This window comes from Brevundimonas naejangsanensis, assembly GCF_003627995.1.
Taxonomy (GTDB): Bacteria; Pseudomonadota; Alphaproteobacteria; order Caulobacterales; family Caulobacteraceae; genus Brevundimonas; species Brevundimonas naejangsanensis_B.
Window position 1 is genome coordinate 520,778 of record NZ_CP032707.1, and the last position, 109,991, is coordinate 630,768.

At 69.8% G+C, this 109,991-nt stretch carries 107 protein-coding genes, 1 tRNA gene, 2 pseudogenes and 1 riboswitch (2 of these 111 running past the window's edge); of the genes and pseudogenes, 48 read left to right on the top strand and 62 right to left on the bottom strand.

Annotated features, from left to right (window positions below):
* The 3 genes from D8I30_RS02445 to D8I30_RS02455 all read right to left on the bottom strand — a co-directional run.
* Positions 1-304: the 5' end (the start) of a nicotinate phosphoribosyltransferase gene (locus D8I30_RS02445; protein WP_121481328.1), read on the bottom strand. Its footprint begins 1,007 nt before the window's first position; 304 of the gene's 1,311 nt are visible here — the first part of the coding sequence; its start codon is at positions 302-304; its stop codon lies off the left edge, out of view.
* Between the two features lie 4 nt (positions 305-308).
* Positions 309-2,159: a monovalent cation:proton antiporter-2 (CPA2) family protein gene (locus D8I30_RS02450; protein ID WP_121481329.1), complete on the bottom strand. Its 1,851-nt coding sequence runs from the start codon at positions 2,157-2,159 to the stop codon at positions 309-311.
* Positions 2,160-2,225: 66 nt separating this feature from the next.
* Positions 2,226-3,320: a flavodoxin family protein gene (locus D8I30_RS02455; RefSeq protein WP_162938783.1), complete on the bottom strand. Its 1,095-nt coding sequence runs from the start codon at positions 3,318-3,320 to the stop codon at positions 2,226-2,228.
* Positions 3,321-3,468: 148 nt separating this feature from the next.
* On the opposite strand from D8I30_RS02455, the gene D8I30_RS02460 reads away from it, so the two are divergent.
* The 3 genes from D8I30_RS02460 to D8I30_RS02470 all read left to right on the top strand — a co-directional run bounded on the left by D8I30_RS02460 (position 3,469) and on the right by D8I30_RS02470 (position 7,067).
* Complete coding sequence (locus D8I30_RS02460) at positions 3,469-3,879, top strand: CBS domain-containing protein (protein ID WP_121481330.1); 411 nt, start codon at positions 3,469-3,471, stop codon at positions 3,877-3,879.
* A 141-nt stretch (positions 3,880-4,020) separates the two neighbouring features.
* Positions 4,021-4,605: a hypothetical protein gene (locus D8I30_RS02465; protein ID WP_121481331.1), complete on the top strand. Its 585-nt coding sequence runs from the start codon at positions 4,021-4,023 to the stop codon at positions 4,603-4,605.
* A 74-nt stretch (positions 4,606-4,679) separates the two neighbouring features.
* Positions 4,680-7,067: a sensor histidine kinase gene (locus D8I30_RS02470; protein ID WP_121481332.1), complete on the top strand. Its 2,388-nt coding sequence runs from the start codon at positions 4,680-4,682 to the stop codon at positions 7,065-7,067.
* A gap of 270 nt (positions 7,068-7,337) precedes the next feature.
* On the opposite strand, the gene D8I30_RS02475 is transcribed toward D8I30_RS02470, so the two are convergent.
* The 14 genes and pseudogenes from D8I30_RS02475 to D8I30_RS02540 form a co-directional block, all read right to left on the bottom strand.
* Positions 7,338-7,790, bottom strand: a complete 453-nt coding sequence (locus D8I30_RS02475) for a periplasmic heavy metal sensor (protein WP_240387293.1) — start codon at positions 7,788-7,790, stop codon at positions 7,338-7,340.
* Between the two features lie 97 nt (positions 7,791-7,887).
* Entirely contained in the window at positions 7,888-8,316 is a 429-nt protein-coding gene (locus D8I30_RS02480) for a hypothetical protein (protein ID WP_240387294.1), read from the bottom strand.
* On the bottom strand, positions 8,316-8,924 hold the full coding sequence (locus tag D8I30_RS02485) for an RNA polymerase sigma factor (protein WP_121481333.1): 609 nt from the start codon (positions 8,922-8,924) through the stop codon (positions 8,316-8,318). Before D8I30_RS02485 ends, D8I30_RS02480 begins: the two co-directional genes overlap by 1 nt.
* Positions 8,925-8,986: 62 nt before the next feature.
* Positions 8,987-9,574: an EF-hand domain-containing protein gene (locus D8I30_RS02490; RefSeq protein WP_162938784.1), complete on the bottom strand. Its 588-nt coding sequence runs from the start codon at positions 9,572-9,574 to the stop codon at positions 8,987-8,989.
* Positions 9,575-9,641: 67 nt separating this feature from the next.
* A pseudogene (locus tag D8I30_RS02495) lies at positions 9,642-12,526 on the bottom strand (bifunctional [glutamine synthetase] adenylyltransferase/[glutamine synthetase]-adenylyl-L-tyrosine phosphorylase).
* Positions 12,523-13,956 (bottom strand): sensor histidine kinase, encoded by a 1,434-nt coding sequence (locus tag D8I30_RS02500; protein ID WP_121481335.1) that lies wholly within the window; start codon positions 13,954-13,956, stop codon positions 12,523-12,525. Before D8I30_RS02500 ends, D8I30_RS02495 begins: the two are co-directional and overlap by 4 nt.
* The gene (locus D8I30_RS02505; RefSeq protein ID WP_121481336.1) at positions 13,956-14,360 is read right to left on the bottom strand and encodes an endonuclease domain-containing protein; all 405 of its coding nucleotides are present in this window, start codon (positions 14,358-14,360) and stop codon (positions 13,956-13,958) included. The genes D8I30_RS02500 and D8I30_RS02505 overlap by 1 nt, the downstream gene beginning before the upstream one ends.
* 78 nt (positions 14,361-14,438) lie before the next feature.
* Positions 14,439-15,110, bottom strand: a complete 672-nt coding sequence (locus D8I30_RS02510; RefSeq protein ID WP_121481337.1) for a response regulator transcription factor — start codon at positions 15,108-15,110, stop codon at positions 14,439-14,441.
* A 66-nt stretch (positions 15,111-15,176) separates the two neighbouring features.
* Positions 15,177-16,727 carry a Do family serine endopeptidase gene (locus D8I30_RS02515; RefSeq protein ID WP_121481338.1) on the bottom strand — a complete coding sequence of 517 codons (1,551 nt, stop codon included), beginning with the start codon at positions 16,725-16,727 and terminating at the stop codon, positions 15,177-15,179.
* Positions 16,728-16,899: 172 nt separating this feature from the next.
* Positions 16,900-17,406 (bottom strand): cytochrome c-type biogenesis protein, encoded by a 507-nt coding sequence (locus D8I30_RS02520; protein WP_121481339.1) that lies wholly within the window; start codon positions 17,404-17,406, stop codon positions 16,900-16,902.
* Positions 17,403-19,403: a heme lyase CcmF/NrfE family subunit gene (locus D8I30_RS02525; RefSeq protein WP_121481340.1), complete on the bottom strand. Its 2,001-nt coding sequence runs from the start codon at positions 19,401-19,403 to the stop codon at positions 17,403-17,405. Before D8I30_RS02525 ends, D8I30_RS02520 begins: the two co-directional genes overlap by 4 nt.
* Positions 19,404-19,406: 3 nt before the next feature.
* Complete coding sequence (gene ccmE / locus D8I30_RS02530; RefSeq protein WP_121481341.1) at positions 19,407-19,898, bottom strand: cytochrome c maturation protein CcmE; 492 nt, start codon at positions 19,896-19,898, stop codon at positions 19,407-19,409.
* 72 nt (positions 19,899-19,970) lie between these two features.
* Positions 19,971-20,789: a c-type cytochrome biogenesis protein CcmI gene (ccmI, locus tag D8I30_RS02535; RefSeq protein ID WP_121481342.1), complete on the bottom strand. Its 819-nt coding sequence runs from the start codon at positions 20,787-20,789 to the stop codon at positions 19,971-19,973.
* 18 nt (positions 20,790-20,807) lie between these two features.
* On the bottom strand, positions 20,808-22,157 hold the full coding sequence (locus D8I30_RS02540) for a hypothetical protein (RefSeq protein WP_121481343.1): 1,350 nt from the start codon (positions 22,155-22,157) through the stop codon (positions 20,808-20,810).
* A gap of 219 nt (positions 22,158-22,376) precedes the next feature.
* Here D8I30_RS02540 and D8I30_RS02545 point away from each other — a divergent pair, with 219 nt between their 5' ends.
* From D8I30_RS02545 to D8I30_RS02550, 3 genes are all read left to right on the top strand, one after another.
* Positions 22,377-23,282, top strand: coding sequence for a hypothetical protein (locus D8I30_RS02545; RefSeq protein ID WP_121481344.1), 906 nt, complete (start codon positions 22,377-22,379; stop codon positions 23,280-23,282).
* Positions 23,283-23,372: 90 nt separating this feature from the next.
* A complete protein-coding gene (locus D8I30_RS14305) occupies positions 23,373-23,834 on the top strand; it encodes a hypothetical protein (protein ID WP_162938785.1) in 462 nt (153 codons plus the stop codon).
* A gap of 142 nt (positions 23,835-23,976) precedes the next feature.
* Positions 23,977-24,267: a hypothetical protein gene (locus tag D8I30_RS02550; protein WP_121481345.1), complete on the top strand. Its 291-nt coding sequence runs from the start codon at positions 23,977-23,979 to the stop codon at positions 24,265-24,267.
* A gap of 59 nt (positions 24,268-24,326) precedes the next feature.
* On the opposite strand, the gene D8I30_RS02555 is transcribed toward D8I30_RS02550, so the two are convergent.
* From D8I30_RS02555 to D8I30_RS02565, 3 genes are read right to left on the bottom strand one after another with little or no spacing between them, the layout of a single operon-like run.
* Positions 24,327-25,775 carry a sensor histidine kinase gene (locus tag D8I30_RS02555; protein WP_121481346.1) on the bottom strand — a complete coding sequence of 483 codons (1,449 nt, stop codon included), beginning with the start codon at positions 25,773-25,775 and terminating at the stop codon, positions 24,327-24,329.
* 22 nt (positions 25,776-25,797) lie between these two features.
* Entirely contained in the window at positions 25,798-26,478 is a 681-nt protein-coding gene (locus D8I30_RS02560; RefSeq protein ID WP_121481347.1) for a response regulator transcription factor, read from the bottom strand.
* A complete protein-coding gene (locus tag D8I30_RS02565) occupies positions 26,479-26,817 on the bottom strand; it encodes a hypothetical protein (RefSeq protein ID WP_121481348.1) in 339 nt (112 codons plus the stop codon).
* A gap of 245 nt (positions 26,818-27,062) precedes the next feature.
* On the opposite strand from D8I30_RS02565, the gene D8I30_RS02570 reads away from it, so the two are divergent.
* Positions 27,063-27,437 (top strand): hypothetical protein, encoded by a 375-nt coding sequence (locus tag D8I30_RS02570; protein ID WP_121481349.1) that lies wholly within the window; start codon positions 27,063-27,065, stop codon positions 27,435-27,437.
* A gap of 170 nt (positions 27,438-27,607) precedes the next feature.
* On the opposite strand, the gene D8I30_RS02575 is transcribed toward D8I30_RS02570, so the two are convergent.
* The 3 genes from D8I30_RS02575 to D8I30_RS02585 all read right to left on the bottom strand — a co-directional run bounded on the left by D8I30_RS02575 (position 27,608) and on the right by D8I30_RS02585 (position 29,524).
* Positions 27,608-28,180 (bottom strand): nucleotidyltransferase family protein, encoded by a 573-nt coding sequence (locus D8I30_RS02575; protein ID WP_121481350.1) that lies wholly within the window; start codon positions 28,178-28,180, stop codon positions 27,608-27,610.
* Positions 28,181-28,331: 151 nt separating this feature from the next.
* Positions 28,332-29,183 carry a bifunctional hydroxymethylpyrimidine kinase/phosphomethylpyrimidine kinase gene (gene thiD / locus D8I30_RS02580; protein WP_240387295.1) on the bottom strand — a complete coding sequence of 284 codons (852 nt, stop codon included), beginning with the start codon at positions 29,181-29,183 and terminating at the stop codon, positions 28,332-28,334.
* Positions 29,183-29,524: a DMT family transporter gene (locus D8I30_RS02585; protein WP_121481351.1), complete on the bottom strand. Its 342-nt coding sequence runs from the start codon at positions 29,522-29,524 to the stop codon at positions 29,183-29,185. Before D8I30_RS02585 ends, thiD begins: the two co-directional genes overlap by 1 nt.
* A 244-nt stretch (positions 29,525-29,768) precedes the next feature.
* Between D8I30_RS02585 and D8I30_RS02590 the strand changes: the two genes are divergently transcribed.
* Positions 29,769-30,173, top strand: a complete 405-nt coding sequence (locus tag D8I30_RS02590) for a VOC family protein (protein WP_240387296.1) — start codon at positions 29,769-29,771, stop codon at positions 30,171-30,173.
* On the opposite strand, the gene folP is transcribed toward D8I30_RS02590, so the two are convergent.
* Positions 30,146-30,970, bottom strand: coding sequence for a dihydropteroate synthase (gene folP, locus D8I30_RS02595; protein ID WP_121481352.1), 825 nt, complete (start codon positions 30,968-30,970; stop codon positions 30,146-30,148). The genes D8I30_RS02590 and folP overlap by 28 nt on opposite strands.
* A 259-nt stretch (positions 30,971-31,229) precedes the next feature.
* On the opposite strand from folP, the gene D8I30_RS14310 reads away from it, so the two are divergent.
* Both D8I30_RS14310 and rnk read left to right on the top strand, forming a co-directional pair.
* The gene (locus tag D8I30_RS14310) at positions 31,230-31,400 is read left to right on the top strand and encodes a hypothetical protein (protein WP_162938786.1); all 171 of its coding nucleotides are present in this window, start codon (positions 31,230-31,232) and stop codon (positions 31,398-31,400) included.
* 30 nt (positions 31,401-31,430) lie between these two features.
* Positions 31,431-31,838 carry a nucleoside diphosphate kinase regulator gene (gene rnk / locus D8I30_RS02600; RefSeq protein ID WP_121481353.1) on the top strand — a complete coding sequence of 136 codons (408 nt, stop codon included), beginning with the start codon at positions 31,431-31,433 and terminating at the stop codon, positions 31,836-31,838.
* A 77-nt stretch (positions 31,839-31,915) separates the two neighbouring features.
* On the opposite strand, the gene ftsH is transcribed toward rnk, so the two are convergent.
* On the bottom strand, positions 31,916-33,862 hold the full coding sequence (gene ftsH, locus D8I30_RS02605; protein WP_121481354.1) for an ATP-dependent zinc metalloprotease FtsH: 1,947 nt from the start codon (positions 33,860-33,862) through the stop codon (positions 31,916-31,918).
* A gap of 40 nt (positions 33,863-33,902) precedes the next feature.
* On the bottom strand, positions 33,903-35,225 hold the full coding sequence (tilS, locus tag D8I30_RS02610; RefSeq protein ID WP_346426491.1) for a tRNA lysidine(34) synthetase TilS: 1,323 nt from the start codon (positions 35,223-35,225) through the stop codon (positions 33,903-33,905).
* Here tilS and D8I30_RS14640 point away from each other — a divergent pair.
* The gene (locus tag D8I30_RS14640; RefSeq protein ID WP_162938787.1) at positions 35,118-35,378 is read left to right on the top strand and encodes a hypothetical protein; all 261 of its coding nucleotides are present in this window, start codon (positions 35,118-35,120) and stop codon (positions 35,376-35,378) included. The genes tilS and D8I30_RS14640 overlap by 108 nt on opposite strands.
* On the opposite strand, the gene D8I30_RS14645 is transcribed toward D8I30_RS14640, so the two are convergent.
* The 13 genes from D8I30_RS14645 to D8I30_RS02675 form a co-directional block, all read right to left on the bottom strand.
* Positions 35,306-36,157, bottom strand: coding sequence for a tol-pal system protein (locus D8I30_RS14645; RefSeq protein ID WP_121481357.1), 852 nt, complete (start codon positions 36,155-36,157; stop codon positions 35,306-35,308). The genes D8I30_RS14640 and D8I30_RS14645 overlap by 73 nt on opposite strands.
* A 58-nt stretch (positions 36,158-36,215) precedes the next feature.
* The gene (locus tag D8I30_RS02625) at positions 36,216-37,355 is read right to left on the bottom strand and encodes a DUF3667 domain-containing protein (RefSeq protein ID WP_121481358.1); all 1,140 of its coding nucleotides are present in this window, start codon (positions 37,353-37,355) and stop codon (positions 36,216-36,218) included.
* 134 nt (positions 37,356-37,489) lie between these two features.
* Positions 37,490-38,044 (bottom strand): peptidoglycan-associated lipoprotein Pal, encoded by a 555-nt coding sequence (gene pal / locus D8I30_RS02630; protein WP_121481359.1) that lies wholly within the window; start codon positions 38,042-38,044, stop codon positions 37,490-37,492.
* A 153-nt stretch (positions 38,045-38,197) separates the two neighbouring features.
* A complete protein-coding gene (gene tolB / locus D8I30_RS02635) occupies positions 38,198-39,571 on the bottom strand; it encodes a Tol-Pal system beta propeller repeat protein TolB (RefSeq protein WP_121483355.1) in 1,374 nt (457 codons plus the stop codon).
* A 262-nt stretch (positions 39,572-39,833) separates the two neighbouring features.
* Positions 39,834-40,691, bottom strand: a complete 858-nt coding sequence (locus D8I30_RS14315) for a hypothetical protein (protein ID WP_162938788.1) — start codon at positions 40,689-40,691, stop codon at positions 39,834-39,836.
* Between the two features lie 6 nt (positions 40,692-40,697).
* Positions 40,698-41,159 (bottom strand): ExbD/TolR family protein, encoded by a 462-nt coding sequence (locus D8I30_RS02640; RefSeq protein WP_121481360.1) that lies wholly within the window; start codon positions 41,157-41,159, stop codon positions 40,698-40,700.
* Positions 41,160-41,162: 3 nt separating this feature from the next.
* Positions 41,163-41,918 carry a protein TolQ gene (gene tolQ, locus D8I30_RS02645; RefSeq protein WP_121481361.1) on the bottom strand — a complete coding sequence of 252 codons (756 nt, stop codon included), beginning with the start codon at positions 41,916-41,918 and terminating at the stop codon, positions 41,163-41,165.
* Between the two features lie 328 nt (positions 41,919-42,246).
* Positions 42,247-42,696, bottom strand: a complete 450-nt coding sequence (gene ybgC / locus D8I30_RS02650; RefSeq protein WP_121481362.1) for a tol-pal system-associated acyl-CoA thioesterase — start codon at positions 42,694-42,696, stop codon at positions 42,247-42,249.
* Between the two features lie 3 nt (positions 42,697-42,699).
* Positions 42,700-43,092, bottom strand: a complete 393-nt coding sequence (locus D8I30_RS02655; RefSeq protein ID WP_240387297.1) for a hypothetical protein — start codon at positions 43,090-43,092, stop codon at positions 42,700-42,702.
* Between the two features lie 288 nt (positions 43,093-43,380).
* Positions 43,381-44,418 (bottom strand): Holliday junction branch migration DNA helicase RuvB, encoded by a 1,038-nt coding sequence (gene ruvB, locus D8I30_RS02660; protein ID WP_121481364.1) that lies wholly within the window; start codon positions 44,416-44,418, stop codon positions 43,381-43,383.
* Positions 44,419-44,590: 172 nt separating this feature from the next.
* Positions 44,591-45,214, bottom strand: a complete 624-nt coding sequence (gene ruvA / locus D8I30_RS02665; RefSeq protein WP_121481365.1) for a Holliday junction branch migration protein RuvA — start codon at positions 45,212-45,214, stop codon at positions 44,591-44,593.
* Positions 45,215-45,359: 145 nt separating this feature from the next.
* Positions 45,360-45,872, bottom strand: coding sequence for a crossover junction endodeoxyribonuclease RuvC (gene ruvC / locus D8I30_RS02670; RefSeq protein ID WP_121481366.1), 513 nt, complete (start codon positions 45,870-45,872; stop codon positions 45,360-45,362).
* A 70-nt stretch (positions 45,873-45,942) separates the two neighbouring features.
* On the bottom strand, positions 45,943-46,665 hold the full coding sequence (locus tag D8I30_RS02675) for an MgtC/SapB family protein (protein ID WP_121481367.1): 723 nt from the start codon (positions 46,663-46,665) through the stop codon (positions 45,943-45,945).
* A 188-nt stretch (positions 46,666-46,853) separates the two neighbouring features.
* On the opposite strand from D8I30_RS02675, the gene D8I30_RS02680 reads away from it, so the two are divergent.
* Entirely contained in the window at positions 46,854-47,516 is a 663-nt protein-coding gene (locus D8I30_RS02680; RefSeq protein ID WP_121481368.1) for a hypothetical protein, read from the top strand.
* A gap of 16 nt (positions 47,517-47,532) precedes the next feature.
* On the opposite strand, the gene D8I30_RS02685 is transcribed toward D8I30_RS02680, so the two are convergent.
* A complete protein-coding gene (locus D8I30_RS02685) occupies positions 47,533-48,306 on the bottom strand; it encodes a YebC/PmpR family DNA-binding transcriptional regulator (protein ID WP_121481369.1) in 774 nt (257 codons plus the stop codon).
* A 126-nt stretch (positions 48,307-48,432) separates the two neighbouring features.
* On the opposite strand from D8I30_RS02685, the gene D8I30_RS02690 reads away from it, so the two are divergent.
* On the top strand, positions 48,433-48,642 hold the full coding sequence (locus D8I30_RS02690; RefSeq protein WP_121481370.1) for a hypothetical protein: 210 nt from the start codon (positions 48,433-48,435) through the stop codon (positions 48,640-48,642).
* A gap of 4 nt (positions 48,643-48,646) precedes the next feature.
* Here D8I30_RS02690 and D8I30_RS02695 read toward each other — a convergent pair whose 3' ends face one another.
* Positions 48,647-49,492: a ribokinase gene (locus tag D8I30_RS02695; RefSeq protein WP_121481371.1), complete on the bottom strand. Its 846-nt coding sequence runs from the start codon at positions 49,490-49,492 to the stop codon at positions 48,647-48,649.
* Positions 49,489-50,424: a nucleoside hydrolase gene (locus tag D8I30_RS02700; RefSeq protein ID WP_121481372.1), complete on the bottom strand. Its 936-nt coding sequence runs from the start codon at positions 50,422-50,424 to the stop codon at positions 49,489-49,491. Before D8I30_RS02700 ends, D8I30_RS02695 begins: the two co-directional genes overlap by 4 nt.
* A 230-nt stretch (positions 50,425-50,654) precedes the next feature.
* Between D8I30_RS02700 and D8I30_RS02705 the strand changes: the two genes are divergently transcribed.
* A complete protein-coding gene (locus D8I30_RS02705) occupies positions 50,655-51,320 on the top strand; it encodes a DsbA family oxidoreductase (protein WP_121481373.1) in 666 nt (221 codons plus the stop codon).
* 99 nt (positions 51,321-51,419) lie between these two features.
* On the opposite strand, the gene D8I30_RS02710 is transcribed toward D8I30_RS02705, so the two are convergent.
* The 4 genes from D8I30_RS02710 to D8I30_RS02720 all read right to left on the bottom strand — a co-directional run bounded on the left by D8I30_RS02710 (position 51,420) and on the right by D8I30_RS02720 (position 57,089).
* A complete protein-coding gene (locus D8I30_RS02710; protein ID WP_121481374.1) occupies positions 51,420-52,316 on the bottom strand; it encodes a hypothetical protein in 897 nt (298 codons plus the stop codon).
* Between the two features lie 78 nt (positions 52,317-52,394).
* On the bottom strand, positions 52,395-53,879 hold the full coding sequence (locus tag D8I30_RS14320) for a hypothetical protein (RefSeq protein ID WP_162938790.1): 1,485 nt from the start codon (positions 53,877-53,879) through the stop codon (positions 52,395-52,397).
* A gap of 317 nt (positions 53,880-54,196) precedes the next feature.
* Positions 54,197-56,104 carry a phosphomethylpyrimidine synthase ThiC gene (gene thiC / locus D8I30_RS02715; RefSeq protein ID WP_240387298.1) on the bottom strand — a complete coding sequence of 636 codons (1,908 nt, stop codon included), beginning with the start codon at positions 56,102-56,104 and terminating at the stop codon, positions 54,197-54,199.
* Between the two features lie 68 nt (positions 56,105-56,172).
* Positions 56,173-56,282: riboswitch (TPP riboswitch) on the bottom strand.
* A gap of 48 nt (positions 56,283-56,330) precedes the next feature.
* Positions 56,331-57,089, bottom strand: coding sequence for a DUF4019 domain-containing protein (locus D8I30_RS02720; protein WP_162938791.1), 759 nt, complete (start codon positions 57,087-57,089; stop codon positions 56,331-56,333).
* 306 nt (positions 57,090-57,395) lie between these two features.
* On the opposite strand from D8I30_RS02720, the gene D8I30_RS02725 reads away from it, so the two are divergent.
* A complete protein-coding gene (locus D8I30_RS02725; RefSeq protein ID WP_121481376.1) occupies positions 57,396-58,058 on the top strand; it encodes an aspartate/glutamate racemase family protein in 663 nt (220 codons plus the stop codon).
* 8 nt (positions 58,059-58,066) lie between these two features.
* On the opposite strand, the gene D8I30_RS02730 is transcribed toward D8I30_RS02725, so the two are convergent.
* Positions 58,067-58,360, bottom strand: a complete 294-nt coding sequence (locus D8I30_RS02730; RefSeq protein ID WP_162938792.1) for a hypothetical protein — start codon at positions 58,358-58,360, stop codon at positions 58,067-58,069.
* 122 nt (positions 58,361-58,482) lie between these two features.
* Here D8I30_RS02730 and D8I30_RS02735 point away from each other — a divergent pair, with 122 nt between their 5' ends.
* From D8I30_RS02735 to D8I30_RS14325, 3 genes are read left to right on the top strand one after another with little or no spacing between them, the layout of a single operon-like run.
* Positions 58,483-59,265, top strand: coding sequence for a ribonuclease T2 family protein (locus D8I30_RS02735; protein ID WP_240387299.1), 783 nt, complete (start codon positions 58,483-58,485; stop codon positions 59,263-59,265).
* Between the two features lie 46 nt (positions 59,266-59,311).
* A complete protein-coding gene (locus D8I30_RS02740) occupies positions 59,312-59,689 on the top strand; it encodes a hypothetical protein (protein ID WP_121481378.1) in 378 nt (125 codons plus the stop codon).
* A complete protein-coding gene (locus D8I30_RS14325) occupies positions 59,686-59,844 on the top strand; it encodes a hypothetical protein (RefSeq protein ID WP_162938793.1) in 159 nt (52 codons plus the stop codon). The genes D8I30_RS02740 and D8I30_RS14325 overlap by 4 nt, the downstream gene beginning before the upstream one ends.
* Here D8I30_RS14325 and D8I30_RS02745 read toward each other — a convergent pair.
* From D8I30_RS02745 to D8I30_RS02755, 3 genes are all read right to left on the bottom strand, one after another.
* The gene (locus D8I30_RS02745; protein WP_121481379.1) at positions 59,841-60,974 is read right to left on the bottom strand and encodes a hypothetical protein; all 1,134 of its coding nucleotides are present in this window, start codon (positions 60,972-60,974) and stop codon (positions 59,841-59,843) included. The genes D8I30_RS14325 and D8I30_RS02745 overlap by 4 nt on opposite strands.
* 107 nt (positions 60,975-61,081) lie before the next feature.
* Positions 61,082-61,849 (bottom strand): ABC transporter permease, encoded by a 768-nt coding sequence (locus D8I30_RS02750; protein ID WP_121481380.1) that lies wholly within the window; start codon positions 61,847-61,849, stop codon positions 61,082-61,084.
* Complete coding sequence (locus tag D8I30_RS02755) at positions 61,849-62,790, bottom strand: ABC transporter ATP-binding protein (RefSeq protein WP_121481381.1); 942 nt, start codon at positions 62,788-62,790, stop codon at positions 61,849-61,851. The genes D8I30_RS02750 and D8I30_RS02755 overlap by 1 nt, the downstream gene beginning before the upstream one ends.
* 159 nt (positions 62,791-62,949) lie before the next feature.
* Here D8I30_RS02755 and D8I30_RS02760 point away from each other — a divergent pair, with 159 nt between their 5' ends.
* The 9 genes and pseudogenes from D8I30_RS02760 to D8I30_RS02800 all read left to right on the top strand — a co-directional run bounded on the left by D8I30_RS02760 (position 62,950) and on the right by D8I30_RS02800 (position 75,277).
* Entirely contained in the window at positions 62,950-64,263 is a 1,314-nt protein-coding gene (locus D8I30_RS02760; RefSeq protein WP_121481382.1) for a PQQ-dependent sugar dehydrogenase, read from the top strand.
* Positions 64,264-64,537: 274 nt separating this feature from the next.
* Entirely contained in the window at positions 64,538-66,337 is a 1,800-nt protein-coding gene (locus tag D8I30_RS02765) for a long-chain-acyl-CoA synthetase (RefSeq protein WP_121481383.1), read from the top strand.
* 467 nt (positions 66,338-66,804) lie between these two features.
* Positions 66,805-67,674 carry a flagellar motor stator protein MotA gene (gene motA, locus D8I30_RS02770; protein WP_121481384.1) on the top strand — a complete coding sequence of 290 codons (870 nt, stop codon included), beginning with the start codon at positions 66,805-66,807 and terminating at the stop codon, positions 67,672-67,674.
* 100 nt (positions 67,675-67,774) lie between these two features.
* Positions 67,775-67,978 carry a hypothetical protein gene (locus tag D8I30_RS02775; RefSeq protein ID WP_121481385.1) on the top strand — a complete coding sequence of 68 codons (204 nt, stop codon included), beginning with the start codon at positions 67,775-67,777 and terminating at the stop codon, positions 67,976-67,978.
* Between the two features lie 180 nt (positions 67,979-68,158).
* Positions 68,159-68,416, top strand: a complete 258-nt coding sequence (locus tag D8I30_RS14550; protein ID WP_121481386.1) for a hypothetical protein — start codon at positions 68,159-68,161, stop codon at positions 68,414-68,416.
* A gap of 117 nt (positions 68,417-68,533) precedes the next feature.
* The gene (gene mnmD / locus D8I30_RS02785; protein WP_121481387.1) at positions 68,534-70,390 is read left to right on the top strand and encodes a tRNA (5-methylaminomethyl-2-thiouridine)(34)-methyltransferase MnmD; all 1,857 of its coding nucleotides are present in this window, start codon (positions 68,534-68,536) and stop codon (positions 70,388-70,390) included.
* 68 nt (positions 70,391-70,458) lie between these two features.
* Positions 70,459-70,887: a DUF6491 family protein gene (locus D8I30_RS02790; RefSeq protein ID WP_121481388.1), complete on the top strand. Its 429-nt coding sequence runs from the start codon at positions 70,459-70,461 to the stop codon at positions 70,885-70,887.
* 152 nt (positions 70,888-71,039) lie between these two features.
* Complete coding sequence (locus D8I30_RS02795) at positions 71,040-72,179, top strand: efflux RND transporter periplasmic adaptor subunit (protein ID WP_346426485.1); 1,140 nt, start codon at positions 71,040-71,042, stop codon at positions 72,177-72,179.
* 9 nt (positions 72,180-72,188) lie between these two features.
* Positions 72,189-75,277: pseudogene (locus tag D8I30_RS02800) on the top strand (efflux RND transporter permease subunit).
* Between the two features lie 290 nt (positions 75,278-75,567).
* Here D8I30_RS02800 and D8I30_RS02805 read toward each other — a convergent pair.
* Both D8I30_RS02805 and nhaA read right to left on the bottom strand, forming a co-directional pair.
* Positions 75,568-78,198, bottom strand: a complete 2,631-nt coding sequence (locus D8I30_RS02805; protein WP_121481390.1) for a TonB-dependent receptor — start codon at positions 78,196-78,198, stop codon at positions 75,568-75,570.
* Positions 78,199-78,429: 231 nt separating this feature from the next.
* Entirely contained in the window at positions 78,430-79,641 is a 1,212-nt protein-coding gene (gene nhaA, locus D8I30_RS02810; RefSeq protein ID WP_121481391.1) for a Na+/H+ antiporter NhaA, read from the bottom strand.
* A gap of 202 nt (positions 79,642-79,843) precedes the next feature.
* Between nhaA and D8I30_RS02815 the strand changes: the two genes are divergently transcribed.
* The 9 genes from D8I30_RS02815 (at position 79,844) to D8I30_RS02855 (ending at position 90,286) form a co-directional block, all read left to right on the top strand.
* Complete coding sequence (locus D8I30_RS02815; protein ID WP_121481392.1) at positions 79,844-81,325, top strand: protein adenylyltransferase SelO family protein; 1,482 nt, start codon at positions 79,844-79,846, stop codon at positions 81,323-81,325.
* A gap of 206 nt (positions 81,326-81,531) precedes the next feature.
* The gene (locus tag D8I30_RS02820; RefSeq protein ID WP_121483358.1) at positions 81,532-81,942 is read left to right on the top strand and encodes a DoxX family protein; all 411 of its coding nucleotides are present in this window, start codon (positions 81,532-81,534) and stop codon (positions 81,940-81,942) included.
* Positions 81,943-82,122: 180 nt separating this feature from the next.
* Entirely contained in the window at positions 82,123-82,611 is a 489-nt protein-coding gene (locus D8I30_RS02825; RefSeq protein WP_121481393.1) for a MerR family transcriptional regulator, read from the top strand.
* A gap of 4 nt (positions 82,612-82,615) precedes the next feature.
* Positions 82,616-84,397 (top strand): acyl-CoA dehydrogenase C-terminal domain-containing protein, encoded by a 1,782-nt coding sequence (locus D8I30_RS02830; protein WP_121481394.1) that lies wholly within the window; start codon positions 82,616-82,618, stop codon positions 84,395-84,397.
* A 204-nt stretch (positions 84,398-84,601) separates the two neighbouring features.
* Positions 84,602-85,765 carry an acyl-CoA dehydrogenase family protein gene (locus D8I30_RS02835; RefSeq protein ID WP_121481395.1) on the top strand — a complete coding sequence of 388 codons (1,164 nt, stop codon included), beginning with the start codon at positions 84,602-84,604 and terminating at the stop codon, positions 85,763-85,765.
* A gap of 73 nt (positions 85,766-85,838) precedes the next feature.
* Positions 85,839-86,453 carry a hypothetical protein gene (locus D8I30_RS02840; protein WP_205570738.1) on the top strand — a complete coding sequence of 205 codons (615 nt, stop codon included), beginning with the start codon at positions 85,839-85,841 and terminating at the stop codon, positions 86,451-86,453.
* 47 nt (positions 86,454-86,500) lie between these two features.
* Positions 86,501-87,220 (top strand): 16S rRNA (uracil(1498)-N(3))-methyltransferase, encoded by a 720-nt coding sequence (locus D8I30_RS02845; protein ID WP_121481396.1) that lies wholly within the window; start codon positions 86,501-86,503, stop codon positions 87,218-87,220.
* 68 nt (positions 87,221-87,288) lie between these two features.
* Entirely contained in the window at positions 87,289-88,650 is a 1,362-nt protein-coding gene (locus tag D8I30_RS02850) for a glutamate--cysteine ligase (protein ID WP_121481397.1), read from the top strand.
* A gap of 64 nt (positions 88,651-88,714) precedes the next feature.
* Positions 88,715-90,286 (top strand): ATP-binding protein, encoded by a 1,572-nt coding sequence (locus tag D8I30_RS02855; protein ID WP_121481398.1) that lies wholly within the window; start codon positions 88,715-88,717, stop codon positions 90,284-90,286.
* Positions 90,287-90,292: 6 nt separating this feature from the next.
* Here D8I30_RS02855 and D8I30_RS02860 read toward each other — a convergent pair whose 3' ends face one another.
* Together D8I30_RS02860 and D8I30_RS02865 are read right to left on the bottom strand one after the other, a co-directional pair.
* Positions 90,293-91,300 carry a histone deacetylase family protein gene (locus D8I30_RS02860; RefSeq protein ID WP_121481399.1) on the bottom strand — a complete coding sequence of 336 codons (1,008 nt, stop codon included), beginning with the start codon at positions 91,298-91,300 and terminating at the stop codon, positions 90,293-90,295.
* 50 nt (positions 91,301-91,350) lie between these two features.
* Positions 91,351-92,142, bottom strand: coding sequence for a TSUP family transporter (locus tag D8I30_RS02865; RefSeq protein WP_121481400.1), 792 nt, complete (start codon positions 92,140-92,142; stop codon positions 91,351-91,353).
* Positions 92,143-92,381: 239 nt separating this feature from the next.
* Here D8I30_RS02865 and D8I30_RS02870 point away from each other — a divergent pair, with 239 nt between their 5' ends.
* The 6 genes from D8I30_RS02870 to D8I30_RS02895 all read left to right on the top strand — a co-directional run bounded on the left by D8I30_RS02870 (position 92,382) and on the right by D8I30_RS02895 (position 98,097).
* Complete coding sequence (locus D8I30_RS02870; RefSeq protein WP_121481401.1) at positions 92,382-93,128, top strand: hypothetical protein; 747 nt, start codon at positions 92,382-92,384, stop codon at positions 93,126-93,128.
* A 332-nt stretch (positions 93,129-93,460) separates the two neighbouring features.
* Complete coding sequence (locus tag D8I30_RS02875) at positions 93,461-94,213, top strand: DUF72 domain-containing protein (protein ID WP_121481402.1); 753 nt, start codon at positions 93,461-93,463, stop codon at positions 94,211-94,213.
* 5 nt (positions 94,214-94,218) lie between these two features.
* Positions 94,219-95,295 (top strand): NAD(P)-dependent alcohol dehydrogenase, encoded by a 1,077-nt coding sequence (locus D8I30_RS02880; RefSeq protein WP_121481403.1) that lies wholly within the window; start codon positions 94,219-94,221, stop codon positions 95,293-95,295.
* 92 nt (positions 95,296-95,387) lie between these two features.
* On the top strand, positions 95,388-96,113 hold the full coding sequence (locus D8I30_RS02885; protein ID WP_121481404.1) for a beta-ketoacyl-ACP reductase: 726 nt from the start codon (positions 95,388-95,390) through the stop codon (positions 96,111-96,113).
* A gap of 48 nt (positions 96,114-96,161) precedes the next feature.
* Positions 96,162-97,022, top strand: coding sequence for a DUF4908 domain-containing protein (locus D8I30_RS02890; RefSeq protein ID WP_121481405.1), 861 nt, complete (start codon positions 96,162-96,164; stop codon positions 97,020-97,022).
* Between the two features lie 163 nt (positions 97,023-97,185).
* Entirely contained in the window at positions 97,186-98,097 is a 912-nt protein-coding gene (locus D8I30_RS02895) for an isopenicillin N synthase family dioxygenase (protein ID WP_240387365.1), read from the top strand.
* A 78-nt stretch (positions 98,098-98,175) separates the two neighbouring features.
* Here D8I30_RS02895 and D8I30_RS02900 read toward each other — a convergent pair whose 3' ends face one another.
* From D8I30_RS02900 to D8I30_RS02910, 3 genes are all read right to left on the bottom strand, one after another.
* The gene (locus tag D8I30_RS02900) at positions 98,176-100,077 is read right to left on the bottom strand and encodes a TadE/TadG family type IV pilus assembly protein (protein WP_121481407.1); all 1,902 of its coding nucleotides are present in this window, start codon (positions 100,075-100,077) and stop codon (positions 98,176-98,178) included.
* A gap of 123 nt (positions 100,078-100,200) precedes the next feature.
* Positions 100,201-100,908, bottom strand: coding sequence for a monofunctional biosynthetic peptidoglycan transglycosylase (mtgA, locus tag D8I30_RS02905; RefSeq protein ID WP_121481408.1), 708 nt, complete (start codon positions 100,906-100,908; stop codon positions 100,201-100,203).
* A gap of 214 nt (positions 100,909-101,122) precedes the next feature.
* Positions 101,123-102,088 (bottom strand): WD40 repeat domain-containing protein, encoded by a 966-nt coding sequence (locus tag D8I30_RS02910; protein ID WP_121481409.1) that lies wholly within the window; start codon positions 102,086-102,088, stop codon positions 101,123-101,125.
* Positions 102,089-102,231: 143 nt separating this feature from the next.
* On the opposite strand from D8I30_RS02910, the gene D8I30_RS02915 reads away from it, so the two are divergent.
* Positions 102,232-102,918: an alpha/beta fold hydrolase gene (locus D8I30_RS02915; RefSeq protein ID WP_121481410.1), complete on the top strand. Its 687-nt coding sequence runs from the start codon at positions 102,232-102,234 to the stop codon at positions 102,916-102,918.
* A gap of 12 nt (positions 102,919-102,930) precedes the next feature.
* On the opposite strand, the gene D8I30_RS02920 is transcribed toward D8I30_RS02915, so the two are convergent.
* The 4 genes from D8I30_RS02920 to D8I30_RS02935 all read right to left on the bottom strand — a co-directional run bounded on the left by D8I30_RS02920 (position 102,931) and on the right by D8I30_RS02935 (position 106,109).
* Positions 102,931-103,128 (bottom strand): DUF2093 domain-containing protein, encoded by a 198-nt coding sequence (locus D8I30_RS02920; protein ID WP_121481411.1) that lies wholly within the window; start codon positions 103,126-103,128, stop codon positions 102,931-102,933.
* Positions 103,125-104,219 (bottom strand): CobW family GTP-binding protein, encoded by a 1,095-nt coding sequence (locus D8I30_RS02925; RefSeq protein ID WP_121481412.1) that lies wholly within the window; start codon positions 104,217-104,219, stop codon positions 103,125-103,127. The genes D8I30_RS02920 and D8I30_RS02925 overlap by 4 nt, the downstream gene beginning before the upstream one ends.
* 183 nt (positions 104,220-104,402) lie before the next feature.
* The gene (locus tag D8I30_RS02930) at positions 104,403-105,362 is read right to left on the bottom strand and encodes a cation diffusion facilitator family transporter (protein WP_121481413.1); all 960 of its coding nucleotides are present in this window, start codon (positions 105,360-105,362) and stop codon (positions 104,403-104,405) included.
* A gap of 87 nt (positions 105,363-105,449) precedes the next feature.
* Positions 105,450-106,109 (bottom strand): hypothetical protein, encoded by a 660-nt coding sequence (locus tag D8I30_RS02935; RefSeq protein WP_121481414.1) that lies wholly within the window; start codon positions 106,107-106,109, stop codon positions 105,450-105,452.
* Between the two features lie 284 nt (positions 106,110-106,393).
* Here D8I30_RS02935 and rplU point away from each other — a divergent pair, with 284 nt between their 5' ends.
* The 3 genes from rplU to D8I30_RS02950 all read left to right on the top strand — a co-directional run bounded on the left by rplU (position 106,394) and on the right by D8I30_RS02950 (position 107,964).
* The gene (rplU, locus tag D8I30_RS02940) at positions 106,394-106,873 is read left to right on the top strand and encodes a 50S ribosomal protein L21 (RefSeq protein ID WP_121481415.1); all 480 of its coding nucleotides are present in this window, start codon (positions 106,394-106,396) and stop codon (positions 106,871-106,873) included.
* Between the two features lie 96 nt (positions 106,874-106,969).
* Positions 106,970-107,254, top strand: coding sequence for a 50S ribosomal protein L27 (gene rpmA / locus D8I30_RS02945; RefSeq protein ID WP_121481416.1), 285 nt, complete (start codon positions 106,970-106,972; stop codon positions 107,252-107,254).
* 176 nt (positions 107,255-107,430) lie between these two features.
* Positions 107,431-107,964 carry a GNAT family N-acetyltransferase gene (locus D8I30_RS02950; protein ID WP_121481417.1) on the top strand — a complete coding sequence of 178 codons (534 nt, stop codon included), beginning with the start codon at positions 107,431-107,433 and terminating at the stop codon, positions 107,962-107,964.
* A gap of 62 nt (positions 107,965-108,026) precedes the next feature.
* Here the strand turns inward: D8I30_RS02950 and D8I30_RS02955 are convergent, their stop codons facing one another.
* On the bottom strand, positions 108,027-109,370 hold the full coding sequence (locus D8I30_RS02955) for an NRAMP family divalent metal transporter (protein ID WP_205570740.1): 1,344 nt from the start codon (positions 109,368-109,370) through the stop codon (positions 108,027-108,029).
* Between the two features lie 259 nt (positions 109,371-109,629).
* On the opposite strand from D8I30_RS02955, the gene D8I30_RS02960 reads away from it, so the two are divergent.
* Positions 109,630-109,716 (top strand) — tRNA-Leu (locus D8I30_RS02960).
* A gap of 156 nt (positions 109,717-109,872) precedes the next feature.
* Positions 109,873-109,991 carry the beginning of a ribonuclease D gene (locus tag D8I30_RS02965; protein ID WP_121481419.1) on the top strand. 496 nt of this gene lie beyond the right edge of the window, so only the first 119 of its 615 coding nucleotides appear in the window; its start codon is at positions 109,873-109,875; the stop codon falls past the right edge of the window.

Consider the following 109,991-nt stretch of genomic DNA (forward strand, 5'->3'; position numbering starts at 1 on the left):
TGAAGATCGACTTCACCCCGTAGAAGGTGTTGCCCCCCAGCCAAATCAGCTCGCGGTTGGTGAAGCGCAGCGACCGGGCGTGGTCCAGCTGGGCGCGCAGCTCGGCCTCGTCCACCTCCGCGGCCAGGCGCACGGAGGCGGTGCGGTTGATGACCGAGAAGGTCACCGGCACGTCGCGGAACCGCCGCCAGATCAGCTGCAGCATCAGCAGCTTGTAGAAGTCGGTGTCCAGGAGACTGCGGACGATAGGGTCCAGCCGCCAGCCGTGATCATAGGCCCGCTTGGCCAGGTCGACGCTCGCCATGTCCTCAGTCGTTCTCCTGCGCCGCCCCGGCCGGGGCCTCGTCTTCGTTCAGCAGCCGCCCTTCGCGGCTGGGCGTGATATAGGGCGCCGGCTGCGGCGTGGGCAGGTTGCCGCGCATCAGGGATTGGCCCGCCTGGAGCCCGCCGGTCACTTGCAGATCCAGACGCGCCGCGTCGCGGCGGCGCACCTCGGCGATGACATCGGCCGCCTCCTCGTCGGGAAAGCCCAGGCCGGCCAGCACGGCCTCGCCGAACTTCAGCGCCGATTCGAAGGTCTCGCGGATCTGATAGTCGACCCCGGCCTCGATCAGGCGAAGCGTGTGGCCCCGGTCATAGGCGCGGACGAACAGCTTGGCGGCCGGGAACTCGGACTTGACCAACTGGACGATGCGGTCGGCCGTCTCGGGCTTGTCGACGCAGACCAGCACCGCCTCGGCCTTGCCCGCCCCCGAAGCGCGCAGCGTGTCCAGCCGTGCGCCGTCGCCGTAATAGACCTTGAAGCCGAACCGACCCGCCGCCTGGATCATCTCCACGTCGATCTCGATGATGGAAACGTCGACGTCGCGCGCCAGCAGGGGCTGGGACACGACCTGGGCGAAGCGGCCGAAGCCGATGATCAGCACTCGCCCGCCCAGGCCCTCGGCGGAATCCACCCCCTCGGCGTCCTCGGGCGAGAGGCCGCGCTCCTTGGGCATCAGTCGCTTCAGCGCCAGGGTGGTCAGGGGCGTCAGCGCCATCGACAGGATGACGATGGCCGTCAGGGCCGCGCTGACCCTCGCGTCGATCACCCCGCCGGCGGCCGCCGCCCCATAGAGAACGAAGGCGAACTCGCCCCCTTGGGCGAACAGGGCCGCGCGCTCGACCGCCTCGCGCCGCCGCGCCCCGAACAGCCGCGCCACGCCGTAGATGACGCCCGCCTTGACCAGCATGAAGGCGGCCAGGCCCGCCAGCACCATGCGCCAGTCCGCCAGCACCACCCCCAGGTCCAGGGCCATGCCCACCGACAGGAAGAACAGGCCCAAGAGGATGGCGCGGAACGGCTCCACGTCGGCCTCCAGCTGATGACGGAAGGCGGAGTCGGACAGCAGCACCCCGGCTAGGAAGGCGCCCATGGCCATGGACAGCCCCGCCTGGTCCATCAGGAAGGCCGTGCCCGCCACCACCAGCAGGGCCGCCGCCGTCATCACCTCGCGCCCGCCGTAGCGCGCCAGGAAGCGGAAGGCCGGATTGAGGCCGTAGCGGCCGATGGCCAGGACCGCTGCCACCGCCGCCACGGCCAGGCCGACGGTGCGCCACAGGGGCGGCGCGGCCTCGTCCCCGCCGCCCACGGCCGCCGACAGCACCGCGACGATGGCCAGAAGCGGCACGATGGCCAGGTCCTCGAACAGCAGGATGGAGACCGCCCTCTGGCCCGAGGGGGCGGGCAGTTCGCCGCGCTCCTCAAGCATCTGGACGATCACGGCGGTCGAGGACATGACGAAGCCCATGGCCCCGACGAAGGCCGCCGCCGGCGGCGCCCCGGCCGCCATGGCCGTCAGCGTCAGGGCCAGGCCGCTGAGCCCCACCTGGGCCGAGCCGAGGCCGAAGATCTCGCGCCGCAGGCCCCACAGGCGCGACGGCCGCATCTCAAGGCCGATGATGAACAGGAAGATGACCACGCCGAACTCGGCGACGTGCAGGATGGTGTCCGGCTCGCGGAACAGGGCCAGGCCGAACGGGCCGATCGCCGCCCCCGCCGCCAGGTAGCCCAGCACCGATCCCAGGCCGAGCTTGCGGAACACCGGCACGGCGACCACCCCGGCCGCCAGCAGGGCGGCGACATGGCCGATATCCAGTCCCGTCGTCGCCTCGGCCATGGTGCGCCCTTATGGTTTCCAGCCTGATAGTGGGATCGAAGCCGCGCGATTGCGAGAGGGTGCGCCCTACTTCTGGCGCGGCCCGCCCAGCCCTTCGTCGGTGCGGACCAGCCGTCCCTCGCGGCGCGCCGTCGCCGCCTGGGCCAGTTCCTGGGCCGCCAGGCGGACCTCGGCCTGGACGCCCCCGTCGCGGTCCAGGGCTTCATGGCTGGTGGCGTAGGGCTCCCAATAGCCGATGTAGCGGTCGAGCTCGGCGTCGGGACCGGCCGGGGTCAGCTTCATCGACGTGAGCCAGTCCGAGACCGACCGGCGCACGTTCTCGGCGCCTTCGACGTCGCCGTGGACCACGACCGAAAAGACCCGCCCCGCCAGATGGCGCGGATAGCCCCAGCCCGCCAGCTCGACCGCCTTGGCCGCCTTCGGGTCCTTGCCGCGGGTCAGGGTCGGATCGGGATTGCCGCCATCGGCGCAGACCAGCCGATCCATCATCAGCTTCATCGGGCTGGAGACCTGATACCAGTTGACCGGGGTGACGATGAAGATCGCGTGCGCCTCGACCCACAGGGGGTAGATGTCGTTCATCCAGTCCTGGACCTGGCCCAGGGAATAGTTGGGGTAGCAACTGCACGGCCAGTGGCACAGCGCCGCCGCCGTCGAGAAGCAGGCCTTGCACGGATGGATGTCGCGGCCGAACTCCGAGGCCAGGCGCGACAGGTCCAGCACCGTCGTCGCCAGCCCGGCCTCCTGCAGCGCCGCCTCGGCGATCTGGGTCAGGCGCCAGCTCTTGGACATCTCGCCGGGGCAGGTGTGCTCCGAGCGCGAGGAGCCGTTGATCAGCAGGGCGCGCAGCGGCCCGGCCGGGTCGGCATGGCGCGCCTCGGCCGCGTCCAGCGCCGCCCGGGCGTTCAGCCAGTCGACGGCCAGATCATAGGTCGGATCGGCGTAGCCCGGCCCGGCCTTGCGCGTCACCGGGCTCTTGCGGCCCTGGATGTAGCCGTCCCAGGCGACCGCCGCGACGCGGTCCAGTTCGGCCTTGAGCGGGGCGAAGGCCGGGTCGGCGAAGCGGCTCAGGAACCGCGCGGTGAACGCGGCCCGGCTCAGCTCCGGCGAGGGCATGCCGCGCCGCGGCTCGGGGGCGCCGGGGGAAGAGCCTTCGGTCATGCTCGCCTCCTGTCGGTTCATCGGGCTAACGACGGCCCCGCTCCCGCCGTTCCGCCTCCATCGTTCCGCTGCGGGGGCGGCCGGAACCGTCACCGGCCGGGCGGGTTCCCTAGGCCGAGCCGCTGGGGCTCCGCCGAGGGAGAAGAGCATGAAGATTCGCGATGTGATGACCACGGACGTCCAGGTCGCCCGCCCCGACGACACCCTGCACAACGTCGCCGGGCGCATGGCCTCGGGCGACTTCGGCTTCATCCCCGTGGCCGACGGAGACCGGTTGATCGGCGCTGTGACCGATCGCGACATCGTGGTGCGCGGCGTGGCCTCGGGCGCCGGCCCCGACGCCCGCGTCATGGACGTTCTGTCGCGCGATGCCCTGGTGGTGCGCGCCGACGACGACCTGAAGATCGCCCTGGACCTGATGTCCTCGCGCCAGATCCGCCGCCTGCCGGTGGTCGACAAGGACGGCCGGCTGGTCGGGGTGGTCTCGCTGGGCGACCTGTCGACGCGGGTGAAGGAACGCTACGCCGGCGAAGCGCTGGAGGAGATTTCGCGGCCCTAGGCTCCTGCCTTCACCGCTCATCCCGGCGTCCGCCGGGATGAGCGGAAGGGGAAAGGTTAACCGCCGCTAACCACGTCGCGGAACCCGACGATAACGGCCGACGGCGCATGATCCCCCTCTTTCATCGCAATGAGGTCGGGCATGGCGCGCGCCCAGTTCCAGAAAGGCCAGAAGGTCTGGGTCGAGAGCGTGGGCGTCTGGGCCCAGGTCGAGAAGGTCCTGCCCGTCTGGGCCAAGGGCTTCGACGAGCCGGTGCGCATCACCTACGACGTGGGCCTGGGGCGTGAATTCGCGGCCGCCGAACTGCAGGTCCCAGCCGAGGACCCGACCGCCGGCGCCCTCGGCGACTGGCGCATCCTGCGGGCGCGCAACAAGTGGCAGGATCAGGCCGACTGCGCCCATCACCCCTTCCCCGGCAGCTATCCGGTCGTGGTCACCGACAAGGCCGACTGGGGCGGCTGGCGCGTGCCCGGCGCAGAATACGACCGCGACCCGCAGCGCATCGAATTCCAGTCCAGACTGATCGCGGCGGCGCCCGAACTGCTGGATCTGGCCCGTGAACTGATCACCTCCGTGGCCGAGGCGCCCGACGACGCCCCGCCGGAGACCCAGCGGCTGGCCCGCAAGGCGCAAACCATCCTGCGCCGTCTGACCGAGATCGCCGCCCCGCCTTCGGCCGCCCGGCCAGGCGAAGCCGCCGAACCGGACTTCGCCGCCGAGGCCTAGGTCGCCCTCCCCCCCTCGACGGACTCCGCGACACAGCCTAGATTCCCGGCTGAATCGTCACAGGAGGGTCGCCCTTGCGGGGCACCGAGCGCCGTCGTTACGGGCCCGGCCGTCGGGCCACGGACCATCAGGACGCGCGCTCCGCGCCCTGGGTCCGCATCCTGGCGCTCGCCGTGGCCCTGGCGCTGGCCGCCTATGTCCTGCTGATCGCGCGCGAGACTGAACGTCCCCGGCGCGAGGTCGAGGCCGCCCGGCTGGAAGCCCTGGCGCTGGAGGCTAGCCTGGCCGCCGCCCGGATCGAGGCTCGCCTAGCCCGCACCGACCGCGCCCTGGACGCCGCCGCCCGCATCCTCGCCCAGACGCCCGCGCGCCCGGTCCAGGCCCTGGACAGCGCCCGCCTGGAGGACCCCGAGGCCGCCTTCCTGGTCGCGGCCCCGAACGGCCGGGTCCTGGCCGCCAGCGGCGCGCGCCTGAACGAGCCTCAAGGCGCCGCCGGCTTCACGGTCGGCGACGACGGCCTGACCACGCGTCGCGAAACCGAAACCGGCCACGTCCTGGTCGCGCGCACGCCCCTGCCGCCGCTGGAGCCCGCCCTTAAGCAGGCCGGCCTGATCGTCCTGCCCTCGGGCCAGGCGCCGGCCGCGCCCGACCTGGCGGTCAAGGGGCCGGACGGGCGCGCCCAGACCGCCGCCGTGGCCCCGATCGGCGAAACGGGATTGTCGGCCGTCGCCGTCCTCCCCCGGCCCGACCGGCTGTCGGCCTGGCTGGACGACGCCTGGATGCTGGCCGTCCCCCTGCTGCTGGTGGTGCTGATGCTGGCGGTGATCGCCGTGCAGAACTGGCGTCAGATGCGGGTCGGCCGGCGCTGGGCCGACACGGAGCGCCGCTTCCGCGTCGCGGTCGAGGCCGCCCGCTGCGGCGTCTGGGAATGGGACCTGGCCAAGGGCGAGGCGGTGCTGTCCGACTATATGGCCGCCCTGCTGGAGGTGGAGACAGGCACGATCCTGACCACCCAGGCCATGATCGAGCGGGTCCATCCCCGCTATCGCCAGCTGATGGTCCAGGCGCTGGACGAGGCCATGGCCGGCGGCGTGTTCGAGGCCGCCTTCCCCGTGCCGCTGCGGAACGGCGGCGTGCGCTGGATCGACGCGCGCGGCCAATCGCGCCAGCCGCGCCGCGACGGCGGCTATGACAGCCTGATGGGGGTGGCGCTGGACATCACCGAGGCGCGCCGCACCAAGGCCCAGGCCCAGGCCGCCGAAAGCCGCCTGCGCGACGCCATCGAGAGCGTCTCCGACGCCTTCGTCCTGTTCGACCGGCGCGGGCGGCTGATCCTGTGGAACCAGGGCTTCCAGGACGCCTTCGCCTTCCCCGAGGGGGTGGTGCGCCGCGGCGCGCTCAAGGACGAGCTGAACCGCATCGCCGCCCAAGCCATCAAGGCCGAGCACCCCTCGGCCGGCGGCCGCGCCGGGGTGCGCGAGGTCGAGCTGAAGGACGGCCGCTGGCTGCAGATGGCCGAACGCTTCACCGGCGACGGCGGCGTGGTGGTGATCTGTGCCGACATCACCGTCATCCGCCGCCAGGAGGCCGAACGCCGCCGCGCCGCCGACGAGCTGCGGGCCATGGTCCAGGAACTGGAGGCCAGCCAGACGAACCTGGCCCTGCTGGCGCGCAAATACGAGGTCGCCATGACCCGGGCCGAGGCCGCCAACCAGGCCAAGTCCGAGTTCCTGGCCAATATGAGCCATGAGCTGCGCACCCCGCTGAACGCCATCAACGGCTTTTCGGAGATCATGGCCGGGGAGATGTTCGGCCCGCTGGGCGATCCCCGCTACAAGGGCTACGCCGCCGACATCCACGGCTCGGGCCAGCACCTGCTCAGCCTGATCAACGACATCCTGGACATGGCCAAGATCGAGGCCGGCAAGCTGACCCTGCACTACGAACCCCTGGCGCTGGATGTCCTGTGCGCCGAGGCGGTGCGGTTGATGCGCGGCAAGGCCCAGGAGGCGCGTCTGGCGCTGACGCTCGCGTGCCCTGAGGCCCTGCACATCGAGGCCGACCAGCGCGGCCTGAAGCAGGTGCTGCTGAACCTGATCTCCAACGCGGTGAAGTTCACGCCCGAGGGCGGCGCCGTGGCGGTTACGGTCTCGCCGCGCGATGCGGACACGGTGCGCGTCTCGGTCTCCGACACCGGCATCGGCATCGCCGCCACGGACCTGGAGCGGCTGGCCCAGCCGTTTGAACAGGTCGAGGGGCAGCACTCCAAGTCGACGCAGGGGACCGGCCTCGGCCTGGCCCTGACCCGATCGCTGGTCGAGCTGCACGGCGGCCGCCTGACCATCGACAGCGAACCGGGCCACGGCACCACCGTCTGGTTCGACCTGCCGATGCGCGCGCCCGAGGGGGCCGTCGCCCCGATCGGCGCCCCGGCCCGGCGGGTTCAGTCGCGCGCGGCGTGAGGCGGTAAGAGCCCTCCCCCTCGATGGGGGAGGGTTGGGCGGGGATGCGGGCAGGCCGCTTCCATGCTGGTCTCCAGAGACGCCTCGGTAGAAGGCCTCATATTCCGTGGTTCCTCTTGCGCGTCATCCTCGGCCTTGTGCCGGGGATCCATAGACTCAAGCTTTCGTGGGTTCGCGCCCCGCCTTGATGTCCGCCGTCGTGTTTATGGATTCTCGGGACAAGCCCGAGAATGACGAAAGAAATAGACGTCTTGGACGAAGTCTCTCCGTCTAGGCCGCCGGGCTCGCCTCGGCGGGACTTCCGGTCGAAGCCGCGCTCGGCGCCGTCGACGCCGCGCCGTGCGACGCATCCTTCGACTTGGAGCGGTGGCGCGACAGGATGGTCGCCAGGGCCGCGCGGTCCGCGGGCTTCAGGCGGCTCAGCGTCTCCACCGCCCCCGCCTCCAGCCGCGCCCGGCCGCGCATTTCCGAGGCGCGGGAACGCTCTAACAGGGCCGCGACGGCCACCGGGTCGAACTGGGCCGAGCGGGTCAGGGCGATGGCCTCGCGACGGGCGGCGCGGGCTTCCTCGAAGTCGGGCCGGGCCTCCAGGGCCGTGGCGCGCAACTCGCGCTTGACCTGGTCGCGCACGGCGGGCGGGCGCGCCTCGACCACCGACCAGACCGGCTCGCTGCGGCCAGGCGTCCGGCCCGCGACCGTCGCCTCCTCGACCCGCTTGGCCATCAGCCAGGCGGTCCCCCGCCGACCAGGGCGAAGATGTTGAGGGCGACCGACGCCGCCAGGGCGATCTTCAGGCCTTTCACGCTCATCCCCCCAAGTTTCATCCGCCCAGAACCTCCGTGTCGTCCGCCCCCGACAGGGCGGCCTGGTAAAGCACCGTGTCGGCGCGGATGTCAGCCGTCATCTGGCCGGTCAGGACGACGCCGAAGGCGACGCCCGCGCAGGCCGCCGCCGCCCATCCGGCGCCCGACAACCAGGTCAGGACGCCGATGGCCCCGCGCCGACGACGGCCCAGCCCCGCCCCCGCCGCATCAGCGATGACCTGCTCGCGCAGGGCGTGGGAGGCCGCCAGGCGCGGCGCGGCGTCCAACAGGGCGTCCAGGGCGTCCGCCTCAAACAGGACGGTGGCGGCGCTCGGGTCCGCCGCCGCCAGGGCGCGCCCGGCCTCGCGCTCGGCCTCGGGCCAGCGCCGCAGGTCGCCGCCATAGGCGTCGGCCAGGTGTTCAAAGCGCTCTCGGGTCATCGTCATCATCTCGTCCCCCGCCACAGCCGTTCGGCCCGTCGTCTGGCGCTCTGTCCGGCGCCCGCCTGCGGCGCGATGTCCGCAAGGGCCGTCCGCAGGGCGCGCCGTCCCCGCGACAGCAGGCTTTCCAGCGCCTCGACGCTGGTCTCCATCAGGGCCGCGGCTTCGATGTTGCCCAGTTCCTGATAGTGGCACAGGACGACGGCCTCGCGCTGGCGTTCGGGCAGACGCGCCAGCGCCGCCTCGACCCGCGCGCCCGTCTCGGCGGCCAGCAGGCCCCGGTCCGGCGCCGGGCCATCGTCGATCCGGTCGGGCACGGCGTCCGTCGCGATCTCGCGCCGGCGCCGCAGCCGGTCGTAGCAAAGGTTCAGTCCCACCCGGTGCAGCCAGGTGTCGAACCGGGCCTGGCCGGGGGTCCATCGCGGCGCTTGCCGCCAGGCCCTGAGCATCGCTTCCTGGGCCACGTCCTCAGCCTCCGCCGCGTCGCCCAGCATGCGCTGGGCGAGCGACAGCATGCGCGGCAGCTTGCGCGCGACCATGGCCTGGATCGCCGCCGGGTCGCCTTCGCCCACGCGCCGCACCAGATCCTCGTCGGGGTCGACGGTCGTCGCCAATCCTGCCTCTTCGGCTCATCCAAGAAAGGGCGGGCGGACGCGCCGCCTTCCCCGACATCACCCTACTCCGAAGCAGGCGCCGAAGGCGACGCCGGACGACGCTCGATGCGGCGCTCGATGCGCTTGACGCGAGGCATGGCGGCGCGGCGCTCTTCGACCGTCAGGACGCCGTCGTGGTCGGCGTCCATCCGCGCGAAGGCCAAGGCCGCCTTGCGCTCGGCCTCGGCGACGACGATGGGAAAACGGCGCTCGCCCTGCTCCATGGCCCTAGAGCCCATGCGGCCGTGCCCCATGCGCGGGCCGCGGACCATGCGGCCGTCGCGCGCCTGGGGCGCCTCGAACTCGGCGCGGCTGAGGGCGCCGTCCTTGTTCGCATCCAGCCGGTCGAACCGGGCCGCGCGGGCCTCCGCGCGGCGCGTCTGGATACGGGCGCGCATCTCCTCGGCCGTCACCCGGCCGTCCCCGTCGGCGTCGGCAGCGCGCAGGCGCTCGATGCGGCGCTGAATGAAGTCCGCCTGGCTGACGGGCTGGGCGGTCCGTGCCCGATGCGGCGCGGCGGGGGCCGGGGTCTGAGCATGAGCCTGGGCGATCGCGGTCCCGCCGACAGCGAGGGCCAAGGCCAAGGCGGCGGCGCTGAACGTCGTCTTCATCTCGATGATCTCCACCGGGCCGAACGGCCCCGAAGCGTTCCTGTCGAGAGTTTGAACGGCGCCCCGGTCAGAATCCGTCGCGTCTCGACGGCAGGGCCGCCTCGAAGGCCCGCCGCGCGCGCAGCCGCACGTCGATCAGCGTCGCCTTCAGCGTATCGAAATCGGGCTCCCCCGCCGCCTGGGCCAGCCGCTTCTTGAAGCCCGAGGGCTCCTGGTCCGGGTCGCCCCCGCCCTCGAAGGCGCAGGCCATGAGCTGGCCCAGCTGCTGATGCAGGCGCCAGCTCTCCGCCAGGATGGGATCGTCGCCCAGCGCCTCCAGCGTCGAGACGGTCAGGACCGCTCCGGCCTGGGCCGCCGTCAGCTGGCGATACTGGGCCACGAACTCGGCGTCGACCTGGCCGCCCGCCGACAGCTTCAGGTCCCAGAAGCCCTTAGGTCGGCGCTCGCGGTCCATCAGGTCGCGCATGGCCCGCACGTCCTCGGCGATGTCGACGCCGGGGCGCGGCCGCCGCAACGCGGCCTCCAGGGTCGCCGCGACCCGCGCGCCGAAGATCGGGTCGCTGGCCCAGACCACCCGGCCGCGCGTCAGGGCCATGAACTCCCAGGTGTCGGCCTCCTCGGCGTAATAGGCGTCCAACGCCTCCAGCCGCACCGACACCGGCCCCTTGGACCCCGTGGGCCGCAGCCGCATGTCGACCTCATAGAGGCCGCCCTCGGCCGTGTGGGCCGACAGGGCGGCGATCAGGCGCTGGGTGAAGCGGCCGTAGAAGACCTCGGCGCTCCAGCCCCGCCCGGCCGAGACGGCCTCGGGCGGCGCCGCATAGACGGTCATCAGATCCAGGTCCGACCCGGCCGTCATCTCGCGCGAGCCGGCCTTGCCCAGGGCGACGACGGCGACCGCCCCCTCGAAGGCCCCGCCCATGCGCTCGGCTTCCTTGAGGGCTGCGGGGCCAGGGCGCGCATGCAGGCGTCCGCCAGGGCGGTGTTGGCGCGGCCCGCCTCCTCCGGCCCGGCGCGGCCGGTGACGGTGTGCATGCCGATGCGGAAGACCTGCTCGCGGTGGTGGCGGCGCACCACGTTCATCGCCTCCTCGAAATCGGGCGCGGCGGCGGCCTCGGCCAGCATCTGGGCGACCACGCCGGTGTCGGCATCGAGGTCGGTCAGGAAGCGGGCGTCCAGCACCCCGTCGAGCGCCTGGGGCCGACGGCCCAGCATCCGCGCCAGCCGGGGCGCGAAGGCCATGACCTCGACCACCAGGTCGAACAGGCGCGGCTGGTTCAGGAACAGGGCCTGGACCTGCACCCCGGCGCTCAGGCCCGAGAAGAAGACGGCGAAGCGGCGAAAGGCCGCGTCGGGCGCCCCGGTCCTGGCCACCGCCGTCAGCAGGCGCGGCGCCAGGCGGGTGAACAGCTCGCGCCCCCGCGCCGTGCGCGTGGCGGGGATGCGGCCGTGATGCCAGCTGCGGATCATGTCCGACACGCTGGCCGGTTCGGAAAAGCCCATGCGCGCCAGGGTTTCCAGCGTGCCGGGGTCGTTCTCCACCCCCGTGAAGACCAGGCTGCCGTAGGGCGAGGACAGGTCCTCGCCGCCCTCGAACAGCTCGCCGTAGAGGGCGTTGACCCGCTGGAGCAGGCGCTCGACGCCTGCGTCGAAGGCGGCCAGATCCGCCTCTCCCGCCAGGGCGGCCACGTCGGCGCGGCGCGCGGGGTCGACCGGCAGCAGGTGGGTCTGCTCGTCGGCCAGCATCTGCGCCCGATGCTCAAGCTCGCGCAGCTCGACATAGGCGGCGCGCAGCTCGTCGCGCGCCTCGGGCCTGACGTGGCCCGCCGCCGTCAGGGCGTCCAGCGCCTCGAGCGTGCGCGGCGAGCGCAGGGCCGGATCGCGCCCGCCCAGGATCAGTTGCTGGGTCTGGACGTAGAATTCGATCTCGCGGATGCCGCCCCGGCCCAGCTTCAGATTGGCGCCCGCCGCCTCCAACCCCTCGCCGGTCTTGTGGACATGGATCTGCTTCTTGATCGACTGGATGTCGAGCACGGCCTGATAATCCAGGCTTCGGCGCCAGACATAGGGGACCAGGGCCTTCAGGAAGGCCGCGCCCTCGGCTTGGTCCCCGGCGCAGACGCGGGCCTTGATGAAGGCCGCCCGCTCCCAATTCTGGCCGACGGATTCGTAATAGGCCAGGGCCATGGGCGCCGCGACCACCGGCGGGGTCGAGGACGGGTCGGGCCGCAGCCGCAGGTCGACGCGGAAGACGTAGCCGTCGGCCGTCCGCTCGGTCAGCAGGGTGGCCAGCCCCTGGGCCAGGCGGTTGACGAAGCCCTGCGCCTCCACACCGTCGGCCAGGGCGCTTTCCAGCGCCTCGGGCTCGTAGAAGAGGGACAGGTCGATGTCCGAGGAGTAGTTCAGCTCGAACGCCCCGCCCTTGCCCATGGCCAGGGCGAACAGGCCCGGAACCGGCCCGCGCGGATCGTCAGGCGCCGAGATCAGCCGCCCGCGACGGCGCCAGTCGTCGGCCGTGATCCTGAGCGCTGTCCGCGCCGCCGCGTCGGCGAAGCGCGACAGGGCGGCCGTCACCTGGTCCAGGTCCCAGACCCCGCCGAGGTCGCAGAGCGCCGTGAGCAGATGCAGTTCGGCCTTCAGATGCCGCAAGGGCGCCTTGGCCTCGTCCGGCGACCCGGCCAGGGCGTCCGTCGCGGCCAAGATCTCCGCCAGCCGCGCCTCGGGATCGCTTTCCAACGTCCGCCGCAGCCGGTCCGGCCAGCGCCGCGCCAGACCCGACAGATAGGGCGAGGCGGCGAAGACGGGCGTCAGAGCATCCCAGGCCGCGTCCAGCGTCACGCGCCAGCCGTCGCCGTCCGCCGCCTCGGCCAGCCGTTCATGCAGGCGCGCGGCCGCCTCGGCGTCGCGCACGGGGCCGCACGGCTTCAGCCGCGTCGCCAGGGCTGCGCTCACGCGCCTGCTCCGCCGTCCGGCGCCCGCGTCGCGGCGGGCAGGATCAGGGCCACGCGCAGGCCCGGCCCGCGCCCGTCAAAGGCGCCCGGCCCCTCGTCCAGCTGGATGCGGCCGCCGTGCGCCTCGGCCACCGCCGTGACCAGGGACAGGCCCAGGCCCGAGCCCGGCTCGGTGCGGCTGTTGTCCAGGCGCACGAAGCGCTGCAGCACCCGCTCGCGGTCCTCGTCCGGCACGCCCGGCCCGTTGTCGGTGACGGAAAACTCCACATCGCCCGACGAGCGCCGCCGCGCGCGGAACATCACCGCCCCGCCTTCGGGCGTATATTTGATGGCGTTGTCGATCAGATTGGCCAGGGCCTGGGCCAGGAAGGGCTGATTGCCCTCGATCATCAGCCCCTTCTCGATCTCGGCCGCGAACTCCAGCCCCTTGTCCTCGCCCGCCGGTTCGTAGAGTTCGGCCATGTCGGCGGCCAGGTCGGCGGCGTCGAACACCCTGGGCTCGGGCGCGCCGCCCGCCTGCAGCCGGGCGATGGCCAGGACGGTGTTGAAGGTCTTCAGCAGGGCGTCCGCCTCGTCCAGGGCTACGCCCAGGGCCTCGACGCCCGAGGTCCGCCCCGCCTCGGCGTCGATCAGGGCGACCTCCATCTTGGCCTTCATCCGGTTCAGCGGCGTGCGCAGGTCGTGGGCGATAGCATCGCCCGCATGGCGGATCGAGGCCATGGAGCCCTCCAGCCGATCCAGCATGCCGTTCAGCCCCTGGGCCAGCTCGTCCAGTTCATCGCCCGAATGGCGGATCGGCGCGCGCGCCTTCAGGTCGCCCTCCTGCACCGCCGCGACCACGCGGTTCAGCCCGCCCATGGCCCGCTCGACGCCCCGGCTGATCCACAGCCCGCCGCCGACCCCCAGCACCAACACCATGACCATCGCCCCCCACAGGGCCTGGGTCAGGCGCGCCAGGTAGGCCTCGATGTCGCCGATGTCCTCGCCGACGAAGAGCTGTTCTCCGCCCGACAGGGGCATCTCCACGCCGAGGGCCTGGCGGCGCCTCACCCGACCTTCCTCGTCGGTGTCGGTCAGGCGGAAGTCCTGCCAGCGGCCCCCCTGGACGGGCGCCCCCGGGTCCAGCGGCGAGGTCGAGATGTTGCCGGTGATGGTTTTCCGCTCGGCGTCCATCAGCAGGTAGAGATAGGGCCCCCCTCTCAGGGCGCGGTCGATCAGCGCCTGGTTCAGGGCGTCGCGTCCGCGCGTGCGATAGACGGCGGTCAAGGCGTCGACCTCGGCGGTGATGCTGGCCTCGGCCCGCGCCCGCGCCTCGGACGCCGAGGCGAAATAGACATAGGCCAGAACCGCGCTGGCCGTCGCCACGAACAGGGCCAGGAACAGCAGCGTCAGCCGGAAGGGCGTGCGTCGGAAGAGGGAGGGCAGTTTCATCAGAGGGACGCCTCTCCCTCCCCGTCCCGGGGAGGGTGGCCGGCGCATCGCGCCGGCCGGGTGGGGCGGGCAAGGCAGTACAGCCGCACCTCAGCCACGATGTCCTCTAGGTCGTCCCGCACGGCCAGATTCGTATATCGCAGCGTCCGCCATCCCTGCCTCGCCAATACAGCGTCCCGCACCCTGTCCTTGCGCGCCCGATCTTCGTCGTCATGGGAAGCGCCGTCCACCTCATCAGCGACGAGGCGATCAATGCAGGCGAAATCGAGAAAGTAGCCTCGCAACAGCGCCTGTCGTCGGAAGTGAAGGCCGTCGGTTCTGAGACCGCGCAAGGCGGACCACAGCCGCGCCTCCGACGGCGTTAGCGCCTTCCGCATGGCGCGGGCTCTGGCGATGATCGCCATATCGCCTTGCCCTCCCCACCCGGTCGCTGCGCGACCATCCTCCCCGGGACGGGGAGGGAAAGGTTTCGCCCGAATCCCCTACGCCTCCAGCCGGTATCCCGCGCCGCGCACGGTCTGCAGCATGGCCTTGTCGAAGCCCTTGTCGATCTTGGAGCGCAGGCGGCTGATGTGGACGTCGATGACGTTGGTCTGGGGGTCGAAATGGTATTCCCAGACCTTCTCCAGCAGCATGGTGCGCGTCACCGACTGGCCGGCGTGGCGCATCAGGAACTCCAGCAGCTGGAACTCGCGCGGCTGCAGGTCGATCTCCTGGCCCGCGCGGTGGACGGTGCGGGCGATCAGGTTCATCTCCAGGTCGCCGACCTTGAGCACCGTCTGCACCCCGCCCGTCTCGCGGCGGCGCGACAGGGCCTCGACCCGGGCGACCAGTTCGGCCAGGGCGTAGGGCTTGACCAGGTAGTCGTCGGCGCCCGCCTTCAGGCCGGTGACCCGGTCCTCGACCTCGCCCAGGGCCGACAGGAACAGGACCGGCGTCTGGTCGCCGCCCTTGCGCACCGTCTCGACCATGCCGACGCCGTCTAGGCGAGGCATCATCCGGTCGACGACATAGACGTCGTAGCCGCCCTTCTGCGACTCGAGCAGGCCGAAGGCGCCGTCGACGGCGTGGGTCACTTCATGCCCGGCTTCGGTCAGGCCGCGCACCATGGCGGTCGCGGCTTCAGCATCGTCCTCAACCACCAGAATACGCATGGGCCCCTCCAGATAAAGATTCGGCGGCGATGTTAGCGCATCGCCGCCGATCCCGTCAGTTACGCCTTATTCAGACTTGGCGAAGGGCACCACGATGGGCACGTTGCCGTTCGGCGTCTTCACCAGCAGCAGGACGCCGGGGCGGCCCGCCGCGCGCGTCGCCTCGACCGCATCGCGGAAGTCCTTGACCGAGGACACCGGGCGGCCGTTGGCCTGGACCACAACGAAGCCCGGCCGGAAGCCAAGACGGCCGGCGCGCGACTGGGCCTCGACGGCGGTGATGACCACGCCGCGCGTCTCGGCCGACAGGTCATAGCGGCTGCGCAGGGCGGCGCTGATCGGGGCCACGGTCAGGCCTTCGACCTTCTCGCCGGCGACGGCCTCGGGCGCGCCGGGCGCGGTCGAATCCTCGCCCTCCTCGCCCTGGGTTGCGCCCAGGTTGGACGGACGCGTGCCCGCGCGGACGGTGACGGTCTGGCGACGACCTTCGCGCAGCAGCTCAAGGCGCAGCGTATCGCCCGGCTTGGCGGCGCCGACGGCGCGGGTCAGCTCATTGCTGCCCTCAATCGGACGGCCGTTCAGAGAGACGACGACATCGCCCGGCTGAAGACCTGCCCGGTCACCCGGCGCACCCGCCGTTACATTGGTGACATAGGCGCCTTTGGTGCCCTCGGGCAGGCCCAGGCTCTCGCGGTATTCGGCGGTCAGATTGCCGATTTCCACGCCCAGATAGCCGCGCTCGATCTTCTCGCCGCGCATCAGGCGATCGACCGTCTCCTTGGCGATCCCCGCGGGGATGGCGAAGCCGATGCCGACCGAACCGCCGGTCGGCGAGACGATCGCCGTGTTCACGCCGATGACCCGGCCGTAGATGTCGAAGGTCGGGCCGCCCGAGTTGCCCCGGTTGATGGCCGCGTCGATCTGGATGAAGTCGGTGTAGGGGTTCTCATTGCCGCCGATGGCGCGCGCCTTGGCCGAGACGATGCCCGCCGTCGCCGTGCCGCCCAGGCCGAAGGGGTTGCCCACGGCGATGACCCAGTCGCCGACGCGCGGCTCGGCCTTATCCTCGAAGGAGACGAAGGGGAAGGCGGCGCCCTCGACCTTGATGACGGCCAGGTCGGTCAACGGGTCGCGACCGATCAGGCGCGCCTTCAGCTCGCGCTCGTCGTTCAGGCGGACCGTGATCTCCTCGGCGTTCTCGACCACGTGATTGTTGGTGACGATGAAGCCGTCGGCCGAGATGAAGAAGCCCGAACCGGCGCCGGCGGCCAGCTGGGTGTCAGCCTCCTCGCCCGAGCCCCCCGGCGCGCCGGGAATCGGCACAGCGCCGAAGCCGGGGATCTGGATCAGGTTGCGCGGGCGCTGGACGCGGGTCTTCACATCGATCTGCACCACGGCGGGGGCGACCTGCTGGAAGATGTCGGCGAAGCTGAGCGGCGCGCCTTGCGGCGGGGCGAAGGCCAGGCCCGCGGCCCCGGCCGAGGGAACCAGCTGTCCGACCTGGGCGGCCGGGGCGGCGGTGGCGCCCGGCCAGGTGATGACCCCGCCCGCCGTCGCGGCGGCGGCGAAGGTCAGGCCGACGGCGGCCCCCAGAATGAACTCCTTGCGTTTCAGCATCGTCGTCCTTGCAGTCCTTACTGGCGGATACGGAAAGCTCCGTTCGCCCATGGATATAGGGCGTCAGGGCTCAAGCCAATGCACGCCGTCGCGATGATTGTTCGTCAGGATCGTTCGCCGTAAGGCGCGTCTGCGTCAGGAAGGCGGCGAAGGCTGTCCGGACGGACAGGCTTCAGGACCTGGAGAAGGCGTCCTCGTCGCCTTCCGTGAGCTCGGCCAAGGCGCGCTCCTCCTCGGCCGTCAGGGGCGCAGCCTCCCCCGCCCGGCGCCGCCGCGCGCGCAGGACCAGCACCACGCCCGCCCCCGCCGCCAGCGCAAAGGGGCCGAACCACAGGACCCAGGTGCCGATCCGCACCGGCGGCTGGAACAGCACATAGTCGCCGTAGCGGCGGATCAGGTCGGCCTTGATCTCTTCGTCGGTCCTGCCGGCGGCGATCTGCTCGCGCACCAGGCGGCGCAGGTCGGCGGCGATGCCGGCGGGGCTGTCGGCGATGGATTCGTGCTGGCAGACGACGCAGCGGATGTCGCCAAACAGGGCGCGGGCGCGGGCCTCCTGGGCCGGGTCGGCCAGGGCCTGGTCGGGCGCGGGCGGCGGCTCGGCCCAAGCGCTGGACACGACGGCGGGCGCGGCGGCGCTCGCCAGCGCCACGGCGGCGAAAAGGGCGGCGACGCGCTTCACGCCTTCGTCTCGATGGGTTGACCCGCCTTCTTGGCGCGCGCGCCCGCGCCGACGCGCAGGCGACGATCCAGCAGGGAGATCAGTCCCCCCAGCGCCATCAGCGCCGGTCCCAGGAAGATCAGCCGCGCCCAGGGGTTGTAGTAGAGGCGCACGATCCAGGCGCGCTCGCCCGTATCGGTGGCGGCCCGGTCGCCCATGACGGCATAGACATCGTCCAGCCCACGGAAATCCAGGCCGACCTCGGTCGTCGTCTGGCCGCCCGCCGGGAAGAAGCGGCGCTCGGCGGTGATGACGCGCTTGGGCGCGCGGCCGTCGACCGGCATGATGGTCAGGCGGCCCTGCTCGGCCAGGTAGTTCGGTCCCTCGATGACCTGGACCGCGTCCAGCCGCGCCTTCCACGGCCCGGCGGCGACCTCGCCGCCCAGCGGCAGGGCGGCGGCCGTCTCGGCCTTGAAGCTGGTCTCGACCACGGCGCCCAGGATGAAGACGCCCAGGCCAGCGTGGGCCAGGGCCATGCCCCAGGCGCCCAGCGGCAAGCCCTTGGCCCGGCGCAATGTCTCGGCCACGGGCGCCCGGAAGGCCTTGGTTCGCACGCCGAGTTCCGCCAGAGCGCCGCCGATCAGCCAGGCGCCGACGCCGAGGCCTGCGGCGGCCAGCGCCTTCTTCGGCTCGAACAGGAAGAAGGCGGCGAAGGCGGCCAGAACGGCCAGGCCGGCGGCCAGCCACAGGCGCTGCAAGGCGCCTTTCAGATCGCCGCGTTTCCACGCCAGCAGCGGCCCGGCGGGCAGGATCAGGCAGGCGACGATCATCAGCGGGTTGAAGACGGCGTTGAAATAGGGCGGGCCGACCGAGATGGTCGCCCCCGTCACGCCTTCCAGAATAAGCGGATAGAGGGTGCCCAGCAGCACCGTCGCCGCCGCCGCCGTCAGGAACAGGTTGTTCAGCACCAGCGCGCCTTCGCGGCTGATCGGCGCGAACGCCGCGCCCGAGCGGATGGCCGGGGCGCGCAGGGCGAACAGGATGAAGGCCGCGCCCGCCGCCACGCCCAGGATGGCCAGCAGCATCATCCCCCGCTGCGGGTCGACGGCGAAGGCGTGGACGCTAGTCAGCACGCCCGAGCGCACCAGGAAGGCGCCCAGCATGGAGAAGGTGAAGGCCAGGATGGCCAGGAAGACGGTCCAGCCCGCCAGCGCCCCGCGCCGTTCCGTGACGATGGCCGAGTGCAGCAGGGCCGCGCCCGCCAGCCAGGGCATGAAGGAGGCGTTCTCGACCGGATCCCAGAACCACCAGCCGCCCCACCCCAGCTCGTAATAGGCCCAGAAGGCGCCGAGCGTGATGCCGACGGTCAGCAGGGCCCAGGACGCCAGGGCCCAGGGCCGCACCCAGCGCCCCCAGGCCGGATCGACCCGCTTCTCGATCAGGGCGGCGACCGCCAGCGAGAAACAGACCGAAAACCCGACATAGCCGCCGTAGAGCAGCGGCGGATGCACCGCCAGCGCCGGGTCCTGCAGCAGGGGGTTCAGCGACGCGCCCTGCACCGGCGCCGGGTCCAGCCGGAAGAAGGGGTTGGAGGTGAAGGCGGCGAAGGCCAGAAACAGGCTCGACAGGGCCGCCTGCACGGCCACGGCCGAGGTCTTCAGCCCGAACGGCAAGCCGCGCGCCAGGGCCAGCGCCCCGCCGAAGACCGTCATCACCAGGCACCACAGCAGCAGCGAACCTTCATGGCTGCCCCAGGCCCCGGCGACCTTGTAGAGCATCGGCTTGTCGGTGTGGCTGTTCATGGCCACGTTCGAGACCGAGAAGTCGGAGACCACGAAGGCGTAGATCAGGGCGCCGAAGGCCAGGACGATGGCCCCGGCCGAGGCCAGCAGGGCCCCGCCGCCCGCGCCCGCCAGGACGGGGCTGAGCCGCAGCCGTCCCGCCGTGGTCAGGGCCAGGCTGAGGACCGACAGCGACAGGGCCAGGATCAGGGCGAAGGCGCCCAGTTCGACGATCACGCCTTACGCCCCCTGCGTCGCGGCGGCGGGCGCGGCTTCGCCCGCCTCGGGCCGCCACTCGCCCTTTTCCTTCAGCCGGTCGGCGACTTCGCGCGGCATATAGGTCTCGTCGTGCTTGGCCAGCACCTGGCTGGCCTCGAAGGTGCGGTCGGGGCGGAAGGCCCCCTGCGCCACTATGCCCTGCCCCTCGCGGAACAGGTCGGGCAGGTCGCCGTGATAGACGACGCGCGCCGTCCCGGCGTTGTCGGTGACCACGAAGGCGACCGAGCCGTCGGCGGCCTTGTGCACGCTGCCCGCCTCGACCAGGCCGCCCAGGCGGATCATCTGGCCGGCGGGAACCTTCTGCGGCGTCACTTCCGAGGGGGAGTAGAAGAAGGTGACGTTGTCCTTCATCGCCCACAGCGACAGGCCCACGGCCAGGGCCAGCACCGGCGCCGCGGCGATCACGACCCACAGGCGACGGCGCGCCTTGGGCGATTTGGGCAACCAGCTCATGTCAGTAGATCGGTCCGAAGGCGGCGAGGAAGGCCGCCGCATATAAGGGGTGGGACGGGCGCGGCCAAAGGGTCATCGCGCGGCCTCGGCCAGGCGGCGCTGCAGGTCGGCGCGCCGCGGGTCGGCCGGGTCCAGGACGGCGATCAGCGGCGCCCACATGGCCTCGGCCTCGGTCCGGTCGCCCCGCGCCAGGGCGGCGTCGCCCAGGTAGAAGCGCGCGCCCAGTTGATCGGGGTCCAGCTTGACCGCCTGGCGGAAGGCCGCCTCGGCGTCGCCGTCGACCGCCCCGCCGTTGGCCCGCACCAGGCTTTCGCCCAGCCGCGCCCAGCTCTGGGCGTCGTCGGGCTGGAGAGCCAGGGCGCGGCGGAAGGCCGAGGCCGCGCCGATAGGATCGCCCGCCTCGAACCGGGCGGCGCCCAGCATGGTCAGGGCCAGCCGGTCGTCGGGCCGGTCCTTGACCACCTGCCCCAGCACGGCCGCGACCTGCGCGGGCTCCAGCGCCTCGGGCGTCGCGGCCCATTCGCGCACGCGCGTCTCATAGGCCTGATCCTTCAGGCCCGGCGCACAGAGGGCGACATAGAGGCCCAGCGTCGCCGCCGCCGTCAGCCCCAGGCCGCCCAGAACCCAATAGCGGTCAGCCGGACGCGCGACCGGGCGACGGTCGGCGCGGCGGGCGGCCAGCAGGCGACGCCCGGCCTCGGCCCGGGCGGCGGTCCATCCCGCCTCGTCCAGCAGGCCGCGCGCCTTCAGCCGGTCCAGCTCGGCCAGTTCGCGCGCGCCCGCCTCGCGGTCGACGGCGCCCTCGGCCTCCGCGCCGCGCCGGGCGCCGGACAGCACCACCAGCCCCGCCAGGGCGGTCGCCATGGCCGTCATGATCCAGAAGATCGTCATGCCCGCCGCTGTAGCGGATCAGGCGGCGGGAGGCGAGACGCGCGACGCCGCACCCGCGGCCATCAGGCGGCGTCGGACCGTGCGCGAGGCCTCGCGCGCCCCGATCAGGCCCAGCAGTTCGGCAGTCAGGGCGATGCGCTTGCGCGCCCCAGGCCCGTCGGCCATCTGGTCGTCGTTGAGCCGCTCCATGGCCTCGTCGGCCCAGGCGGCCAGGCGGCCGGTCAGAGCCTCGGCCGTCTGGCGGCGCTCGGCCTCGCAGCCGAACACGGCCGCCGGCCCGCGCACGATTCCGACCAGAGCCGACAGGACGCGGGCGCGCGCGGCGGCGACCGCCTCGACCGCGCCGTCCAGCCGGGGCGTCGGCCGCGTCATCCGTCCGACCAGGGCGGCGCGCTCGACCGGCAACACCGCATCGACCGCCCTTTCGGCGGCGCTGAAGCGTTCGGACAGGCCGACCGCGACCTTGAGCCGCGCCTGCCGCACCGCCTTGCCCCAGGCGCTGTCCGGCTTGAGCGGCAGGACCATGTCGATCTCGGCCAGGGTCTCGGCGCACCAGTCCAGGTCGGCCTTGAAGGCGTCCAGGTCAGCATCGGCCGCCGTCGGGTCGAAGGCGGCCGCGTCCGACGCGCGCCGCGCCAGGGCGAACAGGACGCGATCGACGAAGACGCGCAGCTCGCTTTCGCCCAGGGCGGTCTCGGGGCTCAGGTCGCGGCCCGAGCCCGGCGCGGCCAAGCCGGCCACGCGCAGGATCAGCCGCGCATCCGCCAGATGGGCGAAGACGACCTCAAGCAGGCGAGCGGCCCCGTCCGGGGCGATGGCGGCCGCCTGGCGCAGAGCCAGCTTCAGCTCGGCGGCGGCTTCGGGGGTTGAGCGGCCGACCCAGTCGGGCAGATGCGGCAGGGCCCGCCGCGCCACGGCCGCCAGGTCGAGACAGGCGGCCAGGTCGTTCGCCTGGGACGGGTCGGCGTCGGCCCAGACCTCCTCGGGCCGGTCGCGCAGGGCGACCGCGGCGCTGAGGCACAGGCGGTCGGCGACCATGCGCGACAGATCGTCGTCGCGGTCCAGCTGGGGCAGAAGTTCAGGCTCGCTGCGGGTGGCCGCGCGCCACAGCCGACCCAGCACGGCCGGCGGAAAACCCAGTCCCGGCAGGCCGTCGGCGCGCGGCCGAAACAGAGGCAGAAGCGGGGCGAACGCAATGGAGCGGCGCCGCCGATCCAGCGCCTCGACCGCGATCATGTCGCGCAGAGCCGCCGCCCGGTCGCCCGCCATCGTCCCCGCCAGCCCCGACAGCTGCGACAGGATCCGGTCGGGGCACCGTTCGATCAGCCGGGCCAGGGCGGCCCTCTGCGCGACCGACAGGTCCGCCATTCACGCTCCTCCGACCGAACCGAATCCCGGCCACGGGGCCGAGGGTGCGCCCTTCGGGTTAACAGGAGCTTTGGGCGACGAGCTCTACCCTCGCCGTCACTCCAAGGCACACAGCGAAGGCGGCGCCCCGCCCTCCGGCGCTTGCGGCAACTTGTCGACCTTTGCAGTAGGCGACGGGACGGGTCTAGATGTGCTGCGCAAGGAGAAGGGGAGGGCTTCTTGGATCTAGAACGGCGCCTGGTAGCAATCGGTTTGCCGTTGATGGTCGCGGGCTGTTCAACCACGCCACTGGTCGGCGACGCTGGCCTTGTGCAGCCCTTCTCGAATGAGCGCCAAACTACCCTGCTCCCGCATGATCCGCCGCTGACCGCAGCCTACCAGCGGCGCTTCAAGCGCCTGACCTTTGTGGGGATCGAGCACACGACCAACCCCCAGAGTGCGAGCTTTGCGGCCATAGAGAAGGCCTTCGACACGCTCCAGCCTCGGGCGGTGATTGTCGAGGGCTTCGCGACGCTATGGGGGCCGAGCCCCTCCTTCTTGCTCAAGTCGCTGGACAAGCCCTGGGAGCAGCGGAACTCCTATGAGCGGGGCGAAGCCTTCCACGCCGTCACCCTGGCGGCCGGACGCCAGGTTCCCTTTTGGGGCGGCGAGCCCACAGACTCGGAATTGGTCGATCGGTTGTTAGCCATGGGCTCCGCCTCGGCCGACGTCTTCGCTGCGCTGATGTTTGGTCCGCTGAATCAGGACTGGCGGAGCGGCGCGTTTCTGGCGCCGACGGGCCCTGATTTCGAAGTGTCCTACGCGCGCTGGGCTGCCGACATTGAACAGGCCTTCGCCAATCCTCCGCCGACCGATCTCGCCAGTTTCCAAGCTTGGTACCTAGCTCGCTTCGGAAAGCCGATTGAGGCCGATCCGGAGTGGGCGACGCGCGGCGGCCCGGACGGCGATAGCATCTCCGAGCGCATCGGCGGGCAATCGAACCTGCTGCGTGATCGCCACCTGTTCGAATTGATGCTGAAGCTTACCAATGAGCGGGAGCGGGTATTGACGGTGTTCGGCAGCAGCCATTTGGCAAATCAGTGGGACGCCCTCAAGGCCAGCTTTGGAGCCCCTATCCTGCGCTAAGCCTACCCTGGCGGAGCTCGCCGTGGTGTCCTGCCCCCTAGCCGACGTCGACGGCTCTCCAGCCTTGGCCAAGGTCCGTTATCGGCGCCCATGCCCAAGACTGAAATCGCCCCATTGCGGACATTCAGCACGACGGGCAGGGTTCGGCGTCTGGGAATGCGCGAGAGGCTTTCGACCGTGGGACACCAAGAGGTTTTAGTCCGCGCGCCCGGCTCGTTCATATTGGTTGGGGGTAGCGTGGAAGTCGATGCTCCCCCGTTTGGGGACGGTCCAGCCCGGCTTTGGGCAGATGAGCGTTGCGTCTGTATCGGAACCCTCTCTGAGGTCGATGGGCACACGCGCGTGATTGTCGGATCGAATGTTGATCACTCCAACCTCGCGCTGGCCTTCAGCGGCGAAATCGCCACTCCAGCCCGGCGACTGGTGGTCAGCGACGCAGAGTTGAACACGTTGATCGAAGTCGCCGTTCCCGCTCACTTGACCAACCTGTCGGTCTGGACGAACGACGCACGCGAACCGACCATGATCGCAATCGACGTCACTGGTCGTTAGGCCGCTTTCCACCCCTAGCGGAAGTCCAAGCGGGCCGCTTTCCGGCCTGGCGGCCAACGTCCGCTTTCGGCCCGACGCCCAGGACCGAAATCGACCCATTGCGGATATTGCAGTCCGGCGATTTAAGGACCAAGGTTCGGTGATGACGACCAAGACCGGTTACGATGCGCTGTTGGACGTGGTCTGCGTAACGTGGGGATTCTGCGGATGCGTGAAGGACGACAAGCCGCTCCACGTGGACGACTTCATCCCGTCGTTTGGGCCTGTAACAGCGGATCAGTTCGTGGAGTGGGTGTTCCTAGCGGACGATCAGAACCCAAACTCGGAACCAGAGAAGTGGCAAAGGCATAAGGACGCGCTTAGGGCCGCATTCATAGAGCATATGGGCGGAGAAGTCGTCGACGCTGAATGCTTGCGTTGGAGCGATGCCTAGCGTCCGCTTTCCACCCTTGGCGGACGAACGCGACATCCGCTTCCGACCGACCTCCGCCCTCACCCCTCCGCCGCGGGCAACTCCAGCACCACCTTCAGACCGCCCATGTCGCTGTCGCCCAGGGTGACGCGGCCGCCGTAGGCGCGGGTCAGTTCGTCGACGATCGACAGGCCCAGGCCGGTGCCGGGGGTGTCCTCGTCCATGCGGGTGCCGCGCTTCAGGGCCGTGTCGCGCTGGTCGGCGGGCAGGCCGGGGCCGTCGTCCTCGACCACGGCGATCATCTGACCCGTCGTGGACGGACCGGCCGAGATGCGCACCCGGCGCTTGCACCACTTGGCCGCGTTCTCGATCAGGTTGCCGAAGATCTCCTGCAGGTCCTGGCGCTCGCCCAGGAAGGCCAGGTCGTCGGGCGCGCGCCAGTCGATCTCGACGCCCTTGGCCTCGAACACCCGCTCCAGCATGACGGCCATCTCGTCCAGAACCTCGCCCACCGGGGTGCGTTCGCCCAGGCCGTGGGCGGCGCGGGCGGCGGCGCGGGCGCGGCGCAGGTGGTGGTCGACCTGGTCCTGCATCACCTTGGCCTGGCGCCGGATCAGGTCCGGCAGGAAGCCTTCGCGCGTCCCCGCCTCGGCCAACATCACCGCCAGCGGCGTCTTCAGGGCATGGGCCAGGTTGCCGACGTGGGTGCGCTGGCGCTCCACCGTCTCCTGATTGTGGGCCAGCAGGCGGTTGACCTGTTGGGCCAGGGGCTGGATCTCGACCGGATAGACGCCCTCTATCCGGTGCGAGCGCCCCTTGCGCACGTCGGAAATCTCGTCGCGCAGATCGTAGAGGGGACGCAGGCCCACCTGGACCTGGATGAAGACCGCCGACACCAGGCCCGCGCCGAGCAGCAGCATGGCGACCCAGGTCACGGTGGCGAACTGGCGCGCGTCGGCGTCCACGTCGGACCGGTCCACCCCGGCGAAGAAGACCACCGGCGCGGCCCGGTTCGGCAAGGACTTCATGCTGGCGGCGATGCGCAGGGGCTCGCCCTTGGGGCCGTCGGCGGCGTTGTAGCTGATGGTCTGGCCGAACGCCGCCTTCAGCCTGGCGGCCAGGTCGGGGGCGTAGTCCAGGTCAGCCCGCCCCAGGGAGGCCGAGCGCGCCACGACCCGCAGCCGCCCGTCCGACGTCGGTTCGGCCACCATCCAGTATTTGCCGGACAGCAGCCGCTCTGTGCGCGCGTCGCGGATCTCGCCGATGAGGACCTCGCCCTCATGGGTGATGGTCGCGGCGACCACCGCCTCGTCGATGGTCTCGCTCAGGGTGTTGCCGAGGCGGCGCAGGGCCGATTCCTGGAACACCGAGGTCAGCACCACCCCGGTCACCAGAAGGGCCACCAGGATCCAGGCCGAGGCCAGCCAGATCAGCCGCCGAGTCAGCGACTTGCCAGGGCGGCCGAACCAGCGGCCCCATTCGTTCTTCTGCGGCTTGGCGGGCGGCTCGATCGCCCCGGCGTCGCTCATGCCCGCGCTCTCCCGGCCGGTCTCAGGCCGCGTCGCTCTCGCCGGCCAGCGGCGACAGGCGATAGCCCAGGCCGCGCACGGTCTCGATACGGTCGGCGCCGATCTTCTTTCTCAGGCGGCCGACGAAGACCTCGATGGTGTTGGAGTCGCGGTCGAAGTCCTGATCGTAAAGGTGTTCGACCAGTTCGGTGCGGCTGATGACCCGGCCCTGGTGCATCATCAGATAGTGCAGCAGCCGGTATTCCAGGCTGGTCAGGCGCAGCGGTTCGCCGTTGACCGTCGCGCGCGCCGCGCGCGGGTCCAGCCGCAGGCCGCCGCAGGCCAGGGTCGCCGCCGCATGGCCGGCCGAGCGGCGCAGCAGGGCGCGCAGGCGGGCCAGCAATTCTTCCGTGTGGAAGGGCTTGGTCAGATAGTCGTCGGCCCCGGCGTCGAAGCCCGCCACCTTGTCCGACCAGGCGCCACGCGCCGTCAGGATCAGCACGGGCGTGGCCTTGCCCTCGCGGCGCCAGCGCTCCAGCACCGAGACGCCGTCGATCTTGGGAAGCCCCAGGTCCAGCACCACCACGTCATAGGGTTCGGTGTCGCCCAGGAACCAGGCCTCCTCGCCGTCGGGCGCGTGGTCGACAGCGTAGCCGGCGTCGGTCAGGGCGGTCTTCAGCTGGCGCGACAGATCGACGTCGTCCTCGACAAGCAGAACCCGCATTCAGTCGTCCCCGCGAACCCGGCCCGAACGGCCGTCAACCTGGATGTCCGAGACACGGCCGCCCGGATATTCCCAGCGCACCACATAGTCGCCGTCGCGTTCGCGCACGCCCAGCATGCGGCCGGGACGACCCGACTGGACGCGGCGGGCGATGTCGCCAGGATCGACTCGCGGCCCCGGCCGGGGCGCATCGCGCAGCCCCATGCCCGGATAGCCTCTGGGTTGCTCCCGGCGATCCTCGTCGCGACCCCGGTCGCGGCCGCGCGACTGAGCCGCCGCGTCCGTCAGCGGGACGAGGGCGATCAGGCCGGCCAGAAGAAGGGCTCGAATACGCATCATGGATCGGGGTCTAGACCAGGGCCTCTGAACAGCGGCTGAACGCGCAGTCTATCGGCGTTCAGCCTAAAGAGGAACGGCGATGATCGCAAACTCCGTCGCGCGCGGGCGAACGACGGCGCATGACGACGATGTCATGCTGATGAACCCTATCTGAAACGCCCCGTTCAGATGCGGCTCAGCCGCCGGGTGGTCTCTTGGCCTCAACGCAGCCGATCCGGTTGCGCCGATGCGAAAGGACCAAGACCATGAAAAAGCTGCTGATCCCCGCCCTGGCCGTCGCCGTCGTCTCGGCCGCCCTGCCCGCCGCTGCCCAGTCCTACGACCGCCACGGTCCCTCGCGTGGTCACGGCTATGAACAGGACTATCGCGGTTGGCAGTCCATCACCCAGCGCAAGTACAACCTGGATCGCCGCATCGACCGCGGCGTCGAGACCCGCCGCCTGAGCCGCCGCGAGGCCGCCCGTCTGCGGGACGAGCTGAACAGCCTGGTGCGTCTGGAGCGCGACTATATGCGCGGCGGCCTGACCCGCTGGGAGCGCCAGGACCTGGACCGTCGCTACGACCGCCTGTCGGCCAAGGTCCGCTACGAGAGCAACGACCATAACGGCCGTCGCCACTAAGGCCTGAACAGGCGGGGCCTCGCCCCTCCCCTGACAGGGCCCGCCAAGGGCGCGATCCGGAAAGGGTCGCGCCCTTTTCCTCGCCTAGAACGTCATGCCGCAAGCCCGGAGGGCTATCCCGGGACCGCAGGACGCGCGGCGTTTGGGGCGGTCCCGGCTCTCCAAAAACGTCACTCTGGCCCGATCACCGTGATCTCGGGCCAGCGGGCGCGGACGCCGGCGATCACCCTGTCCCAGCCCTTGGCCAGGCCGCGCGTGGGGTTGGGGCGGATCACCATGTCGAACACGTCCTGCAGGCCATAGGGCGCGGCCACGCTGATCGTGTCGTCCCCCTCCAGCCGCACAGCCACGGCGAAGGCCGGGGCCACGAACTGGGCCGGGGCGTCGTCGGTGCAGGTCAGAGCCTCATAGGGCTCTCCGAACTTCTGCTCGAACCACAGATGCACCCGCGCCTGGTTGCGCACCTCGACCAGGTCACGGAACGGCGGATCGAAGGCGGCGGCGCCGCGCTTGATGATGACGTCCTCGGCGTCCCAGGAGACGTCCGAGTCGAAATAGCCGATGTCGTAGTCCTTGACTCCGTACCCCGTCGGCCGCCCGGTCCGCTCGTTCCACACGCCCTGATAGACCGCCCCCGAGAACAGCCGCCAGTCCGGCAGGTCCAGGTCCCGCATCACGGTCAGGACGTGCATCAGGTCCGCGTCCGCACGGACGATGTCGATCAGGCGAGTCTCAAGCGTCATGGGGTCGTCTGAAGGCGATTCCGAACGTCCGAAAACCAAAATCTGCGTCATCCCGGCCGTAGCGAGGCGAAGAACCCGGGGCCGCCCAGGACGCCAGGGCCTGCTCCTTCGGCGGTCCCGGATAGCCCTGCGGGCTTCCGGGATGACGTACTCAGTTGCGGATCGGCCAGGCGTGATCCAGCGGACCGTGCCCCTGGCCCAGGCCGGGCGCGCGGCGGATGGCTTCGGCGACATAGGCCCAGGCCTCGGCCACGGCGACCGGCAGGGGCAGGCCCTTGGCGATCCCGGCGGCGCAGGCGCTGGCCAGGGTGCAGCCGGTGCCGTGGGTATGGCGGGTGTCGAGCCGTTCGCTCTCCAGCACCGTCTCGCCCTCGGCGGTCAGCAGCAGGTCGACCACCGTCTCGCCGGGCACATGGCCGCCCTTCATCAGGACGGCGCGCGCGCCCATCCGCAACAGGGCCTCGCCGGCGCGGCGCTGGCCCTCCAGATCGGCGACCGTCAGCCCGGTCAGAGCCTCGGCCTCGGGCGCGTTGGGCGTCAGCAGGGCCGCGCGCGGGACCATCAGCCGCCGCACGGCCTCGACCGCGCGATCCTCCAGCAGGGGCGAGCCGCCCTTGGCGATCATGACGGGGTCGACCACGGCCGGGACGCCGGCCGCATAGTCGATCAGGCCGGCGACCGTCTCGACCACCTCGACCGAGCCGAGCATGCCGGTCTTCAGGGCGTCGGCGCCGATGTCGTCCAGCACGGCCTTGGCCTGGGCCTCGATGACCTCGAGCGGCAGGGGATGGACGCCTTGGACGCCCAGAGTGTTCTGAATGGTGATCGCGGTTATCGCCGTGGCGGCGAACCCGCCCAGCATGGTCACCGCCTTGATGTCGGCCTGGATGCCCGCCCCGCCGCCGGAGTCCGAGCCCGCCAGGATGAGGACGCGGCCTCTTTTTTGGTCCCTATCGTCTCCGGCGCGGCCGGAGACGGCTTGAGGGAGGTCGTGCTCGCCCATCAGTGCGCTCCCGAAAACAGTTTCAGCCCGACGATGCCCGCGACGATCAGCAGGATGCAGACCGCCCGCACCGCGGTCGCCGGCTCGCCATAGACGACGATCCCGACTACAGCCGCGCCCACGGCGCCGATGCCGGTCCACACGGCATAGGCGGTGCCCACCGGCAGCTTCTGCGTCGCCGCCCAGAGACCGACCATGCTGGCGGCCAGGGCCAGAGCCACGCCCAGCGAGATCAACGGCCGCTGCACGCCGACATATTTGACGCCCGAGGCCCACATGACCTCGAACAGGCCCGCCACGACGAGCACCACCCACGGATTGAAAGACAGAAGCCAGGACATGGCGGTTGGATGACGCAAGGACGGCGCAGGGGCAACCGGTTTCAGGGTCGCGACGTTGGTCTCGACGGCGAACGGCGCCTATCCTGAACCCGTTCATCCGGAGACATCCGCCATGGCTGGCCAATGACCGCCCCCGTCGCTTCGGCCGGCATGCTTGTACGCCGCCCGGCCGCCGCTGGACCATGATCCTCGACAACCTGGAGCAGTCCCTAAACAGTCGCGGGGATGTTCGGAGACCCGCCTCATGATCCGCATCGCCCTGACCAGCCTGTCGGTCGACGATCAGGACAAGGCCGAACGCTTCTATGTCGACATGCTGGGCTTCGTCGTGAAACACAGCGTGCCCATGGGGCCGATGCGCTATCTGACCGTGGTCTCGCCGGCCGATCCCGATGGCGTCGAGCTGTCGCTGGAGCCAGGCGGACAGAGGGCGGAGGTCGCCACCTTCCAGGCCTGGATGCGCCAGCAAGGCATTCCGGCCATAGCCTTCCATGTCGACGACGTCGACGTCGAGCATCACCGCCTGAGCGATCAGGGCGTCGTCTTCACCCAGCCGCCCGCGCCGATGGGACCGATCCGCGCCGCGGTTCTGGACGACACCTGCGGCAATCTGATCATGCTCTATTCAAACCCGGCCACCGCCGCCTGAACCTTCAGCGCCTGGACCGTCTCGCGCACGTCATGGACCCGCACCATGCGCGCGCCGCGTCGCGCGCCTTCCAGCGCCAGGGCCAGGGAGCCGCCGAGGCGATCGGTCGCCTGCACCGCCGTTTCGTCCACCCCCTCGATGAGGCGCTTGCGGCTGGCGGCGTAGAGCACCGGAAAGCCCAGGGCGACCAGGGCGTCCAGCCGCGCCGTCAGCTCCAGATTGTGCGCCGTGGTCTTGGCGAAGCCGATGCCGGGGTCCAGCCAGATCCTGCCGCGCGCGACGCCCGCCGCCATGGCCGCCTCGGCCCGCGCCGCCAGATGGGCGACGACCTCGCCCGTCACGTCGTCGTAACGGGGGGCGTCCTGCATGGTCTTGGGCGCGCCCTTCATATGCATCAGCACCACCTCGCAGCCCAGGTCGGCGACGGTCGCCAGGCTGTCCGGCGCATGACCCAGGGCCGAGACGTCGTTCCACATGGTCGCCCCGGCGGCGACGGCGGCGCGGGCCACGCCCGGCTTCATGGTGTCTATGCTGATCCGGCCGTCCCAGCGGGGGCGAAGCGCGGCGATCACCGGGACCACGCGGGCGATCTCCTCGGCCTCGCCGACGGGGTCCGAGCCCGGCCGGGTGCTCTCGCCGCCGATGTCCAGAACGTCCGCGCCCTGATCGATCAGCCGCAGGGCGTGGGCCAGGGCCAGCTCGGTCGTGGCGTGTCGGCCGCCGTCGGAAAAGCTGTCCGGGGTGACGTTGACGATGCCCATGACCAGTGGCGGCTTCACGAGGGATTGATGGTTCATGCGAGGCGAACTCCAGGGGCTCCGGTTTGACTTTCATCGCGCCCGGGTCCAGCCTCTAAAGGCAATGGAACGCTTCGTCAGCCAGGCTCGACGCCTCACCCACGCGGGACGCCGCGTCGAAGGCCTTTAACCCGTAGCGGTCCGCCGTGCGCCCTGCGCCGGGCGCCTGCTACGGGACCCAGTCGCTTAAAGTCTCCCGCTTCCTTCTTTCACTCTGCAGGACCGCGCCGGCCCCGGGCCGCCCGCGAAGATTTGCGCCATGACACGCCGCCCCGACACTACGGACGACAGCCGCCCCGGCGAGCCGCCGCGCGGCGCCGACATCATTCCCTTTCGGAGACCGGCCGCGCCCGCGGCGCCGCCCGCACCCGATACGGCTGATTATGAGCCGTCCGAACATCCCGACGACGACGGCCCCTCGGCCGCCTGACGTCGCCCGACTTTCTAGAAAGCATTACTCATGACCACCCCCCGCAAGGGCGCCCTGCCCGCCATCACGCTTCGCAGCGACGACTTCGACGCCCTGGACCGCCTGGTCGGCGACCTGCCCGGTTCGGGCCCCGCCGGTCTGCTGCAGCAGGAGCTGGACCGCGCCAAGGTGTGCGAGCCCAAGGCCATGCCCAAGAACGTGGTGACCCTGAACCGCTGGCTTCACTATTCCGACGACCACAGCCCCGAGGTGCGCCGCGTCCAGCTGGTCCTGCCCAAGGAGGCCGACATCGACGCCGGCCGCGTCTCCATCCTGTCCTACGTCGGCGCCGGCCTGATCGGCCTGAAGGAAGGCCAGTCGATCACCTGGCCCGACCCGTCGGGCGCCGTCCGCAAGCTGACCCTGGTCAAGCTGGAAGAGGCCGAGGCGGCGAACTGAGCCCCGCCAGGTAGAGACGAAAAATAAGGGGCGCGCCTGACGGGCGCGCCCCTTTTCATATCCGCTTCCGTATCGCCCTACACGCTCGGCGCAGTCTGGACGGCGGCCTGGGCCTCAGGCGCCGGCTCGTCTTCCGGCGTGGCCGGGACCGACAGCGACGGGCCGACCACGATATCGTTTTCCTCGTCGCGCTTGGGCGGCTGGTCGTTCTCGAGCAGGTCCTTGATCTCCTCGCCCGACAGGGTCTCGTATTCCAGCAGAGCCTGAGACAGCTTCTCGTGATCGGCGGCCTTCTCGGTCAGGATGCGGCGCGCCTCATCCCAGCCCTCGGTGACGATGCGGCGGACCTCTTCGTCGATGATGCGGGCCGTCTCTTCCGAGACATTCTGGCTGCGCGACACCGAGTGGCCCAGGAAGACCTCCTCCTGGTTCTCGCCATAGGCCACCGTGCCCAGCTTCTCGGAGAAGCCCCAGCGCGTGACCATGGCCCGCGCCAGCTTGGTGGCCTGTTCGATGTCCGAGCTGGCGCCCGAGGTGATGCTCTCCGGCCCGAAGATCAGCTCTTCGGCGACGCGGCCGCCGGCCATGATGGCGATGCGGTCGATCATCTGCTGGAACTTCATGGAATAGCGGTCGCCTTCCGGCAGCTGCATCACCATGCCCAGGGCGCGGCCGCGCGGGACGATGGTCGCCTTGTGCACCGGGTCGGCCATCTTGACGTTGATGGCGACGATGGCGTGGCCGGCCTCGTGATAGGCGGTCAGGCGGCGTTCTTCCTCGTTCATGGCCATGGACTTGCGCTCGGCGCCCATCATGACCTTGTCCTTGGCGTCCTCGAAGTCGCGGTGCGTGACCATGCGACGGTCCTTGCGAGCCGCCATCAGGGCGGCTTCGTTGACCAGGTTGGCCAGGTCCGCGCCCGAGAAGCCGGGCGTGCCGCGCGCGATGGTCTTGACGTTCACGTCGGCGGCCAGGGGCACGTCCTTCATGTGCACGCGGAGAATACGCTCACGACCCGAGACGTCGGGGTTGGGCACAACGACCTGACGGTCGAAACGGCCCGGACGCAGCAGGGCCGGGTCCAGCACGTCGGGACGGTTGGTCGCGGCGATCAGGATGATGTTCTCGGACGCCTCGAAGCCGTCCATCTCGACCAGCAGCTGGTTCAGGGTCTGCTCGCGCTCGTCGTTGCCGCCGCCCAGGCCGGCGCCGCGGTGACGACCCACGGCGTCGATTTCATCGATGAAGATGATGCACGGGGCGTTCTTCTTGGCCTGCTCGAACATGTCGCGCACGCGGCTGGCGCCGACGCCGACGAACATCTCGACGAAGTCCGAGCCCGAGATCGAGAAGAAGGGCACGCCCGCCTCGCCCGCCACCGCGCGCGCCAGCAGGGTCTTGCCGGTGCCCGGAGGGCCGACCAGCAGGGCGCCCTTGGGAATCTTGCCGCCCAGACGCTGGAACTTGGCCGGGTCCTTCAGGAAGTCGACGACCTCCTGCAGTTCGTCCTTGGCCTCGTCCACGCCGGCGACGTCGTCGAAGGTCTTGCGGCCCTTGTGCTCGGTCAGCAGCTTGGCCTTGGACTTGCCGAAGCCCATCGCGCCCTTCGCCCCGCCCTGCATCCGGTTCATGATGAACAGCCAGAAGCCGATGATCAGCGCCACCGGCAGCAGCAGGCCCAGCAGGCCCGACCACCACGGCTGGCGGGTGCTCTTGACCTCGACGTCGCCGCCGCTGGTGCGGATCTTGTCCAGCAGGTCGACGTTGGGCACCGGGGTCACGGCGGTGAACTTGCCGCCGTCCTTCTTCTCGCCGGTCAGGGCGTCACCGCGCACCACGACCGACTTGATCTGCTGGGCGTCGACCGCGGCCATCAGCTGGGAATAGGTCAGGGTGTCGGGACGGCCGGCGGCGGCCGCCTTGGCGCCGGGCATGGCCGGGCCGCCGTTCTGGCTGATGGCGGCGTACACCGTCACCAGGCCCAGAAGAATGACGCCCCAGATGGCGAAATTGCGCAGGTTCATTCGGTCCTCGGTTCCTCGACGGCCGCTCCACGTCCGTCGATCAACAGTCTTTCGCAGAAAATAGGTCAGTCGGCGGCGTTTCGCCATCAAGGGCGTGAAAGAGTTGCTCTTCCTGCGTCGTTTCGCCCACGGCGAGGGCCAGCCGACGCGGCGCCAGGGCCGTGACCGCGGCCGCGCCCCAGGCCAGGACCGGCCGATCCCCGTCCGCGCCGATCAGCACCGGCGCCGCCGCCCGCGCCGCGGCCGGAAGCCGCGCCAGGAGCGCGCGTTCGGCGTCCGACAACCGCGCCAGCCGCCCCGCCGCCGCCTCGACCCGCAGGTCCGTCTCATCCGTCGTGATCTCGAACCGCCCGTCCCAGGCGGCGGGCCTTCCCGGCGCCAGGGCGACCGGCGCGGGCGGACGGCGCCGCATCTCGCCCGGCTCGCGCATCGCCAGGACGCGAGCGCCCGCCGCCTCGACGCGCGCGCCGCACAGGACGGCGACGAAGTCCTCGCCGCTCGCCAGCCGCGCCTGCAAGGCCGCCAGCCGATCGCCGCGCGGCGGCGTGGCTCCGCCGCCCGCGCATAGCAAGGTCGCCGCCAGCGCCGAGGCGGACAGATCGCGCGAGATCGTCAGCACCCCTGCCCAGGCCAGGTCAGGTGAAAATACCGTCTCCCTTCCCCCTCGATGGGGGAAGGATCGGGGGCGGGCGCGCGAGAGTTGGGAATGAGCCTCCCGAGACGGGACCGTCGGCGCCTGCCGCGCCTGATCGGCGGCGGCAGCGGCGACACCCCCGCCCCACCTTCCCGCATCGAGGGGGAGGGCTTCTGAACTCAAGGCCGCCCGCGCCCGTCCCCGCCCGAAGCGCAGATCGGCGTTGGCCGGGTCCTCCAGCCAGTCCAGCCCGCGCGCGCGCAAATGCTCCCGCAGCGTCTCGCGGCGCTCGTCCAGCAGAGGGCGCAGCAGCATCAGCCCTCGCCCCTCGGGCCAGGCGGGCGACGGCGACCAGTCGCGAAGGCGGCCCAGATTGGCCCCGTGCGCCCGCATCCACTCGCCCTCGGCGACGTCGTCGGCGGTATGGCCGGTCAGGATGACGCCCGCCCCCGCCTCGCGCGCCGTCTCGGCCAGAAGGGCGTGGCGCGCCGCCCGCGCCCGCGCCGGGACGCCCGAACCGCCGCGCGCGCCTTCCCACGACAGACCGCGCCAGTCGGCGCCCGCCGCGCGCGCCGCCGCGCCGGCGAAGCGGGTCCAGGCGGCGCTGTCGGAATGCAGGGCATGATCGACCGTCAGGGCCAGCAGGCGACGCCCCCTCGCCCGCGCCCAGGCGGCGGCGAGGTCCAGCAGGGCCAGGGAGTCCCCCCCGCCGGACAGGGCCAGGGCCAGGGGCTCCGGCCCGTCATGGGTCAGGCGCGCGTCCAGCCGGGCGAAGACCCGGCCGGCCAGGCCATCGGCGCCGGCTGGCGTCAGCTGCAGTTCGCCCGCGTCCGCAGCTGGGCCGCGCGGGTCTTCTGCGCCGCCGTGGCGCCCTGGGCGTAGCGGGTGTTGAAGTCCGCCAGGGCGTTGCAGGCCAGGCTGGCGCGGTCGGTGGCGCGCAGGGCCTCGGCCAGCTTGAGCGTGGTCTCGGCCGCCCAGGGCGTGCGCGGCCAGCCGTTCAGGGCGGCGGCGTAGGCCTGGACCGCCGAGGCGTTGTCACGCGCCGCGACGTGCAGGTCGCCCAGGCGGCTGTTCGCCTCGCGCGACTGGGGCGTGCTCGGCCAGGTGACGATGACGGTCTCGAGCGCCCGCCCGCCGCGCACGGCGTCCTCGCCCGCCAGACGCATGGCGGCCTGCAGGTCCTGGGCCGCGTCGCCGGTCGGCGAGTTGGGAACGATGGGGCCGTTCAGTTCGGCGGCCTCCTGAGCCGCCTTCTCGGCGCGCTCCACCCGGTTTTCCAGGTCGCGCAGGCGACGGGTCAGCAGGGCGTTGTCGCGCGTCGCCTCGTCCAGTTGGAAGGTCACGCGCTCTCCGTCGGCGTTCACGCGCTGGAAGGTCTGCTCCAGGTCGGACAGGCGGCGCTCCAGGATCGACACCTGGCCCTGCAGGGCCACGACCTCGGGGTCGGGCTCGACGATCACGGGCTGGCCGGCGGCGTTGCGCTGGGTCAGGGCGCGCTCCAGGCGGCGGACGTTGCGGTCCAGCTGGTCCAGGCGGCGCTTGTCCCACTGGACCGGCTCCATGGGCTGGACTTGGGCGATGACCGTACCGCCCACGATCAGGGTCAGGCCGACGGCCGTCAGGACGGCGGGTTTGGCGAGGCGAAATGGCGACTTCAGCATGGCTCTGTCGTCCCACCGATTTGCGGCGACGGCAAGGCCCGGATCGCCGTTCGTCGCATCAATACCCCAGGCCCAGATAGAGGATGGCCAGGATGAACAGGGTGATGACGATGTTGCAGAAGATCAGCAGGACGAAGGTCCGCCAGGCCGCCGAGAAGATCGACAGCCCATAGGCGCTCTTCAGCTGGGCGAACATGTGCGCCGGGACGATCAGGGCGGCCGCGCCCAGAACGACGCCCCCCGCCCCCTTGATCGTCGTGGTCGCCACCACCACCGCCATCAGCAGCATGGACATGAAGGTCAGGGAATAGAGGACGAAGACCCCGTGGTCGTAGAGGGTGAAGCCCCGCTTCCACAGGAACATCAGGGCCACGAAGGGGATGGACAGCGGCACCAGCAGGAAGGCGAATTTGTACATCGTCTGCTGCAGCTTGTAGAGCGCCAGATCCGGGTTCTTCAGCTTCTTGGCCACGGCGGCGGTCAGGCCGTGGCCGTCGCCCGTGTCCCAGTTGATGTCGGCCACCTGGGCCTGCCAGCTGCCCGGCGTCAGTCCGTCCTTGCGGCCCTCGACCGCCTGTCTCTCCATCTGCTCCAGCTGGGCCTTGCGCTGGATGACCACGCCTTCGGCCGCCGCCAGGGCGCCCGCCGTGATGCCCGCGCGCGCGCCGCTGGACACGGCGGGCGGGCGGCCGTCCGCCGGCCGGGAGGCCGCTTGCGCGGCTTCGGCCTCGGCCTTGGCCTCGAGCACCGCCTTCTCGGCCTCGGCCAGGGCGATGCGCTGGGCCGCGATCTGCTCGGACAGGGGCGCGGTCTGGGGCGCCGGATGCGGCATGAAGCTCAGCGCGAAGAACATCACGAACAGGGTGAAGAGGAACATCGCCAGCGGCGAGACGTAGCGGGTGCGTCGCCCCTGCACCCATTCACGCGTCAACCGTCCCGGATTGAGGATCAGCAGCGGCAGGGTGCGCCAGATGCGGCCGTCGAAATGCATGACCCCGTGCAACAGTTCTTCGCCCAGGTGCAGCAGGGTGCGGTGGACATGGGTCGCCTGACCGCAGTTGGAACAGAAATTGCCGGTGACCTCGGCGCCGCAGTCGGCGCAGACGCCGTGCGGCTCGCCCACGCGGCCAGCCCCCTTCTGGATCGCGCCGGCGATCATCGCGCCCGTCACCACCCCGCCTGCCGCGTCCAATTCCATGGCCGTTGTCCTTCCCCCCGAAGAGCGGCGGATTTTGACGGCGCGGCGGCGCGAAGAAAAGGGGCCTCGCGCGCAAAAGAAAAGAGGCGCCGACCGAAGTCGACGCCTCCCTTCATTTCAACGCTCGCTGCGCCTTAGCGCGGCGCGCCCGACACGATGGCGGTGTGGGCGTTGCGGTTCTGGGCCCAGGCGCCTTCGTTCGAACCCTCGGCGATCGGACGCTCCTTGCCGAAGCTGATGGTGTCGATGCGGTTGGCCGGGACGCCGCGGCTGATCAGGTAGGAGCGCACGGCCTCGGCGCGGCGAGCGCCCAGGGCCAGGTTGTATTCGCGCGTGCCGCGCTCGTCGGCGTTGCCTTCGATGCGGACCATGACCTGCGGATAGCGGGCCAGCCAGGCGGCCTGGGCGTCCAGACGCGGCTGGGCTTCCGAACGGACCGAATAGGAATCCAGATCGAAATAGACGCGGTCGCCGACGTTGACGACGAAGTCCTGTTCCGAGCCGGGCATCGGGGCGCCGACGTTGCCGCCGCTGACGGGGCCGGTCGGGGCGGTCGGATATTGGGGCGCGGTCGGCGCGGCCGGCTCGGTCGGCACGGCGGGCTCGACCTTGGGCTTGGGCGCGCAGGCGGCCATGCCGGCGACGGCCGCGCCCACGGCGGCGAGCCGGAACATATGGGAGGTCTTCATGGGTTCGTCTCCTTGATTGCGGTCCGAGGACAGGGCCTGAAAGCTTGGCCTTAGAAGGGGTCTGCTAGCGCGTGCCATCACGCAGCGCCAGCGACGATAACGCACAGTTTATTCAAACGGCTGCGCTGGTTGCCTCACGAAGCCGTAAGCTCGTCAGGCCGGGCAGGAATCCGGCCCCTGGCCGATGCCCAGATTGGCCGGCGGGGCGTCCAGCAGGCCCGACCAAGCCGGGTCCGAGCCGCGCCCGTCATAACCCGCCTGCGACACCACCCGGCCCGACAGGTCGACGGTCCACAGACGGGTGTCGCCGCCGGGGCTCTGGCGCGCGAAGGCGATGTAGCGGCCGTTCGGCGCCCATGACGGCCCTTCCTCGAAGTAGGAGGACGACAGGATGCGCTCGCCCGTGCCGTCGGACTTCATCACGCCGATGTGGAAGCGGCCGCCCTGCTGCTTGGTGAAGGCGATCAGGTCGCCGCGCGGGCTCCAGGCCGGGGCGGTGTAGAGGCCGCCGCCGCGGCTGATCGGGCGCTGGCCCGAACCGTCGGCCCGCATGGTGTAGAGGCGCGCCGAGCCCGAGCGGTCCGAGGTGAAGACGATCTGATTGCCGTCGGGGCTGAACGAGGGCGAGGTGTCGATGCCCGGATCGGTCGTCAGGCGCGACAGCTGGCGGCTGCGCAGGTTCATCACATAGACGTCGGTGTTGCCGCCGCGAATGATCGAGAAGGCCATCTTGGACCCGTCGTTCGAGAAGCGCGGCGCCAGCACCTGGCCGTCAAACTCGCCCAGGCTTTCGCGGCGGCCCGTCGACAGATTGTAGAGGTAGATGCGGCTGTAATCCTTGCCCAACGCCACATAGGTCACTTCGTCGGGGTTCGAGGCCGAGAAGCGCGGCGACATGATCACCTCGTCGCCCTGGGTCAGGAAGACGGGGTTGAAGCCGTCCTGGTCGACGATGGTCAAGCGCGACAGCTTGTTCAGCTGGGTGCCGCTTTCGGACACGAACAGGACGCGCGAATCAAAGAAGCCCGCCTCGCCCGTCAGGCGCTGATAGACCACGTCCGAGATCTTGTGCGCGATCCGGCGCCACTGCTCGGAGGTGGCGGTGAACTGATAGGAGACCAGCTGGCACTGGCGGTAGGGGTCATACAGGCGGAAGCCAACGTCCATCCGCCCGTCCGCCCGCTGCGTCACCCCGCCGTACAGCACTGCCTGGGCGCCGATCGTGGTCCACTGGGGGAAGTTGGGAGCGTTGGCCAGGGTCAGGCCGGTCTCGATGAAGCTGGCCGGGTTCAGCGGATCGAAGAAGCCCGAACGCTTCAGGTTGCCGCTGATGACGCCCGAGATCTGCGACCCGTGCTGGCCGGTGAAGGGCACGACGGCGATCTGCAGCGGGCGCAGCACGCCCTGGTCGATCTCGACCTCGATCGGCCCGGTCTGCTGCGGCGCGGGCGCCGGCTGCGTCTGGGCCGTCGCCGGACCCGCCAGGACGACAGCCGCGACGGAGGCGAGGAGAAGGTGCAGACGCATGAAGGGCTCCTGAAGTGAGAGGCGGTTCATCGGCCCTTATCCCCGGACCCTATGAACAAACCAGCTTACGAAAGACAAGCTTGCCCCGGAATGGGGCGACTTTCAGACTCATGGTCGCTCTCCTCCCCACTTGTGGGGAGGAGGACCACGAAGTGGTGGAGGGGCGACGCTGACGGTCACGTGGAGTCGCCCCTTCCGTCTCGCCGGCTGCGCCGCCGATCCACCTCCCCATGAAATGGGGAGGAAAGGACGAACCGGCCCGTCACCGATTGGCGCAGGCCCGTTCGGTGTTGAAGGTCGGACGATACTGACCGCCGCGGAAGCCTGCTGGCACGTTGAACGGCGCTGCTTGGCGCAAAGCCCGCATCGCTCCATCGGACGCGGCCAAATAGACAGTCGTGCTCTCTGGGTTAACCAGCGTAGGCCCCCCAATAATCCGTCCGTCGTCCGACAATGTCACATCTACTACAATCCGAAGATCTCGAGCTCCCGGAATGTCACAAAGCGGAGCCCAGATATCGTAGATTTTATTAAAAAAAGCGGTGTTCTGCGGCCCGGTGGCGCGCGGGGCGGCGCCCGCGCCCTGCTGACCCGCCGCCGGCCGGCCGCGGTTCTGGGTCGGGCGCGGCGGCCCCGCCAGGGCGTCGAGGTCGAGGCCGGGCTGGGGCCGGGCGGGAGCGGACGGCTGAGGCCGGGCGGGCGTCTCGCGCGGCGGGGTCGGCCGCGCCTTCTCGGGCGGGGCAGGCGTGGGGCGCGGCGGCGGGGTCGGCGCAGGACGGGGCGCGGGCGTCGGCGCCTTCTTCTCGGGCGGGGCCGGGGTCGGGCGCGGCGCGGGCGGCGTCGGGCGCGGCTGCGGAGCCGGAGGCGTCGGTTCCGGCTGCGGCGGGGTCGGCTCGGGCAGGCTCTCGACCGGGGCGGTCGCGCCGTCGTCGGGCGAAGGCTCTTCCTGCGGATTGTCGGCCGGAGCGGCGGCGATCTCGATGTCCGAGACGATCGACACCGGGACGGAGTTCACCAGCGGGCGCGGCGGCGTCCTGGACGACCACGACACGAAGGCGAGCGCCACCACCCCCGCGTGCAGGGCGATGGAGCCGAGGATGGCGGGACTGGGTCGACGCAAGGTCCGTCAGCCCTCCGTCGGCTCGTCGGCGGCCGTGTCGGTGATCAGGTTCAGCTTGGTGAAGCCCGAGGCCGACAGGCGCGCCATCACCCGGGCCACGGCCTGATACGGCGCGCGGCCGTCGGCGCGGATGAAGATCGGCTTCTCACGCGCCTTCTCGCCGCCCTCTTCCGCGACGCGGAGCGGCAGCTGTTCCCAGCGGACCTCGCCCTCGCCGATGAAGATGGCGCCGTTCTGGTCGATGGTGACCGTGACCGGCTTGTCGGTCGTCTCGACGGCGCTGGCCTCGGTCTTGGGCAGTTCGACCGGCACGCCGACGGTCAGCAGCGGGGCCGAGATCATGAAGATGATCAGCAGCACCAGCATGACGTCGACCAAGGGGGTGACGTTGATCTCGCTAAGCGGCCGCTTGCGCGCGCGGCGACGACCGCGCCCGCCCGAGCTCGCGCCTCCTCCACCCAGGGCCATGGATCAGGCGCCCCGACGCAGGTTCAGTTCGGCGGACGGCGGCGGCGGGGGCGGCGGCGGCGCCGAGGGCGCGCCCAGACGACGCGCGATGGCCGACTGCAGGTCGTCGGCGAAGGCCTCCAGACGGCCGGTGAACTTGCCCGCCGACACCGAGAAGGCGTTGAAGGCGATATAGGCCGGGATGGCCGCGCCCAGGCCGATGGCCGTGGCGAACAGGGCCTCGGCGATGGCCGGCGCCACCGTCGTCAGATTGGTGTTGCCCGCCGCGGCGATGTTGCCGAAGGCGTTCATGATGCCCCACACCGTGCCGAACAGGCCGATGAAGGGCGACGAGGTGGCGACCACCGACAGCACGCCCAGGCCGTTCTCGATCTTCTGGCTCTCGCGGGCGATGACGGAATCCAGGCCGCGATCGATGCGGGCGATCAGCATGGCGCCTTGCGTGTCGGTCATGGCCCCGCGCGTCCGCGCCTCGCGCCAGTCCTGCAGCGTCAGCACCAGCATGCGCGGCAGGGGATCGGCCGGCTGCGGCCCGGCCTGAGCGGCCACGTCCTCGAGCGAGCGGCCGCTCTCGACCGCCTTCTCGAACTCGGTGGCGCGGGCGTTCATGCGCGAGAAGCGCACCGCCTTGTCGATGATGATGGTCCAGGACCACAGGGACGCCACGGCCAGGCCGATCATCACCGTCTTGACCACCCAGTCGGCGGTCACGAACAGCTCGATGGGATTCAGCAGGGAGGCGTCGACGGGCGGTGTCATGCGTGGTCCTTGGCGGCGAGCCCTGGAAGGGGTGTCCAACCGCCAGTTCGAGCGGCAGGACGTGGCGGTTTCATGGCCGGGGGTCTAACGAGCGTCGCGGCCTGCGTCATCAGGCGAAAGAGTGACAAGATCGTTATTGTCGAGGCGGGGCTCAAGCGCGGCGCTTCACCCTCCCCGTCCCGGGGAGGGAGGCTGAGGCCATAGGCCGAAGCCGGGTGGGGGCGGCTTGGCAAATCAAGCGCGCGTTCCGGATCACCAAGCCCTCCCCACCCGGCCTCCGCTTCGCGTCGGCCACCCTCCCCGGGACGGGGAGGGAGAACCTTGCGTGTCACCCCTCCCCCGACAGCCAGGGCGTCACCAGTTCGATCAGCCGCTTCGTCGGCCGCCGGGGCCGCCCGTCCAGGTGGATGCAGACGGCGACAACCTCGGCCTGGCACAGGACCTCCCCTTCGCGCTCGATGGTCTGTCGGATCAGCAGGCGCGGCCCCTTGATGGCCTCATAGCGGGTCCGCACCACCAGGGCGTCGTCGATGCGGGCGGGCTTCAGATATTTGATGTTCAGCTCGGCGACGACGAAGGCCAGGGGCTCGTCCTGCTCAAGCAGCTCCACGTGGCCGACGCCCGCCAGGCGCAGGAAGTCCGACCGGCCGCGCTCGAAATAGCGAACGTAATTGGCATGATAGACCAGGCCGGTGAAGTCGGTGTCCTCGTAATAGACCCGCACGGGCAACAGATGATCGCAGCCGTCGAAACGGCCGGCGCTGGGTTGGTCGGTCATGGCTCAGCTCTTGCCGGAAGGGGGGACGGCGATGACGGGCGTCTTCGCGTCAAAGCCCGGACAATAGCGCGATTTCAGCGCCGCGAACTCCGCGCTCAGGGGATCGTCGCTCATCAGGATGCGGTTGGGACGCGAGACGAAGGCCACCGCCTCCCTGCGCCCCCTCGTCCCCGCGTAGCCGCAGGCGGCGCGGCCGCGCCCAGCCTCGACATAGCGCACCTCGCCCTGCGGCCCCATCTGGGCGCGGACCTGGACCAGGGCGCGTTCGGCGGGCGTCGCCTGCGTCTGGCCGAAGCGCGCGCCCTGCGTCAGGGCGTAGAGGGCCAGGCCGCCCAGCAGGACGACAGCCACGCCGAGCCCGACGATCATCCGGTCCGTCCTGCGGGAATGCGCCAAGAGCCGCCTCCTTCTAGGGAAACCGAGGATGACCGGCTTCGCAGCCGAGGTGAAGCCCTTTTGCGAGAGATTCGCGCGCGCGACGCCTCTCCCTCCCCTTACGGGGGAGGGTGGTCGCGCAGCGACCGGGCGGGGGCGGCTTAGCTATTCGAGCGCGGCCTAGCCCGGCGCGACGGCCAGTCGCCCCGGTCAGGCGTGGAGGCCAGGATCGCCTAGCCGCCCCCACCCGGCTTCGCCCTGACGGGCTCAGCCACCCTCCCCGGGACGGGGAGGGAGAAGCGTCGCGCCCTATTTGCCGAACAGGTCCGGCGGCGGCGGCGCAGTTGGGGCCTTCGGCGCCTCCAGGCCCAGGTGCTCATAGGCCCGGGCGCAGGCCATGCGGCCGCGCGGGGTGCGCTGGATGAAGCCCTGCTGCAGCAGATAGGGCTCGATCACGTCCTCGACCGCGTCGCGCGCCTCGGCGATCGCCGCCGCCAGGGTGTCCATGCCGACCGGCCCGCCGCCGTAGTTCTCGATCAGGGCCTTGAGGAAGCGCCGGTCCAGGCTGTCCAGCCCCGCCTCATCCACCTCCAACCGCGCCAGGGCGCGCGCCGCCGCCAGTCGGTCAATGGTCTCGGCGCCCTCGGCCGTGGCGAAGTCCCGCACCCGCCGCAGCAGCCGCCCGGCGATGCGCGGCGTCCCGCGCGAGCGGCGCGCGATCTCCAGCGCCCCGTCCTCGCTGATGGGCGCGCCCATCTTGCGCGCCGCGCCGCGGATCACCGCCGTCAGCTCCTCGGGCGTGTAGAACTCCAGCCGCAGCGGAATGCCGAAGCGGTCGCGCAGCGGCGTGGCCAGCAGGCCCGCCCGCGTCGTCGCCCCGACCAGGGTGAAGGGCGCCAGGTCGATGCGCACGCTGCGCGCCGACGGCCCCTCGCCGATGATCAGGTCCAGCACATGGTCCTCCATGGCCGGATAGAGGATCTCCTCCACCTGGGGGCTCAGGCGGTGGATCTCGTCGATGAACAGGACGTCGCGCGGCTCCAGGTTGGTCAGGATGGCCGCCAGGTCGCCCGCCTTGGCCAGGATGGGGCCGGAGGTGGCGCGGAAGCCCACGCCCAGCTCGCGCGCCACGATCTGCGCCAGGGTCGTCTTGCCCAGGCCCGGAGGCCCGAACAGCAGGACGTGGTCCAGCGCCTCGGAGCGCGCGCGGGCGGCGTCGATGAAGACCTTCAGATTGCCCTTGGCCGCCGACTGGCCGACGAACTCGGACAGGGTCTGGGGCCGCAGGGCGCGGTCGTGCTGCTCGCCGGGGGCCGAGGCGGGCGAGATGATGCGGTCGTCGGTCATTTCGTCCTTCTCCCCTTGTGGGAGAAGGTGGCAGGCGTAGCCTGACGGATGAGGGGTTGCGCCCACATCCAAGATAATCTGCTGTGACTAACGGCTGAGAGACCCCTCATCCGACCTCGCTGCGCTCGGCCACCTTCTCCCACAAGGGGAGAAGGGATGATCGCGTCGCCCCTCACCGTCCCAGCTCCTGCAGACCCGCGCGGATCACCGCCGACAACTCGGCCTCCTCGCCCAGCTTGATCAGGGCGTGGTCGACGGCGCGGCGGGCGTTGATCTCGGCGATGCCCAGGCCCAGCAGGGCGGCGACCGCCTCGCCCGTCACGCTGGGCGGCGGCGGGGCGACGGCGACCTCGGCGTGGACGCCCGGCGCGGTCGGGGCGAAGACGCCGTCGGTCAGGCTCTTGCCCTTCAGTTCGGTGACGATGCGCAGGGCCAGCTTCGGCCCGACCCCGTTGGCGCGGCCCACGGCGGCCTTGTCCTCGCGCGCGACGGCGGCGGCCAGCTCGGCGGGCGGCAGCACGTCCAGCACGCCCAGGGCCGCCTTGGGCCCCACGCCCTGAATGGTCTGCAGCAGGGTGAAGACCTTGCGCTCGTCGCGGGTCAGGAAGCCGTAGAGGCGCGGCCCCTGGTCCTGGCTCCACTGGCTATGGATGAACAGGGTGGTCTCGTCGCCCGGCGCCGGCAGGCGGCCCAGCGTCCGCGCCCCGCAGGTGGCGACATAGCCCACGCCGCCGCAGTCGATCAGGCACTCCGCCTCGCCGACCTCGGCCAGGGTTCCGCGCAGGCGGCCGATCATGCGTCTTTCCTCCCCACCTGTGGGGAGGGGGACCGCGTAGCGGTGGAGGGGCAAGGCTGGCGGAACCCGGCGGCCCCTCCGTCACGGCCGCGATGCGGCCGCGCCACCTCCCCATGAAATGGGGAGGAGAAAGACAGCGTCTCGATCATGCCGCACCTCGCACGGGCATCGCCCGGAACCGCCGATGGTGCGCATGAGTGATCGCCACCGCCAAGGCGTCCGCCGCGTCCGCCTTCGCCTCGCCCGAAGTCGGCAGCAGCCGCTTCACCATGAAGGCGATCTGGCTCTTGTCGGCCTGGCCGGCCCCCACCACCGCCTTCTTGATCAAGGTCGGGGCGTATTCGGCGACGCTGAGGCCCGCCCGCGCCGGGGCCAGCATGACCGCCGCCCGCGCATGGCCCAGCTTCAGCGTCGAGGCCGGATTGACGTTGACGAAGACCTCCTCGATCGCCGCCTCGTCGCAGTCATAGGCGGCGCAGACCTCGCCGACCTGCTCCAGCAGATGCAGCAGTCGTTCGGAGAAGGGCGCCTTCTCGCTGGGCGCGACGACGCCGTGCGCGATCCAGCGCAGGCGGCTGCCCTCGCTTTCGATGACGCCCCAGCCGGTGCGGCGCAGGCCGGGGTCCAGCCCCAGAATCCGAGTCGTTTCGTTCGCCATCCGTTCCTATTGCCCCAAAGAGGGTTAGCGAACAATGACCGGGCGTTTTGTCAGAAGGTCGCTCGTCCGCTCAGTCGTCTCTGGGCATGACCGAAAAGCCCGCCAGGCCTGCCTGTTCGGCCAGGACGCTGGACAGGGCGTCGACCTTCAGCGGCATCGGACCGCGCGCCTTGACGTACTGTTCGTGGATCAAGCCGTCGGGACTGACGACATGGCCGATGCGGGTGGGTTTGAGCCCGTTGTCGGCCAGCAGGGCGCGCAGAACCTTTTCGTCCGGCGCTGCGCCGCGCGTCCAGCGCAGGGTGACGTCCATTACGCCGACGTGAGGCAGTCGCGCATCCAGAAAGCGCAGGATGGCCAGCACCAGCAGGGTCGCCCCCGCCGCGATCAGCCCCAGCTTCCACAGGCCGACGCCGAACATCACCCCGATGGCCGAGGTGGTCCACAGCGAGGCCGCCGTGGTCAGGCCGTGCACCGAGAAGCGCTCGCGGAAGATCACCCCGGCGCACAGGAAGCCGATGCCCGTCAGGATGCCGTGCGCCATCCGCGTCGGGTCGATCACCAGCCGCTGCTCCGGCAGGGCAACGAAGCCCCAGCTGGCCTGATGCATGGCGGCCAGCATCAGGACGCAGGAGGTCATGCAGACCAGGATGTGGGTGCGGAACCCGGCCGGATGGCCGTGGTAGGTGCGCTCGATCCCGATCAAGCCGCCCGCGACCATGGCCGCCGCCACGGGCGCCAGCAGGTTCAGATCCTCGACGCCCCAGTGCGTCAGCCCCCAGTCGATCGCCATCGTCGCTCCATCCCGTCATCACGACCGGCCAAGGTGAACCGCGCCGGGCCGACGGGCAAGGCGGGTCCGACGCAGGGACGCGGACCTGACCCGCGCCTCAACTCTCCGGGATCGATCGTCCCGTCGCTTGCCGGTGCGTGGCATCAGGCGCATTCTCGGCGAGCTCAGATAGCTGAAGGAGGCCCGCCATGCGCGCCGCCCTGTTCATAGCTTCCCTCGCCTGCCTGTCCCCCGCCCTGCCGACGCCGTCCATCGCCCAGGAAACGCAGAACCAGTTCATGGATCGCTGCACCATGGCCCTGGCCAGAACCGTCGGTCTGCAAAGCTACGCCGAAGGCGCCTGCGCCGAGCAGTGGCCGAAGATCACCCGCGCCAACCAGATGGTCGATGCGATCCTGTCGTTGTTCGTCGCCGGCACGCCGTCCGCGCTCGACCCGGCGGACGTTCAGGCGCGCGCCTCCATGATCCGCTGGCGTTCCCCGACCGAAGGCAGGCTGGCCGACCTCAATGTCGAGGTCACGCGCAGCCCCACAGTGCGGACGATCTTCAACTGGTCGGCCTCGGGCGAGCCGGTCCCCTTCGACCCGGTCGAGGCCCTGCGGGTGCGCGGCGCCCAGGTCGATCCCATCGGCTGCTCCGCCTATGGCGCGGGCGAGACGAACAGCGTCTGGCGCGTCGAGGCGCCGGGGCACGTCCCCTTCGCCCTGAGCGTCTATCGGCGCGAGGCGCCGACAGCTTCCGCCTTGTCGCACATCACGGTCAGCGCCGACGCCGAGCGGAACATCCCGACGCTCGGCGACCTCAGGGCCGCGGAGCCGGATCGGGACTGGATGGAAGCCTGTCCCCAGTAAGGCGCGACCGGCGGGATCAGCCCGCGTATTTGGCCGCGTCTTCGTCCGAGATGTTCTCGTTCGAATAGACCTGCTGCACGTCGTCCTCGGCGTCCAGGGCGTCCAGCAGCTTGAACAGGGTGCCGACGGAATCGCCTTCCAGGTCGATTTCCGACTGCGGCTTCCAGACGATGGCGGTCGACTTGGGATCGCCCAGCACCTTGGACATGGCCTCGGCCACCTCGTTCAGGTCCTCGAAGGCGGTCCAGATGGTGTGGCCCGGCGCGTCCTCATAGATGTCCGGCTTGACCAGATCGCTCTCGACGTCCTGGGCGCCGGCCTCGATGGCGGCCTCCATGACGGCGTCTTCGGTGCCCGCTTCGGCCGGGTAGTCGATCTTGCCCACCCGGTCCCACATGAAGGTGACCGAGCCCGATTCGCCCAGGGCGCCCCCGTTCTTGGCGAAGGCCGAGCGCACGCCCGAGGCGGCGCGGTTGCGGTTGTCGGTCAGGACCTCGACGATGATCTGGACGCCGCCGGGGCCGCGGCCCTCATAGCGGATTTCCTCCATCGCATCGACTTCGCCGCCCGAGGCCTTCTTGATGGCGCGCTCGATGTTTTCCTTCGGCATCGATTCGGCCTTGGCGTTGTTCACCGCCAGACGAAGCCGGGGGTTCATCGCCGGGTCGGGCATGCCCGACTTGGCCGCCACGGTGATTTCCCGTGACAAACGCGAGAAGAGCTTGGAGCGGACCGCGTCAGCGCGGCCCTTGCGGTGCATGATGTTCTTGAATTTCGAATGGCCGGCCATGGTCTCACCCGATGGAAATTTTGTAAGTTGGGGCGGGTCCTTTACTGGACGGGCTCCCATCTGTCACCAGAGGGGAACCCCCGGACCGCGCCGGGGATTATGCGCGGGCATGTTTGGGAGACGCCGATGGCCGCCGCCGACGACACCTATCTGGACGACGCCTATGACGAGGGCATCGACCATGCGCACGCCGGCGAGATCGTGCACTGGTACGCCAAGCGGCCGGTGACGGTGTCGACCGCCGCCGCGACCGGCTCCCTCGTCGGCGCCTTCGCCCTGGGCGTGCTGACCACGGTCGGCGCCCTGGCGGTGCTGCGCCTCTGCGAACGCGACTAGGCGCTCAGGCCTTCATCAAGCCCTCGACCTCGGCGCGGTCGCCCAGCGACGGCTGCGCCCCCGGCCGCGTCGCCGCCAGCGCCCCGGCGGCGCAGGCGAAGTGCAGGGCCGCGTCCGGCTCCATGCCTTCCAGCAGGGCCACGGCGATCGCGCCGACAAAGGCGTCCCCCGCCCCCACGGCGTCCACCGCCGTGACGCGCGGCGGCGTGGCCCAGGCCGTCTCCACCCCGTGCCGGTACATGACGGCGCCGCGCGCCCCCTTGGTCACCACCACCATGCCGCCGCCGGCGTGCAGGGCCTCGCCGTAGAAGGCGGCCTCGGTCTCATTGACCACGATCAAGTCGGCGCGGCGCAGCAGGGCCTCCGACACCGGGGCGGCGGGCGCCAGGTTGACGCAGACGAAGTCCGTGGCCCGCCCCACCGCCGCCTCCACCGTGGGGATCGGCAGCTCCAGCTGGGCGATCAGCGGCGTCTCGATGCGCGCCGGCAACTGTTCCGGCGTGACCAGATGGTTGGCCCCGGCGGCCACGGTGATCTGGTTCTCGCCGCTCGGATCGACGGTAATCAGGGCCACGCCCGTCGGCGCCGCCGGGTCCGTCTCCACTCCCGACAGGTCGACGCCGTCCGCGCGCAGCAGGGCCGTGGCCGCGCCCGCCATCTCGTCGTCGCCGACCCGGCCGATCAGGGCGACCTCGGCCCCCAGCCTGCGCGCCGCCAGGGCCTGGTTGGCGCCCTTGCCGCCCGGATGGCGGGCCAGGCTCGCCCCCGTCACCGTCTCGCCGGGCGCGGGCAGGGACGGCGCCGAGGCCACCAGGTCCAGATTGATCGAGCCGACGACAGTGATCCTCATGCGGATTCTCCCAGCCTCTCTGTGATCAGGGCGAAGACCCCGGCCGCGTCGGCCTTGGTCGCCCAGAAGTGGTTGGCCCCGGCCGCCTCGACGCGGAACTCCACCGCCGTGTGGCCGCGGGTCAGGTCGCTCTGCGTCTCCACCGCGATGCGGCAGGGCTTGAGCGCGAACAGCTCAGGCCGCAGCAGCCAGGCCACGGTGCAGGGGTCGTGCAGCGGCCCGGCGTCCCAGCCGACGATCTGCCGCTCCACCCGCTGCGAGAAGCGCAGCATGGCCGCCGCCGCGCGGGCCGAGGCCGTGGGCAGGGCCTCGATCGCCGCGATCCGCTCTTCCGTCGCCCGCACCTGGTGCGTCACGTCCAGCCCCATGACGATCATGCGGCAGCCCGAGGCGAAGACCTCGGCCGCCGCGTCCGGGTCGGCCCAGATGTTGAACTCGGCCGAGGCGGTGATGTTGCCGCCCTCGGAGCGCGCCCCGCCCATGACCACGACCGGCCCCAGATGGGCCGCCAGCCCCGGCTCGGCCCGCATGGCCAGGGCCAGATTGGTCATCGGCCCCATGACGGCCAGGGCCACGGCGCCCGCGGGCCGTTCCATCACCAGCCGCACGATGGCCTCGGCCGCCGTGCCCTCGGCCACAGGCGCGTCGGGCTCGAAGGGTTCGAGGTCGCCCAGGCCCTCGGCCCCGTGGAACTCGCCCGCCCCGGCCGGGTCGCGGCGCAGGGGGCGCTCGGCGCCCATGAAGACCGGCACGTCCTCGCGCCCGGCGATCTGGCGCAGGATGCGGGCGTTGCGCGCGGTCTTCTCGGCGCTGACGTTGCCCCCGACCGTGGTCACGGCCAGCAGGTCCAGGGCGGGCGCGGCGAAGGCGGTCAGCAGCCCCGTGGCGTCGTCCACGCCGGGGTCGCAATCGATGATGAGAGACTGTTTCACCGATCTGGTGTGCCGCCTGCGCCGCCCTGAATCAATCATCCTTCTCCCCTTGCGGGAGAAGGTGGCTCGCGAAGCGAGACGGATGAGGGGTTGCACCGTCGCGAGACCCCTCATCCGGCCCTGACGGGCCACCTTCTCCCGCAAGGGGAGAAGGGACATCCGCGCCTTGCCTCTCCGCTCGGCGCGCCCATATCCTCCGTCACACCCGCTGTTTCAGAAAGCCGCCTCCCATGACCGCCTCGGCCAAGCCCCTGAAGATCGACTTCGTCTCCGACGTCATGTGCCCCTGGTGCGCCGTGGGCCTGGGCGGGCTGGAGCAGGCCCTGGAGCGGCTGAAGGGCGAAGGCGTCGCCGCCAACATCGCCTTCCAGCCGTTCGAGCTGAACCCCGACATGGCGGCCGAGGGCGAGAACATGGGCGAGCACCTGGCCCGCAAATACGGCTCCACCCCCGAACAGTCGGCCGCCAACCGCGCCGCCATCGCCGCCCGCGGCGCCGAGGCCGGGATCGCGATCAACTTCCGCGACGACAGCCGCATCTGGAACACCTTCGACGCCCACCGCCTGCTCCACTGGGCCGGCGAGACCGCGCCGGACAAGCAGGCGGCGCTGAAACACGCCCTGTTCGGCGCCCACTTCACCGACGGCCGCAACGTCTCGGACGCCGGCGTCCTGACCGAGGCCGCCGAGGCCGCCGGGCTGGACCGCGCCGAGGCCGCCGAGGTGCTGGCCTCGGGCCGATACGTGCAGGAGGTCCGCGCCGCCCAGGCCCTGTGGCGCGCGCGGGGCATCACCTCCGTCCCCGCCGTGGTGGTCGAGGACCAGTATCTGATCTCGGGCGGCCAGCCCGCCGCCGTGTTCGAGGACGCCCTGCGCCAGATCGCGGCCAAGGCCTGACCATACCCCTCAAGCCCTCCCCCTCGAGGGGGGAGGGTTGGGTGGGGGTGCGCGCTGGCGGGCGCCCGGTCTAGGCGCATGAGACGGCGTCTCCGGCGCTCAATCCGGCCCCGGCGGCGGCTCCACCCCCATCCCCTGCCCTTCCCCCCTCGAGGGGGAAGGGAGAGCGGAAAAAACAGAGTCCAATTCGTCTGAATCGTCTGAAATCGCCCCCTCGGCCGCCGTCCCGTCCGGGTCGATGCGGGCCTGGAGGGCCTTGATGCGGGCCTCGATGGCGCGGCGTCCGGCCAGGTCGTCGGCGTCCAGGGCCACAGCCTCGCGGGCCAAAGCGGCGATCTCATTCAAGTCCGCCTCCAGCGCCTCGAAGGGATCGGGCGCGGCGGGGGCCTCGGCGGGGGGCGCCGGGGCCGGGTCGAGCGCTTGCGCCTCGCTCAGCGCCCGCCAGGTGCGCAGCCACGACGCCGCCTCGGCCGCCCGGCCGCGCCGCACCGCCCGGTTCAGCCGCATCAGGGCCTGAGCCGCCATCGCGGCCAGATCGGGGGCGTCCGCCGCCGCATCCTCGACCGGATCATCGTCGTCGGGCCAGGGATCCGGCCAAGAGCTTGAGTCCTCCGCATCGCAGCGGCGCCAGCCCTCGCGCGCGGCGCGGGACCGCAGCGTCCCCAGCTTCAGCCCATAGCGGTCGCAGACGGCCTCGGCCGTATCCCCGGCCAGATAGTCGCGCCGCGCCGCCGCCCAGGTCGCCTCGGAGCGGACGCGATAGCCGTCCCGCGGCGCCGGGTCTTCGCAGTCATGGCCGCGCGGGGCGTCAGCCGTCTCGGCCCGCTCGGCGGTCGAGGGCCGCACATGGTCGGGGATGTAGGTGGTGTCGCCGTACTCGTCCTGCTCCCACCGGCCGGAAGCGATGATGCGCGGCGCCTCCTCATGCCAGTCTTTCTCGGGCCAATCCTTCTCGGACCAGTCCTTCTCCCGCCCGCCCGAAGCCTGATCGTCCATCGCGCCGCCTCCTGCCTGAAAGGCGGAGGATGGAGGACGGGTGCGTCAGGATCGGACGGGTCATTTCCTATGACCAATCTACTCGGCCGTCGGCGATTTTGGCCTGAAGAAGTTAGTACGTTCCACCACTCCGCTTACTAACATTTCTAGAGTGGGTACGGGATTGTCTCCCATTTTTTTAGTGTTGTTCGTTGTAACAGGTCTCTGAGAAATTTCGTGAAACACCCATGCAGCCAGTTCTTCGCCGTACGCTGGAGCTTGTTTTCTGAATCCATCAATTGAAAATGCCAAATTGTATTTGTGGCTGTATTGTTGACGCAAATCGAAAAGATTTCGATACCGCCTTGCAGAGAAAAGAGTCATCCAAAACGGAGCTAGAAGAATAATAGTTCTGGACAACACCCCAGCAACAGTAACTTCATCACCCACAGCCTTTGTTGATCCGCTACCTGACAATTCTACACCAAATACAGTGAATGGTATCTCAAATACGTATGCAGCCAACAAGAAAGTTACAAGAAATAAGCATACAATTCCAACGAAGAACCATTTCATTGCGCTATCCATGCCGCGTTGAAGGTCCCTTCGCTCGTCATCAAAAGCCTTGGCCAATCCCGCCACTGTGGCTCCGCTAACCATTTCTTCCGCGCGTTTGATTAGAGCTTCAGCTTGAACGAGATACTCATCTTGCTTGGATTTATCTTCGTCCGCACGTTTGGAAATTTGTAATATTTCGGCGCGAGTTTCGGAAAGTTCCGAAGCAAACTCAGCAAGTTTGCTTCGATCTGTTTCAGCTTCATTTGCGAGATCGGATACATGATTCCGATGGTTAGATATTTGCTCCTCGTGGCCTTGAATATTTTCTAACGACGATGACACGGCGTCTCTCAAGGAAGAGACCTCAGTTGCTCTCTGCCGCGATTCTTCAGCGAGGCTATTGCCAGTTTCAGTGAGCGTTGTTGCCAGCCTTTCGAACTCGCCTAAACGCGCTTGGGCATTCTCATTGGCGACGAGAGCCGCATTGGTGGCTTCCTGTGCTTCGGCCAACTGAGCGGCCGCTCGTCGTGCAATCTCAGCTACGCTTTCTTCTAAGTACTCTTCAGAAACGGAATCTGTCGAGGCGATTGGGAGCGCGGCTCCAGCAGCCCTGAGCGTCTCCAGATTGGCAAAAATTGACTCTGCCAGCTGACCGAAGTTGTACATCTCTTCGCGCGAAAGGAGCGTAACCACGCGACCGTTAGATTCGAGGCGATATGAGCGGTTTTCATCGACGAGCGCATGACAGGCGGTATCTAGCGCTTTAACTGAAACATGAAGCGCAGTAGTTGATGCCACAAGGGAGTTAATGATCGAGCTTGGTAGGTTTGAAAAACGATTGGATCGGACGTTGCGAAGGCTTCGAACTGTCCGGGTCGCTTCCAGCGTTAGTTCTAAAAGTGAAAAGCCGCGCCCCTCAATTTCCCCCATCTCCAAGAACGATTGCTTAGATCCGCTCTTGAACTCACGAAAAAATTGCGCGGAATTTGACAGCCAACCATTCATCTCGCGCAAATCATCACGCATTCGACGGACGTTTTTCTCGTGTTCCCTAAACATTGCCCCTCCGCGATTTCAAATCACAACGCTAGGTGATCGGCGAGACGGGGTCTAGGGAAGCTTTACCTTAGCCGCTGGCGCGTAAGACGTGTCAGGGTGCTCGGGCGCTGCACCAAAACTACCCGGTTAGTGCGTGAGCCCCTACAAGCTGCTACGGCAGAGTCTCGGTGATGCTCTCGCGGCGCTGATGTCCGACGTCATGGTCAGCGTTGCGCGCGAGGAATCGGACGCGGGGCTAACCGAAGCCGCCTCGCGTCCACAGTCCTGATCCCGGCGTCGGCCGGCTACACCTTCACCTCGATCTCCCCGCCCCCGGCTCTGAACTTCGCGCTCATCTCGGCCATGCCCGCCTCGGCGTCGGTCAGGCTGGCGCCCGCGTCGTTCTGGGCCTTGGCGGCGTCGCGGATGTCCTGGCTGATCTTCATGCTGCAGAACTTCGGGCCGCACATGGAGCAGAAGTGGGCGGTCTTGTGCGCCTCCTTCGGCAGGGTCTCGTCGTGGAATTTGCGGGCGGTCTCGGGGTCGAGGGAGAGGTTGAACTGGTCCTCCCAGCGGAACTCGAAGCGGGCTCTGGAGAGGGCGTCGTCGTGGGCGCGGGCGCCGGGGTGGCCCTTGGCCAGGTCGGCGGCGTGGGCGGCGATCTTGTAGGTGATGACGCCGTCCTTGACGTCCTGACGGTCGGGCAGGCCCAGATGCTCCTTGGGCGTGACGTAGCAGAGCATGGCCGTGCCGAACCAGCCGATCATGGCCGCGCCGATGGCGGACGTGATGTGGTCATAGCCGGGGGCGATGTCGGTGGTCAGGGGCCCGAGCGTATAGAAGGGCGCCTCGTGGCAGTGCTTGAGCTGCTCGTCCATGTTGGCCTTGATCTTGTGCATCGGCACGTGGCCGGGGCCTTCGATCATGACCTGGCACCCCTTGGCCCAGGCGATCTTGGTCAGTTCGCCGAGGGTGCGCAGCTCGGCGAACTGGGCCTCGTCATTGGCGTCGGCGATGGAGCCGGGGCGCAGGCCGTCGCCCAGGGAGAAGCTGACATCATAGGCGCGCATGATGTCGCAGATGTCCTCGAAATGCTCGTAGAGGAAGCTCTCCTTGTGGTGGGCCAGGCACCACTTCGCCATGATGGAGCCGCCGCGCGAGACGATGCCCGTCACGCGCTTGGCCGTCATCGGCACGAAGGGCAGGCGCACGCCCGCGTGGATGGTGAAGTAGTCCACGCCCTGTTCCGCCTGTTCGATCAGGGTGTCGCGGAAGACTTCCCAGGTCAGGTCCTCGGCGACGCCGTTCACCTTCTCCAGCGCCTGATAGATGGGCACGGTGCCGATGGGGACCGACGAGTTGCGGATGATCCAGTCGCGGATGTTGTGGATGTTGCGGCCGGTCGACAGGTCCATGACGTTGTCGGCGCCCCAACGGGTGGCCCAGACCAGCTTGTCGACCTCGTCGTCGACGGATGAGAGGACGGCCGAGTTGCCGATGTTGGCGTTGATTTTCACCAGGAAGTTGCGGCCGATGATCATCGGCTCGACCTCGGGGTGGTTGATGTTGTGCGGGATGATGGCGCGGCCGCGGGCGATCTCCTGACGGACGAACTCGGGCGTCACGAAGTCGGGGATGGAGGCGCCGAAGTCCTCGCCGTCGCGGATGCAGGGGGCGGTCTGCTCGCGGCGCAGGTTCTCGCGGATGGCGACGTATTCCATCTCGGGCGTGATGATGCCGGCCTTGGCGTATTCGTACTGGGTGACGGGGCGGCCCGGGACGCCCTTGAACACCTGATGGTTGGAGGTGTCGAAGCGAGGGGCGAGGTGCTTGCCGCTGGCGTGGCCGTTGTCCTCGGGTTTGACCTCGCGCGGGTTGGCGACGGGGGCGATGTCGCCGCGATCCAGCTGCCAGCTGGATTTGACCTTGGGCAGGCCCTTCTTGATGTCGATGGTCACGGCCGGGTCGGTGTAGGGGCCGGAAGAGTCATACATCGTCACCGGCGGCTCGTTGGCGCTGGGGTGGACGGCGACCTCGCGGAAGGGGACGCGGATGTCGGGGAAGAGCTCGCCCGCCACATAGACCTTGCGCCCGCCCGCGCGGGGGCCGGTGGGGATCGTGCCGTGCTCGGCGGCGACTTCCTTGCGGGCGTCGGCGAGGGCCAGGTCGACCTGGGGCTCGTGCGGCTGTTCGTTGGAAACGTGGATATTCATTTGGCGGCCTCCTGCGAGAAGAGGTCCGCCGGCGCGGTTTGAGCGCCCCCTACGCCGGACTTCGGGCGTCGAAAGCGGTGATCTCGTCCCTTCGCCGGCATGACCCGGATCAGGTTCGACGGGTCAGAGGAGAAACCTCAATCTCAGCCGCTCGATTGCGACCCCCCGGAGAACGGCGCGACCCTAGCCCCTTTCGGCGCCGGGTCAAGCCGGGCGACGCGGGGGGCTAGAGAAGGATGCAATAGGCCTGACGCATCCTGGCGCGCGTCGCCGCGTCCAGATCGTGTGGCAGATAGGTCGCCTCCTGCCGGGTCAGGCGTAGGTCGGCGTCCGGCGCCGGGCGATGCCAGATCAGATAGCCGCATTCGTCCTGCAGCGCGTGGGACGCGACATAGTCGACGGCGCCGTAGTGCCCTGGCGGCGCGCCGGGGGGATTGGAGTACCAGGTCAGGCGGCCGATCTGGCGCTGAGTCGTCGCGCCGAGGCGGTCACGCTGGGCGCGGTTTCGGGCCGACCAGTCCTCGAGCGAGGCGCCGCCCGTCGTCGCCGCGTCGACCATCGCGAAGGCCTCGGCGTAGCGGCCGTCGTCAAGCGCGGCGAAATAGGCGTCGCTGAGGGCGGTGAGCCGAGGGTTCAGGGCCAGGGCGTCCGCTTCGCTCAGAACCGGAGCAGGCTGGATCACGGGCTCGGGCGCGGCTGGGCCGCAACGGATGTCCTGCGTGAGCGCCAGGCGGTCGGCCTGCGGCTCCGCCGTCGCGTCGGCGACCTGTTGGAGAAGTTCGAACGCATAGCGTCCGAAATGATAGCCCGCCGCGCCGCACAGCTCCGCCGCGCGCGGGCGAAGCCGCTCGGCCAGGCGCAGGGGGTCCGTTTCATCGTCCGCCGTGATGGTCAGGCGCCAGGCGCCCGGTCCGTTCGGCTCAGCCCTTATCTGCGGATCCGCCTGCAAGGCGATCGAAGCCAGGGCGGCCAGCAACAGCGACATCGGATCTTCCTCCTCGCGCTCGACAACAGAGATCGACGTTCCGTCGCAGTCAAGCATGAGAGGGGGAAGAGAGAGGGGGGGCGGCCCGGCTTCTCAGTCGGGGGGGCGTTAAGGCCGGGCCGCCACAGACGACGTCGGGGTTGGGGGGGCGTCCGACGGGTCCGACTGTGAGAACTGACAACCGCGCGGTTGGTTCCGCCGGTTTCGGCGTGTTAGCCACGATTATCGAACAAGACTCGTTTTTCTCGCTGAACCGCCGATTTCTCGGGCCGGGCGGACCAGTCCGATACAGTAGGAGCGTTGCGCATGGGCCGGATTCTGGGGGTGCTGGGGGGCATGGGCCCGGCGGCGACGCTGGCCTTCCTGACGCGGGTGCAGGCCCTGACCCCGGCGTCGCGCGACGAGGACCACATCCGCGTCATCGCCGACATCAACCCCCAGGTGCCCAACCGCCATACCCAGCCCGAGGCGGCGGGCCGGACCCTTGGCGAGATGGCGCGAGCGCTGAAGACGGCGGGGGCCGAGATCCTGGCCATGCCGTGCAACACGGCCCACGCCCACGCCGAGGCCATCCGCGCGGCGGGCCTGCCCTTCATCGACATGGTGGCGGAAACCGCCCGAGCGGCGGGAGCGGCCGGCGCGCGGCGCATCGGCGTCCTGGCCACGCCGGGCGGCGAGGCCCTGTATGCGGCGGCCCTGGCGGCCGAGGGGCTGGAGATGGTCGCCCCCTCCCCCGCCGATCGCGAGCGCTTCATGCGGGTGGTGTTCGGGGTCAAGGCCGGCGACCTCGGCGAGGGCCAGCGGGCGGCGATGCGCGAGATGGCCGAGGCCCTGGTCGCGGCCGGGGCCGAGGCGGTCATCGGCGGCTGCACCGAGGTGCCGCTGCTGCTGGCGGCGGAGGCGGTCCCGGTTCCACTGATCGACTCGGCCGAGGTGCTGGCGCGCGCCTGCGTGGCGGCCTGCCGCTAGGGCGGCGCTCAGCCCTCTTCCGACGGGCCCTTCCTGCCCATCAGCGGCGCCAGCAGGCTGTTGACCTCGTCCATCTGGCCCTGGCCGACGGCGGCGCGTTTTTCCAAAGCGGCGGCGCGGGCGGCGAGCGCCCGCGCCTTCTCGGCGCGCGGATCGTGCTCGGGCGCGGCGGCCAGGACCGGAAGACGCGCCTCCAACTCGGCGATCAGGGCGTCGAAGCGCGCCTGATTCATGGTCTCGCCCTGCTCGAACAAGGCGATGGCTTCCTCGAGAGCGGCTTCGAAAGCGGCTTGGTCAGGCATCAGGCTCATCCTCTTATGCTTACGCTTTTCAATGAGCGGAGCCCAAGGGCGGTTCCGCCTTGGCCGTGGCGCACGAACGGTTTACGGGCCAGAGATCCACTTTTCCGACGACCGGAGCGCCCATGCGGACCGCCCACGCCCTCGCCCGCCCGCTGTTGATTGCCGCCCTGCTGGGCCTGGCCGCCTGCGAGCGCACCGCCTCGCCGAGGGTGACGGACGTCGCCGAGATTCAGGCGGCGGGCGCCGTCTGCGCCGTGCCGGACGACCTGCGCCCCGCCCGCCCCTATCGCATCCCCGAGGACGAGGTCGCGGCCGACGTGCCGGTCGCCTTCAACATGCTGGCGGTCAGCTGGTCGCCCCAGGCGTGCCGCAGCGGCAAGGACTATCCCGACGCGCAGCACCAGTGCGCCGCCAACCAGTTCGGCCTGACCCTGCACGGGCTGTGGCCCAACGGCGACGGGAACCGCCATCCGCGCTACTGCGCCGCCCCCGGCCCGGCGATGCGGGTCGAGACGGTGCGGCGGCATTTCTGCATGATCCCCTCGCCTTCGCTGCAGCAGCACGAGTGGGCGGCGCACGGCACCTGCGGCTGGGACAGCCCCGAGGCCTATTTCGCCCAGGCGGCGAAGATGTGGGACGGGCTGAACAAGCCGGACCTGGAGGCCATCCCCGCCCAGCGCCTGACCGCCGGGGCGATCCGGGACGCCTTCGTCGCCGCCAATCCGGGCTTCCCGCGCGACGGGGTCTTCATCGCCACCACCGACGGCTGGTTCCGCGAGGCGCGGCTCTGCTACTCGAGGGACTATCGCCCGATGCGCTGCCCGCGCGGCCTGGGCGCGCCCGACCACGAGCGGCTGCACCTGGCCCCCAAGGGCGTTCAGCCCGGCGCGCAAACCGCCGGTTAACCAAAACAGGCCAGCCTGACGGTCAGCCGTTCCCGCGGAGGCCGCCATGTCGACCATGCTGACCCAGTCCCGCCGCCGCTCCAGCGACCATTTCCAGCCCGAGGACATGGAGCCGCAGGAACAGCGCCGCCTGCGCGGCCTGCTGGAGCAGATCGACTACGCCGCCTATGTCGCCAACCGCGAACTGATCGGCCACGCCCTGGGCAAGGTCGACGTCGGCGCCTTCCAGAAGCTGGCCGTGCTGACCGCCCAGGCGCGGGCGCGCTGGGGGGCCGAGGCCGTGCGCCTGGCCGAGTCCGGCGCCCCGGCCACCCCCGACCAGGTGGCCCGGCTGACCTCCGCCCGCACCGCCTATGAGGAACTGGCCGAGGCTTATGACGGCCTGCGCCGCATGGTCGAGCGGGGCTATCTGCCGCTGCGATGAGGCGCGCCGCGACGGGGCGGCCGCAGATCTACGGCACGCAATTCGTCCGGATCGGCCAGGAGACGACGCGCGGCGCCTTCGCTCCCGACTTCATGCCCGACGCGGTGCGCGAGGCGACGGGCGTGCCGCGCCTCGCCGAGCAGACGGCGCCCTAGCCCAGCGGCTGAGGCTGGGTGACGACGGGCGCGTCGGGGTCGGTCTGGGTCGGACGCGCGGGCGTCGGCCGGGGACCGGCGGGCGGCGCGGGCGGAGCGGCCTCCGGCGCGGCCGGGGCCGGGGAGGAGGTCTGAGAGGGGACCGCCTGGGCCTCGGACGACGGCGCGACCGTCACGGCCGGCGGCGCGGCGGCCGACGCCGAAGCGGGAGCGCCCGACGAAGCGCCTGATGGGGCGGCCGTGTTGAGGGCGGTCGTCGCGGCGGTCGTGCGCGCCGCACGGGGCGCGGGGCGTCGGACGGCCGCAGGCGCCGCCGAGGAAGCTTCGCCCTGGGCCTCGACGGGAGTCTCGACGGCGACGGCCGGGACCGCATCCGGCCCGGCGTCGAGCGGAGTCTCGATCGGCGCGGGCGCCGCGACGGCAGGCGCCGCGGGCGGCGCCTCGGCGTTGGAGCGGGCCACCAGCCAGACCGCGACCGGGACGCCGACCACCGCCGCCGCCACCCCGGCGTAGAGGGGCCAGCGGCCGCGTCCCGACGCCGCGGCGCGCTTCGGAGCGGGAACGAAGACGGGCTCGGGCGCGGGCTCGACGATCGGCGGCGCGGCGACGGCGCGCGGGGCCTCGATGGGCGCAGCGGCGGCGGGCGCGGACGGGGCCGGGGCCGGGGGAGCGGCCTGGGGCGCAGGTTGAGGCGCCGGCTGGGGGGCGGACGGCGCGACGGCGGGCAAGGGACGCGGCGTCAGGTCGACGGGAGGCGTCGGAGCCTGGGGCGCGGGCGTCGGCGCCGCGGCGGGCGCGCGGCGCGGCACCAGGGAGCCGCCGAACAGATTGGCGGGGTTCGCGGCCGTGCGCGGCGACGGCGATGGCTGGACCGGGGTCGGCTGCGGGCGCGGCTGGGGCTTGGCCTGAGGCTGGGGGTGCGGCGGCATGGCCGTCAGCCGGGCCAGGCCCTCGTCGCGCGGCAGGGGGCCGACGCGAAACACCGCCTGGGGCGGACGGCCCCAGACGATCTGGCCGCGACGGAAGGGCTCGGCCGACGACAGGCCCTGAGGCACGCCTTGGGGCACGCCTTGGGGGGGCAGGCCTTCAGGGGCGGAAGCGGCGTTCGGCTTGGACTCGGCGTCGGACATTCGGTCTCCGGCGCCGGGGGGCGCCCATCAGGTCGAAAGGCGAGGAAGGCGCGAAAGTGAGCGGGGAGTTCGGCGCTTTCGTGACACGCGCCCCGCCGTTTTCGACCTCAGTTCTTCAGACGATAGCCCGTCTTGAAGATCCAGCCCACCACCCCCAGGCAGGCGAAGAAGAAGCCCAGCGTCGCCGTCAGGCTGAGGCCCACGCTGACGTCGCCGATGCCGTAGAAGGCCCAGCGGAAGCCCGAGATCAGATAGACCACCGGGTTGAACAGGGCCACGGTGCGCCAGCCCTCGGGCAGCATGTCGATCGAATAGAAGGCGCCGCCCAGGAAGGTCAGGGGGGTGATGATCAGCATGGGCACGAGCTGAAGCTGCTCGAAATTCTGCGCCCATATGCCGATGATGAAGCCGAACAGGGCGAAGGTGGTCGAGATCAGAATCAGGAAGGCCAACATCCAGAAGGGGTGCAGGATGTGCAGCGGCACGAACAGCGCCGCCGTGGCCAGGATGATCAACCCCAGGACCGCCGACTTGGTCGCCGCCGCCCCGACATAGGCCAGCACGATCTCGAGCGAGGACACTGGGGCCGACAGGATCTCGTAGATGGTGCCGGTGAATTTCGGGAAGTAGATCCCGAACGACGCATTGAAGATCGACTGGGTGAACAGGCTGAGCATGATCAGCCCCGGCACGATGAAGGCGCCGTAGGCGACGCCGCCGACCTCGGTCATGCGGCTGCCGATGGCCCCGCCGAAAACGACGAAATAGAGCGACGTCGTGATGACCGGCGTCACCAGCGACTGCCACAGGGTGCGCAGTGAGCGGGCCATCTCGAAGCGGTAGATGGCCCAGACGCCGTAGCCGTTGAAGCGCATCACGCCGCCTCCTCCTCGCGATCACGGTGGACCAGGCTGACGAAGATGTCCTCCAGCGAGCTCTGGCGGGTGTTCAGGTCCTTGAAGCCCAGCCCCAGGTCCGACAGGCGGCGCAGCAGGGACGGCACCCCGGTCTTCTCGGCGTGGGAATCGAAGACGTATTCCAGCTCGGCGCCGCCGTTCTTCAGCTCCAGCGGCCAGTCGGCGAGTTCGGCCGGCAGGGCGGCCAGCGGCTCCTGAAGGTTCAGGGTCAGGGTCTTCCGACCCAGCTTGCGCATCAGGTCGGCGGTGTTCTCGACCAGGATCAGCTCCCCCTTGAGGATGACGCCGACGCGGTCGGCCATCTCCTCGGCCTCCTCGATGTAGTGGGTGGTCAGGATGATGGTCACGCCCCCGTCCCGCAGGCGGCGCACCAGGGCCCACATGTCGCGGCGCAGTTCGACGTCCACCCCCGCCGTGGGCTCGTCCAGGAACAGGATGTCCGGCTCGTGGCTGAGCGCCTTGGCGATCATGACGCGGCGCTTCATCCCGCCCGACAGGGTCATGATCTTGGCGTCCTTCTTGTCCCACAGGCTGAGGTCGCGAAGGATGCGCTCGATGAGGGCCGGGTTCGGCGGCTTGCCGAACAGGCCGCGGCTGAAGGTGACGGTGGCCCAGACGGTCTCGAAGGCGTCGGTGGTCAGTTCCTGCGGCACCAGGCCGATGTGCGAGCGGGCCGCGCGATACTCCGTCAGGATGTCGTTGCCGGCGGCATGGATGGTTCCCGTCGTCGGGGTGACGATGCCGCAGACGATGGAGATCATCGTCGTCTTGCCCGCCCCGTTCGGACCCAGGAGGGCGAAGATCTCGCCCTTCTCGATCTCCAGATTCAGGTGCTTCACGGCCTGGTGGCCGGTCTTGTAGGTCTTGGTCAGGCCCTGGATGGCGATGACGGCTGGCATGTTCAGACCTCTCCTGGCGGCGTCAGAGTTAGACAGGCCTTGAAGGCGCGCTCAAGGGGGAGCTGACGACCCCTCTCCCGCCGGGAGAGGGGTCGATAGGACGAGCAGCCAGCTCCTATAGGCAGTATAGTTCGGCGCGAACCGCACAGGACGACCGTCATGTCCCCTCGCCGTTTTCTGCCCCTCCTCGCCGCGCTCAGCCTCGTGGCCTGCAACGGCTCGTCGACCCTGTCGCCGCTGGCCGGGTTCGGCGCCGACCCGCAACTGCCCGCGCCCCGGCCCCAGGCCATCCCCACGGTGAAGATCGCCCCCGCCGTCGGCTGGCCCCAGGACCGCACGCCGGTCGCGGCCCCCGGCCTGGCGGTCCAGGCCTTCGCCCTGGGGCTGGAGCATCCGCGCTGGCTCTATGTCCTGCCCAACGGCGACGTTCTGGTCGCCGAGTCCAACGCCCCGCCCAAGCCGGCCGGGACGGAGGGCGGCCTGCGCGGGGCCATCGAGCGCAGCATCATGACGCGCGCCGGGGCGGGCGTGCCCAGTCCCGACCGCATCGTCCTGCTGCGCGACGCCGACGGCGACGGGACGGCCGAGACGAGAAGCGTCTTCATGGAGGGGCTGACCTCGCCCTTCGGCATGGCCCTGATCGGGGACCGGCTCTATGTCGCCAACGCCGACGCCGTGGTCGTCGTGCCCTATCAGACGGGCCAGACGCGCATCACGGCGACCCCGGCCAAGGTCGCGGACCTGCCCGCCGGGCGCAATCACCACTGGACCAAGAGCCTGGTCGCCAGCCGCGACGGCTCCCGCCTCTACGTCGGCGTCGGCTCCAACTCCAACATCGGCGAGAACGGGCTGGACGAGGAGGTCGACCGCGCCGCCATTCTGGAGATCGACCCGGCCACGGGGGCGCGTCGCGTCTTCGCCTCGGGCCTGAGAAACCCGGTCGGCCTGGCCTGGAACCCCGAGGACGGGCGCCTGTGGGTCGCCGTCAACGAACGCGACGCCCTCGGCGACGACCTCGTGCCCGACTATATGACGGCGGTGACGCCGGGCGGTTTCTACGGCTGGCCGTGGAGCTATTTCGGCCAGAACGTCGATGCGCGGGTGACGCCCGCCCAGCCCGAGAAGGTCGCCCGTGCGATCAAGCCGGACTACGCCCTGGGCGCGCACACGGCCTCGCTGGGCCTGACCTTCTATACGGGGGCGCTCGTGCCCCAGTGGCGCAACGGGGCGATCATCGGCCAGCACGGCTCGTGGAACCGCAACCCGCCTTCGGGCTACAAGGTCGTCTTCGTGCCCTTTCGCGAGGGCCGACCGGCCGGACCGCCGCAGGATGTCCTGACCGGCTTCCGCAATGACAAGGGCGAGGCCATGGGGCGGCCCGTGGGAGTGGCGGTCGATGCGCGCGGCGGCCTGCTGGTCGCCGACGACGTGGGGAATGCGGTCTGGCGGGTGGTCCCGGCGTCCCGGCCGTGACGCCGCCGCCAAGGTGATCTTGCCCGAGCGACAGTCGTGAAGCCGTCGTCGTCAGGTCTTCGCCTCTCGCCGTCTTGCCTGTCTCTTGCCGCGCCGCCGGGCCCAAGTTGACGCAAGGGCGGCGTTCAACTTGACCTCGGGTCATCGAAAAGGACACGGGGGCCGCTTTTCTTGCGGCCTCGCCCGCCTGCGGCCCGACGCCCGGTTGACCCGGCGCGGTGCGCCGTTCATCACCATGGAACGAAACAATTGATCAGGAAGAGGCGGCGCACCTATGGGACTGGCGGCAAACATCCGGCGTGACATCAAGTTCGCTGGCGGGCTGTTCCGGCTCCTGAAGCGCATCAAGCCCATCGCGCTCGACAGCGACGTCCTGGTCTGCGACGACCTCGAGGAGGCGATCGACAAGTTCGGCCCCAACATCGCCGTCGAGGACGAGCACCGCAAGCTCACCTATCGCGAGTTCGAGGCCCTGGCGAACCGCTACGCCAACTGGGCCAAGGGACGGAACCTGAAGCGTTCGGACGTCATCGCCCTGGTGATGCACAACCGCGTGGAATACGTCGCCGCCTGGTTCGGCTTCTCCAAGGTCGGGATCGCCACCGCCCTGATCAACAACAACCTCGGCGGCGCCGCCCTGGCGCACTGCCTGAGCCTGTCGGGCGCCTTCAACGTGGTGACGGACGAGGACTGCTGGCGCGCCGTCGAGGAGGCGCGCCCCCTGGTCGATCGCAACCTGATGCTGTGGGTCCACGGCCTGGGCGAGGAGAACGAGACCAATGCGCGGCGCGACCTGGACAACGCCGTGCGCAGCGCCTCCTCGGTGCGGCCCGACCGGGCGATCCGCCAGGGCCTGACCAACCGCGACACGGCCCTGTTCATCTTCACCTCGGGCACCACCGGCCTGCCCAAGGCCGCGCGCATCCCGCATTCGCGGGCGCGGACCTATATGCGCGCCTTCGCCGGGGCCACCGCCTCGACGACCAAGGACGCGCTCTACAACTGCCTGCCGCTGTATCACTCGACCGGGGGCCTGGTCGGCGTCGGCGCGGTGCTGCTGAACGGCGGGCGGCTGATCACGCGCCGGCGCTTCTCGGCCACCCATTTCTGGCCCGACGTGAAGGCCTCGGGCGCGACCATGTTCATCTATATCGGCGAGCTGTGCCGCTATCTGGTCAACAGCCCGCCGAACGAGGACGAGCGGGCGCACAAGCTGCGCCTGGCCTTCGGCAACGGTCTGCGCCCCGACGTCTGGCCCGAGTTCCAGTCCCGCTTCGGCATCAAGGACATCCTGGAGTTCTACGGCTCGACCGAGGGCAACGTCTCCCTGTTCAACTTCGACGGCAAGGCCGGGGCCATCGGCCGGGTGCCGGGCTTCCTGAAGTCGCAGATCAACATCCGCCTGATCGCGCTCGACCCCGAGACGGGCGAGCCCATGCGCGGCTCGGACGGCCTGTGCCGCCAGGTCCCGACCGGCGAGACGGGCGAGGCGATCGGCCTGATCGCCAACGACATCCGTCACGACTTCACCGGCTACGCCGACAGGAAGGCGTCCGAGAAGAAGATCCTGAGCGACGTGTTCAAGCGCGGCGACCGCTGGTTCCGCACCGGCGACCTGATGCGCCAGGACCGCGAGGGCTACCTCTATTTCATGGACCGGCTGGGCGACACCTTCCGCTGGAAGGGTGAGAACGTCTCGACCACCGAGGTCGAACAGCGGCTGAGCGAGGCCCCCGGCGTGCAGGAAGTCATCGCCTACGGCGTGTCGGTGCCCGGCCAGGACGGCAAGGCGGGCATGGTCGGCCTGGTGCTGGGCGGCAAGTTCGACGCCGCCGGCTTCGCCGCCTGGGCCGACGAACAGCTGCCGTCCTATGCGCGGCCGGTGTTCGTGCGCCTGCTGAAATCGGCCGACACCACCGGCACCTTCAAATACCGCAAGGTCGACCTGGTGGCCGACGGCTTCGACCCCGCCAAGGTGGACGGCCCCGTCTATGTGCGCGGCGGCAAGGCCGGCTATCAGAAGCTGACCGCCAAGGCGCATGAGAGCATCCTCAGCGGCGAGACGCGGCTGTAGAGCCAAGCGCCACGCCTCTCCCTCCCCGTCCCGGGGAGGGCGGTCGCGCAGCGACCGGGCGGGGGCGGCGAGGTGATGCGAAGCGCGCTATCCGCGGTGCTTGTCGCCTCGCCCCCGGACAGCTCCCGCTGCCTTCGCTTGCGGCCCTCTTCTGCCCTTGATCCTCGGGCTCGATCGTCGAGCAGACGGACGGCACGATCCTCGGGGCAAGCCCGAGGATGACGGAAAGGGGCGGAGCGGAGCAGGGGTTTTCGGGGACGGCGGCAGGAAATGCGTCTGAATAGCCAAGCCGCCCCCACCCGGCTTCGGCTTCGCCTCAGCCACCCTCCCCGGGACGGGGAGGGAGAGGCGGCGCGCTTTCTCGAATTCTGTCCCGAACCGGGATCGGCGAAACGCGCCCTTAAACATTGACGCTGATAACAAGCGTCCTGACCCCTTAATTCCCGCGCAGGATCTCCGCCTCCGTCATGTTTCAGATCATCGGCATCATCCTGCTGTTCGCCATGGTGTTCGGCAGCTTCCTGCTGCACGGCGGCAAGATGGCGACGATCCTCTATTCGCTGCCCTATGAGCTGATGGCCATCTTCGGCGCAGGGATCGCGGCCTTCCTGATCGGCAACAGCCTGCCGGTCATCAAGGGCGCCCTGTCCGGCTTGGGCAAATGCTTCGCCGGGCCGAAGTGGAAGAAGCAGGACTACAAGGACCTGCTGGGCCTGCTGTTCCAGCTGACGCGGACGATGAAGTCCAAGGGCGTGATCGCCCTGGAAAACCACATCGAAAAGCCCGCCGAGAGCCCGATCTTCCAGAAATACCCCAAGGTGCTGAAGGACCATTTCGCCACCGACTTCATCTGCGACACCCTGCGGATGATGACCATGAACCTCGAGGATCCGCACCAGATCGAGGACGCCATGGAAAAGCAGCTGGAGAAGCACCACCACGAAGCCCTGGCCCCCGCCCATGCCCTGCAGACCCTGGCCGACGGCCTGCCGGCCCTGGGCATCGTCGCGGCCGTGCTGGGCATCATCAAGACCATGGGCTCGATCACCGAGCCGCCCGCCGTCCTGGGCAGCATGATCGGCGGCGCCCTGGTCGGCACCTTCCTGGGCGTCTTCCTGGCCTATGGCCTGGTCGGCCCCTTCGCCACGCGCCTCAAATCCATCATCGACGAGGAGTCGGCCTACTACCGCATCATCCAGTCGGTGCTGGTGGCCCACCTGCACGGCAACGCCGCCCAGATCTCGGTCGAGATCGGCCGCGGCGACATCCCCTCCTCGGCCCAGCCCACCTTCCTTGAAATGGAAGAGACCCTGGCCAGCTCCCCGACCGACGCCTGAGGTCGGACGCGCCCCGGCGAACGACCGTCACGGAACGCGAGACGGTCACGACGGTTCTCATGGGATCACGGCCGCGCGCGGCCATGCCCGGAGCAGCCCCATGCCTCTCGCCAGCCCGGCTCGCCGCCTCCTGACGCTCGGCCTGCTGTCAGCCCTGACGTGCGTGGCCGCCTGCGCCGAGTTCCCCCTGCGGCCGTCAGCCCCGGAGCCGACGCCGCCGACCCTGCCGACCGATCAGGACGAACCGCCCTACGACTCGATGAATCCGACGGCGCCTCCGCCCATCCCCCCGGACAGGGCCTGACACCGGCGGAACGTCCGGTCGTGCGCGGCTGTCGACGCGGGGCGGCGCCGCAGGAACGGGGGCCGCTCCAACGGACTTCACGAACCCGTGAGAAATCGCTTGCGCTTCTCCTCACGAAGCCGTTATCACTCCTTCAGCGAGGTTCATGGTCTCGCTTTTACCTTCTGAAGGAAGAAACCTATGCGCATCACCGCTCTGATCGCCGCTTCGGCCGCCGCCCTGGCTCTGGCCGCTTGCCAGCCCGCCGCCACCGACAAGGCTGAAGAAGCCGCCGCCGACGCCACCGCCGCCGCCGACACCGCTGCCGACGCCGCCGCCACCGCCGACGCCGCTGCGACCGACGCCGCTGCCGCCGCTGGCGAAGCCGCTGCTCCGGCCGCCGACGCCGCTGCCCCGGCTGCTGCTCCGGCTGCCGCTCCGGCCGCCCCGGCTGCCTAAGACTTCACAGTCTTAAATCGCGGTCTCCGGACCGTGATGAGAAAGGGATCGTCTTCGGACGGTCCCTTTTTTCATGCGCGCTTCCGTCCCGCCCCCGGGGTCGATAGACCGGCCGTCATGACCGCCCCGACCGACATCGCGCCCGAGCCCGCAGCCGAACGCGCCGAAGACGACGCCTCGCCCCAACTGGTGTGGGCCGATGACGGCTCGCCCCGGTCGGGCCGATTCGGCGACGTCTACTTCTCCAAGGACGACGGCCTGGCCGAGACCCGCGCGGTCTTCCTGCAGGGCTGCGGCCTGCCCGAAGCCTGGAGCGGGGCCAGGGCCGGACGCTCCGCCTTCACCGTGGCCGAACTGGGCTTCGGCACCGGACTGAACATCGTGGCCCTGCTGGACCTGTGGCGACGGACGCGGCCCGAAGACGGGCGGCTCAAGGTCTTCTCCATCGAGGGCTTCCCCCTGACGCGCGAGGAGGCCGCGCGCGCCCTGGCCGCCTGGCCGGAGCTGGCCGAGACCGCCGCCGGGGTGCTCGAGGTCTGGCCCGCGGGGACGCCGGGCTTTCACCGTCTGGACCTGCCGCAGTGGGGCGCGACGATCGACCTGGCCGTCGGCGACGCCCGGTGGGCGCTGGAGCAATGGTCGGGACCGGCCGACGCCTGGTTCCTGGACGGCTTCTCGCCCGCGCTGAACCCCGGCATGTGGTCGCCCGAGATCCTGGCCCTGGTCGCGGCCCGCTCAGCGCCCGGCGCGCGGCTGGCCACCTTCACCGTCGCGGGCGCGGTGCGGCGCGGCCTGGCCGAGCATGGCTTCGCCGTCGAGAAGAAGCCCGGCCACGGGCGCAAGCGCGAGCGGCTGGAGGCGCGCATGGCGGGCGACGCGGCCGCCGCCGGCCGCCCGCGTCATGTCGCCGTGATCGGCGCCGGGATCGCCGGAGCGGCCGCCGCGCGCGCCCTGCTCGCCGAAGGGGCGCGCGTCACCGTGGTCGAGGCCGAGGGCTCCGGCGCCGGGGCCTCGGGCTTTCCCGCCTCCCTGGTCACGCCCCGGCTGGACGCGGGCGACGCCCTGATCGCCGGCTTCCACGCCCAGGCGCTGGAGCGGGCGGGCGCCCTCTATCGCGCCCTGCCGGACGCCGTGGTCGCCGAGGGGGTCCTGCAGCTGGAGCAGGCCCCGCGCGACGCGACCCGCTTCGACAAGATCGCCGCCCAGCCGCTGTGGCCCGAGGGGGCGATGCGGCGACTGGCCCCCGCCGCCTGTTCCGAGCGCCTGGGCGAACCCACCACGCGCGGCGGGCTGATGATGGCGCAGGCCCTGGCCGTGCGGTCCTCCGCCGTGCTGGAGCCTTGGCTCAAGGGGGCGGAGCGAATCGCCGCGCGCGTGGGACGGCTGGAGCCGACGGCCAGGGGCTGGCGCGTGCTCGCCGAGGACGGCGCTCTCCTGATCGAAGTGGACGCGGTGGCGCTGGCGGCGGGCTGGGGCTCGGCCGCCCTGGCGCCCGAGCTGTCGCTGTCGCCGGTCGCGGGCCAGGCGGACTGGGTCGAAGGCGTCGCGGCCCCGCCCCCTGCCGCCTGGGGCGGCTACGTCGCGCCGACCGGCCAGGGCCTGCTCTACGGCGCCACCCACGACCGCGGCATGGAGACGCCGCAACCGTCGGACGCGGCCACGGCCCGCAACCGCGCGACCCTGGCCGCCGTTCTGCCCCGCCTGGCCGAGACGGCCGAGACGGCGCCGCGCGGCGGCCGGCGCACCGCCGTGCGCGCCACCACGCCGGACCGCCTGCCCCTGTGCGGCGAACGCCGGCCGGGCATGTTCGTCCTGACCGGCCTCGGATCGCGCGGCTTCTGCGTCGCGCCGCTGCTCGGCGAGCACCTGGCGGCCCTGATCCTGGGGCGCGCGTCGCCGCTTCCCGCCGAGGCGGCGCGACGGCTGGCGCCCGGTCGCCAGACCGCGCAACCGGCGCCCGCCGCGGACGTTTGACAGCAAAGGTTCATCGACGACCGGCTAGACTGTCGGCCCGCGCTGGTTTCCGCCCCTGGAGTTTCGCCATGTCCCGACGCCCCTCGCTGATCGCGGCCCCCTTTCTCGGCGTCCTGGCCCTCGGCGCCCTGGCCGCCTGCGCGCCGATGACGGCGCCGGGCGCCGACGCCGCCGCGACCGCCTCGACCGGGGCGCGCAAATGCCTGTTTCAGGACGACGTGCGCAGTTTCCGCGTCTCGCGGGAGAGCCGGAGCGTCTATGTGCGCGGCCTGGGCAAGACGGTGTATCGCCTGGAGGTGATGGGCGCCTGCCCGGAACTGGCCGATGCGCTGGCGATCGGCTTCGCGCCGCTGGGCGGCGGGAACAACCTGTGCACGGGCGACTATACCCGCCTGGTCGTCGGCGGCTCGCACGCGCCCCTGCCCTGCAGCGTGCGCATGACGGGCGCCCTGTCCGAGGCCGAGGTCGCCGCCCTGCCCGAGCGCGACCGCCCCTGACGGGGCGTCGCCGGCCGGATTACATCGGCGTAATAGCGGCCGAGTCCGTTTGAGCCGGGGTCGTCGAGAGGGTAAGTAGCGTTGCTATGCCCGCGCCGCCGGACAGAAGGTCAGCGTGCGTGACTGAACGCTTAACCTCCCAGGATATCCTCGTGGCGATTTCTCGACGCTTTCCGGCCCGGCTGACCGCTTCCCTGGCCCTCGCCCTGGCGGCAAGCCTGACCCTGGCCGCCTGCGGCGGACACGACAAGGCCGCCGAGAAGAAGGAAGGCGCCTCGCGCCAGACCGTCAGCGCGGCGACGGCGACCTCGGTCGCCCTGCCCTACACCGTGGTGGCGTCGGGCACGGTCTCGGCCTGGGAAGAGGTGCCGGTCGGCGCCGAGACCGGCGGGCTGACCGCGGTCGCCCTCTATGTCGACGAAGGCTCCTACGTCCGCCAGGGTCAGCCCCTGGTGCAGATGAACGACGTCCTGCTGAAGGCCCAGCTGCGCCAGCAGCAGGCGGCGGTGCAGACGGCCGAGGCCAACGCCGCGCGTGACGACGCCGCCCTGGCCCGCGCCCAGGAGCTGAAGGCGCGCGGCTTCCTCAGCCAGGCCTCGCTGGACAACGCCCTGGCCGACCAGCGGTCCTCGGCCGCCGGACTGGCCTCGGCCCGGGCCTCTCTGGCCGAGACCCAGACCCGCCTGTCGCAGGCCACCATCCGCGCCCCCGTCAGCGGCCTGATCATCAGCCGCAGCGTCACCAAGGGCCAGATCATCACCGCCGGAACCGAGCTGTTCCGCATGGTCCGCGACGGCCGGCTGGAGCTGGACGCCCAGGTGCCCGAGACGGAGCTGCCCCTGGTCCAGGCGGGCCAGAGCGCCACCATCACCGCCAGCCAGGCGGGCCAGACCACCGGCACGGTGCGGATCGTCACTCCCGAGGTCGACCGCCAGACCCGCCTGGGCCTGGCCCGCATCAGCCTGGCGCCCGGCAGCGGGCTGAAGCCCGGCATGTTCGCCCGCGCCGCCATCGAGGCGGGCGCCCGCCCGGCCACGGTCGTGCCGACCGACTCGGTCCTGTACCGCAGCAACAAGGCCGGGGTGTTCGTGCTGAACGCCGATTCCTCGGTGCGCTTCACCCCGGTGACGGTGTTGTCGCGGCGCGACGACCAGACCTCGGTCGAGGGCGTGGCCGCGGGGGCCCGCGTTGTGGTGGCCGGCGCCGGCTTCCTCAACGACGGGGACAAGGTGACGGTGGCCGCCGCCGCACCCGCAGCCCCCGCCGCCCCCCAGGCGCCCGCCAAGAAGTAAGGCCCGGCCATGAATCAGATTTCCGCCTGGGCGATCAAGAACCCCATCCCGGTCATCCTGCTGTTCCTGCTGCTGACGCTGGGCGGGGTGACCGGCTTCATGGGGATGCGGATCAACAACAACCCCGACATCGACTTCCCCCTGGTCGCCGTCACGGCCGCCCGGCCCGGCGCCGCGCCGTCGGAGATGGAGGTCCAGGTCACCCGGGTGATCGAGGATTCGATCGCCGGCCTGTCGGGCGTGCGCCACGTCTATTCCAACGTCTCGGACGGGGTGTCCTCGACCACCATCGAGTTCGAACTGGGCACCGACACGGAACGCGCCACCAACGACGTGCGCAACGCCATGAGCATGGTGCGCGCCAGCCTGCCCCAGGACATGCAGGAGCCGACGGTCCAGCGCATCGACATCACCGGCGACGCCCTGATCACCTATGTGGTGCGCTCGCCCACGATGACGCCGGAGCAGATCAGCTGGTTCATCGACAACGAGATGAGCCGCGCCCTGCTGGCCCTGGGCGGGGTCGGCGAGGTCAACCGCTCGGGCGGGGTCGACCGCGAGATCCGCGTCGAGCTGGATCCGCAGCGTCTGAGCGCCTACGGCGTCACGGCCGCCCAGGTCAGCCAGGCCCTGACCGGAGTGAACAACAACCTGCCCGGCGGCCGCGTCACCATCGCCGGGTCCGAGCGCGCCGTTCGCACCCTGGGCGCCGCCGGCTCGGTGGCGCAGTTGCGCGAGACCCTGGTGCCCGTCGGCGGCGGCAAGAGCGTGCGCCTGGGCGATCTGGGCACGGTCGTCGACAAGTGGAGCGAGCCGCGCCGCCTGGCCCGCTACAACGGCCAGGAAGCCGTGACCTTCAACTTCCTGCGCTCGCGCGAGGCCAGCGAGGTCAAGGTCTCGGAGAAGGTCCGCGCCGAGGTCGAGAAGATCGACGAGCGCCACCCGGAACTGACCATCGAACAGGTCACCTCCAGCGTGAAATACATCGAGGAGTCCTATCTCGCGTCGCTGGAGGCGCTGCTGCTGGGCGCCGTGCTGGCGGTCATCGTGGTGTGGATCTTCCTGCGCGACTGGCGCGCGACCCTGATCGCGGCGACGGCCATGCCGATGTCGCTGATCCCGACCTTCGCCATCCTGGGGCCGATGGACCAGTCGCTGAACGTGGTGACCCTGCTGGCCCTGTCGCTGACCATCGGCATCCTGGTCGATGACGCCATCGTCGAGATCGAGAACATCGTCCGCCACATGCGCGACGGCAAGCCGCCCTACGACGCCGCCTTCGAGGCCGCCGACGAGATCGGCCTGGCGGTGGTGGCCACGACCGGCACCATCATCGCCGTGTTCGCGCCCGTCGGCTTCATGCCCGGCATCATCGGCCAGTTCTTCAAGGCCTTCGCCCTGGCCGCCTGCATCAGCGTCTTCTTCTCCCTGGTGGTGGCGCGCCTGCTGACGCCGCTGATGGCGGCCTATCTGCTGAAACACACCAGGCACGAGGACAAGGACCCCTTCTGGATGGCGGGCTATCTGCGCGCCCTGAAGTGGAGCCTGCGCCACCGCTGGATCGTCTTCGTCCTGGGCGGGGCCTTCCTGTTCGGCTCGATCGGCCTGTCCGTCGCGGCCAAGATGTCGTTCGAGTTCATGTCGCCGTCCGACGAGAGCCGCGCCGCCTTCCAGGTCGAACTGCCGCCGGGCGCCACCCTGCGCCAGACCGACGCCGTGGTGCAGCAGGTCACGCGCCGCCTGAACGAACGGCCCGAGGTCACCTCGGTCTTCGCCTCGATCGGCGGCCAGAGCGTGAACCAGGCCAACGTCTATGCCGACATGACGCCCAAGGGCGAGCGCGACCTGAGCCAGCAGGCCTTCCAGCGCGTCATGGTCGACGAGCTGAAACAGATCCCCGGCGCCCGCATCCGCGCCGGCATCTCGCAGCAGGGCGGCGGTCCCGGCGACGGCACCAGCTACACCTTCTCCATCCTGGGCGACGACCCCGTCGCGCTGGAGGCCGCGGCCCGCAAGGTCGAGGAGGAGATGCGCGGGGTGAAGGGCCTGGCCAATGTGGTCAACACCGCCGCCATCGCCCGGCCGGAGATCCTGGTCACGCCGCGCCCGGACGAGGCGGCCTTGCTGGGCGTCTCGGCGGGGGCGATCTCCCAGGCCGTGCGCGTGGCCACCATCGGCGACGTCGAGCAGAACCTGCCCAAATACAATCTGGGCGACCGCCAGATTCCGATCCGCCTGCAGCTGACCGAAGAGGCGCGCCAGGATCTGAACGTGCTGGAGAGCCTGCGCGTGCCGACGGCCTCGGGCGCGTCGGTGCCGCTGAGCGCCGTGGCCGACATCGAGTTCGGCGCCGGCCCGGCCACGGTCAGGCGTCAGGACCGCTCGCGCATCGCCTCGATCTCGGCGGAGCTGGACGGCATCACCACCGGCGCGGCGGGCCAGGCGGTCAACCGCCTGCCTTCGGTGAAGAACCTGCCCGCCGGCGTGCGCCAGGTGCCGGCCGGCGACGCCGAGTTCATCCAGGAGATGCTGATCGGCTTCGGCATCGCCTTCCTGTCGGGCATCCTGCTGATGTACGCGGTGCTGACGCTGCTGTTCAAAAGCTTCGCCTATCCGGTCACCATCATGGCGGCCCTGCCCCTGGCCATCGGCGGCGCCTTCATCGCCCTGGTGATCGCGGGCAAGAGCTTCTCGATGTCGGCCCTGATCGGGGTGCTGATGCTGATGGGCATCGCGGCCAAGAACTCCATCCTGCTGGTCGACTACGTCATCATGGCCGAGAAGAGCGGGCTCTCCCGCTTCGACGCCATCATGGACGCCGCCCACAAGCGGGCGCGGCCGATCCTGATGACCACCTTCGCCATGGGGGCGGGCATGGTGCCCATCGCCATCGGCTGGGGCGCCGACGTGGAATTCCGCTCGCCCATGGCGGTCGCGGTGGTGGGGGGCTGATCTCCTCGACCTTCCTGTCGCTGCTCTACATCCCGGCGGTGTTCACCATCATCGACGACATCGCCGGCTTCGGACGGCGCCTGCTGGGCCGGATGTTCGCCGGCCAGCGGAGACTGGCGGGGGAGCGCCACACTCCGGCGGAGTGAGGCCAGCCTCAAGGTTGAACGATGAAAGCCCCCGGTCGCAAGGCCGGGGGTTTTTTCTATTTCCTCCCTTCCCCCTCGATGGGGGAAGGGCCGGGGATGGGGGTGGGCGCGCGACGATAGGGACGCTGCGCGAGAGAGACGCGACGGCGTCTCCACAGCCCGACGGGAGATCGCTTGCCGACACCCCCGCCCAACCCTCCCCCATCGAGGGGGAGGGCTTTTGCCCCCAAACGCAAAAGGGCGGGCCGGATCGCTCCGGCCCGCCCCTCGCTTTCAGACGTCGCGCTGGATCAGTAGCGGACGCGCAGGGTCACGCCGTAGGTGCGCGGCTGGCCCAGGAAGGCGTTGTAGGTCTGGGTGTCCTTCGCCGGGTTGTAGAAGGTGCCGTTCGGCTGAACCGTCGTCTGGAAGGCCGAGCCCTGCAGCGGGGCGTTGATGGCCACCTGCAGGTACTCCTCGTCCGTCAGGTTCTGCCCCCAGATGTCCAGGGCCCAGCGCTCGTCTTCCGAGCCCAGGGTGATGCGGCCGTTCAGCAGGGTCATGGCGTCCTGCATCTTGTAGGGCAGCAGGTCCGAACCCGTGTTGAACTCGGTGGAGTATTTGGCCGACAGGTTCAGGCCCAGCTTCAGCCCGGCCCCGATCGAGCGGTCGAAGGCCATCGAGCCCGTGGCCGACCATTCCGGGGCGAAGGAGGCCCGGGCGCCCGGCAGCAGGGACAGCTGCGGGAAGTTGCTCGGGTTGGTCAGGTCGGCGGCGACGAAGTGGCCGTACTTGGTGTCGGTGTAGGTCGCGCCGCCGTGGAACGACAGGCCCTCGACCGGGGTGAACCAGACGAAGTCGGCGTCCACGCCGCGCGACCTCACCTCGGGGATGGATTCGACCACGAAGGCCGTGCCCAGGAAGGTGTTGAGCTGGAAGTCCTCGAACTTCTGATCGAAGTAGGTGAGGTTGAACAGCACCGTGCGATTGAAGAGGGTGTTTTTCAGGCCCAGCTCATAGCTGTTGACCGTCTCGGCCGGGAAGTAGAGCGAGGCCGTCGGCGTGACGCCCGCCTGCACCCGGTCCAGGTTGTAGCCGAACGACTTGTAGCCGTGGGCGTAGGAGCCGTAGGCCATGACGCTGTCATTGAAGCGGTAGCTGGCCTTGATGGTGCCGGAGAACTCGCCGCCGTTGTTGTCTTCCGAGATGCGACGATTGTCGAACTGAGGATTGGCCCAGGGCAGGCAGATGTTGGCGGTCAGGCGCTGAGCCGTGGAGCTCGCCGCGTCCGCCGGCAGGCCGGCCCCGATGAAGGCGTTGGTCAGGTTGCCGACGTTGCCCAGGGCGCCGCCGCAGGCCGCGCCGTTGGTTCCCAGGTTGTCCTGGACCGCCAGCAGCCGCTTGTTGTCGTTGGTGAAGCGCAGGCCCAGGGTGACGTCGAACTGGTCGGTCAGCTTCACCGTGTTGTTGGTGAAGAAGGCGAGCGATTCCGTCGTCTGGCTGTAGTGGTCCTGCACCCCCTGGCCGACCCCGAAGCCCGGGCCGGTCGGCGCCGTCGGGCCGGCCGGCGCGGCGCCGCCCGTGGCCAGACAGCCGGTCAGGAACTGCGGCGTCGTGCCCGCCCGCGTCAGGCAGCCGATGATGTTGGGGCTCACCGGGATCAGGCCGCCGGTGCCGGTGTTCAGCTGCGACGAAATCAGCAGCGACAGGAAGGGCGTGTAGCCGGCGCCGTACCAGTAGCTGTCGGCGCGGCTGATGTTCTCGCGCGTCAGGAAGGCGCCGACCAGCCAGTCCAGGCGATCGGTGGCGCCCGCCAGGCGGAACTCCTGGGTCAGGTTCTCAAGCTCGAAACCGTAGCCGCCGTCGTTCTGGCGATAGAGCAGGTCGGCGGTGGTGTAGTCGAGGTCCATGCCGTTGACCGCCTGCCAGTTCCGCCAGGAGCTGAGCGAGGTGAAGGTGGCGTTCCACGACGGGATGTCGATGTTGGCCTCGGCCGAGAAGCCCATGTCCTCGACCTGCTGGCCGGTGCTGCGGTTGGCGTAGGCCGTGCGCGAGAAGGGCAGGGGGCCGTTGCCGGCGACGGGCGGCGTTTGCTGGCCGCCGACGGCGACGATGGCGCCATAGGTGTCGGCGGTGCGGATCTGGGTCGAGACGCAGCAGTATTCGTCGCGCTTGGAATAGTCGGCGATCAGGCGGATCGACACGTCGTCCGAGGGCAGGATCAGCAGCTGGCCGCGCGCGGTCCAGAAGTCCTGGTTCTGATCGTCCGTCTCCTGACGCGGGCCGGGGCCGGTGACCACGTCATAGAAGCCGTCGCGCTCGCGCTTGGCCATGTAGAGGCGGCCGGCGATCTGGTCCGTGATCGGGCCGGTGACCGAGCCGGCCACGCCCCAGGCGTTGAAGTTGCCGTAGGTGGCCTCGGCGCTGAAGCCGGGCACGAAGGACGGGGCCTCGGTGATGATGTTGATGACGCCGGCCGAGGTGTTCTTGCCGAACAGGGTGCCCTGCGGCCCCTTCAGCACCTCGATGCGGCTCAGTTCGCCCAGGTCGCCGAAGCCGACGCCGTTGCGCGAGCGATAGACGCCGTCGATGACCACGCCGACCGAGCTTTCCAGGCCGGGGTTGTCGCCGACGGTGCCGACGCCGCGGATGCGGGCGGTGGTCGAGGTCTCGGACTGGGTCGAGGTGACGGTCATGCCCGGCGTCAGGATCTGCAGATCCTTGATGTCGCGCACCCCGGCGCCGTCCAGTTGCTCCTGCGACAGGGTGGTGACCACGATCGGCACGTCCTGCAGGCTCTGTTCGCGCTTCTGGGCGGTGACGATGATCTCGTCCACCCGGGTCGGCGTGTCCTGGGCCGAGGCGGCGCCGGCCGCGCCGAAGGCCGCGACGCCGACCACGGCGGCCGAGGCGGTGCAGCGAAGGATGTGGTTCAAACGCATAAGGCGGCTCCCCGACTCTAGTTGGCCCGACCGCGTTCGCGGCCGTGCGCGATTCCTGTCCCAGATGACCCGCGCTCATTGAACGACGCGAGTTCGCACTCAAAGGGGTAGTCCATGCCCGAGTCACCGACAAGCAGACGCCTCACGGCGAACGATAATTTCGCCCAAGCTCGCCGCACCTGTGGCGCTAAAGAGACAAATATACTGACGCTAGGTCAATGTTATCGCCGATCAGCCAGGGGAGACGACTGATCGCCCGCCGCGTCTCTGCTTCCGCCGCGCCTCGGCCAGGGCGAGAATCGCCGCCGCCGCCAGGGCCGACAGGACCGAGCCGCCGATGACGCCCAGCTTGACCTCGATCTGCTCGGGCGAGTCCACCGCGCCCGGGAAGGCCAGGACGCCGATGAACAGGCTCATGGTGAAGCCGACGCCGCACAGCAGGCTGACGCCGTAGAGCTGCATCCAGCTCGCGCCCGAGGGCTTGTCGCCCAGCCCCAGCCTCACCGCCAGCCAGGCCACGCCGAAGACGCCCACCTGCTTGCCGAGGAAGAGGCCCAGGGCGACGGCGACGACCAGGGGGGCGAAGGCCTGCTCAAGCGACAGGCCGGCGAAGGAGACCCCCGCCTTGGCGAAGGCGAACAGCGGCAGCACCAGATAGGCTACATAGGGATGCAGGTCGTGCATGGCGTCCTTGAGCGGGCTCTGAGAGGTCTCGCGGCGCGGCTCGACCGGCACGATCAGGGCGAAGGCCACGGCGGTCAGGGAGGTGGACAGGCCCGACTGGACCGTCAGCCACCAGACGACGGCGAAGCCCAGGGTCCAGAAGGCGGCGGCCATGCGGCGACGCCCCAGGACGGCGAACAGGGCGATGACACCCAGCGCCGCCAGCAGCGGACCCCACTGCACCCCCTGGCTGAACAGGACAGCGATCAGGGCGATGGCGCCCAGGTCGTCGACGATGGCCAGGGTCAGCAGGAAGACCCGCAGGGAGGACGGCAGGCTGCGCCCGACCACGGCGAAGACGGCCAGGGCGAAGGCGATGTCGGTGGCCAGGGGAATGGGCCAGCCCTGCGTCGGCCCGCCCAGCGTCCCGGCGACGGCCAGATAGACCAGGCCCGGCGCCGCCATGCCGCCGAGGGCCGCCAGGATGGGCAGGGCCAGCTTCTTGGGATTGCTGAGCTCGCCCTTGAGGATCTCGTATTTGATCTCCAGACCGACGACGAGGAAGAAGACCGCCATCAGCCCTTCCTTGATCCAGTCGGAGATCGTCTCCTCCAGCCGCAGCGGGCCGATCTGCAACGCATGGATGCTCTTCAGCCAAGCGAAATAGTCGGCCGACCACGGCGAGTTGGCGACGATGAGCGCGGCCAGGGCGGCGAGGCCCAGGACGGCGCCCGAACCGGCTTCGGTCTTGAGGAAGGCGAGCGTGAATTTACCGGCCACGAAGGTCTCCGAACGTGAGATGGACTGTCGTGGCGTCAGGTTATCGACGGACGCCGGACCGGATTCGCACGAGCGCCGGCCTGGCTCCGGGATTCAATCGCGCGGAGCCTGATGTCTGCCGTTGAAAATACGGATGCCGGCCGAAGGTTCAACCCCGGCTTCGCGGTTGCGAAACCACGCGCGAGGGGGCATCTGCCCTGCCATGCCCGTCTCCCCCGCCTATCGCCCCGAGCCCCGCTTCTTCGCCCTGGGCGCCGACTACGGCGATCCCGTGAAGGCGGCCGACTTCCCACAGACGATCTTGCGCCTGCGCAACGACCGGGCGGCGGCCCAAGTCGGGCTGGAGACGCTGAGCGACGCCGAATGGGTGGCCCATTTCGGCCGGTTCGAGCCCCTGCCCGGCCAGCCCGCCCCGGTGGCCATGCGCTATCACGGCCATCAGTTCCGCATCTACAATCCCGAGCTCGGCGACGGGCGCGGCTTCCTGGCGGGCCAGTTGCGGGAGGTCCCTCAGGACGCCAACCTCCCTCAAGCAGCCTCCCTCCGCGAGGGAGGCGTTAGGGAAACAAAACAACCCCGCCTGCTCGACCTGGGCACGAAAGGCTCCGGCCAGACGCCGTGGTCGCGCCATGCGGACGGGCGGCTGACGCTGAAGGGCGGGGTGCGCGAGGCCCTGGCGGCGGCCATGCTGGAGAGCCTGGGCGTGCCGACCTGCCGCATCCTGTCGCTGATCGAGACGGGCGAGGACCTGGAGCGGCACGACGAGCCCTCGCCGACCCGCTCGGCCGTGATGGTGCGTCTGACGCATAGCCATATCCGCTTCGGCACCTTCCAGCGCGCCGCCTACTACGGGCGCAAGGACCAGATCGAGGTCCTGATGGAGCACGCCCGCAGCCTGTATCATCCGGCGGTCGCGGCGGGCGACGCGCCGGGCTTCCTGGCCGCCGTGGTCGAGGCCTCCGCCCGGCTGACGGCCAAGTGGATTTCGGCGGGCTTCGTCCACGGGGTGCTGAACACCGACAATCTGAACGTCACGGGCGAGAGCTTCGACTACGGCCCGTGGCGCTTCCTGCCCCACTACGAGCCGGGCTTCACCGCCGCCTATTTCGACCAGACCGGCCTCTACGCCTTCGCCCGTCAGCCCGAGGCGGTGTTCTGGAACCTGACGCAGCTGGCCGGCTGCCTGAAGCTGATCGCCGACGCCGAGCCTCAGGTCGTCGCCCTGACCGAGGCGCTGAACGGCTTCGGCCCCGCCTACATCCGCCATCTGCGCGCGGCCTTCCTGAACCGGCTGGGGGTCAGGAGCGTGGGCGAGGCGGCGGACCAGCGGCTGCTGGACTGCACCCTGGCGTTGGCGCGCGAGAAGAAGGAGGCCCTGCGCTGGGAGCCGCTCTTCTTCGACTGGTTCGGCGGCTTCAGCTCGGCGGCGCGCGCCCTGGGCGGGCCGCGCGGCAAGACCTATCAGGGCGAGGCCTTCGACGCCTTCCGCTTCGCCCTGATGGAGCACGAGCCGGACCGGCCCGAGCGGCTGGAGCATCCGATGTTCGCCGCCCCCGAGCCCGAAGAGATGCTGATCGACGAGGTCGAGGCCCTGTGGAGCGCCATCGACACGGCCGACGACTGGGGTCCGCTGAAGGCCAAGCTGGCCCGGCTGGACGCGGCGCGCGAGGCCTGGCGGCTCTAAGTCATCCATTGATGTCATCGACTGTTGACTCTTGCGCCGCCGGTCTTTAGACGGCGGCGGGATCGCGCTCGCATTACGGGAAATTGTGGTTACAGCCATCGTCCGGCCGCGCCGCTCCGGCATCGTGATCACAGATTGTTTCAGCCGCTTGCGAAGGCGGAGAGGCAATCTGATCTAGCGACTGTTGCTAATTGACGGTTTCGGCCATGACCACCTCGACCCTGACCCATCAGGCGCGCGCCCGCGCCGACTATCTGAACCTCGCCCTTTGGACCTTCCAGGGCTGGATCGCCATGTTCTTCATCGCCGCCGGCTACGCCAAGCTGACGGAGTCCATGACCAATCTGACGGTGCTGATGAAGTGGCCCGCCCTGGCCAGCGAGACCTTCGTGCGCGGACTGGGCGTGGCGGAACTGGTCCTGGCCGCGATGGTGCTGACGCCGCTGATCTCCTGGCGGTTCGGCCGCCCCCTGCTGCTGACGGCGGCGGCGGGCCTGCTGGCGCTCGAGGTCGTGGCCCTGGGCGTCCACGCCGTGAGCCTGGACATCGGCCTGGCCCTGACCAACGTCTTCCTGATCGCCATCACGGCGCCGGTGCTGTGGCTGCGCCGCCGCTGACCACCCGCCCCCATTGAGATTTGCGGGCCCGCCTCCTCCCCCTGAGGGCCCGCGAATACAGAGGCCGCGACCGTCCCCGGGTCGCGGCCTTTTTCTTGGCTCGCGCACTGCCCTTCACAACTTCGTAGCCCGGCGCGTGGAAAGCTTCCCTTTACGTCCGCGTCAAGTTATGAAGGCGGCATGGCGACCGCTGACGAACACCGCACCTACTCCATCCGGCAGCTGTGCCGCGAGTTCGGCGCCACCGCGCGCGCCCTGCGCTTCTATGAGGACAAGGGGCTGCTGACGCCGTCGCGCAAGGGACAGACGCGGGTCTATGGCCCGCGCGACCGCGCCCGGCTGAAGCTGATCATGCGCGGGCGGCGCATCGGCTTCACCCTGGTCGAGATCCAGGAGATGCTCGACCTCTATGACCAGAAGGACCACAACGTCCATCAGATGGCCATCGCCCTGCCGCGCCACCGCGCCCGCATCGCGGCGCTGAAGCAGCAACTCGAGGACATCGAGGGCGCCATCGAGACGGCCGAGGCCGCCTGCGCCTGGATGGAGTCCAAGCTGGCGGAACACCGCCCCGATCTTCTGCCGGGCGCCGAGGCCTACGCCAGCGTGCTGAGCGAACGCCTCAACGACCCCGACGATGCCTATCAGCCCTTCAGAGCGAGAGCGTGATCCCATGGCCTACAAGGCGCCTGTCCGCGACCTGACCTTCGTCCTGCACGACGTGCTGGCGGTCGAGAATTACGGCAATCTGCTGCCCGACGCCGACTTGTCGCGCGACCTGATCGACCAGATCGTCGAGGAGGGCGGCAAGTTCGCCGAGGAGGTCATCGCCCCGATCAACCGCATCGGCGACCAGGAAGGCTGCGTCATCACGGGCGACGCCGTGACCACGCCCAAGGGCTGGAAGGAAGCCTATCATCAGATGGTCGAGGCGGGCTGGACCAGCCTGTCGGCCGATCCGAAATACGGCGGCCAGGGCCTGCCCGCCATCGTGTCGATGGCGGTGGGCCAGTTCACGGCCGGGGCCTCGGCGGCCTTCTCCATGTATCCGGGCCTGACGGGCGGGGCCTATTCGGGCATCGAGGCCAGCGCCTCGGACGAGATCAAGGACAAATACCTGCCCAAGATGGCGTCCGGCGAATGGACCGGCACCATGAACCTGACCGAGCCGCAGTGCGGCACGGACCTGGGGCTGGTGCGCACCAAGGCCGTGCCCAACGACGACGGCTCCTATTCGATCACCGGCCAGAAGATCTGGATCTCGGCGGGCGAGCACGACTTCGCCGACAACATCATCCACACGGTGCTGGCCCGCGTCGAAGGCGCGGTTCCGGGCATCAAGGGCCTGAGCCTGTTCGTGGTGCCCAAGTTCCTGGTGAACGAGGACGGTTCGCTGGGCGAGCGCAACGGCGTGGCTTGCGCCGGCCTCGAGCACAAGATGGGCATCCACGGCAACGCCACCTGCGTCATGGCCTATGAGAACGCCAAGGGCTGGCTGATCGGCGAAGAAGGCCGCGGCATGAACAACATGTTCGTGGTCATGAACGAGGCCCGTCTGGGCACCGGCCTGCAGGGGCTGGCCATCGGCGACGCCGCCTATCAGGCCGCCGTCGCGTTCGCCAACGACCGTCTGCAGGGGCGCAGCCTGACCGGACCGAAGAACCCGGACGGCCCGGCCGACCCGATCATGGTCCACCCGGACGTGCGCCGCATGCTGCTGGAGGCCAAGGCCTATGTCGAAGGCGGCCGCGCCTTCATCCTGTGGACCGCGCTGCAGGCCGACCTGCAGAAGGCGTCGGACGAGGCCGTGGCGACCAAGGCCAAGGACTACATGGGCCTGATCACCCCGGTGCTGAAGGCCTATCTGACCGACAAGGGCTTCCACGTCGCCAGCCTGGCCATGCAGGTGCACGGCGGCTCGGGCTACACCGAACACTTCCCCGCCTCGCAGTATCTGCGCGATGCGCGCATCACCATGATCTACGAGGGCGCCAACGGCATCCAGGCGCTGGACCTGGTGGGCCGCAAGCTGCCCGCCAACGGCGGCCGCGCCATCATGAGCTGGTTCGCCGACATCGACGCCTTCGTGTCCGAGAACGGCGACGACGAAGCCATCAAGCCCTTCGTCGCCGGCCTGGCCGACGCCAAGAAGAAGCTGCAGGAAGCCACCATGTGGTTGATGCAGAACGGCATGGCCAACCCCGACAACGCGGGCGCCGCTTCGACCGACTACCTGCACATCTTCGGCCTGACGGCCTACGCCTTCATCTGGGCGCAGATGGCCAAGGCGGCGCAAGGCCGGATCGCGGCCGGGGACGCCGACCCCTTCTACGCCAACAAGCTGATGACCGGCCGCTACTTCGTCGAGCGCATACTGCCCGACGCCGGGGCGCACCTGAAGAAGCTGAAGACCGGCGCCGAGGTGCTGATGCAGATGCCGGCGGAGGCGTTTTAAGGCACGACTTCTCCCTCCCCTTCATGGGGAGGGTGGCCGTCGCGTAGCGACGACCGGGTGGGGAGGGCCAGGCGATTTACGCGCCGCGCCCGCCTCGCCATCGCTACACACCGGGCCGTAAAGTTTGTGTCGCCTCGCCGCCCCACCCGGCCGCTGCGCGGCCACCCTCCCCGGGACGGGGAGGGAGAACGCAGGATCGCTTCCATGAACGTGCTCAACAGCCCCGATCCGGACTTCATGCAGGACGAGGAGATCACCCTCTTCTCCGACTCCGTCGGCAAATGGATCGACGAGCACGCGCCGCCGGAGAAGTTCCAGCAATGGATCGCCGAGTCCTCGGTGCCGCGCGGGCTGTGGAACGCGGCGGGCGAGGCCGGCCTGCTGGGCCTGTCGCTGCCAGAAGAGGACGGCGGCTTCGGCGGCGACTATCGCCATGAGGTGGTGCTGATGCGCCAGCTGGGCTGGAAGGGCGCGGACCACTTCGGCATCAGCCTGCACAACGCCATCGTCATGCCCTACATCTGGCACTACGGCACGGCGGAGCAGAAGGCGCGCTGGCTGCCGCGTCTGCAGTCGGGCGAACTGGTCGGCGCCATCGCCATGACCGAGCCGGGCGCGGGCTCGGACCTGCAGGGGGTCAAGACCACCGCGGTCCGACAGGGCGACCACTATGTCCTGAACGGCTCCAAGACCTTCATCACCAACGGCCAGCTGGCCAACTTCATCATCGTCGTGGCCAAGACCGACCCGGCCGAAGGGGCCAAGGGCACCAGCCTGATCTGCCTCGAAACCGACGGAGCCGAGGGCTTCGAGCGCGGCCGCAACCTGCACAAGATCGGCATGGAGGCGAACGACACCTCCGAGCTGTTCTTCAACGATGTGAAGGTCCCGCTGGACAACGTCATCGGCGGAACCGAGGGCATGGGCTTCGTCCAACTGATGCAGCAGCTGCCGCAGGAGCGGCTGAACATCGCCGTTCAGGGCGTGGCCGCCGCCGAGCGCGGGCTGTCCGAGACGCTGGCCTACGTCAAGGAGCGCAAGGCCTTCGGCAAGCGGGTCATCGACTTCCAGAACACCCAGTTCAAGCTGGCCGAGGTCAAGACCAAGCTGACTGTCGCCAAGGTCTTCGTCGACCACTGCATCGGCCTGCACCTCAAGGGCCAGCTGGACGCCGCCACGGCCTCGATGGCCAAATACTGGGTCACGGACATCCAGGGCGAGGTTATCGACGAGATGCTGCAGCTGTTCGGCGGCTACGGCTACATGACCGAATATCCGATCGCCCAGCTGTACAAGGACGCCCGCGTCCAGCGCATCTACGGCGGCACCAATGAGATCATGAAGCTGCTGATCGCGCGGACGCTGTAAGCCGCGCCCGCCGGGCGCTGGCCAAGCCGGAAAACGACGATATGATTCCCCTTCCATCGGAGGAGGGAACCTCATGTCGAAAATCGTGATTATGGGCGCGGCCGTGCTGGCGTTCAGCGGCCCAGCCGCGGCGCAGACGCAGCAATGGTCGTCGCCGGTGACCACCGAGCGATGGAGCGAGGCGCCGACGCCGCCACCGCCTGCTCCTCCCGCCAACCCGACGCGTCCGGCCCCCGCGCGCCCTGCGCCCGACCGACCGAACCCGACGCCGCCCGCCCCCTCGACGGGCGCGCCCTACACCCCGCAGGTCGACGCCGACTGGATGGCCCATCCGCGTCCGGTGACCTCGCGCGCCCCCCTTCCGGCGGCGATGGTCGGGCGCTGGGAGCTGTGGGTGCCCGGCGGCGTCTGGTACAGCCAGGACGGCGCCCAGGTCCTGCGCCACCACACCGCCGGCGCGGCGCTGAACAGCCTGACCATCCGCCCCGGCGGCGCCTATGTCTGGGCCGGACGCCAGGGGCGGCTGACCGAGATCCAGCCCTGGTTCGCCCAGCCCGGCGAGCGCTATTTCGAAGTGCGGATGGACAGCCAGAACCGCTACATGGCGCGCTACGACGCCGCGAACGACCGGATCAACCTCTTCTTCTGGGGCGTGGGCGGCCACGCCGCGCGCGGCGACCGCCGCTAGGCGGGGCGGCATTGCTCAACGCCTCTCTGGCGCGATATCCAGAGACCATGATCCGTCTTCATGTTCAGGGCGACCTCGCCCCCGGCCACGCCGTCGCCCCGACCCTCGACCAGTCGCGCTACCTGACCCAGGTGATGCGGCTGAAGGCGGGCGACGACCTGCTGGTCTTCAACGGCCGCGACGGGGAGTGGCGCGCCAGCGTCGCCGAGGTGCTGAAGAAGGGCGTCATCCTGCGCGCCGAGGAACAGACGCGGCCGCAGGCCTATGGCCCCGACCTGGAGCTGATCGTCGCCGTGGTGAAGAAGGCCCGGGTCGAGACCATCGTCGAGAAGGCCGCCGAACTGGGCGCCAAGCGCGTGCGGCTGGTCCTGACCCACCGCACCAACGCCGACCGTCTGCGCCTGGACCGGCTGGACGCCATCGCCGAGGAGGCCGCCGAGCAGACGGGCCGCCTGGACGTGCCGACCGTCGACGATCCGGTGAAGCTGGACGCCATCCTCGACGGCTGGGAGGCGGGACGGCGGCTGATGTTCTGCGACGAGACCGGCGGCGCGCCGGCGGTGTCGGCCCTGACCGAAGCGGGCGAAGGCAAGTGGGCCATCCTGATCGGGCCGGAGGGCGGTTTCTCGCCCGAGGAGGGCGAGCGGCTGCGGTCCCTGCCCTTCGCCACGGCCGTCTCCCTGGGGCCGCGCATCCTGCGCGCGGACACCGCCGCCATCGCCGCCATGACCCTGTGGCAGGCGGCCGTGGGCGACTGGGAACGCTAGAAGTTTCCGCCGCCCCCTTGAGCGAGGCCGCCGCTTCGCCCATCTAGCCGCGACAGCAGAGGTTACAGATGTCCGACACGGCGCCCCTTTCCCGCGATCAGCTGATCTCCGCCATGTCCAAGGGCGAGAAGCCCGGCGACCAGTGGCGCATCGGCGCCGAGCACGAGAAATTCGGCTTCGACAAGTCGACCCTGCGCCGTCCGGCCTATGACGGCCCGGGCGGCATCAAGGCCATGCTGGACGGCCTGACCCGCTTCGGCTGGACGCCGGTGCTGGAAGGCGATCACGTCATCGCCCTGGAGCGCAAGAACGCCGAAGGCTTCACCGCCTCGATCAGCCTGGAGCCGGGCGGCCAGTTCGAACTGTCGGGCGCGCCGCTGCAGACCATCCACGACATCTGCAACGAGACCGGCCAGCACCTGATGGAGGTCAAGCAGGTCGCGGACCAGCTGAACCTCGGCTTCCTGGGCCTGGGCTTCGACCCGAAGTGGCGGCGCGAGGACATCCCCGTCATGCCCAAGGGCCGCTATGACATCATGCGCGCCTACATGCCCAAGAAGGGCAAGCTGGGCCTGGACATGATGCTGCGCACCTGCACCGTGCAGGCCAACCTCGACTTCGACAGCGAAGCCGACATGGTGATGAAGTTCCGCACGTCGCTGGCGCTGCAGCCCATCGCCACCGCCCTGTTCGCCAACAGCCCCTTCGTCGAGGGCCGACCCTCGGGCTTCCTGTCGGCGCGCGCCAACGTCTGGACCGACACCGACCCCGACCGCACCGGCATGCTGGACTTCGTCTTCCAGGACGGCTTCGGCTACGAGCGCTACGCCGACTATGCGCTGGATGCGCCCATGTATTTCGCCAAGCGCGGCCACACCTATGTCGACCTGTCGGGCCAGTCGTTCCGCGCCTTCATGGAGGGCCGGCTGGACGCCCTGCCGGGCGACCGCGCCACGGTCCAGGACTGGGCCGACCACCTGACCACCCTGTTCCCCGAGGTGCGGCTGAAGCAGTATCTGGAGATGCGCGGCGCCGACAGCGGACCGTGGAGCCGCATCTGCGCCCTGCCCGCCCTGTGGGCCGGAATCCTGTATGACGCGCCGTCGCTCGCGGCCGCCTGGGACCTGTGCAAGGACTGGGCGATCGAGGACCACGAGCGCCTGCGCCGCGACGTGACCCGCCTGGGCCTGAAGGCCGAGATCAACGGCCGCAGCGTGCGCGACGTGGCCGTCGACATGGTGGCCATCGCCAAACAGGGCTTGAAGAACCGCGCCCGCTTCTCGGGCGGCATGGTGGACGAGCGCGGCTACATCACCGAACTGGAAGACATCGCCGACAGCGGCGTGACCCCGGCCGACCGCCTTCTGGAGCTGTACGAGGGCGAGTGGAAGGGCGACCTCAGCCGCCTCTACCGCGACTTCGCCTACTGAGGCCCTGCAAGGCGGCCTTAACCGGCGCGGCGTAAAAGCGGCGGCCAATGCGCAGGGATCGCCCATGACCATCGCCTCGGCCGCCGCCTCACCGCTGACGGGACAACCGCAGACGGCGTGCGGCGAGGCGGCCGACCTGGCGACCTTCTTCGACGTGTCGCTGGATCTGCTGGTGATCCGCGACCTGGACGGCGCCATCGTGCGAGCCAGCGCCTCCTGGGCCGCCACCCTGGGCTATGCGCCCGACGACCTGGTCGGCCTGGCCATCCTGACCCTGGTCCATCCCGACGACCTGCCCTGCACCCTGGACGCTGCGACCGAGGTCGAGAACCGCCGCCCCGGCGACCCGGTTCGCGGCCATGTGAACCGCTATCGCCACCGCGACGGCCGCTACGTCACCCTGGAATGGCGGGCGCAGAAGTTCGGCGACCGCATCTACGCCGTGGCCCGCGACGTGACCGCCAAGATCGCCGCCGACCAGGCCCTGCTCGAGGCCAAGGCCGCCGCCGAGGCCGCCAGCCGCGCCAAGTCGGATTTCCTGGCCAATATGAGCCACGAGATCCGCACCCCGCTGAACGGGGTGATCGGCATCGTCGACGCCCTGTCGCGCACCGCGCTGTCGCCCGAACAGGCGGAGATGGTCAGCCTGATCAGCGCCTCGGGCGTGACGCTGCAGCGGCTGGTGTCCGACATGCTGGACGTGTCGCGCACCGAGGCCGGCGGGCTGGAGCTGGAGCTGCGACCCTTCGACCTGGACGAGGCCCTGGGCCCCGCGCTGGAAACCTTGCGCCTGCGCGCCGAGGACAAGGGCCTGGCCTTCCGGGTCGAGCGCCCGGCCCATGTGCGCGGCGTCTTCATGGGCGACAGCGTCCGCATCGGCCAGATCCTGGGCAATCTGCTGTCCAACGCCGTCAAATTCACCACCGAGGGCGCGGTCATCGTTCGGCTCGCCCTGTCGGAAAGCGACGGCGCCCCCGGCCTGCTGATGATCGAGGTCGAGGATACGGGCGTCGGCTTCGACGCCGATCACGCGGCCCGCCTGTTCCAGCGCTTCAGCCAGGCCGACAGCAGCATCACCCGGCGTTTCGGCGGCACCGGACTGGGGCTCTCGATCTGCCGCTCCCTGACCGAGATGATGGGCGGGCGCATCGAAGCCGCATCCACCCCCGGCCTCGGCAGCCGCTTCCGCGTCGAACTGCCCCTGCCGCGCGCAAACGAGGTCGAGACGCGCGTCGCCGCCGCCGCGCTCCCGTCGCGGCCCCTGCGCGTGCTGCTGGCCGAGGACCATCCGGTCAACCAGCGCCTGGTTCAGCTGATCCTGGCCGACCACGCGGCCGAACTGGTCATCGTCGAGGACGGCGCCGAAGCCGTCGCCGCCTTCGAGGCCGGCCGTTTCGACGTGGTGCTGATGGATATGCAGATGCCGGGCATGGACGGGCTGACGGCGACCCGCGCCCTGCGCGCCGCCGAAGCCGTCCGCCCCGGAACGCCGCGCACGCCGATCCTGATGCTGAGCGCCAACGCCATGGCCGAGCACCGCGACGCCGCCCGCGACGCCGGGGCCGACCTGCACCTGGCCAAGCCGATCACCGCGCGCGACCTGCTGACCGCCCTGGCCATGCTGGCGGCCGGCTGATCCGCTTCAGAAGCCCGCCAGGAAGCCCGCCACGTTGTCGCCGAGCGCGCCGACCGCATAGCCGCCTTCCATGACGATCAGCGTCGGCCGCCCCAGGGCCGCGATGCGCCGCGCCAGCACCGGATAGTCCTCGGTCGCCAGCTTGAAGTGGGAGATGGGGTCCTGCTCCCAGGTGTCAGCGCCGAAGGACACCACCAGCAGCCCCGGATCGAAGGCGTCGATCGCCGCCAGGGCCTGGTCCAGCGCCGCCAGATAGGGCGCCGCCGTCGTGCCGCGCGGCAGCGGCAGATTGAGCGTCGCGCCCTGGCCTGGCCCCTCGCCGCGCTCGTCGGCGTGGCCCCAGTAGAAGGGGTATTCGGTCCTCGGATCGCCGTGGATCGAGGCGAAGAAGACCGAGCCGTCCTCCCAGAAGATGTCCTGGGTGCCGTTGCCGTGGTGATAGTCGACGTCGAGGACGGCGACGCGCGCGATCCCGCCGTCGCGCGCCGCCCGGGCGGCGATGGCGGCGTTGTTCAGGTAGCAGTAGCCGCCCAGATAGTCGGCCCCCGCGTGGTGGCCGGGCGGGCGGCACAGGGCGAAGGCGGCGCGCTCGCTCCCGTCCAGCAGCGGCTGCAGCGCCGTCAGCGCCGTCTGCGCCGCCCAATAGGCCGCCTCCCAGGTCTGGGCGGTGATCGGCGTCCCGGCGTCATAGGAGAAGCGGCCGAGCTGGGCGTCGATGCGGTCGAGCGCCAGCGGGCGACGCCGCACCACCGGCCAGGTGTAGCCCACGGCGTCGCCCTCGCGCCCGGCCGCCAGCCAGCGGGCGTGGGCCTGTTCGAGGAAGTCGAGGTATTCCGCCGTATGCACGCGCGCCAGCGGCCCTCGGCCGAAGTCCCGCGCCGGGGCCAGCGGCCCCAGCCGTTCGCGCAGCAGCTCGGCGCGCGACGGCGTTTCGTTGTGCGCGGTCCAGCCGCCGTTGTGCATCTCCAGCGCCGGCGCGTGCGCCAGCTGCCGCTCGTCGAACACCTTGAACATGGCCTCTCCCCCGCCGCGTCGTGCGTGCCGGAGAACCGATCAGAAACGGCCTAGAAAAGCCAGCCCGCGACCACGACCCGCAGCGGATTGGCCGGGTCGGACAGCAGCCGCGCCGTGATGCCCAGGGAGATGACCACCAGCAGGGGCCGGATCAGGCGCGGGCCGAAGCGCATGGCCGCGTGCGAGCCCATCCGCCCGCCGACGAACTGGCCCACGGCCATGAGGCCCGCCAGGATCCAGACCACATGGCCGCCCGCCGCCAGCACGGCGATGCCGACGACGTTGCTCATCAGGTTCAGCGCCTTGGTGTGGGCCGTGGCCCGCGTCAGCCCCATGCCCAGCAGCATGACCAGGCTCAGCGCGAAGAAGGACCCCGTGCCCGGCCCGAAGAAGCCGTCGTAGAAGCCGATCCCGCCCGCCACGACGGCGTAGGCCAGGGGCGTCAGCCGGGCGTGGGCGTCCTCGTCCGAGGCCTTGGGGCCGAACAGGAAATACAGGGCGATGCCGACCAGCAGCACCGGCAGGACGATCATCAGCCAGCGCGCGTCCACCAGGGTCACCGCGAAGGCCCCCAGCCCCGCCCCGACCGCCGTCAACAGCATCGGCCAGCGGATCAGGCGGAAATCCACCCGCCCCTTGCGCCAGAAGTTCCACAGGGCCGAGCCCGTGCCGACGCTGCCCTGGACCTTGTTGGTGGCGATGGCGGCGACCGGGTTCAGCCCGACCGACAGCAGGGCCGGCAGGGAAATCAGCCCCCCGCCCCCGGCGATGGCGTCGATGAAGCCGGCGACCACCGACGCCAGCCCCAGCAGGGCGATGATCTCAGGCGTCAGGTCGAACACGCGCGCGGCACTCCAGCGAGGACCGCGCTATAGCCCCCGCCGCGACATTCTGCCACCGGGTCGGGATTGGGGGATGCGCCGGTTCCTGTCGGCGTTCAGGGATGAGGGCGATGGCGGCTGTCGACCGTTGCGGAGTTGAAGCTCTGCGGTTTGAGCTAAAAAGCGACAATGCAATCTGTGACCGATTTTGACGCCTCTATTTGGCAGATTAGTTATGGACCATCAGGGGGAGAAAAATCATGAGCCAAGTATCACGGGCAGCTCAGGAGTTTCGGCGTCGGATCGAGGATGAAGCGCGCTTTCTTGAAACCTGCGAGGGCGGCGACCCAGGCACGCCCGATCGTCCGTCAATCTGGGTGCTCGGAATTGAACCAGGCTGGAGCTTGGCTGACAGCGTCGCCGCCGAGAAAGAGGATGCCAAAAGAGACGATCAGTTAGAGCAATACAGCATCGACCTTCAACTCAAATGGCCCTACAATCGCAACGCATTCAAACTTCTTGCCGCTCTCAACGGCATACCTATTGAGGATTACTTAAAATTTGCCAAGCGCGCTCGTCCATTTGAGCGAGGATCGTCAGGTTACTTCAAGGCCAACCTTTTTCCGGAACCGTTCAATAAAGTGGGCTCCTGGGACGCTGAAGCAACTAAATCGACTGGATTTCCAACGAAACAAGAATACCAAGAATGGCAGCGCAAGGTCCGCTTCGCTGTCATGCGCTCTTGGATCAAGAAGTGTCGCCCCAAGCTTGTAATTGGCACAGGGCTGACACACCTCGATGACTTCCTGAACATCACAGAAACGAAAGAAACGCCTCCCACACATCGTTTTCAAGTGAATGGCCACTCCAAGAGGCTTCACGTCGCAAATTCGGGAGTTGTTCCGGTCGCCGTAGTTCCGCATCTCAGCGGCGGATCTCACGGATTGAACAGTGACGAAGCTACCCGAATTGCGGCCAAAATTATTTCAACGGCCATGAAATACTAATTTCCGATCCAAGCGGTGCTCGGCGCGGCCATGGGCCGGATTCCGGAGTTCCGTGGCGCCGCGGATTTCATCTAGCTGGGGCTGATCGCTTCAGGGGCGTCCTACGATCTCGCGAGCCGCCTGCACGTGGCCACCTTGAGCGGCGCCGCCGTGCTGTTGCTGCTCAACCGAACCCAGGAGCCGATCGGGGCCGACCGAGACATGGATCGACGCCGCGCATCGGCTGCTGCAGCTCTTAAGTCGGCTCCCCTCGCCGACCTCCGACGGTTCCGCTTTCCGTAGCGAAGGCATGAAATTCCTGCGATCAAGGCGGCCGAGCAGGAGGCGCAGCCATGACAGGGTCCATCCACATCGGCGTCGGCGGCTGGACGTTCGAGCCGTGGCGCGGGGTCTTCTATCCCGAGGGGCTGGTGCAGAAGCGCGAGCTGGAGTTCGCCAGCCGGGCGCTGACGAGCATCGAGATCAACGGCACCTACTACTCCACCTTCAAGCCCGACAGCTGGCGGAAGTGGCGCGACGAGACGCCGGACGGCTTCGTCTTTGCGGTCAAGGCCAGCCGCTACTGCACCAACAGGAAGGCGCTGTCGGAGGGCGGCGAGAGCTTCGAGCGCTTCCTGTCGCAGGGGCTGACCCTGCTGGGCGACAAGCTGGGGCCGATCAACTGGCAGTTCATGGGCACCAAGAAGTTCGACGCCGAGGACTTCGAGGGCTTCCTGAAACTGCTGCCCAAGGAGAAGGACGGGGTGCGGCTGCGCCACGCGCTGGAGGTGCGCAACCCGACCTTCGCCACCGAGCAATTCTATGACCTGGCGCGCAAATACGGGGCGGCCATCGTCTATGCGGTCGACGACGAGGAACCGACCTGGCCGCAGATCGACGAAGCGACGGCGGACTTCACCTATGCGCGGCTGATGTCCAGCCGCGAGGACGAGCCGACGGGCATGACCTCGGCCGAGCTGGACGCCGTGGCGAAACAGGCCCGCGGCTGGGCCGAGCGCGGCGACGTCTTCGCCTACTTCATCTCGGGAGCCAAGGTGCGGAACCCGGCGGCGGCGCAGGCGCTGATCGCCAAACTCAAGGACTGACCGCCATGCCCATCGCCACGCGCGCCTTCGCCGCGACTGCCGCCGACCAGCCGCTGAGCCCCTACAGCTTCGAGCGGCGCGATCCGGGGCCGGACGACGTGGCGATCGAGATCAAATACTGCGGCGTCTGCCACTCGGACCTGCATGTGGTGAAGAACGACATGGGCGGGACGCGCTATCCCATCGTGCCGGGCCATGAGATCGCCGGGGTGGTGACGGCGGTCGGCGCGAACGTCACGCGCTTCAAGGAAGGCGACCGCGTCGGCGTCGGCTGCATGGTCGACAGTTGCCGCACCTGTTCGGCTTGCCGCGAGGGGCTGGAGCAGTATTGCGAGCCGGGCATGACCCAGACCTACGGCTCGCGCGATCCCAAGGGCGCAGGCGTAGGCCAGACGATCACCCAGGGCGGCTATTCCGATCGCATCACCGTGGACCAGGCCTTCGTGCTGAAGATCCCCGACAGCCTGCCGCTGGACGCGGCGGCGCCCCTGCTGTGCGCCGGGATCACCACCTGGTCGCCGCTGAAGACCTGGGGCGTGGGGCCGGGGTCGAAGGTGGCGGTGATCGGCCTGGGGGGCCTGGGCCATATGGCGGTCAAGCTGGCCGCCGCCCTGGGCGCGGAGGTCACGGTGCTGTCGACCTCGGACCGCAAGAGGGCCGACGCCGAGCGGATGGGGGCCAAACACTTCCTGATCAATTCGGACGCGGCGGCGATGAAGGCGGCGGCCGAAAAGTTCGACCTGATCCTCAACACCGTCTCGGCCACGCACGAGATCGCCAGCCATGTGAACCTGCTGGCGCGCGACGGGACCATGGTCATGCTGGGCCTGACCACCGAGGCCCTGCCGGTCTTCGCCGTGCCCCTGCTGTGGCGGCGCCGCCGCATCGCCGGCTCGCTGATCGGCGGCGTCCGCGAGACCCAGGAGATGCTCGACTTCTGCGGCGAGCACGGCATCGCCTGCGACATCGAAGTCATCGCTCCCGACCAGATCAACACGGCCTATGAGCGGATGGAACGTTCCGACGTGCGCTATCGCTTCGTCATCGACATGGCCCGAATGCAACCTTTGGGCGCGCCCTGACTTCTCGCGCCACGCTTGGCGGGCTAAGCATGGACCCAGGGGCTGAACGGCGTCGGACGGGCGACGTCGCGGCACAGGGACAGGATGGGCAAATGGCGCGCACGGCTCTGGTCACCGGGGGCACCCGGGGCATCGGCAAGGCGATCGTTCAGCGGCTGAAGGAAGACGGACTGCAGGTCGCGGCCGGCTATTCCGGCAATGACGAGGCCGCCCAGGCCACCGCCCGCGAACTGGGCGTCATGGTGGTCAAGGGCAACGTCGGCTCGTTCGAGGACTGCGAACGAGCGGTCAGGGAGGTGGAGGCGCAGTTGGGCCCCATCGACGTCCTGGTCAACAACGCCGGCATCACCCGCGACGGCTTCTTCCACAAGATGACCCATGACCAGTGGTCGGACGTGATCCGGGTCAACATGGACAGCGTCTTCAACATGACGCGCCAGGTGATCAACGGCATGCGCGACCGCGGCTGGGGCCGGATCGTCAACATCTCCTCGATCAACGGTCAGAAGGGCCAGATCGGCCAGACCAACTATTCCGCCGCCAAGGCGGGCATGATCGGCTTCACCAAGGCCCTGGCGCTGGAGAACGCGCGCAAGGGGGTGACGGTCAACTGCATCGCGCCGGGCTACATCGACACCGAGATGGTCGGCGCCATGGATCAGAAGGTGCTGGACGCCATCGTCGCCCAGATTCCGGTCGGGCGGCTCGGCAAGGGCGAGGAAATCGCCGACATGGTCTCCTGGCTGGCCGGCGAGCGTGCCGGATATGTCACAGGGTGCACCCTCTCTTTGAACGGAGGGCAGTACTTGGTTGGCTAGGCCGCGTCCGCCCAAAATCCGCCGTTCGGGCGTTCCACGACTGTCGCCATGATGGCTGCGGTCAAGGTCGTGGCGGAGAACCCGCGCCCCTGCGCCGTCGCGACGCCGTGCGCCGCGACGCCCGCGACCCTGCGCGGCCCGCAGACGATCACCGGCCTGGCCCCGGTCCTGGCGCTAGCCCTCGCCTGCCTGGCGGGCGCCGCCGAGGCCGAGGCTCAGACCCGATCCAACGTCCAGGCCAACATCCAGGCCGAACAGAGCCGCGTCATCCGCGACCAGTCGGTCATCCGCACCACCCCGCCGCCCGGCCGCTATGTGTCCGAGGCCGGACAGGCCTTCATCCTGGACCAGGCCGGATCGCTGACCCTGCTGCGCTTCGAGCGCTCGACCGAGACCTGGGCCCTGCGCCCGTCCTCGGCCCCGCGCGGCGACACCATCTATCGCAACGACGCCGGCGATCAGGTGCTGCGCGTCACCACCGGCGGCGGCATCACCGTCTATACGACGCGCACGCCCGGCGGCTCGCCGGTGTCCCTGGCCGGGCCGCCGGTCAGCCTGGAGCCGCCGTCCCTGGGGCCGGTGCAGATGTTCAACCTCATGACCCGGCGCAGCAGCCTGGTCAGCGAGGCCATGGGCCGCCTGGTGCGCATCAACGTCTTCGGAGAGGAATCCGAGGCCCTGTGCATCGAGGCCCTGATCGTCACCACCGACGCCGTGATCCGCATCGCCCGCTCGCCCAGCGCCCGCCCCTTCCTGGACCGGCTGCGCAGCATCACCATCGTCGAAGGCCCCCGCGCCTCGGTCAGCTATTCGGGCGGCGACCTGCGCGTCGTCGTCGACCCCAAGCGCGGCATCGCCGGCCGCCCGTCCTCGGCGCGCGTCATCCGCGCCGTCATCCCGCAGGACTAGGCCGGGACAAAGGGTCCGCCTTCCCCATCTGCCCTTTTGCGCGCGCAAGGCGTATGAGGGCTGCCATGCTCACCAATCAGAGGCTGATCGCACAGTGACCTCTTCCCTCACCGCCGTCTCCGCCGAGGACAAGGCCAAGACCCGCGCCATCGTCCCGGTGTCGATGAAGGGCTACGACGCCGACTTCCAGGCCTTCTCCGACGCCCTAGGCGCCTCCTTTTCCCGCTACGGCTTCGCGGTCATCGCCGATCACGGTCTGGATCAGGGGCTGATCGACGCCGCCGTGAACGACGCCAAGGCCTTCTTCGCCCTGCCCGAGGACGTGAAGCGCCAGTATCATCAGCCCGGCACCGGCGGCGCGCGCGGCCTGACCCCCTTCGGCGTCGAGGCCGCCAAGGGCGCCAAGGCCGTGGACCTGAAGGAGTTCTGGCACACGGGCCGCGAACTGCCGGAAGGCCACCCCTATCGGAAGTACATGCGCGACAACGTCTGGCCGACCGAGGTCGAAGGCTTCCGCCAGCACGTCTATGGCCTCTATGAGGGCCTGGACGAACTGGGCCGTCGGGTGCTGAAGGCCATCGCCCGCTACCTGAAGCTGGACGACGACTACTTCGAGGACAAGGTCCAGCTGGGCAACAGCGTGCTGCGCCTGCTGCACTATCCGCCGATCCCGGCCGACGCCGAGGGCGTGCGCGCGGGCGCCCACGAGGACATCAACGTCATCACCCTGCTGTTGGGCGCCGAAGAGGCCGGGCTGCAGCTGAAGGACTCCGACGGCGAGTGGCTGGACATCGCCCCGCCCGCCGGCGCCCTGGTGGTCAACATCGGCGACATGCTGCAGCGCCTGGTCAACCACGTCCTGCCGTCGACGACGCACCGCGTGGTCAACCCGGCCCCCGAGCGTCGCGGCTTCGCCCGCTATTCGACGCCCTTCTTCCTGCACTTCAACCCGGACTTCCCGATCGAGACCCTGCCGTCGACGATCACCCCGGACAACCCGGACCGCTATGCGGGCAAGACCATCCTGGCCGAGGACTTCCTGACCGAGCGCCTCAAGGAGATCCGCCTGATCTGATCGGGCGGCGGGCTTGAAATGACGAAGGGCCGGCGGAGCGATCCGCCGGCCCTTTTGCTTGGGGGGCGACGCCCCGCCTCAGCGCGCGATGCGCAGCCGGGTAATGTCGCGGCCGATGGCCTTGAAGGCCTCCCTCAGGTCGGTGCCGCTGTCGGCCTTGAAGAAGTGGGTGTCCTTGTTGGTGGCGCAGGTCTCCATCACCTCGATCGCCGTATCCACGCCGGAACCGCCGCGGTTGCTGCCGAGGCCGAAGCCGACCGTATAGACGACGATGTTCTGAGCCTTCATGCCCTCGCACATCTTCACGGACTGCTGGAAGGGGCTGCCGTTGGTCGCCGTGCAATAGATGCGGCTGGTCGAGGACCCGCCCGTATTGGCGGCCACGTCCTGGCAGTAGGGCGCGTTGAACTCGCCGTCCGTCATCAGGACCACGGCCTTGAGGGTCTCGGAGGTGTCATAGGGCGCCGGCCGGCCGTCGCCCGTGAAGATCGAACCGAAAGTGGGCGACACCAGATACCAGCCCCAGCCGATGCCGATCTGGCCGGCGGTGTTGCCGGACGCCTGGAGCGCGCCGATCCGGTTCTCCAGATCGCTGCGCACGCTGGTCAGGGGCAGGATGGGTTGCGAGTTGCAACCGGTCGAATAGACGCGGCCCACCGGCGCGGTGACCGGCGAGACGTCGGTGTAGGCCTCGGCGCCCGTTCGCTCGCTGACGCAGTTGGTGGCGGGCAGGATCGACATGGAGCCGGCGGAGTTCTTGAAGACGAAATACTCGCAGCCGCGCACGGTGCAGTAGGCCTGGCCCGAGTTGCCATAGGCGTCATAGTTCGGGCCGAAACGATCGATGACGAAGCGATCCACGTCCAGGATTTCGATCGGAACGAAGTTGCCGTTGATGTGCGGCACGCTGTTGGTGCGCCGCTTCAGGCCGGAGGTCCCGTCGATATAGACATAGTCGTTGTCCGTCAGGCCGTGCCTTGCGGAGGTCACGATCAGTTTGCAGTCCGCCCTGAGGCATTTCGCAAACGTGCCGCTGGAGCCGTTCTTCGAGTACGACCGGGTGTCGGAACCGTCCAGGCTGAAGGTCTTCGCGTCGACGACCGTGACGGTGTGCGCGTTGTCATTGATGTTGGTGGTGTTGGACACCCCCGCGATCGCCACCCGGTCCCCGGTCTTGAGGCCGTGGTTCGTCGACGTCGTCACCACGGCGGGCTTGGCCCGCGAGACAGACGAGACGCTGCCCGAACTGTCGAAATAGCGAACGTCGGTGATCCCGGTCGGGCGGCGCAGGTCGCCGCGCGCCGCCTTGGCCAGGGTTCCGGGCAAGGTGGTGCTGGCGTCCAGCTTCACCGCCCAGTCGTAGGGCGCCAGGGCCACGCGGGAATAGAAGGGCGTCTGCTGCTGCTGGACCACGATGTCGACCAGCTCCATCGCCGCCGCGCGCAGGTCGCTGATCCGCGTCCCGGCCATGGAGCCGGTGGTGTCCAGCACCATGGCCACCTCGACGTTGCGCGAGGCGCGCAGCACCTCGGAGCGGCTGCTGACCGGCAGGTAGTCGTCCAGCAGCTTGCCGTAGGGCGGCAGGACGATGTTGGCGACCAGCACCTTGACGTTCACCCGCGCGTCCCCGGTCACGCGGTTGTCGGCCAGGACGAAGCTGGCGGTGTCCTGGGAATCCTCGGCGAAATAGCCGGGCATATTGGCCTTGAGCGCCGCCAGACCGATCCGGTTGATGTTGACGTCGTCGGTGAAGGTCGAGCGCGCGGCGGCCAGGGCGGCCGCATCCAGCGCGTCCTGAAGGTTGGCCTTCACCTTGGAGGCCTGGTGGATGTCGATGCCGCCCAGGGTGATCATCACCAGCAGCGGCAGGGCCAGGCCGAACATCATCGCCACATTGCCCTCGGTCCGGCGCAGCAGGCGCGAGACCAGTCCCTTCAGGCGGGCGCTGACCGCCTCCTGAGCGTGTTTCAGTCGGTCCATCGCTATTGCAGCCCCGGCGTTCCGTGGCGCGGACGCACGGTCCGCAGTCGGCGACAGCATGGAGCGGCAGGGTTAAGGGAAGGCCCCACGCCCACGGTTAACGGGGCGTTTCCGTCCCGCCCTTCAGCGCCGGTCGACGCAGGCGTCCAGCCCCTGCTCGCGCACCGTGCCCATGGCGGCCTGGATGCGGGCGGCGCGGCGGCGGACATAGGGGCCGGAGTTGGCCGCCTTGTAGCGGCGCGGGCTGGGCAGGATGGCGGCCAGGCGGGCGGCCTCCCGCGCGGTCAGCTTGTCCGCGCCCTTGCCGAACCAGTGCTGCGAGGCGGCCTCGGCGCCATAGACGCCCGGCGCCCATTCGGCGACGTTCAGATACATCTCCATGATCCGCCGCTTGCCCCAGCCGACCTCGATCAGGACGGTGTAGCCGGCCTCCAGACCCTTGCGCACCCAGTCACGGCCGGGCCACAGGAAGACGTTCTTGGCGGTCTGCTGGCTGATGGTCGAACCGCCGCGCACCCGGCCCGAGCCGTTCTGCTCGGCCCGCTCGTTGGCCTCCAGCGCCTTCTGGATGGCCTCGACGTCGAAGCCGTGGTGCCGGCAGAAGCGCGCGTCCTCGGCGGCGATCACCGCCTCGACCAGGCGCGGCGAGATCTTGTCCAGCGAGCGCCAGCGATAGTCCATGCCGTGCCCGGCCGCCGCCTGCTTGACCATAAGGATGGTCGCCAGCGGCGGCAGGAAGCGATGCACCGCCACCCCGGCCAGGGGGAACAGAGCCAGGATCAGCAACAGGGTCAGGAACGGCCGCCGTCTGCGGCCCTTTGCGCGGGTCATGAGTCTATTGTGGCTCAGGACGATCGAGAAATCACGGCGACGCTTGGTGCTCTTCTTCTCCCTTCCCCCTCGATGGGGGAAGGGCGGGGATGGGGGCGGGTGCGCGAGGGTAAAGATGGGCGCGGGAGGCGCGGCGACATCTCCGCGCCTCGCCGGAAACGTCCTGCCCGCACCCCCACCCTGCCCTCCCCCATCGAGGGGGAGGGTTCAGGAACTAGAGCGAAACCACGCCCGCCTGGCCGTCCTCGTCGGCCCAGGCGATGCGGGCGGCGCCGTCGCTCATGGCCAGGGCGGTGATGGGCGCGCCCTTGTCCTGCTTGACGAACGACAGGCCGCGCCCGGCCGGGTCGGCCCACCAGACGCGCCCGTCCTCCAGCCCCGCCGCCAGACGGCCATGCTGGGGCGCGGCGGCGACCTGGGCGATCAGGGTCGTCTCGTCGAAGCCGATCTCGGTCGCCTCTCGCCCCATCGGCCCGTTCGAGCCGATGAAGGGCCACAGCACCACGCCCTGCGCGCCCGAGGTGGCCAGCAGCTGCCCCTTGGCCAGGAAGGCGAAGCTCTTGATCTTGGACGGGTAGCCGCCCATCCGCATGTTCTTCTGATCCTTCAGGCGCCAGCCGTGCAGTTGGTTGTCTTGCATCGAGGTGACGACATAGGCGCCGTCGGTCGAGAAGCCGACCGCCAGATGCGACCCGGCCCAGGCCAGCTTCGTCGGCTGCTGCTGCTCGATGCGGGCGTACCACAGCCAGGCGCCGCCATAGGTCGAGGCGGCGATGCGGCGGCCCTTGGGGTCGAAGGCCACGCCCGAGACGGTGCGCTCGTGCTGGAAGTCGCGGCGGAAGTGCGGGTCCTTGACGTCCAGCACGCTCAGGGTGCGGCCCGAGGAGAAGGCGATCAGGCCCGACTCGGCCGAGGCGGCCACGGCGTCGATCCATTGCCAATTGGTCTGGGCCAGCAGCACGGCCTCGCCCTCGCGGCTCCAGACCAGCTTGCCGTCGTCGCCGCCGGTGACGATCCCCTCGCCCGAGGGGTGGACGCAGGCGCACAGGACGGCGCCGTCATGGACCTCGCTGCGGGCGCCGCTCTCGAACCGCACCGAGCCGTCGCCCAGGGCGAAGATGGCGCCCGTCTTGTCGAACAGGGCGGCGGTGACCTGGGCGTCGAAGGAAAAGGTCGGCATGTCGGCTCGCGAAAGCAGGAAAGTCAGACGCGCCTCATAGAGCGAAATCGGCTCACATGCGAACGCATGTGAACTCAGATCTTCGCTCCAGCTTGTCGCGTCCCGCGTCGCGTCTGTCGCCGGTCGGGCCTATAGAGGCGGCCATGACCCTGCTGCTCATTCCCGGCTTCATGGCCGATGCGACCCTGTGGGACGCCATGACCGACGACCTGGCTCCGTTCGGGCCCCTGGCCGCCACAGACCTCAGCCGGGGCGAAGATATCGAGAGCATGGCGGCGGCCATCCTGGGCGAGGCGCCGGAGCGGTTCGTCGCCGTGGGCTTCTCCATGGGCGGCTATGTGGCGCGGGAGCTGGCGCGGATGGCGCCGGATCGGGTCGAGGCGCTGATCCTGATCGCGACCTCGGCGCGCGGGGATACGGAAGAGCTGATCCGCCAGCGCCGCTCGGCCCTGAAGGCGCCGCCCAAGGCCTTCAAGGGGTTGAGCCGCCCGGCCATCGTCTCGTCCCTGCACCCCGATCTGGCCGACGACGAGGCGATGATCGCGCGGGTGCGCGACATGGGATTGAGGCTGGGCGGCGAGGTGTTTCATCGCCAATCGGCGATGGCGCGGGCGGGCGATCTGGAGCGGCTGGGCGAGATTGTTCAGCCGACGCTGATCGTGGCGGCGGACGCAGATCGGCTGCGCAGCGCTGAAGAGGCGGAGGAGCTGCATCGCGGGATCGCAGGCTCGACGCTGGAGACGGTGACGCACAGCGGCCACATGATCCCGCTGGAACAACCGAAGGCGCTGGCGCGGGCGATGACGGAGTGGCTGAAGACCCTCTCCTGATGGGAGAGGGTGTTATTTGTGCGTCTCGAGCCAGCGCTTCGTCATCAGTTCGCCGGACGCGTAGGCCTCCTGAAGCTCGACGCTCCAGTAGTTGAGGGCCTCCAGCGGGATCGGCGCGCCCGAGACCGCGCAGCGGACGAAATCGCCGCCCTGCATGATTTCGAACTCGGGCGTGCCGTAGATCAGTCTGGCTTCGACCCGGCCCGTCATGCCGCGCAGGCCTCGAACCCGGCCTTGAGTTCAGCCTCGTTCAGGTCGCGGCCGATGAAGACGGCGCGGCTCCAGCGGCGTTCCTTGTCGCCCCAGGGCTTCTGCAAGTCGCCTTCCAGGATCATGTGCACGGCCTGGAAGACCAGGCGGCGATCCTCGCCGGCCACGTCGATGATGCCCTTGGCGCGCAGGATGTTCTGGCCCTGCTCGCCCAGCAAACGGTCGAGCCAGGCAGTGAATTTGGCGCCGTTCAGCGGGCGGTCCAGTGTCAGGGAAATGCCCTTGATGTCGTCCTCATGGGCGTGGCCGCGCGGGCCATGCGCATGATCGTGGTCATGGTCATGACCGCAATGCTCGTCGTGGGCATGGTCCTCGGCATGGTCATGCCCATGACCGCAGTGTTCGTCGTGGACGTGGCCCTCGGCGCCGTGGGGCGGGTTCACGAAGTCCGGCTTGACCTCAAGGATGCGGTCCAGATCGAAGGCGTGCAGGCCCAGCACCTGATCCAGCGGCACGTTCGAGCGCTCGGCGCGGACGATGGGGGCCAGCGGGTTCAGCGCGCGCAGGCGGGCCTCGACGGCGGCCAGCTGGGCCTCGTCCACCAGGTCGATCTTGTTCAGGATGATGCGGTCGGCGAAGGCGACCTGCTCGCGCGCCTCTTTCGAGTCGTCCAGGCGCGCCATGACATGTTTGGCGTCGACCAGGGCGGTGACGCTGTCCAGCTGGGTCTTGGCCTTGACCTCGTCGTCGACGAAGAAGGTCTGGGCCACCGGGCCGGGATCGGCCAGGCCGGTCGTCTCGACGATGATGGCGTCGAAGGCGGGCTTGCCGGGGCGCTGGCGCTTCATCAGGCCGTTGACCACGCGGATCAGGTCGCCGCGCACCGTGCAGCAGACGCAGCCGTTGTTCATCTCGAACACGTCTTCGTCGGCGCCGACCACCAGGTCGTTATCAATGCCGATCTCGCCGAACTCGTTGACGATGACGGCGTAGCGCTTGCCGTGGTCCTCGGTGAGGATCCGGTTCAAGAGGGTGGTCTTGCCGGCGCCGAGGTAGCCGGTGAGGACGGTGACAGGGGTCTTCTGGGTCATGGGCGCTAGATGGCGCGTCGAAGGCGGAAATGGAAGACGTTCGATGCCCTCTCCTCCCTATGAAATGGGGAGGTGGATCGGCGGCGCAGACGACGAGACGGAGGGGCTTCTTGGGTCCGCCGTCGCAGGGCCCCTCCACCGCTTCGCGGTCCCCCTCCCCATTGTATGGGGAGGAAAGCGCGCTCAGCAGCTCGGGCAATCGGGCAGGACGCCCGTCTCCAGCTGCAGGGTGGTGTGGCTGATGTCGAAGCGGCGGCGCGCCAGGCCTTGCGCCTCGGCCAGGAGGGCGTCGGCGTCGGGGCGGTCGTGGACGAGGTGGGCGGTCAGGGCGGCGTCGGTGGTCGACAGGCCCCAGACGTGCAGGTCGTGCACCGCCGTCACCCCCGGCAGGGCCAGCAGGGCGGCGCGGATCTCGTCCACGTCCAGGCCGTTGGGGGCGGCGTCCAGGGCCAGGTTCACCGAGTCCTTCAGCAGGCCCCAGGTCCCGGCCATGATGACGGCGACGATGACCAGGCTGACGGCCCCGTCGATCAGCGACCAGCCGGTGAACAGGATGACGGCGCCCGCGATCACCACGCCCAGGGACACCGCCGCGTCGGCCATCATGTGCAGATAGGCCCCGCGCACGTTCAGATCCTTGTGCTGGTCCTTCATGAACATCAGGGCCGTGCCCAGGTTGATGACGAAGCCGAGCCCCGCCACCGCCATGATGACGCCCGAGGCAACGGGCGCGGGCTCGGCCATGCGGCGCACCGCCTCGAAGGCGATGGCGCCGCAGGCGAAGATCAGCAGCAGGGCGTTGGCCAGGGCCGCCAGCACCGTCGCCTTGCCGTAGCCGTAGGTGCGCTTGGGCCCCGCCGCGCGCCGCGCCAGCCAGGCCGCGCCGCCGGCCATGGCCAGGCCCAGAACGTCCGACAGGTTGTGGCCGGCGTCGGCCATCAGGGCCGTGGAATCGGCCAGGACCCCCGCCGTGAACTCGCAGGCGACGAAGGCCAGGTTGACGATCAGGCCGACGGCGTAGCGCCAGTCGCCCGTGTCCGCGAGCCCGTGATGATGGTGGCCGCCCACTCCGTGAGAATGGCCGTGCGAATGCCCATGGCCATGGGAATGATCGTCGTGATCGTGAGCGTGATCGTGCGCCATGTCCCCTCCTCTAGGCCCGGCTTCGCGGCGCGGTCAACGCCTGAAGACCACAAGTCATTGAATGTAAATATATAACCTATCAGTGCATCAATGCTGATGGCTCATCACCAGGAAGCCGATCAGGATCAGGGCGGCCCCCAGGATGGCGCCTTCATAGCGCGCCCAGCGCTCCAGCCGCAGGATGGAGTAGCCCGCCGTGGCCAGGGCGGCCAGCAGGGTCATGCCCAGCACCGTCCCCGCCGTGAAGGCCAGGGTCAGCAGGCCCAGGGCCCAGACGCCCTCGGTCGCCGACGACAGATAGATGGGCAGCAGCACCTCGCCCGGCGTCACCGCCATCATCAGCACCAGGCCCCAGAAGGCCGCCTGGTCCGACACGGCGGGCTCGGCCGCCTCGGCCGCCGGGCCGCCCGCCGTGGCCGGACGCTTCAGCGAGGCGCGGGCCAGGTAGAAGGCGCCGAACAGGAACAGCAGGGCCGCCGACAGGTGCGGCAGCAGCCCCTCGACCCAGCGGTTCAGCGCCAGGCCCGCCGCCACGATCAGGGAGCCGACCACGGCCGTCGACAATATATGGGCCAGCCCCGCCGTCACCACGGCCGTCATGACGCGCGCCACGCTCCAGCGCTGGGCGCGGCCGACCAGGACGAAGGGCAGCCAGTGGGTCGGCAGGGCCGCGTGCAGGAAGGCCGCGACGAAGCCGCCGCCCAGAAGCGACAGCAGCACCGGCTCGGCGAGATCGGGAGAGGACATGGCCGCCCTCTTAAAATGTTACTTTGTAACGGTCGAGAAGAATCGGCGAAGAATCTTCAGCTGCAACGCTCCCGTCACGTCGGCCCGCTGCGGGAGACCCGGCTTGCTTCGCGCGGGCAATCGGGCCACAGAGTTCCTCAGGAACCGGTTTCATGCGGGTTTTGGCCCGGCTGGCGTCCGTTTCACGTTGACTCTTCCGTGACCATCCGTATATGTCGCCGCTCTTCGCCCGCAGGGTCTCCTGGCGGGCGCATCCATTTTTGCGTTCACGCTGAGGCTTCCTAATGTACGCGGTGATCAAGACCGGCGGAAAGCAGTACCGGGTTCAACCGGGCGATGTGATTGTTGTCGAGAAGATCGACGGCGACGCTGGCGCTGCCGTCAATTTCGGTGAAGTCCTCATGCTGGGCGGCGACAAGGGTGTTACGGTCGGCGCTCCGCTGGTCGACGGCGCCGCTGTCGCAGCCACGCTGATCGAGACCCGCAAGGGCGAGAAGATCAAGATCTTCAAGAAGATCCGTCGTCAGGGCTATCGCCGCACGAACGGCCATCGCCAGATGGAATCGGTCCTGCGCATCACCGGCATCGAAGGCGCTGGCGAGAAGGCCAAGTGGGACGGCAAGGTCGAGCTGATCACCAAGGCGGAAATCAACGCCCGCGCCCGTGGCCTGGCCCCGCGCGTCGAGGCTGTCGAAGCCGAGGCTCCGAAGGCCAAGAAGGCCCCCGCCAAGAAGGCCGCCAAGGCCGAAGGCGCCGAAGCCTAAGATTTTCACCGGCGCTGGATCAGCGCCTAGCAGGACAGATGGCGCGCTCAAGCAGCCCGAACGGGCGGTAGCGCACCAAGGAAGAGGAGCAGCAAGATGGCTCACAAGAAATCCGGCGGTTCGTCGCGCAACGGTCGCGACTCTGAGTCGAAGCGCCTTGGCGTGAAGAAGTTCGGCGGCGAGCAGGTGCTGGCCGGCAACATCCTCGTGCGTCAGCGCGGCACCAAGTTCCACCCGGGCGCCAACGTCGGCCTGGGCCGCGACCACACCCTGTTCGCCACGGCGACCGGCGCGGTGCAGTTCACCACCAAACGCGGTGGCCGTTGTTACGTGTCGATTCTCCCGGCCAACGACGACGCCCAGGCGATGGCCGCCGAGTAACGCGAAGCCAGGACAGTATTTCCCCGGATCGCGTTGCTCTCGACAGCAGCCGATCCGGACCAAGGGAAAATTTTCCGCGGGGAGTCTGGATCACCAGGCTCCCCGTTTTCGTTTCCCCGCCTCGACGCCGCCCGAGCCCTCCAAGGAGGCGGCGCAGAAGACATCGAGGCCGAACCATGTGCGTGATCGAAACCTCCCCCGTCGTCGAGACGCGGCGTCTGCTGCTGCGCGCCCCGGGCGCCCAAGACGTGACGCGGATCGCCGCCCTGGCCAACGACCCCGACATCGCCCGCATGACCAAGCGGATGCCCCACCCCTTCCGCGTCGACGACGCCGAGGACTTCGTCCTGCACGTCGCGTCCCAGGACCCGAAGCGGGCCAACACCTTCCTGATCGAGCACGAGGACCACGGCCCGGTCGGGGTGGTCGGCCTGTTCCAGGACGCCGACGCCGTGCCCGAGACGGGCTATTGGATCGGGCGGGAGTTCTGGGGCCGAGGCTACGCCACCGAAGCGCTGCAGGGCGCCCTAGCCTGGGCGTCGAGCCGGTGGAAGCGCCGCGCCCTGGTGGCCGGCCACTTCGCCGACAACCCCGCCTCGGGCCGGGTGCTGGAGAAGGCGGGCTTCCTGTACACCGGCGAAACCCGCCGCGCCTTCAGCCGCGCGCGGGGCGAGATCGCCGACACCCGCATGATGGTCTGGCTGGCCTGAGATCGACAGGGCGAAGGCCGTCCCGCCCGCGCGGGGCGGCCTCAGCGCTGCACGGGGCGATCTCAGCGCTGCGCGGCCAGGGTGTAGAACAGCCCCGCCGCCGACAGGGCCATGACGCCGAACGTCAGCCAGACGAACAGGCGCGACCACGGCCCGCCGCGCGCCGCGCCCAGGATGTCGGACCGGCTGTTGATCCGCGCCACCACGAACAGCAGGGGCACGGCCGCGATCCCGTTGAAGACCGCCGTGAACACCAACGCCTTCATCGGATTGATGCCGACGAAGTTCAGGCCCAGGCCGATCAGGGTCGAGACGGCGATCACCCCGTAGAAGCCGCGCGCGTCGCCCAGGCGGTTGGACAGCCCCTCCTTCCACCCTAGGGCCTCGGACAGGGCGTAGGCGGCAGACCCCGCCAGCACCGGAATCGCCAGCAGCCCCAGGCCGATCACCCCCGCCGCGAAGATGAGCTTGGCCGCCTGTCCGGCGTTGGGGAAGGACTGGACCAGGGGCTCGAGCGCGCGGGCGGCGTCGGCGGCGGTCTGGATGTCGTTGACCCCGTTCCGGAACAGCACCGAGGCCGTGGTCATGATGATGAACCACTGCACCAGTTCAGCCGCCACCATGCCGAGGGTCACGTCCAGCCGCATGTCCGCCAGATAGCCCTCCGGCAGGCGCGGCCGCCCCGCCTCGTCGGACGGCACGCCGTGGTCCAGTTCCTCCTCCACCTCCTGGGAGGCCTGCCAGAAGAACATATAGGGCGAGATGGAGGTGCCGAAGACGCCGGTGATGATGAAGAGGAAGGACGCCGTGAACTCGATGTGCGGCACGAAGGTCGCATACAGGATCTCGGGCCAGGGCTGATCGATGATCAGGGCCGTGGCCGGATAGGCCAGCAGGGCCAGGGCCAGCCATTTGAGGAATTTGGCGTAGATCCGGTAGCTGACGAAAACCTCGAGCAGCAGCACCGCCAGCGCCGTCGCCACGGCCAGCAGCCAGACGGGAAGATCGACGACCAGGGCCGCCGCCTCGGCCACCGCCCCGATGTCGGCGCCGATGTTGATCGTGTTGGCCGCCACCACCAGCAGCACGGTCACGATCACGACCGAGCGCGAATAGTGCTGCTTGATGACCCCGGCCAGCCCCTGCCCCGTCACGGCCCCGATGCGGGCGCAGGCCTCCTGCACCGCCAGCAGCAGGGGGATCTGGTAGAGGGCGGTCCATAGCTGGCCGTAGCCGAACTGGGCGCCGGTCTGGGAATAGGTGGCGATTCCGGACGGGTCGTCGTCGGCCGCCCCGGTGACCAAGCCCGGTCCCAGCACCTTGAAGACCCGCAGCCAGTCGCGGCGGCGCGCCGGGGCGGCGGCCTCGGCCTCGGCTTCCTGGGTCGGGCGCGGCGGGTCGGACAATCGATCACCGGCTGGGTCGCAGGGGACCATCCCCGCCGCGAGCTTACGCCCCGACCGCCGGAATGGAAGCGCCCGCGCCGTCGAGACCCGAGTCCGCCGAGCGACGCTATGCGGTCGACAGCCTTCGACGCCTCTTAAGACGCGGAAAGCGGAGGATATTTCCCAGCTTCAGCAGTTTTTTCGCAAAAGGGAAAAAAGCCTGTTGACCGCCCCCGGGGTCCCCCCTATTAGTCCGCGCCTCGGCGGGGCGACCCACCGGGCCCAGGTGGCGGAATTGGTAGACGCGCTGGCTTCAGGTGCCAGTGGCTTAACGGCCGTGGAGGTTCGAGTCCTCTCCTGGGCACCATTTCTCAGACGGCGCTGTATCCGATCGGATGCGGCGCCGTTTGTCATTTCGGCCCTCTCTTCTTCCTTCCCTGCGGCCGCGACGGCGAAGGTCGAACCTAGCGATAGCGCGTGGTTCGTCTATGTTACGGCCTGACCGACTAATGAGTTTCTGCGCATGACCGTTTACTTCCACGAAGGCGACCTGCCCGACGACCTCGACCTGGGGCCGGAGGTGGCGATCGATTCCGAGACGATGGGCCTGCGCTTCCGCCGCGATCCGCTGTGCGTGGTGCA

Bases quoted from the DNA above. Each gene is read 5' to 3' on its own strand.
- D8I30_RS02675 (WP_121481367.1), bottom strand. From the start codon at position 46,665: ATGGCGATCGACTGGGGGCTGACGCACTGGGGCGTCGAGGATCTGAAC.
- D8I30_RS02740 (WP_121481378.1), top strand. From the start codon at position 59,312: ATGTCGACCATGCTGACCCAGTCCCGCCGCCGCTCCAGCGACCATTTC.
- rpmA (WP_121481416.1), top strand. From the start codon at position 106,970: ATGGCTCACAAGAAATCCGGCGGTTCGTCGCGCAACGGTCGCGACTCT.
- D8I30_RS02690 (WP_121481370.1), top strand. From the start codon at position 48,433: ATGGCCGCCGCCGACGACACCTATCTGGACGACGCCTATGACGAGGGC.
- thiC (WP_240387298.1), bottom strand. From the start codon at position 56,104: ATGAATATCCACGTTTCCAACGAACAGCCGCACGAGCCCCAGGTCGAC.
- D8I30_RS14320 (WP_162938790.1), bottom strand. From the start codon at position 53,879: ATGCGTGATGATTTGCGCGAGATGAATGGTTGGCTGTCAAATTCCGCG.
- D8I30_RS02710 (WP_121481374.1), bottom strand. From the start codon at position 52,316: ATGGACGATCAGGCTTCGGGCGGGCGGGAGAAGGACTGGTCCGAGAAG.
- D8I30_RS02465 (WP_121481331.1), top strand. From the start codon at position 4,021: ATGGCGCGCGCCCAGTTCCAGAAAGGCCAGAAGGTCTGGGTCGAGAGC.
- mnmD (WP_121481387.1), top strand. From the start codon at position 68,534: ATGACCGCCCCGACCGACATCGCGCCCGAGCCCGCAGCCGAACGCGCC.
- D8I30_RS02455 (WP_162938783.1), bottom strand. From the start codon at position 3,320: ATGACCGAAGGCTCTTCCCCCGGCGCCCCCGAGCCGCGGCGCGGCATG.
- ruvC (WP_121481366.1), bottom strand. From the start codon at position 45,872: ATGGCGAACGAAACGACTCGGATTCTGGGGCTGGACCCCGGCCTGCGC.
- pal (WP_121481359.1), bottom strand. From the start codon at position 38,044: ATGAAGACCTCCCATATGTTCCGGCTCGCCGCCGTGGGCGCGGCCGTC.
- mtgA (WP_121481408.1), bottom strand. From the start codon at position 100,908: ATGACCCGCGCAAAGGGCCGCAGACGGCGGCCGTTCCTGACCCTGTTG.
- D8I30_RS02900 (WP_121481407.1), bottom strand. From the start codon at position 100,077: ATGGACCGACTGAAACACGCTCAGGAGGCGGTCAGCGCCCGCCTGAAG.
- D8I30_RS02480 (WP_240387294.1), bottom strand. From the start codon at position 8,316: ATGACGATGACCCGAGAGCGCTTTGAACACCTGGCCGACGCCTATGGC.
- D8I30_RS02570 (WP_121481349.1), top strand. From the start codon at position 27,063: ATGAAAAAGCTGCTGATCCCCGCCCTGGCCGTCGCCGTCGTCTCGGCC.
- motA (WP_121481384.1), top strand. From the start codon at position 66,805: ATGTTTCAGATCATCGGCATCATCCTGCTGTTCGCCATGGTGTTCGGC.
- tolB (WP_121483355.1), bottom strand. From the start codon at position 39,571: ATGCGTCTGCACCTTCTCCTCGCCTCCGTCGCGGCTGTCGTCCTGGCG.
- D8I30_RS02640 (WP_121481360.1), bottom strand. From the start codon at position 41,159: ATGGCCCTGGGTGGAGGAGGCGCGAGCTCGGGCGGGCGCGGTCGTCGC.
- D8I30_RS02680 (WP_121481368.1), top strand. From the start codon at position 46,854: ATGCGCGCCGCCCTGTTCATAGCTTCCCTCGCCTGCCTGTCCCCCGCC.
- D8I30_RS02885 (WP_121481404.1), top strand. From the start codon at position 95,388: ATGGCGCGCACGGCTCTGGTCACCGGGGGCACCCGGGGCATCGGCAAG.
- D8I30_RS02590 (WP_240387296.1), top strand. From the start codon at position 29,769: ATGATCCGCATCGCCCTGACCAGCCTGTCGGTCGACGATCAGGACAAG.
- D8I30_RS02935 (WP_121481414.1), bottom strand. From the start codon at position 106,109: ATGTCCTCTCCCGATCTCGCCGAGCCGGTGCTGCTGTCGCTTCTGGGC.
- D8I30_RS02510 (WP_121481337.1), bottom strand. From the start codon at position 15,110: ATGCGTATTCTGGTGGTTGAGGACGATGCTGAAGCCGCGACCGCCATG.
- rnk (WP_121481353.1), top strand. From the start codon at position 31,431: ATGACCACCCCCCGCAAGGGCGCCCTGCCCGCCATCACGCTTCGCAGC.
- D8I30_RS02730 (WP_162938792.1), bottom strand. From the start codon at position 58,360: ATGCCTGACCAAGCCGCTTTCGAAGCCGCTCTCGAGGAAGCCATCGCC.
- D8I30_RS02565 (WP_121481348.1), bottom strand. From the start codon at position 26,817: ATGATGCGTATTCGAGCCCTTCTTCTGGCCGGCCTGATCGCCCTCGTC.
- D8I30_RS02950 (WP_121481417.1), top strand. From the start codon at position 107,431: ATGTGCGTGATCGAAACCTCCCCCGTCGTCGAGACGCGGCGTCTGCTG.
- D8I30_RS02815 (WP_121481392.1), top strand. From the start codon at position 79,844: ATGCCCGTCTCCCCCGCCTATCGCCCCGAGCCCCGCTTCTTCGCCCTG.
- D8I30_RS14550 (WP_121481386.1), top strand. From the start codon at position 68,159: ATGCGCATCACCGCTCTGATCGCCGCTTCGGCCGCCGCCCTGGCTCTG.
- D8I30_RS02720 (WP_162938791.1), bottom strand. From the start codon at position 57,089: ATGTCGCTGTTGCTGGCCGCCCTGGCTTCGATCGCCTTGCAGGCGGAT.
- D8I30_RS02735 (WP_240387299.1), top strand. From the start codon at position 58,483: ATGCGGACCGCCCACGCCCTCGCCCGCCCGCTGTTGATTGCCGCCCTG.
- D8I30_RS02775 (WP_121481385.1), top strand. From the start codon at position 67,775: ATGCCTCTCGCCAGCCCGGCTCGCCGCCTCCTGACGCTCGGCCTGCTG.
- D8I30_RS02500 (WP_121481335.1), bottom strand. From the start codon at position 13,956: ATGAAACTGCCCTCCCTCTTCCGACGCACGCCCTTCCGGCTGACGCTG.
- D8I30_RS02840 (WP_205570738.1), top strand. From the start codon at position 85,839: ATGTCGAAAATCGTGATTATGGGCGCGGCCGTGCTGGCGTTCAGCGGC.
- D8I30_RS02920 (WP_121481411.1), bottom strand. From the start codon at position 103,128: ATGACGGGCCGGGTCGAAGCCAGACTGATCTACGGCACGCCCGAGTTC.
- D8I30_RS02555 (WP_121481346.1), bottom strand. From the start codon at position 25,775: ATGAGCGACGCCGGGGCGATCGAGCCGCCCGCCAAGCCGCAGAAGAAC.
- D8I30_RS02585 (WP_121481351.1), bottom strand. From the start codon at position 29,524: ATGTCCTGGCTTCTGTCTTTCAATCCGTGGGTGGTGCTCGTCGTGGCG.
- D8I30_RS02890 (WP_121481405.1), top strand. From the start codon at position 96,162: ATGATGGCTGCGGTCAAGGTCGTGGCGGAGAACCCGCGCCCCTGCGCC.
- ruvB (WP_121481364.1), bottom strand. From the start codon at position 44,418: ATGACCGACGACCGCATCATCTCGCCCGCCTCGGCCCCCGGCGAGCAG.
- D8I30_RS02805 (WP_121481390.1), bottom strand. From the start codon at position 78,198: ATGCGTTTGAACCACATCCTTCGCTGCACCGCCTCGGCCGCCGTGGTC.
- D8I30_RS02870 (WP_121481401.1), top strand. From the start codon at position 92,382: ATGAGCCAAGTATCACGGGCAGCTCAGGAGTTTCGGCGTCGGATCGAG.
- D8I30_RS02850 (WP_121481397.1), top strand. From the start codon at position 87,289: ATGTCCGACACGGCGCCCCTTTCCCGCGATCAGCTGATCTCCGCCATG.
- D8I30_RS02845 (WP_121481396.1), top strand. From the start codon at position 86,501: ATGATCCGTCTTCATGTTCAGGGCGACCTCGCCCCCGGCCACGCCGTC.
- D8I30_RS02765 (WP_121481383.1), top strand. From the start codon at position 64,538: ATGGGACTGGCGGCAAACATCCGGCGTGACATCAAGTTCGCTGGCGGG.
- D8I30_RS02475 (WP_240387293.1), bottom strand. From the start codon at position 7,790: ATGGCCAAGCGGGTCGAGGAGGCGACGGTCGCGGGCCGGACGCCTGGC.
- D8I30_RS02745 (WP_121481379.1), bottom strand. From the start codon at position 60,974: ATGTCCGACGCCGAGTCCAAGCCGAACGCCGCTTCCGCCCCTGAAGGC.
- D8I30_RS02625 (WP_121481358.1), bottom strand. From the start codon at position 37,355: ATGGAATTGGACGCGGCAGGCGGGGTGGTGACGGGCGCGATGATCGCC.
- D8I30_RS02540 (WP_121481343.1), bottom strand. From the start codon at position 22,157: ATGGCGGACCTGTCGGTCGCGCAGAGGGCCGCCCTGGCCCGGCTGATC.
- D8I30_RS02760 (WP_121481382.1), top strand. From the start codon at position 62,950: ATGTCCCCTCGCCGTTTTCTGCCCCTCCTCGCCGCGCTCAGCCTCGTG.
- D8I30_RS02930 (WP_121481413.1), bottom strand. From the start codon at position 105,362: ATGGCGCACGATCACGCTCACGATCACGACGATCATTCCCATGGCCAT.
- D8I30_RS02725 (WP_121481376.1), top strand. From the start codon at position 57,396: ATGGGCCGGATTCTGGGGGTGCTGGGGGGCATGGGCCCGGCGGCGACG.
- ruvA (WP_121481365.1), bottom strand. From the start codon at position 45,214: ATGATCGGCCGCCTGCGCGGAACCCTGGCCGAGGTCGGCGAGGCGGAG.
- D8I30_RS02825 (WP_121481393.1), top strand. From the start codon at position 82,123: ATGGCGACCGCTGACGAACACCGCACCTACTCCATCCGGCAGCTGTGC.
- D8I30_RS02835 (WP_121481395.1), top strand. From the start codon at position 84,602: ATGAACGTGCTCAACAGCCCCGATCCGGACTTCATGCAGGACGAGGAG.
- D8I30_RS02515 (WP_121481338.1), bottom strand. From the start codon at position 16,727: ATGCTGAAACGCAAGGAGTTCATTCTGGGGGCCGCCGTCGGCCTGACC.
- D8I30_RS02505 (WP_121481336.1), bottom strand. From the start codon at position 14,360: ATGGCGATCATCGCCAGAGCCCGCGCCATGCGGAAGGCGCTAACGCCG.
- D8I30_RS02790 (WP_121481388.1), top strand. From the start codon at position 70,459: ATGTCCCGACGCCCCTCGCTGATCGCGGCCCCCTTTCTCGGCGTCCTG.
- D8I30_RS02450 (WP_121481329.1), bottom strand. From the start codon at position 2,159: ATGGCCGAGGCGACGACGGGACTGGATATCGGCCATGTCGCCGCCCTG.
- ybgC (WP_121481362.1), bottom strand. From the start codon at position 42,696: ATGACCGACCAACCCAGCGCCGGCCGTTTCGACGGCTGCGATCATCTG.
- ftsH (WP_121481354.1), bottom strand. From the start codon at position 33,862: ATGAACCTGCGCAATTTCGCCATCTGGGGCGTCATTCTTCTGGGCCTG.
- D8I30_RS02560 (WP_121481347.1), bottom strand. From the start codon at position 26,478: ATGCGGGTTCTGCTTGTCGAGGACGACGTCGATCTGTCGCGCCAGCTG.
- D8I30_RS02895 (WP_240387365.1), top strand. From the start codon at position 97,186: ATGAAGGGCTACGACGCCGACTTCCAGGCCTTCTCCGACGCCCTAGGC.
- rplU (WP_121481415.1), top strand. From the start codon at position 106,394: ATGTACGCGGTGATCAAGACCGGCGGAAAGCAGTACCGGGTTCAACCG.
- D8I30_RS02880 (WP_121481403.1), top strand. From the start codon at position 94,219: ATGCCCATCGCCACGCGCGCCTTCGCCGCGACTGCCGCCGACCAGCCG.
- D8I30_RS02855 (WP_121481398.1), top strand. From the start codon at position 88,715: ATGACCATCGCCTCGGCCGCCGCCTCACCGCTGACGGGACAACCGCAG.
- D8I30_RS02750 (WP_121481380.1), bottom strand. From the start codon at position 61,849: ATGCGCTTCAACGGCTACGGCGTCTGGGCCATCTACCGCTTCGAGATG.
- folP (WP_121481352.1), bottom strand. From the start codon at position 30,970: ATGAACCATCAATCCCTCGTGAAGCCGCCACTGGTCATGGGCATCGTC.
- D8I30_RS02830 (WP_121481394.1), top strand. From the start codon at position 82,616: ATGGCCTACAAGGCGCCTGTCCGCGACCTGACCTTCGTCCTGCACGAC.
- D8I30_RS02860 (WP_121481399.1), bottom strand. From the start codon at position 91,300: ATGTTCAAGGTGTTCGACGAGCGGCAGCTGGCGCACGCGCCGGCGCTG.
- D8I30_RS02875 (WP_121481402.1), top strand. From the start codon at position 93,461: ATGACAGGGTCCATCCACATCGGCGTCGGCGGCTGGACGTTCGAGCCG.
- D8I30_RS14310 (WP_162938786.1), top strand. From the start codon at position 31,230: ATGACACGCCGCCCCGACACTACGGACGACAGCCGCCCCGGCGAGCCG.
- D8I30_RS02490 (WP_162938784.1), bottom strand. From the start codon at position 9,574: ATGAAGACGACGTTCAGCGCCGCCGCCTTGGCCTTGGCCCTCGCTGTC.
- D8I30_RS02695 (WP_121481371.1), bottom strand. From the start codon at position 49,492: ATGAGGATCACTGTCGTCGGCTCGATCAATCTGGACCTGGTGGCCTCG.
- D8I30_RS14325 (WP_162938793.1), top strand. From the start codon at position 59,686: ATGAGGCGCGCCGCGACGGGGCGGCCGCAGATCTACGGCACGCAATTC.
- D8I30_RS02915 (WP_121481410.1), top strand. From the start codon at position 102,232: ATGACCCTGCTGCTCATTCCCGGCTTCATGGCCGATGCGACCCTGTGG.
- thiD (WP_240387295.1), bottom strand. From the start codon at position 29,183: ATGGGCGAGCACGACCTCCCTCAAGCCGTCTCCGGCCGCGCCGGAGAC.
- D8I30_RS02820 (WP_121483358.1), top strand. From the start codon at position 81,532: ATGACCACCTCGACCCTGACCCATCAGGCGCGCGCCCGCGCCGACTAT.
- D8I30_RS02705 (WP_121481373.1), top strand. From the start codon at position 50,655: ATGACCGCCTCGGCCAAGCCCCTGAAGATCGACTTCGTCTCCGACGTC.
- D8I30_RS02685 (WP_121481369.1), bottom strand. From the start codon at position 48,306: ATGGCCGGCCATTCGAAATTCAAGAACATCATGCACCGCAAGGGCCGC.
- D8I30_RS02575 (WP_121481350.1), bottom strand. From the start codon at position 28,180: ATGACGCTTGAGACTCGCCTGATCGACATCGTCCGTGCGGACGCGGAC.
- tolQ (WP_121481361.1), bottom strand. From the start codon at position 41,918: ATGACACCGCCCGTCGACGCCTCCCTGCTGAATCCCATCGAGCTGTTC.
- D8I30_RS02460 (WP_121481330.1), top strand. From the start codon at position 3,469: ATGAAGATTCGCGATGTGATGACCACGGACGTCCAGGTCGCCCGCCCC.
- ccmE (WP_121481341.1), bottom strand. From the start codon at position 19,898: ATGAGCTGGTTGCCCAAATCGCCCAAGGCGCGCCGTCGCCTGTGGGTC.
- D8I30_RS02755 (WP_121481381.1), bottom strand. From the start codon at position 62,790: ATGCCAGCCGTCATCGCCATCCAGGGCCTGACCAAGACCTACAAGACC.
- D8I30_RS02925 (WP_121481412.1), bottom strand. From the start codon at position 104,219: ATGACCCAGAAGACCCCTGTCACCGTCCTCACCGGCTACCTCGGCGCC.
- D8I30_RS14305 (WP_162938785.1), top strand. From the start codon at position 23,373: ATGCCCAAGACTGAAATCGCCCCATTGCGGACATTCAGCACGACGGGC.
- D8I30_RS02550 (WP_121481345.1), top strand. From the start codon at position 23,977: ATGACGACCAAGACCGGTTACGATGCGCTGTTGGACGTGGTCTGCGTA.
- D8I30_RS02910 (WP_121481409.1), bottom strand. From the start codon at position 102,088: ATGCCGACCTTTTCCTTCGACGCCCAGGTCACCGCCGCCCTGTTCGAC.
- D8I30_RS14640 (WP_162938787.1), top strand. From the start codon at position 35,118: ATGATCGACCGTCAGGGCCAGCAGGCGACGCCCCCTCGCCCGCGCCCA.
- ccmI (WP_121481342.1), bottom strand. From the start codon at position 20,789: ATGACGATCTTCTGGATCATGACGGCCATGGCGACCGCCCTGGCGGGG.
- D8I30_RS14645 (WP_121481357.1), bottom strand. From the start codon at position 36,157: ATGCTGAAGTCGCCATTTCGCCTCGCCAAACCCGCCGTCCTGACGGCC.